Below are 111,932 nucleotides of genomic sequence, written 5' to 3' on the forward strand. Positions count from 1 at the left end.
AGTTTGCGGGCGGCGGTCAGGGTGTTGCGGGTGCCGGCTTTCAGCGTGGCGTTGTCGTGTTCGGCAATAACCAGAATGCTCATGTTCGTTCCCCTCAGATGACCTTGGCTTCGTTCTTCAGCTTGTCCACCAGCTGGGCGACGTCGGCGACGCGGATGCCGGCGCTGCGCTTGGGCGGTTCGCTGACGCTGCGGGTGGTCAGGCGCGGGGCGATGTCTGCGCCCAGGTCGGCGGCGGCCAGGGTGTCCAGGGGTTTTTTCTTGGCCTTCATGATGTTGGGCAGGGTGGCGTAGCGGGGTTCGTTCAGCCGCAGGTCGGTGCTGATCACCGCCGGCAGGGTGACGGCGAGGGTTTCCAGGCCGCCATCCACTTCCCGGGTGACGGTAGCTTTGCCGTCCGCCAGGACGACCTTGGAGGCGAAGGTGGCCTGGGGCCAGCCTTGCAGGGCGGCCAGCATCTGGCCGGTCTGGTTGGCATCATCGTCGATGGCTTGTTTGCCGCAGATCACCAGGCCGGGTTGTTCCTTGGCGGCGACGGCCTTGAGCAGCTTGGCCACGGCCAGGGGTTGCAGTTCCTCGGCGGTTTCCACCAGGATGGCCCGGTCGGCGCCCATGGCCATGGCGGCCCGCAGGATGTCCTGGGCGGCGGCCGTGCCGCAGGTCACCACCACCACTTCGCCAGCAGCCCCCGACTCCTTCAGGCGCACGGCTTCTTCCACGGCAATCTCGTCGAAGGGGTTCATCGACATCTTGACGTTGTCCAGATCCACCGCCGAATTGTCCGCCTTCACGCGGACCTTCACGTTGTAATCCACCACCCGCTTGATCGGGACCAGAATTTTTAGGGTCATGCTTTCTCTTTCCTTTGGACACCCATTCCGCCGGGGGAACGGGCAGGCAAAATTGTGGCGGACCTGACCGGTCCGCCACAAGCTTACGCGCGAATGATGCGGCTTATTTCAATTGCTGTTCAAGCTGGTGCAGCACTTGATAGCAGGGCAGGACGCTGGCCACGCTGGCGTTGGGCTCGCGGCCCTCGCGGATGGCGGCGACGAATTCCCGGTCCTGCAATTCGATGCCGTTCATGGACACATCCACCTGGGAAACGTCGATTTTTTCTTCCTTGCCGTTCACCAGATCGTCGTAGCGGGCGATGTAGGTGGCGGTGTCGCCGATGTAGCGGAAGAAGGTGCCCAGGGGGCCATCGTTGTTGAAGGACAGGGACAGAGTGCAGATGGCACCGTTGGCGGCCTGCAACTGGATGCTCATGTCCATGGCGATGCCCAGGCTCGGGTGGATCGGGCCCTGGATGGCATTGGCCTTCACGATGGGGCTGCCGCACTGGTAGGCGAACAGGTCCACCGTGTGGGCGGCGTGGTGCCAGAGCAGATGGTCGGTCCAGCTACGGGGCTGGCCCAGGGCGTTCATGTTGGTGCGGCGGAAGAAGTAGGTCTGCACGTCCATCTGCTGGATGTTGAACTCGCCGGCCTGGATCTTCTTGTGTACGTACTGGTGGCTGGGATTGAAGCGGCGGGTGTGGCCGCACATGGCAACGAGCCCGGTTTCCTTTTGCAGGCGCACCACTTCCTCGCCCTCCTTCAGCACGTCGCAGAGGGGAATTTCCACTTGTACGTGTTTGCCCGCCTTGAGGCAGGCGATGCTCTGCGCCGCGTGCATTTGGGTCGGTGTGCACAGGATGACGGCATCCACTTCGGGCAGGGCCAGGCTCTCTTCCAGTTCCGTGGCGACATGGCCGATGCCGTACTTGGCCGCCACTTCCTTGGTCTTCTCGAGGTCGCGGCTGATCAGGGACACCACTTCCACGCCGGGGATGTTCTTCAGCCCGTCCAGGTGCTTGATGCCGAAGGCACCGGCACCGGCCAAGGCGATCTTGACGGTTTTGCTCATTTACTTGTTCTCCAGAATCAGATGGCCCACGGCCGTATTGGATGCGGGCACATGGTAGAAGCGTTGCTTGACGATGGGCGCCGGGCCGCCAGCCACATCGCTCATGGCGCCACGGGCGATCAGCCACATCACCAGTTCGATGCCCTCGGAACCGGCTTCGCGCACATAGTCGATGTGCGGCATTTGCGCCAAACCGGCCGGATCGGCGATCAGGCGGTCAAGGAAGGCATTGTCCCACGGCTGATTGATGAGGCCGGCACGGGGCCCTTGCAATTGATGGCTCATGCCGCCGGTACCCCAGATCTGGACCTTGAGGTCGTCGTCGAAGGATTCCACCGCACGGCGGATGGCCTGGCCGATCTGGAAGCAGCGGCGGCCGGAGGGCACCGGGTACTGCACGACATTGACCGCGAAGGGAATGACCTTGCACGGCCAGGCATCGGGCTGGCCGAACATCAGGGATAGGGGGACGGTCAGGCCGTGGTCCACTTCCATCTTGTTCACCAGGGTCAGGTCGAAATCGTCCTGGATGACGGACTGCGCGATGTGGGCGGCAAGTTCCGGGTGCCCCTCCACCACCGGCACCGGACGCGGGCCCCAGCCCTCGTCGGCCGGGATGAAGCTGGCGCCGGTGCCAAGAGCGAAGGTCGGGATCAGGTCCAGGGAAAAGGCCGTGGCGTGGTCGTTATAGACCAGGAAAATCACGTCGGGCTTGTTTTCCTTGATCCATTGCTTGCCGAAATCGTAGCCGGCGAAGACCGGCTTCCAGTAATCCTCGCCGCTCTTGCCCAGGTCGAGGGCGGCGCCGATGGCCGGTACGTGGGAGGTGTAAACGGAGGCGGTGATGCGGGCCATTTATGCGCGTCCTTTCTGTCCGGCCGACCCTTGCGGCTGGTGTTGCGGTTGGGCATCGCCGTCCTCGCCGAGGTAGCGGTTCCCTTCCGGGGAACGGCCGCCGGCGATCATCATGTTGCGGTACTCCTCTTCGCTCATACCGGTCATCGAGCCGGCCATCTGTTGGAAGCTCTTGCCGTCGGTGGCACCGATCTTGGCCAGGAAATAAATGTTGCCGCCGGTCTGCATGCACCAGTTCAGATCGCGGGCCAGCACCGCCTGTTTCTGCTCCTCGGTCATCGGCCATTCATCGAGATAGGCCTGCTCGTCGGCCTTGAAACGGGCACGGTTCTCGGCCTTCATCAGGGACATGCAGAACTGGTTGAGCCAATAGCCCTTGCGCGATTGCTCGGCATCGAAAATGATCGTTCCGGGAACGTCCTTATAGGGTTTGTCGAGCGCCATGGCTCAGACCTCCTCCGGCCAGTAGAGCCGCATCGGATTGTCCACCAACAGCTTGCGCTGCAACTCGGCGGTGGGTGCGATGTGGGGAATGAAGTCCACCAGCAAGCCGTCATCGGGCATGTGGTCCTTCAGGTTGGGATGGGGCCAGTCCGTCCCCCACAACACGCGGTCGGGGAACGCTTCCACCACGCGCCGGGCGAAGGGAACCACGTCGACATAGGCGTTGCGCTCGCCGTCCAGGGCGCGGGGGCCCGTGACGGAGAGACGCTCGGGGCAACTGACCTTGCTCCAGACATTGGGGTTGTCGCGCATGAACTTGAGGAACAGGGAGAATTCAGGGCCGTCCACGGGCTTGCTGACGTCGGGCCGTCCCATGTGGTCCACCACCACCACGGTGGGCAGGGAGGTGAAAAAGTCCCACAACTCGGGCAGGTCCACCGCCTCGAAATAGATCACCACGTGCCAGCCCAGCTTGGCGATGCGGCCGGCGATTTCCATCAACTCGTCCCGGGGCGTGAAGTCCACCAGGCGCTTGACGAAATTGAAGCGCACGCCGCGCACGCCGGCGGCGTGCAACTGTAGCAGTTCCTCGTCGCTGATGCTGCGCTTCACCGTCGCCACGCCGCGCGCCTTGCCGCCGCTGTGCACCAGGGCGTCCACCATGGCCCGATTGTCGGCGCCATGGCAGGTGGCTTGGACCACGACGTTGCGGCTGAAGCCCAGGTGGTCGCGCAGGGCATATAGCTGCTGCTTGCTGGCGTCGCAGGGCGTGTATTTGCGCTCCGGGGCGTAGGGGAATTCGGCGCCGGGGCCAAATACGTGGCAATGGGCGTCCACCGCCCCGGGGGGGAGTTGAAACTGGGGTTTGGACGGGCCGGCGTACCAGTCGAGCCAACCGGGGGTCTTGGTGAATTGCATATCGCTCATCGGAGTATTTGCAAGGGCGCGCGGGGAGTGGAGGAGAATTCAGTCGATGTACTTGAGGCCGGCCTTGGCCAGGGGCTCGCGCAGGCTGTACATGTCGAGCCCGAGCTCGCCGGCGGCAAAACGCTCGCGCTTGGCGGTCTCGTTGTTCTCCCGGGCCTCGGCGGCATCGGCCACCTGCTGGGCGACGGCGGCCGGGACGACGACGACTCCGTCATCGTCGGCCACCACCACGTCGCCCGGATTGACCATGGCACCGGCACAGACGACCGGGATGTTCACCGAACCCAGGGTGGCGCGGGTGCAGCCCTTGGCATGGATGGCACGACTGAAGACGGGGAAGCCCATCGCGGTGAGATCCTTCACGTCGCGCACGCCGCCGTCGATGATCAGGCCCTTGGCGCCACGGGATTTGTAGGAAGTGGCGAGCAGGTCGCCGAAGAAGCCGTCGGTGCTGTCGGCGGTGCAGGCCGCCACGCACACATCGCCTGGCTGTAGCTGCTCGGCGGCGACGTGCAGCATCCAGTTGTCGCCGGGCTGGAGCAGCACGGTCACGGCCGTGCCACACAGGTGGGCGCCGGTATAGATCGGGCGGATGGTCGGTTTCATCAGGCCGACGCGCCCCATCGCCTCGTGGATGGTGGCCACGCCGAAGCGTCCAAGCTTGGCCACGGCTGCCGCATCGGCGCGGACGATGTTGCGTTTGACGATGCCGAGATTGTTCAGGCTCATGTCGGTTTCTCCTTATGCTTAACGGCCCCGGGCCTTCAGTGCGGTATCCAGCCGTGCGTAAACGCGGCGGGCATTGCCTTCGTAGATCATGTGGCGCTCCTCGGCGGTCAGGTTGGCCGCCTCGATGTAGCGCTTGGTGTCGTCGTAGTAATTGCCGGTCTGGGGATCGATGCCGCGCACGGCGCCGATCATCTCGGAGGCAAACAAGACGTTCTTGACCGGAATGACCTTGGTCAGCAGGTCGATGCCGGGCTGGTGATAGACGCAGGTGTCGAAGAAGATGTTGTTCAGCAGGTGCTCGTCGAGCAGGGGCTTCTTCAGCTCCTGGGCCAGGCCGCGATAACGGCCCCAGTGGTAGGGTGCCGCGCCGCCGCCGTGGGGAATGACGAACTTGAGGGAGGGGAAGTCCTTGAACAGGTCGCCCTGGATCAGTTGCATCACCGCCGTGGTGTCGGCGTTGATGTAGTGGGCGCCCGTGGTGTGGAAGCAGGCATTGCAGCTGGTGCTGACGTGGATCATCGCCGGGATGTCGTACTCCACCATTTTTTCGTAGATGGGATACCAGTGACGATCGGTCAGGGGCGGGCTGGTCCAGTGGCCACCGGAGGGATCAGGGTTCAGGTTGATGCCGACGAAGCCGTATTCCTTGACGCACTTTTCCAGCTCGGGAATGCAGGTCTTGGGATCCACCCCCGGCGACTGGGGCAACATGGCGGCGCCGATGAAATGGTCGGGGAACAACTGCGACACCCGGTAGCAAAGCTCGTTGCAAATGGCGGCCCAGGTGGACGAGGTATTGAAGTCGCCGATATGGTGGGCCATGAAGCTGGCACGGGGACTGAAAATGGTCAGGTCCGCGCCCCGTTCCTTCATCAGGCGCAACTGGTTGGCCTCGATGGTCTGGCGCAGATCGTCGTCGCTGAGAATCAGTTCAGCAACCTTGGGGGCCTGGCTCGGATCCTTGAGTCCGGCGATTTGCCGATTCCGCCAATCCTCAAGCGCCTTGGGGGCAGTGGTGTAGTGGCCGTGGATGTCGATGATCACGGATTTTCTCCTTTAATGTTTGGGTCAGCGGCCAAGGGCTTCTTGTAGAGCAACTTCGTGCTCCGCCGGCGTTTCGGGATGAGCCATTTGCTTGATGAGCAAGGCAAGGGCGGCCAGGGTGCCGGCAATGGACACCACGGCGAAGATGCCGCCGAAACTCAGTTGGCGGGCAGCCAGTTCCGCCACCAGGAAGGAACCGGCGATGCCGCCGAAGCGACCGATGCCCAGCATCCAGGAAACCCCCGTGGCACGACCCGCCGTCGGGTAGAAACCGGCGGCCAGGGCGCCCATGGAGGATTGCGCCGTGTTCATGAAGACACCGGCGGCGAAAACGATGGTCACCAGCAAGGCCACGTTGCCGGCGGTTTGGCCGATGGCGAAAATCGCAAAAGCCGTCAGGCCGAAGCAGGCCGCGACGACGCGGTTGGCGTTGAAGCGATCCATCAGCATGCCGCTGAAAATGGCGCCGACACCGCCCAGGGGGAAAAGAGCGGAAATCAGGGTGGCGTCCTTGGGATCGAGGCCGGCGTCCTTGAACAACACCGGCATCCAGTTGATCAGGGAGTAGAAAATCACCAGGCCCATGAAGTAGGCGATCCACAACATCAGGGTGCCGACCAGGTAGCCGCGCGACATGACCATGGACAGGCCCTTGCGGCCCACGTCGCCGGCGACCTTGTTCTCGTTCAGAACAAAGGCGCTGGCACCGGCGGCGGCGGCCGAGATTCGGGCCAGCACGGCGCGAATGCGCTCCACCGGATAGTGGTGGGCCACCATGTAGCGCACCGACTCCGGCAAGCGGGCCAGCAGCACGATCGTCAGCACCATGGGGGCAAGACCGCCCAGCAGCAGCACGCTACGCCAACCCCAGATGGGAATCATCCACGCCGCGAGGAAGCCGCCGAAGGCCGCACCGAGAGGAAAACCGCAGAACATGGCGTTGGTGATGATGGCACGGCGCGAAGTGGGTACGTACTCGCTCATCAGGGTCACCGCATTGGGCATCGCGGAACCCAGGCCGAGGCCGGTGACGAAACGCATGATGACAAGCCCCTGGAGGTCGCCGACGATGGCGGAGGCCAGGCAGCCGATGCCGAAGATCAGCACCGAGGCGGTGATGACCCGCTTGCGGCCGAAACGATCGGCCAAGGGGCCGGCCATCAGGCCGCCGGCGGCGAGGCCGAACAGGGCCGCGCTCAACACCGGCGCCAGGGCGGGTTTGGCAATGCCCCACTCCTTGAGGAGGGAAGGGGCGATATAGCCGATGGCCGCCGTGTCGAAACCGTCCAGCAGCATGATGAAAAAGCACAGGGCAAAGACCACCCACTGGAAGCCGGAGAAGGGATGCTCGTCGAGGAAGGCCTGTACATCGAGCGGCCGATTTGCTGTCATGAAACGTCCTTGCAGGTTATCAAGCGCCCACCCTCGGGCGAGGGTGGGACCGGGTTTTCGCTGGCAATGGGGGGATTACTCGCCAAAATCCAGGGGCAGTCCCACGTAGTTTTCGGCAATGGAACGGGCGCCGGCTTCGGAGTGGAACAGGTAGTCCAGTTCGGACTCCTGGAACTTGGCGGCGATGGGGCCATCCTCCGGGAAGCGGTGCATCAGGGTGGTGAACCACCAGGAGAAGCGCTCGGCTTTCCAGATTCTCCGCAGGCAACGGGCGGAGTAGTGGTCGATGCCGGCTTCGCTGCGTTCCTGATAGAACTCGATGATGGCGCTGGACAGATACTTGACGTCGGTGGCTGCCAGGTTGAGGCCCTTGGCGCCGGTGGGCGGCACGATATGGCCAGCGTCACCCGCCAGGAACAGACGACCGAAACGCAGGGGCTCGGTGACGAAGGAACGGAGCGGCGCGATGCTCTTTTCCAGGGACGGTCCGGTGACCAGCTTTTCCCGGCCCTCGTCGTCCAGGCGCAAGCGCAGCTCCTGCCAGAAGGCCTCGTCGGTCCATTCCTCAATGCGGTCGGTCAGGGGGACTTGCAGGTAATAACGGCTGCGGGTCTTGCTGCGCTGGGAACACAGGGCAAAACCCCGCGGGCTGTTCACATAGATCAATTCATCGGAGACGGGGGGCGTGTCCGACAGCAGGCCCAGCCAACCGAAGGGGTAGACCTTTTCGTACTCGCGGATGGCCGAGCGGGGCACGCTGGCCCGGCACACGCCGTGGAAGCCATCGCAACCGGCGATGAAGTCGCATTCCAGTTCATGGGATACCCCATCCTTGGAAAAGGTGACCCGAGGCTTGGTCGTGTCGAAGCCGTGGATGGCCACATCCTTGGCCTCGTACACGGTGGGTAGGTTCGCGCCGCTACGGGCTTCCATCAGGTCGCGGGTCAGTTCGGTCTGGCCATAGACCATGACGTTCTTGCCGCCGGTGAGCTTGTTCATGTCCACCCGATGGCGCTTGCCGGCACACAGCATTTCGAAGCCGCCGTGGATCAAGCCTTCCCGGTGCATGCGCTCGCCGACGCCGGCCTCGTCCATCAAGTCGATGCAGACCTGTTCGAGCACACCGGCACGGATCCGGCTCAACACGTAGTCACCGGTCTGGCGTTCGAGAACGACCGCGTCGATGCCGGCCTTGTGGAGCAATTGTCCCAACAGCAGGCCGGAAGGACCGGCGCCGATGATGGCGACTTGTGTTTTCTTGGGGATGGGGGTGTTCATATCGTGTGTCCTGTTGCTTTCATCAATTACCCGCACGCTCGGGCCAGGCGCTGGCGGGAACCATCACCTCACCGCGCATGATCAGCCGCGCCGTGCGCACCAGCCCGGCTTTCAGCACGTTCTGGGGATTGGCGGGATCCACCGCCAGTTCCACGCTGAATTCGCCGGTGGGGTGTTCAACGGAAATCCGCTTGTCCGTGCCCGCCGGCACGATGGCGATGCCCTCGGTCACCGAACCCGGCAGCACGCAGGCGGTACCCACCGTCACGGCCGCCAACACGCCGATGGCGTCATGGCAGACATGGGGAATGAAACTGCGGGTGCAGATGTTGCCGCCGTCCCGGGGCGGGGCGATCAGAGTCATCTTCGGGTAGTTCTTTTCGCTGACGTCGCCCAGGCCCATGACGTGACCACAGGCAATGCGCAAGCGCTCGATACGGGCCTTGAGCTCGACGTCGCCATTCAATTCGGCCACGGTTTCATAACCGCTGCGACCCACCGCCTCGGCGCGGAAAATGACCAGGGGCATCCCGTTATCGATGCAGGTGACGGCGACGCCATCGATAATGTCCTGGACGTTGCCCGTGGGCAGCAGGCCCGAGCAGACGGATCCGGCGGTATCGAGGAAGTTGATGGTGATGGGGGCCGAGGTGCCGGGAACGCCGTCGATATGGGCGTCGCCGCTGTAATTGACCCGGCCATTGGGGGTTTCCACGGTGATATCGGACTGCATGCCCGTGTTCAGCGTCAGCACCCGGACCGTGGTCCGCTCCCCGTCCGCCTGGATCATGCCGCTTTCGAGGGCGAAGGGCACCACGGCCGCCAACATGTTGCCGCAGTTGGGGGTGGTGTCCACCGTGTTCTTGTCCGGCTGGAGCTGGGCGAACAAGAAATCCAAGGCCACGCCGGGGCTGGTACTGGGCCGCACGATGCCGACCTTGCTGGTCAGCGGATGGGCCCCGCCCAAACCGTCGATCTGCCGGCGGTCCGGGGATCCCATGACGGCCAACAGAACTCTATCGCGGCTGGCGATGTCCATAGGCAGGTCGGACTCGCGGAAAAACGGTCCGCGAGAGGTGCCGCCGCGCATGAATAGGGTCGGGATAGCAATTTCCATGACCTGGATTCTGGCGGGGGTCTATTCCTGTCGTAAGCTATGCGCCATACTAGCTGATATAAAAAGTTGTTATAGGAATAGCATGGATTTAAAACAATTGGAGTATTTCGTCTGCGTGGTCGAGCAAAGAAGCTTCACCCGCGCCGCCATCGTGCTGGATATTGCCCAGCCCGCCCTGAGCCGGCAGGTGCGTCTACTGGAACTGGAGTTCGGCCAGAACCTGTTGCTGCGCAATGGCCGCGGCGTCACGGCCACCGATGCCGGCAACGTGTTGCTGGAGTACGGACGGGGCATCCTTCACCAGGTGGAGCGGCTACGGGAAGAAATGGGGCGCTCCCGCGGCGCGCTGATCGGCAGCGTGGCCCTGGGCCTTCCCCCCAGCCTGTTGCGGCTGCTGGCGGCGACCATCTTCCGCGAATTCAAGAACCGCATGCCGGCCGCGACCCTGGCCATCCGCGAGGGCCTCAGCACCTCCATGCAGGAATCGCTGATTTCCGGCCGCCTCGACATGGCCCTGGTCTATAACGCGACCCCGTCGCCGGACATCGACCTGGAACCCCTGATCGACGAAGAGTTGCTGCTGGTCTCCCCCAATCACGGCGCCTCCCACGCCGCGACCTTGCCGCAATCGATCAAGGTGACCGATCTGCCCGGCTTTCCCCTGATCATGCCGAGCCGTCCCAACGCCATCCGCATGCTGATCGAAGGCGAGTTGGCGGACAAGGGGCTGCGGCCGACCATCGCCTTCGAGGTGGACGGTGTCGGCGCCATTCTCGACCTGGTGGCCGAGGGATTCGGCCATGCCGTGTTGCCTCGGAGCGCGGTCGGCCACCTTGCCCAATCGCCGGATCTGACCCTGCGTTCCATGGACGCGAAGGGCCTGAGCACCAAGTTGTCCCTGGCCATCAATTCCCACCGCCAGGTCACCGCGACGCAACAGGCCCTTATCGAACTGGTGCGCAGCGTCGTGCGCGACCACCTGGCGCCGGAGGCCAAGACCGGGCTGGACAAGGGAACGCCCTAGCCCGGTCCTCCCAGTTGGCGTTGCTGGCGATACGCCGAGGGCCGCATCCCGGTGTGTTTCTTGAAGAAACGGCAAAAGTAGGCGGGATCGCGAAAACCTAGCTCATAGGCCAGCAAGGACACGGGGATATTGACGTACAGCAGGCGGCGCTTGGCTTCCAGCAACAGCCGCTCCTGGACCAGTTCGAAGGCGCTTTTGCCGCTGATGCTGCGGCAGAGACGGTTCAACTTGGTGGCGGTGACGATCAAGGCAGCGGCATAGCGGTCCACCGTCCACTGTTCGCTGAAGTGTTCTTCCAGCAGGCGTCGAAAGCGTTCAAACAGCTCGCTGTGCATCGGTGGCTCGCCCCCGTCCTGCTGTTGCCGCTCCAACAACAGCAGGACGGTCCTGACCAGCAACTCCAACATCTGCGTCCGCTTGGGCTGGGGCCAACTGAACTCCACGCTGATTTCCGCCATGATCCGCCCCAGCCGCTGGGCCGGGTCATGGGCCAAGGTCATCAACATGGGGCGGGAAAAGCACTGGGCAAACAATAGGGGTTCGGCAATGGTCAGCACATAGCCATGGGTCCCTGGCTGGAATTGGAACGCATGTACCGTCCCCGGCGGAATGACCACGACGCTGGCGTCGCCGATGGCGACGGATCGATCATCGATGGTCGCCTCGCCTCCACCCGACAGCAGACACAACACCTGGAACAGGGCGTGATGCACGTGGGTGTCGATCTCCCACTGATAGCGTTCGCTCCGGCTCCGGATGTCCTCGATGTGCACAAAGTCCAATTCCGACGCAGAACCGCCGGCGTGGTCACCGTAGAGGGCAAAGGAAGGAATGGACGTGTCTTGCACTGCCCGCATGGGAACCACCGAAGCAATTAGATGAGATGTCAAGAAAGTACAATTTTTTATCCGGATCGTCCATTCCTTGCCGGCACCGTGCCTCCTAATATCGCCATCAAGCCATGGCTCATGGCGAAGAACAATAGAGGAGACACCATGTTCAGTTTCGATCCCTACTCACCGGCGGTGGACGCCGATCCCTTCCCCTTCTACAAGGTCTTGCGCGACGATCATCCCTGCTTCTGGAGCAAGGAAGCCAATATGTGGGTGCTGTCCCGCTACGCGGACATCATGGCGGCCCTTGGCGATTGGCAGACCTATTCCTCCGCCCAAGGCAACCTGATGACCGAGCTGCCGAACCGGGCCGGCTCGACCCTGGGCACCACCGACCCCCCCCGCCATGACCGCCTGCGCGGGCTGGTGCAACACGCCTTTGCCCGCCGCAACCTGGAGGGCCTGGGCGATCCCATGCGCGAGATCGCCAAGACTGCGGTGGCGGAAATCGGCGACGTCAAGGAGTTCGACTTCATCGCCGACTTTTCCTCGAAGTTCGCCGTCCGCGTGTTGTTCGCCGCCCTGGGCCTGCCCATGGGCGATGAGCAGGTCGTCCGCGACAATGCGGTGCTGATGGTGCAGTCGGATCCAGTCACCCGGGCCAAGGCGCCGCAGCACATCGCCGCCTCCGATTGGATGCGCAGCTATGCCGCCAAGGTCATCGCCGAGCGCCGCGCCAACCCCAAGGATGACTTGATTTCCCACTTCAGCATGGCGGAAATCGACGGCGACCGGCTCACCGAAAACGAAGTCCTGCTGACCACCACCACCCTGATCATGGCCGGGATCGAATCCCTGGGCGGCTTCATGTCCATGTTCGCCTACAACCTGGCCACCCACCCCGAGGCGCAACAGCGCTGCGTGGCCAACCCCGCCCTGCTGGTCGATGCCATCGAGGAATCCCTGCGTTTCAACACCTCGGCCCAGCGCTTCCGGCGCTGCCTGACCCGGGATGTGGAAATGCACGGACAGGTGATGCGCCAGGGAGATTTCGTCTGCCTCGCCTACGGCGCCGGCAATCGGGACGAACGCCAGTTCCCCAATCCCGACGTGTACGATATCGACCGCAAACCCAGGGGCCACCTCGGTTTCGGCGGTGGTGTCCATGCCTGCCTGGGCTCGGTGATTGCGCGCATGGCAACCCGGATCGCCTTTGAGGAATTCCACAAGGCGGTGCCCGCCTATCGGCTGACCCAGGAGCAATTGCCGTGGATGCCGTCCTCCACTTTCCGTAGCCCCCTCACCCTGCTCATGACCCGCCCATAAGTCTGAGCCCACCACGGACCTTGCCTCAGTCAGTACCGGGGCAGGATCCGTGGCGATGATCGATCAGGGTCGGTGCAATGGGGCGGCCTCGCTACCGGATTCCGACAATTGTCCGCCCGCCTCCCACCGACAACTGCTGATAGCGCGGGAAATTAAACCAGCCGTTGCAGCGCCGTATCCACCTGCTGATGCAAATTGCCGCAATGCTCAAGCTGAATGCGGAACTGCTCGCTGGCCTTCTTCACCACCTCGGCGCGGGTTGCGGCACCCGCTTTCACTTCATTGATGGAGGAGGCGACCACCATGGTCGCGGCGATCACCTGGCTGATGCTTTCCAAGGACTGGGAAATTCCATCGGCAGCTTCGCTGGCCTTGCCGAACAAGGCTTTCGTAATGCCGGCAATCTGCTCCGACGAGGCGTTGGCCTGGTCCGACAGTTGCCGCACCTCGTCCGCCACCACGGCGAAACCCCGCCCCGCCTCCCCGGCCCGGGCAGCCTCGATCGCCGCATTGAGGGCCAGCAGATTGGTGCGTTTCGCCACATCCTGAATGCTGCCGACAATCAAACCGATCTGTCTGGCCTGCTCCGTCAACTCCTCGAAGACCCGCTTCATGTCCTGGCTTTGCCCGGACAGCAGTTGGGCGCCCCCCTCTGCTTCCTGGGTGGCAACCAGGGCATTGTCCACATGGGCACCGGAGCTGCGGGCAATCTCCCCCGCCTTGGCGGCATGGGCGATCCCGCCCTCGATGGCTTCCTTCAGCCTGGCCAATTCCTCGTTGAGTAGGCGGAACGTCGTCTCCTGTTCGCCGGCGCTCAGCCCGGCCATCGGCGCCTCCTGGGAGGCGGCCAGCTCTGCCTCGACCTTGGCCAGGGATTCCTCGATGGACCGCCGGCCCCGCCAGACTTCCAGGAAGAGATGCACGATGGGCCGCAGGGTGCCATCCGCCGGCAATGTCGATAACACTGCCTGCAACGCCTCCTGGTCGCCCCCATGGCAGGCAGCGATCAGCCGTTCCCGGCGGGCCGTGTCCAAACCAGCATTGCGTTGCCCCAGGCGGTAGCCTTTGGCCGCGCCGATCAGGCCCAGCAGGACCAGAGCCAGCAAGGGGATGGTTTGCCATGTGGCGGGGGCCAGCGCCGTGAGGGTTGCCGGTATGGCCAGCAACATGCCATAGACCGCCAGTGCGGCGGGAAAACTCAGGTTGCGCATATTTTTCTCCATGGGCCTTTGCCCGCGCTCATGCCCGATCCCACGGCGGTGCCGCCTTCGCCCGGATTAAGGCGAAGGCGGTGAACCATCCGTTGGGGTGGGCAAGGCGTCAGATCAACCAATTCTCTGGTTGTCACGATTCTCGTAGAGGGCGTCGATCAACTCGGCCCGCCGCGTCAGGACGGCCCGTTGGTTGATGGATCCCTTGTCGGTGATCTCGTGATGATCGATCGATGGCGCGTCTTCCAGCACCCGCATCCAGGCGATGCGGCTGGCGGAACCGCTGGCCTTCGCGTTGACCCGCGCCAGCAGTTGCGTGAACAAGTCTCGCACCGGCTGGCTGGAAAGCAGTTCGCCGGGGTTGATGTCCTCGCTGACGCCCGCCAGGCGGCAGCAGTGCTCCAGGCGCGGGAAGACCAGGGCGCCGATGTCGTCCCGGTTCATGCCGGTCAGCACCACGTCCATCACGTAGGGCGCGCCCTCGCTGATGATGCGGGCACGCAAGGGACCGACGCTGACGAAGGTGCCGGAACTCAGCTTGAAATCCTCGGCGATGCGGCCGTCGAACATCATGCCGATTTCGGGATGGTCCGGATCAGCGAAGCGGAGGGCGTCGCCGGTGCAGTAGTAGCCCTCCTGGTCGAACACTTCTTCCGTTTGCGCCGGTGACCGCCAATAGCCCGGCATGATGTGGGGTCCGCGGAACCGCGCTTCCAGCTTGCCGTCCACCGGCACCAGCTTGAGCTCGCAATCGGGCGTGGGCAGGCCCACATAGCCGGCACACATGAGGGGGCCGGTAGTGAAGGTGCAGGAAGGGGAAGCCTCGGTCATGCCCAGGCCGCTCATGACCCGGATGCGTTCGCCGCAATGCTTTTCGCTGATCTGTTCCAGCTTGTCCCACGCCGCCTGGGACAGGCCCGCGCCGGCGAAGAAGAAGAGATTGACCTTGGAGAAGAAGGTCTTGCGCAAGGCCGCATCCTGTTCCAACGCATCGGCCAGCAGCTCCCAGCCCTTGGGCACATTGAAATAGACGGTGGGGGATATCTCGTGCAGATTCCGCAGGGTTTCGCCGAAGCCTTGCGCCGTCGGCTTGCCGTCGTCGATGTAGAGCGAACCGCCGTTATAGAGGGCGATGCCGACGTTATGGCTGCCGCCGAAGGTATGGTTCCAGGGTAGCCAGTCCACCAGCACCGGCGGTTCCTCGCCGAAGCAGGGGAAGGTTTGCAGCAGCATCTGCTGATTGCTGCACAGCATGCGATGGGTCGTGGTCACCGCCTTGGGCATCTTGGTCGAGCCGGAGGTGAACAGGAACTTGGCGATGCTCTCCCCACTCAGCCCCGCATTGACATGGTCAACGTCGCGCGGGACCGTCTCCAACAGGGATGCGAAGGTAATGGAACCCCTGCCGGTCAGTTCGTTCTGGCTGATCACCACGTCGGCCTGCTCGGGCACCACGCTGATGATGGCGCGATCAAAGGCGCGGCCATCGCTGGCGAACACCATGCCCGGGGTCATCAGATCGACCACATGGGCGAGCTTGCCGTAGTCGCTGGAGATCAGCGAGTAGGCGGGGGAAATGGCGGCATAGGGAACGCCGGCGTAGAGCGCGCCCATGGCCATTTGCAGGTGTTCCAGGTCATTCCCCGACAGGATCAGCAGTGGCCGCTCGGCGGAAAGGTTGCGGTCCAGCAACGCCTGGCCGATGCAGCGGGCACGGCGCAGCATGTCGCCGTAGGAAATCCGGATCCACTCGCCGTCGGCGCCGCGTCGGGCCACCAGGGTTCGCTCCGGATGCTTTTCCGCACCCTCGATCAGCCGGTCGGTGATCCGCTCCGGATAGGGGCCCAGGGCCTCCGTCGAGCGCAAATGCCAGTTGCCCTCGGCATCCCGTCGGACGGTCACCGGAGCACCCCCTATGCTGACGGCCCGGTAGCCATCAAGCTTTTTTTGCAACATGGCGCTCCCCTCAGACGGGATAGTGACGGTGCGTCGTCTGGATGGTGATCCAGCGCAATTCCGTAAAGGCCTCGATGCCGGCCTTGCCGCCAAAGCGCCCGTAGCCGCTGGCCTTGACTCCGCCGAAGGGCATCTGCGCCTCGTCATGGACCGTGGACGAATTGATGTGGCAAATACCCGACTCGATCCGCTTGGCAATCGCCATGGCACGACCGATATCCCGGCTGAACACGGCCGAGGAAAGACCGTATTCGCTATCGTTGGCCAGGGCCACGGCCTCGTCGTCGCTGTCGAAGCGCAGGATGCCCACCACCGGACCGAAGGACTCTTCGGCGTAGAAGTTCATTTCCTTCGTCACGCCGTCCACGATGCTCGGTTGCACCACGACGCCATCGGCGCTGAAGTCACCCGTGGTCAGGGAAGCCCCCTTGGCGACCGCATCGGCCACCAGGCGTTGTACCTTTTGCGCGGACTGGGCGTCGATCATGGCCGCCAATGCCGCACCTTCCTCGCCGGGCTTGCCGGCACGCATGCTCTTGGCCTTGGCCGTCAGGCGGGAGACGAACTCGTCGGCCACCTTGCGGTGGACGATCAGCCGGTCGGTGGACATGCAGATCTGGCCCTGGTTGAAGAAAGCGCCGAAAGCGGCAGCCTGGACGGCCTCGTCCAGATCGGCATCCTCCAGGACCACCATGGGATTCTTGCCACCCAGTTCAAGCAGTGCCGGCTTCAGGTGCTTGGCCGCGTGTTGGGCGATGATGCGGCCAACATGGGTGGAGCCGGTGAAATTGACCCGCTTCACCGCCTTATGGGCGATCAGGCGCTCGACGATGGCAGGAGCATCTGCGGGGGCATTGCTCACCACGTTCACCACGCCCGGGGGGAAACCAGCTTCCTCGAATACCGTGCCGATCAGCCGATGAACGGCGGGTGTCGCTTCGGATGCCTTCAGGATGACTGTATTGCCGCAGGCCAAGGCGGTGGCAATGGCCCGGGTGCCGAGGATGACCGGTGCATTCCACGGGGCGATGCCGAGGATCACGCCGACCGGCTGACGGATGCCCATGGCCAGGTTGCCGGGCACGTCGGAAGGAATGACCTCGCCGCCGACCTGGGTGGTCAGGGCGGCCGCTTCACGCAGCATGTTGGCCGCCAGCATGGCGTTGAAACCGTACCAGATGGGTGCGCCGCCAGCTTCCGCCACGCCGCGGGCGATGAATTCCGGCGTCTTGGCGTCCATGATCTCGGCAGCCTTGAGCAACAGCTTGCGGCGCTCGCCGGGCAAAGTGGCCGACCAGGCCGGGAAGGCCGCTTGCGCGGCATCGGCGGCGCTGTCCGCGTCGGCGACAGTCGCCGCGGCAGCACGGCTGGCTACTGCGCCCGTTACCGGATTCAAACGATCAAACGTTGCATTGCCTGCCGCAGCCCGGCTGGCGCCTCCGATCAGAAGCTGGGTCTCAAACATGGTTTCCTCCTGTTGTTGGTGTTCGCGTTAACGCGAAGCGCACTTCGTTGCAGCGCTTTCTTTCTTATCCTTTGTACGGCCCCCTGATGCCCAGGGGGCCGCAGCGGATCAGACGTTGCGCTTGTAGGTTTGCAGGCCGGGCTTGATGGTCTTGTCGTCCAGGAATTGCTTCAAGCCTTGGGCGCGGCCCTTCTCCGGATCGCGGCCATTGGACTGGTCCACCTTGGCATACAGATAGTCCTCGTTCTGCTCCCAGGTCAATTCGCGGCAACGCTTGAAGCCGTGCTTGGCATAGCGCAGCACCGCGGGGTTCTTTTCCAGCAGCTTGAGGGCCAGGGCTTTCACCTCGTCCCGCAGCTGGGCACGGGGCACGCTCTTGTTGACCAAGCCCATTTCCTCGGCTTCCTTGCCGGTCCAGGTGTCGCCGGTCATGACGTAGTACAGGGCCTTGCGATGGCCCATGGTGTCGGCCACGGCCTTGCTCACCAGGTTGCCGGGAGGGATGCCCCAGTTGATTTCGGACAAGCCGAACACGGCCTCATCGGCGGCGATGGCCAGGTCGCAAGCCACCAGGGGCGAGAACGCACCACCGAAACACCAGCCATTGACCATGGCGATGGTGGCCTTGTTGTAGAAGCGCAGCAGCTTCCACTGCCATTGGGAACAATCGCGGCGCATGCGCTCCTGATAGACATCGGACTTGCCGTCCGTTTCGCGGAAGTATTCCTTCAGATCCATGCCGGCGGACCAGGACTCACCGGCGCCGGTCAACACCAGCACTTGCACGTCGTCATCCAGTTCGATCGTTTCCAGCACGTCGATCATTTCGCGATTGAGCGTCGGGCTCATGGCATTGCGCTTCTCGGGGCGATTCAGGGTCACCCAGGCGATACCTTCTTCGACATCGACCTTCACGGTCTTCCAGCGTCCTTCGTAATTTGTCATACTGACCTCCGTTATCAGGGTAATATCAGGTAACTTGATATTGAGCGAATTGTCTTTGATCGAGAACCGGAACGCAAGTACTCCATGAAAAAAAATTCTAGGACTAAAGAAATTAAAGGCGACGACTCAACTCGTCCGGCGGAAAAACCCCTGGGCATCGCCTATCTGATCGGCCGCCTCGACCATGCGCTCAAGCGTCAGTTGCGCGACGCCATCGCCCCGGTCGGCTTGACCGTCACCCAGTACACCGCCCTGTCCGCCCTGACCGGTCATAGCCAGCTCTCCAATGCCCAACTGGCGGAGCGTTCGCTGGTCTCGCCCCAGGCGGCCAACGAGATGGTGAAAATGATGGAGGAAAAGGGATGGATTGAGCGCCAGCCCGATCCGGCCCACGGCCGCATCATCCGCATTCATGTCACGGCCCTGGGCCATGAGTTGCTGGGTCGCTGCGACAATGCCGTCACCCAACTGGAGAGTCGGATGCTGGCTCCCCTGAGCGAAAAGGACCGAACAGCCTTGCGCGGTCAATTGCGCACCTTGCTCCATGCCTTGCATGTCACCTCCCTGGAAGCAAGCCAATACTGAGGGGCTGTATCGGTCATCAAAAAATGGTGGAGGAGTGATCGCTCCCCTCCACCAACACCGCTTTAGAACTTGTAGCGGATACCCACCATGGTGGCGTCCTGGCTGCCGCCGGCCGGAGGAGCCACGCCGGCACCCACGGATACCGCATAGCTGGCCTTGCTGCTGTTGCTGATGTGGCCCAGGCTCAAGTAGGTGGCAAAGGAAGGATCGAAGTTGTAGAAACCGCGAATCACGAACAGCTTCGCATTGCGATCCTGGTCCTTGTTGCGGATGGTGTGGTAGCCGCCGTCGATCGTGATGGCACTGGTCAGCTGGTAAGCCCCTTCAAGATAGTAAGCATCGGAACTGACGTCACTCCCTGTCGCATGGACTCGACGTCCCAAATAGCCGATACCAATCTTATGCCCTCCGTTGAACTTCAAATAGCCGTTGATAGCGGTGCGGGTATCTGTATCTGTTTGTCCGGAAAAATTAACAGGAGCAGCGCCATTAAAGAAAGAATATGTAGCTCCTGTACCGCCGTACTGACGGTCGATTGCCCATGCCACGCCGTATGAGGTATCGTCGTATTTGGCCATCGCTGAAAAGCCACGGCACTGGGACGTGCCGGCGATTTGTCCAGCACATGTGCCAGAAGCCGGTGCCCCACCAGCCTTGTCACGACCAGTCGAATAGAGACCGCCAAGAGATACCTTGCCAAACTTACCCATCCAGGCAACCGAGTTGTCAAAACGAGCGTTAGGAAGATAGGCGTCGAGGGAGCCAAGAGCGTAGATATTGGGGCCAAGCAAATCAGAATCACCCAAGCCATAGAGCAGCATGGAGTACTGTCGACCAGCAGTGAAAGTACCGTATTTAGTTTCTACGCCGGCAAATAACTGGCGACCAAACAAACGTCCTCCTTGTCCTAAGGTTCCATCGTTGAAATTGAACCCAGCTTCCATAGTGGCAATAGCCTTCAAATCGGGAGTAATCTCCTTGCTGGCGCGGACCCCGAGCCGGGATGCCACGCTACCCGTGATGCTGGGCATCCGAGTCAGCCCGCCCTGAGTGTTGTTAGTCGTATCCCTAATATTGCTAATGTGCTCGATACCACCGTCCAGCACGCCGTATATCGTCACGTTCGGACCGAAGGCGGACATCAGGCTCTTGGCCGAGGAAGAGGCCGGCGCAGCAGCAACGGCGGCCTCGGCTTTTTCTGCTTTCATCTGTACGGCCTGGACGGTTTCCTTTTGCGCTTTCTGATCTGCCAGGATGCGGGAGATCAGCGCCTTTTGCTCGGCAAGCTCGCGGCGCAGTGCTTCGATTTCCGTTTCGGCGGCAGCAGGCAATGCCGCTCCCGCCCCCAAGGTTGCTGCAATGGCACCCACCAGCAGGCGGGGCTTCAGGGCCTTCACTCCATGTCGCATTGGTATTCCTCCTAGATTTGTTATGTAACTGCGTCGCACTAACTTCCGCCGCCTTTCCCTGTCTCGCTGCTTCCTGGCCCCAGACCCATGGGGGCCGGAATCAGATTCGCGATTTCACGGAACAACAGACGAAATTCTTTGTTCACCTCGATGCCGCCCAGCGGGTCGCGATGGGTGCCGAAGCCGGCATCGATCTCCGCCCAGTCCTCCGGCAGGAGCACTTGCTGGGCGAGGGGTAGCAATTCGTTTTCCTCGCGCTCGATGTGGCGCCATTGGAATTCGGCGTAGGCCTTCACCGCGGCCGCGAATTGGGACAGGCCGGCGGCACCGGCATCCTGGTAGCGGTCGAGCTCGGACATCAGGTCGCTGGTGCGTTGGGGACACTGGCGGTGCTCCGCCTCGACGAATTCGAGCATCCGCGCTGCCTCGGCACTGCGGGCGCGCAAGTGGGGATGGAGGTAGCGATCCTCCTTGGGGTGGTGGATCGCGTCGGGATAGGCTTCCAGGTAATGCAGCATGGCCCGCAGCAGGTGGAAGTCCGGCGCCAGGCGGCCGGCTTCGACTTCCTGCACGAGGTACAACAGCCCCTGCAAGACGGCTGACAGGGACCGGTGTTCGTCCTTGATGATGTTGAGTGCCTTGGGCATGGTGTCCTCGTATCCTTCAGGCAATGGCGACCAGACGATCGAGGGTGTCGGCATCGTCGAGCAGGCTTTGGCTGTCCGATGCGTGGACGATCCGGCCACGGTCCAGCACCAGGGCGTCCCGGGTCAGGGAAAGCGCCAGGCGGGCATGCTGTTCGACGACAATCACCGCCATGCCGCTATCCTCGACGAGGTCGCGGATGTTGTTCATCAATTCCTGCACGATCACCGGCGCCAGGCCTTCCATCGGTTCGTCCAGCAGGAGCATGGCGGGATTGATCATCAGGGCGCGGGCAATCGCCAGCATCTGCTGCTCGCCACCGGAAAGCTGATTGCCCAGATTGCGGTGGCGTTCCCGCAAGCGGGGGAAAATCTCGTAGACCCGCTTGAGGTTCCAGTGACCAGGACGGGCAACGGCGGTCAGGTGCTCCTCCACCGTCAGGGAGGGGAACATGAAGCGTTCCTGGGGAACCCAACCCAGGCCCCGCTGGGCGCGCTGGTGGCTGCTGACGCGGGCGATGCTGGCGCCGCGCCAGCGGATGTCGCCGCGATGCAGCCGGGTGAAACCCATGATGGTCACCAGCAGGGTCGACTTGCCAACACCGTTGCGGCCCAGCAGTGCCAGGCTGCCGCCTTCCTGCATGCTGAAGCTGATGTCTTCCAACACCACCGACTCGTCGTAGCCGGCTGTCACGCCGTCGAATGCCAACAATTCAGCCATGGTGCTTGGCCTCCCCCAGGTACACTTCCTTGACGCGGGGATCGGCACTGATTTCTGCCGGTGTTCCTTCGGTCAGGACCTTGCCGCCAACCAATACGGTGATGCGTTCGGCGAAACGGAATACCAGTCCCATGTCGTGCTCGATGAAAATAATGGTGACGTCCCGCGGCAGGCGGTCGATGACGTCGAACAGCTCGCGGCTTTCGCCGGTCGGAATCCCCGCCGCCGGCTCGTCGAGCAGCAGCAGCTTGGGGCGTGTGGCCAGGGCCAGGGCGATTTCCACCAGCCGCTGACGGCCATAGGCCAGATGACGCGTCTCGCTGTGGGCGAACTCGGCAAGACCGAGGGTGGTCAGCAGCGCCATCGCTTCTTCCACTTCCTCGCGCCGACCGGCCACCGTGTTCCACCACTGGGTCGCCTTACCTTTGCGTTCGAGAATGGCCAGCACCACCGACTCGAGGACGGTGAGACCGGGGAATAAAGTATTGATCTGGAAAGTCCGGGTCATGCCGCGCTTGACCCGGGCGTATTGGGGCATGTCCGTCACATCCTCGTCATTGAGGAACACCCTGCCCTGGGTCGGGGCATACACCCCGGTCAGCAGGTTGATGAAGGTGGTCTTGCCGGCACCGTTGGGACCAATCAGGGCATGGCGGCTCCCCGCGGCAATGGAAAGACTGATGTCGGTGTTGGCGGCGAAGCCACCCCAGGATTTGGACAGGAGTTCCGTACGCAGGGCGTAAGTCATGACGCTCTCTTCTTCAATTTCTTCTTGATCTCTTCCAGGCCGCCTAGCACGCCGCCCCGGGCGAACATGACGATGACGATGAGCAGCAGGCCCAGCCAGAACTGCCAGTACACCGGGTTGAGGTCGGACAGATAGTTCTGCGCCAGGAGGAAGACGGCCGCGCCCACCAGGCCGCCGTACAACCGTCCGGCACCGCCCAGCACCAGGACGATCAGCAGCTCGGCAGAACGGTGGAAGCTGAGGCTGTCGAGACCGACGAACTGGGTGGTCTGGGCCAGCAAGGCGCCGGCGATGCCGGCGATGGCGGCGGCCAGGGTGAACACGGCGATCTGCCGCTTGTAGACGGCGGCGCCGATGGCCGGCATGCGCTTGGGACCGCTGTGCAGCGCCCGCAGACCGAGGCCGAAGGGTGAACTCACCAGGCGCCGCAGCACGACGAACACCAGGAGCAGCACGGCGTAGCTGTACCAGTAGCCGACATTGCCCATCAGGTCGAACTCGAATTGGCCGAGGACCATGTCCATGACCATGCCCGACAAGCCGTCCACCCCGCCGGTAATGGACGATGCCTTATTGGCCGCCTCGAACAGCATGAGGCCGATACCCATGGTCACCATCAACTGCGTCAGGTCGCGGCCGCGCACCACCAACAGGCTGCACAGAAAGCCGGCCACCGCTGCGACCAGGGCCGCCAGCAACAAACCGGACAAGGGCTCGCCCCAGCCGTGGCTGGCGAGCAGGCCGGCGGTGTAGGCGCCGAGGCCAAAGTAGGCGGCATGGCCGAGGGAAACGATCCCGGCGTAGCCGAGGATCAAATCCAGGGAGACGGCAAACAGGCCGATGATGAGGATCTGACTACCCAGCAGCAGTTGGTTGGGAAACAGGAAGTAGCACGCCACGGGGATCAGCCAGAAGCCGATCTCCAAGCCCGACCAGCGATCGCTGGGCAGGCGGCGTGCATGATCGATAGACGGAAAATTCATGCGTGCTTACCAAACAGGCCGGAAGGGAAGATCGACAGCAGCAGCACCATCAAGGCGAAGATGATGAAGGCGCCGACTTCGGGGAAGTAGTACTTGCCGGCCACATCGAAGATCCCGAGGATCAGGGCGGAGATCAGGGTGCCCTTGATGCTGCCGGCGCCCCCCACCGCGACCACCAGGAGGAAATAGACCATGTACTTGAGGGGGAAGCCCGGATCCAGGCCCAGTACATCCACGCCCAGGCCGCCGCCCAGGCCGGCAAGGCCGGACCCCAGGGCAAAGGTGAGCATGAAGACGCGATTGACGTTGATCCCCAAGCCGGCGGACGCCATCTGGTTGTCCACCGAGGCGCGGATCTGGGCGCCGAAGCGGGTACGGTCGAGCAGCATCACCAAGGCAACGGTGATCACCACCACCACGCCGATCAGGAACAGGCGATAAATCCCCAGGTCGATACCGAACAGGCTGGTCTGGCCTTGGAGGAACTCGGGCAACTGGACCGGTTGCTGGCCAGGGCCCCAAATGTAGGTGGCCACCGCCACCGCGACGAAGGTGAGACCGATCGAGAACAGCACCTGGTCAAGGGGAGATGCCTTGTACAGGCGCTGGTACAGCAAGCGCTCAAGCACCACCCCCATCAGCCCGGTGGCGACGAACGCCACGGGCAGGGTGTAGAGGAAAGGCATCCCCATCCGCATCATCAGGGTCACGCAGACGTATCCGCCAAAGGCGGCGAAGGCGCCATGGGCCAGATTGACGAAGTTCATCAAGCCCATGGTGACCGACAGACCGATACTGATGAGGAACAGCAAGCTGCCGTAGGCAACGCCATCGAACAGCACGCCGAGGAAATTACCGATCACGGCAGCACTCCGGCGATGGGTTCAAACTCGATGTTTTCCAATTTGCCGCCGTTCTTCTCGACGCGACGGATATAGACGGTCTGGGTCACGTCGCGGGTGGCGGGCACGATGGTGATCTTGCCGCGGGGGCTTTCGATTTGCAGGTTGGACATGATTTCCAGGGACTTGGTCCCGTCCACGTTGCCGCCCTGCTTCTTCACCGCCTCGAAGATTGCGGCGACGCTGTCGTAGGCAGCCACGGCCATGAAGGTCGGCTCCAGAGCGGGACCGTTCACGTCGGCGAAGGCCTTGATGAATTTCTTGTTTTCGGCGGAGTTGTGGCTCAGGGAATAGTGCAGGCTGCTGATCACGCCCTTGAGCTTGTCGCCCAGGGCCGTGAAGGCATGCTGATCGAGGCCGTCGCCCAGGCAGTAGAGCTTGATGCCAGCCTTGTCCAGTTCCCGCTCGAAGTAGGCCTTGAGCAACGCCACTTGTTCTTCGCCGGCCGGCACCCAGGTGAACACCGCGTCGGGCTTGGTGTCCTTGATGCGCTGGATGAAGGGGGCGAATTCCGGGTTCTTCAGGGGAACGCGGATGCTGTCCACCACCTGTCCGCCACCGGCGGTAAAGGCCGCCTTGAAGGAGTTCTCGGTATCGATGCCGGGACCGTAGTCGGGCACCAGGGTCACCATTTTCTTGATGCCGTTCTTGGCGGCCCATGTGCCCAGCGGCTTGGTGATCTGGGCAAAGGAATAACCCACGCGCACACCATAGGGGATCTTGTCGGTGAGGCCGGTGCCGGCGGAGTTGAGGATCAGCAGCGGCTTCTTGGCCGCGGTCGCCACGGCGCCCGCCGTCATGGTTTCCGGCGTAAAGCCACCCAGCACTAGGAAGTCCACCTGGTCGCGCACCACCAGTTCCTGGGCCAGGCGTTTGCCCAGTTCCGGCGCGGGGCCGGTGGTGTCACGGGTGATCAGCTCGATCTTCTTGCCGTCGATCGTGTCGCCGTATTGCTTGAGGTAGGCACGCATGCCCCCCTCGAACTGTTTGCCGTAGCTGGCGAAGGGGCCCGAGTAGGGGGCCAGCAAACCGATCTTGATGGTGTCGGCGGCCTGGGCCAGGGAACCCCCGGCCACGATGGCGGCGGCAACCAGGGCGTTACGCACTTTTCTCGAAATCAAACTCATCGCTATCTCCTCTTTTTTTGACGCACGCGACCCGCCTATGCCGTCGGCACGGGCTTATCGAAACCGGATGAAGTACTGGCTATGGCGCTGCGGAACCGGGATCAAACCCCCGGATCCTTGAATTGCTCTACCTTGTCGAACTCGACGTTGAACCACCCGCTCTTGAGCTTTTCCGTCTTGCGGAAGTAGACGTTCTGGATGATGTCGCGGGTGGCCGGATCGATGCTGACCGGACCCCGCGGGCTGACCCAGGACAGTCCCTTCATGGCCGCCAACAGCTTGTCGCCGTCGCTGTCGCCATTGGTCTTTTTGATGGCCTCGTAAATGACGTGCATGCCGTCGTAGCCGCCCACCGACATGAAGTTCGCCCGCATGCCGTCGGCGAGCTTGGCGATGCCCGCGACGTAGGCCTTGTTCTCCGGACTGTCGTGGGCCGCGGAATAGTGGTGGGAACTGATCACCCCGTCCGCCGCGGCACCAATGCTTTCCATATCCTTGTCGTCGAGCACGTCGCCGGTACAGATGAGGCGGATGCCGGCCTGGGCCAGGCCTCGCTCGGCGAACTGCTTCATGACGGCAGCACCGATACCGGAGGGAACGAACATGAACACCGCATCGGGCTTGGCGTCCTTGATACGCTGGAGGAAGGGGGCGAAGTCGGGGTTTTGCAGAGGCGTACGCAGGCTATCCACCACCTTGCCGCCGCCGGCGGTAAAGCGGCTGACGAACACCTTTTCCGCATCGATGCCCGGACCATAGTCGGTGACCAGGGTGATCACGTTGCGGATCTTCTGTTCCTTATGGGCCGCCGCCCAGTCCGCCAGGGGCGCCGTCACCTGGGGCAAGGTGAAGCCGGTGCGCACAATGTAGGGCGACTTGGTCGGGATGCTGGAGGTTGCGGCGGCCATCACCACCATGGGCACCTTGGCCTGGGTGGCAATGGGTGCCGCCGACAGAGCCAGGGGCGTCAGGCCGAAGCCGGCCAGCACCTGCACCTTGTCCTTGGCGATCAGCTCCTGGGCCAGGCGCTTGGTCACGTCGGGCTGGGTGCCGCCGTCGTCCTTGATGATGACCTCCACCTTGCGTCCGGCCACGGTCTCGCCGTGATTCTTCTGGTAGAGCCTGACCGCCGCCTCGATCTGCTTGCCGGTGGAGGCAAAGGGACCGCTCATGGGCACGATCAAGCCCACCTTCAGCGGCTCCGCCGCCACCCCCATGAGGGGCAGACAGGCCAGGGTCAGGGTTGATAATGCCGAACCCAGCAATTTCCTACGCGTCCAATTGCTCTTCATCGCTCCTCCTGCTGTTGGGGCTTTCGTGATGCAAGCCCTGACATTTTTCAATCGCGTCGTTGTTGTTCGTGTCGGCCTAACACTTTTGCAATATTCATAAGGCGCCGGCACATTGTCATTTCGGGCGATTCTATGTTTCGCTCCCGCAGGGGAGATAGCGACTATGCTGACTAACAGTTATAGAAATTCTTTATATCGGAACTCTATATATTCAAACTATATTTCACTCCTCCCTTTTGCTTTCACGACACCATGACTTACCAGGCACCCCATACCGACATCCGTTTCATCCTGAACGAGCTGGCCGGACTGGCCGAACTTGGCCAGCTTCCCGGCTGCGAAGACGCCACACCTGAACTTGCCGAGGCCATCATCGACGAGGCTGGCCGCTTCGCCAGCGAAGTACTGGCGCCTCTTAATAGTGTGGGTGACCGGGAAGGTTGCCGCCTGGAGGACGGCAAGGTCGTCACGCCGACCGGCTGGAAGGAGGCCTACGCGCAATTCAGGGATGCCGGCTGGGTCGGTCTCGCCCTGCCAACGGAATTCGGCGGCCAGGGCCTGCCGCGCACCATCGCCGCGCCGGTGGAGGAAATCTGGCATTCCGCCAACCTCGCCTTTTCCCTCCTGCCCGGCCTAGTCGCCGGGGAAACCGAGGCCCTGATCGCCGGCGGCGATTCCCGTTTGCAGGAATGCTATCTGCCCAAGCTGGTCAGCGGCGAGTGGGCCGGCACCATGAACCTGACGGAGCCCGGCGCCGGCTCCGACCTGGCCGCCTTGCGCACCCGCGCTGCGCCGCAACAGGATGGCAGCTACCGTCTTTTCGGCCAGAAGATTTTCATCACCTTCGGCGACCATGAGTTCACCGAGAACATCGTGCACCTGGTCCTGGCCCGCATCGACGGCGCGCCGGAGGGCAGCAAGGGCATCTCCCTGTTCCTCGTGCCCAAGTATCTGGTCAATGAGGACGGCAGCCTGGGCGCCCGCAACGACGTCCAGTGCATCGCCCTTGAACACAAGCTGGGGCTGCACGGTAGCCCTACCTGCACCATGGCCTTTGGCGACAATGGCGGTGCCGTGGGATATTTGGTCGGCCAGCCCCATCGCGGCCTGGAAAGCATGTTCATCATGATGAACGAAGCCCGCTTCGGCGTCGGCTTGCAGGGCATCGCCATGGCCGAACGGGCCTGGCAGCCCGCCCTGGCCTATGCCCGCGAGCGGGTCCAGGGCCGCGACGCCGACAGCGGCGAACCCCATGTGCCGATCATTCGCCACGCCGACGTCAAGCGCATGCTGCTGGCCATCCGGGCACGGATCTTCGCCAGCCGCGCCCTGGCCTACACGGCGGCCGGCTGGTTCGATCGGGCGCGCCACCATCCCGACGGCGACACCGCCGACCGCTGCCGACGCTATGTCGACCTGCTGATGCCCGTGGTCAAGGGCTGGTCGACGGAAATCGGACGGGAGGCCATCGATCTCGCCCTGCAAATCCACGGCGGCATGGGCTTCGTCGAAGAGACCGGCATCGCCCAGCATTTGCGTGACGCCCGGGTCATCACCATTTACGAAGGCACCACCGGCATCCAGGCCAACGACCTGGTCGGACGCAAGATCCTGCGGGAAAAGGGCGCCACCCTGCGTAGCCTGCTGACCGACATGGAAACCACCCAGGCCGCCCTGGCCGCCTCCGCCGCGTTCGGCGACCTGGCCGAGCAGTTCCGCAACGACATCGCCCACGTCGCTTCCGTTCTGGATTGGATACTGGCCAATGCCCCGGCCCGGAACAATGACATTTACGGCGCGGCGGTGCCCTTCCTGCATTTGCTGGGCACCGTCTGCGGTAGCTGGCAGTTGGCCCGCGCCGCCCTGGCCAGCGAGAACCTGCGCAGCGGCAATGCCTATGCGCCGGCTTATCTGGACGACGTGGCCCAGGTCGTGCGTTTCTGGTTTGCCCAGCAAGCCCCCCTGGCCGCCGCCTATGCCCGCATGGTCACGGACGGCGGTGGGGCGGTCAGCGCCTGGCAGGCCGCGTTGGATTAATAGGGCGTTGAAATGAAACGGGCCGGTGCTGTGCACTGGCCCGTTTCTTCATCTGCTCGTGGTCGCTGGCGGGAGGGTCCGCCAGGGTTGGCATCGTCAGATATCCAGCACCAGACAGGCCGATTTGGCCCGGGAACAGCAGGGAAGGAACTGGTCGTTGGCTTCCCGCTCCTCGTCGGTCAGGTATTGGTCGCGGTGTTCCACTTCGCCGGAAATCACCCGGGTCAGGCAGGTACCGCAGACGCCCTGGTCGCAGGCCATGGGAATCTGGATGCCGGCATCCAGCAGGGCCTTGAGCACGGTTTTGTCGGCGGGGACTTCCACTTCCTGTCCGCTGCTGGCGATCTTGACCGTGAACGCGGTGTCGCCGCTGGTATCGGCCGGCGCAGCGCCGAAGTATTCCCAATGCAGGTTGGCCTCGGGCCAGCCCTGACCCCGCGCAGTTTCCACCACGGCGTCGATGAACCGCTGTGGACCGCAGACATAGAGGTGGCGCCCCGCCTCGGGTTTGCCGATCACGGCGGCCAGATCCATGCGGCCGCCTTCCCGGCTGAAATAGAAATGCACCCGGTCGGCATAGGGACTCGATCCCAGGCGCTCGGCGAAGGCCAGCCGGTCCCGCGTCGCCACGGTGTAGTGCAGGTCGAACGTCCCGCCCTCGCGGTGCAATTGCTCGGCCATGGCGAGCAGGGGGGTAACGCCGATACCGCCGCCCAACAGCAACGAACTCTTCGCTCCCGGTTCCAGGGCAAAAAAACTGCGGGGCGGGCTGATGGTCAGTTCGTCCCCCGTTTTCAATTGCTCATGGACGGCGCGGGAACCGCCCCGGGATTCGGCTTCCTTGTAAACACCCAAAACGTAGCGATGACGCTCCGCCGGGTCGTTGCACAGGGAATAGGCCCGCACCAGGCCGCCGGGCAGATGCAGTTCGACGTGGGCGCCGGCGGTGAAATGGGGCAGATCCTCCCCTTTCACCGGGGCCAGTTCCAGGCGGCAGATGTCGGTGGCTTCGGGTTCCTTGGCGGCCACCCGGACGCGCAGCGTGCTCATGGTCGGTTCTTCCTCACGCTGCAGCGGCCATGCCGCTTTCCTGGGCGAGTCGGGCATCCAGGATGCGCCGCGCCTGGACACCACCGCCGTCGATGTTGAGCATGAGCAGCTTGCGCTCGGGCCAGGCCAGCAGGTTACGTTGCTGCTGTTCCAGCATCTCCTGGTCCTCGGCAAAAATCTTGCCCTGGCCTTCACGGATCCGCGCCGTGATTTCCTGGTCCTCGACGCGGAACTTGCGGGCCATGCCCCAGAAGTACCAGATCGAGGTTTCCGTTTCCGGCGTGATGAAGTCCACCACCCAGCTGCGCGCCTGGCAATCCTCCGGCGCGTCGTGCCCGCCCTTGCCGGCCAGCGCCACGCCCACGTCGATCATGATGTGGCTGGGCGGATTGAAGTGGCAAATCTGCCAACGATCCACCAACTGGTCGTCGGGCAGGCCCTTCAGACGCAGGTTGGCCTTCCAGAAGGGGGGCGCCTCGATACCGTTCATGAAGCGGCTGGTGGTGACGTGTTCGCCGTCCACCTTGGTCACGCAGGGGGTTTCGTCGATTTCCGGCTGTCCGATGCTGGTGGAATGGACATAGGTTTCGTGGGTCAGGTCCATCAGGTTGTCGATCATCAGGCGGTAGTCGCAGGCGATGTGGTACAGCCCGCCGCCGTAGGCGAATTCGGGATTGCCCTGCCATTCGAAGTGGGGGAGCTTGGCGACATCCGCCTTCTCGGCTTCGCCCGGCCAGACCCAGATGAAGCCATGGCGTTCGATCACGGGGTAATGGCGAATCGTGGGGAAACCGCGCACCCGTTGCCCGGGCATGGCGACGGTGTGGCCCTTACAGCCCATTTCCAGACCGTGGTAACCGCACACCAGGCGCCCATCGCGGACGAAGCCCAGGGACAGGGGCGCGCCCCGGTGGGGACAGAAGTCCTCCAGGGCGGCGATGGCGCCGTCCTCATCGCGGAAAAAAACCATTGCCTCGTTGCACACGCGCCGCCCCAGGGGCTTGTCCTTCACTTCTTCGGACGTGCAGGCGACATACCATTCGTTTTTTGGGAACATACTGATCTCCTCTCCATTGGATCCAAGCAATTGGATCCAATGCTAGCAATGGTTTAAACTTTAATCAAATATTTTTAAAGATAGGCTGCGACCCGCCGACATGACCCCAGACACCAGCAGCATCGTCGCCACCCTGCGCAAGCGCATTCTCGACGGCCAATACGCACCGGGCGAGCGCCTGGCCGAAATCCCCGTCGCCGAAGCCCTGGGCGTCTCTCGTACGCCGGTCCGCCTGGCTTTCCGCACCCTCGAGCAGGAGGGACTGCTACAGCGCATGGGCAAACGCGCCCTGACCGTCCGCGTCTTCTCGCCGGCGGACGTGCGCTGCGCCATCGAGGTCAGAGGGGTATTGGAGGGCTTGGCCTGCCGCCTGCTGGCGGAGGCTGGATTGGATCCAAATACCAGGGAAGTGCTACAGGATTGCCTGGCCGACGGCGAAGCCATCGTCAGCAAGAAACAGCTCAGCGACGAGGACATCGGGGCCTGGAGCGAGGTCAATGCCCGCTTCCACCAGACCATCGTCGCCGCGGAGGAACGCCGCATCATCGCCGACGCGATTGCACGCAACAATCACCTGCCCTTCGCCTCGGCGGATTCCATCATCATCGACCGCAGCGACCTGGGCAACGTCCTCCAGCGCCTGCGCATCGCCCAGCTGCATCACCGCCTGGTGTTCGAAGCCCTGGTGAATGGCGAAGGCACCCGCGTCGAAATGCTGATGCGGGAACACGCCCAGATCGGATTGCACTACGACGATCTGTTCAAGCCCCTGAAGAAAAAATAAGGCAACAATTTCGCCTCGCTTGGCATCAGTCAAACCAAGGCCGGGAAGAGGGGCTCTCGGCGGCCACGCCTTTCACCATAAGCCTTGCCACTCAAGCGGGCAAGGCCAACGCGTTGGACACCTCGATCAGATTCATGTCGGGATCACGGAAGTACAGGGAAAGTATCGGTCCCGTCGCTCCCGTTCGTTGTATCGGACCCTCAAGCACCGTCACGCCGCAAGCGGCCAGGTGACTCGCCACATCCGCAAGCGGTACCGAGGTCAGAAAGCACAAGTCGGCCGATCCGGGGGTTGGCTGCTGGGCCTTGGGCTCGAACTCCTTGCCCCGCTGGTGCAAGTTGATCTTTTGCTGGCCGAAGGACAGGGCCTTGCGCCCGGCACCGAAGGTAATGGCCTCCATGCCCAGTGTCGTCGAATAAAAAGCCACTGTCGCGTCCAGGTCTTGGACCGTTAGAACCAAGTGGTCCAGGCTGTCAATTTTCATATTTTTCCTTTGTCACCAGTTTCCCAACGAACACTCCATCACTCCTTCCCCGTCCTCTTGCGGCACGGGGATAAAGAGCACCTCACTTCTTGCCGATCTGCCACACCCCGGCCAGCACCAGGCCGGCGCCGATCAATTGCCAGACGGAGCCCGGCTCGTCGAGGATCCACCAGCCGAGGAAGATGGTCAGCAGTGGGCCGACGGTACCAATGACGGCGGCCTTGCCGGCGCCCATGCGGCGGATGGCGGCGGATTGCATCAACACCGGCAGCACCGTGGAAAAGATCGCCATGGCGAAGGCCCAGCCGTACACGGGCCCGGGCTGTTCGAGCAGGACGCCCATCGGTTCCGTCGCCGCGTAATGGACAAAGGTGGCGATGGAGGACACCAGCATCGCCCAGGCGGTGAAGCGGTTGGAGCCGAGCTTGCCGATCAGCGCGCCGCTACCCAATAAATAGGCGGCGAAACAAATGGCGGAGACAAACACGAAACCGCCGCCGATCCAGACCTGTTCCACGTCGCCGAAGGAGTGCACGTCGTGGGCGAAGGCCAGGCCGATGCCGCCGTAGGTCAGCGCCAGGGCCTTGAGCACCCGCCGCGACAAGGGCTGCTTGTGCAGCAGGGCAGCGGCCACCACGGTCAGGGTCGGATAGGTGAACAGGATCAGGCGTTCCAGGCCGGCGCTGATGTATTGCAGGCCGATGAAGTCGAAAATGCTGGCGCCGTAGTAGCCGGCCAGGCCGCAGCCGATGACGCCGAGCAGGGTGTAACGGTCCAGGCGCTGGCCTTCCGAGCGCAGCCCGACCCAAAGGAAAAACGGCGCGGCGAAGACCATGCGCAGGGCCAACAAGGTCACCGGGCTGACGCCGTAGGGAAAGGCCAGCTTGATGAAAATCGCCTTCATGCCGAAGCCCATGGCGGCCCCTACCGCCAGCAACAGGCTGGTGCTAGTATCTTTCGAAAATCGGAATAGATGACGAATGCGCTGCAAGGGACTCTCCTTCATGAGCGCATTAAACACTGCGTCGAACGCCAAGACCATCTCAAAAAGCCGAAAAATGATTTTCAGGAATCCGAAATCACATGCGCTATGACCTGGACGATCTGCGGCTCTTCGTCGCCGTGGCCGAGAGCGGCAGCCTGAGCCGGGGCGCGGCCCGGGTGCACCGCTCGCCGGGGGCCGCCAGCGCCCGTCTGTCGCAGCTGGAAGCCGAATTCGCCACGCCCCTGCTGCGCCGCCGCTCCAAGGGCATGGCCCTGACCTCCGCCGGCGAGGCGCTGCTGCGCCAGGCCCGCGCCCTACTCACCGGCGCCGAGGCCCTCAACGCGGAAATGGGCGCCTATGCCCAAGGCGTGCAGGGCGTGGTGCGCCTGCTGGCCAACACCAACGCCACCAACATCTTCCTGCCCCGCGACCTGGCCAGCTTCCTCGCCGCCCAGCCCCAGGCCAACGTGCTGCTAGAAGAACGGGCCAGTCCCGAGATCATGGCGGCGGTGGCTTCCGGCGAGGCCGACGTGGGCATCGTCGCCGGCATGGCGGAACACCCGGAACTACTGCGCCGGCCCTACCGGGAAGACCAGTTGGTGCTGGTGATGGCGGCGGACCACGCCCTGGCCAAGCGCAAAAGCATCGCCTTCGCCGACGCGGCTGACGAAGCCTTCGTCAGCCTCGACAGCGGCAGCGCGATCCACGGTTTTCTCCTGGCCCAGGCCCGGGCGGCGGGCCGCACCCTGCGCCTGCGCATCCAGGTGCGCAGCTTCGACGCGGTGTGCCGCATGGCGGCGGCGGGGGTAGGCGTCGGCCTGGTGCCGCGCTCGGCGGCGGAACAGGCGGCCCGCAGCTATGCCCTGGCCTGGCTGACCCTCAGCGACCCCTGGGCACCCCGGGCCATGGAGATCGTGGTGCGGCGGGAAACCCTGGACAACCGCTACGTGGCCGAACTGGTGGAACACCTGGCCGGTTCCGCCGGGCGGGGATGAGACGGAACGCCAGGGCGTGGGCGGCGGTTTGCGTCGGGCGGGTGGAACATCTCGCGCCAGCTCGGCGACTCCGCTCAGCGGATTGCCGTAACGAGGACAGCCGACGTCGCTGGATTCCCGCCTGCGCGGGAATGACGGGACTTGATGGGTCGTTTGCCCGGCGCCGCTAGCGACGCCGGCTGCCGCCGAGGATGGAGCCGAGCACGCCGCGAATGATCTCGCGGCCCAGTTGCGAGCCGATGGCCCGGGCCGCGCTCTTGGCCACGGTGGTCAGTACCGTGTCGCCGCGCCGGCCGCCGTTGTGGGCCGGACCGCCGAGGATGTCCCCCAGCACCTCGCCCAGGCCGCCCTGGCCGGCCCCGCTGGGGATCGGTGTGGACGAGGGCTTGGCCGTGGCTGGCGAAGCCGCCCGGACGGGAGCGCCGCGCAGTTTTTCGTAGGCCGACTCCCGGTCCACCGCCTGTTCGTAGTGGCCGTAGAGCAGCGATGCGCGAATCGACGCGGTGCGTTCGTCCTCGCTCAAGGGGCCGATGCGACCGGCGGGGGGCAGCACCCAAGCCCGCTCCACCGGTGTCGGCGCGCCCTTGTCGTCGAGGAAGGACACCAGGGCCTCGCCCACTTCCAGTTCGGTGATGGCGGCCTCGGTGTCGAGCCCGGCCTTGGGCCGCAGGGTCTGGGCGGCGGTCTTCACCGCCTTCTGGTCGCGCGGGGTGAAGGCCCGCAGGGCGTGCTGCACCCGATGGCCGAGCTGGCCGAGCACGCTGTCCGGCAGGTCGAGGGGATTCTGGCTGACGAAGTACACGCCCACGCCCTTGGAACGGACCAGGCGCACCACCTGCTCGATTTTTTCCAGCAATGCCGGTGGCGCCTCGTTGAACAGCAGGTGGGCTTCGTCGAAAAAGAACACCAGCTTGGGCTTGGGCAGGTCGCCGACCTCGGGCAGTTGCTCGAAGAGTTCCGCCAACAACCAGAGCAGGAAGGTGGAATACAGGCGCGGCGCGTTCATCAGCTTCTCGCCGGCGAGGATGTTCACCACGCCCTGGCCCGCCGTGGGGCCGGCCGCGTCGGTCTGCATCAGGTCGTTGATGTCCAGCATGGGCTCGCCGAAGAACTTGTCGCCGCCCTCCTGTTCCAGGGCCAGCAGGCCGCGCTGGATGGCGCCGATGCTGGCGGCGGAAACGTTGCCGTACTCGGTCTTGAATTCGGCGGCGTGGTCACCCACGTGCTGCACCATGGCGCGCAGGTCCTTGAGATCGAGCAGCAGCAGGCCCTGGTCGTCGGCGATCTTGAACACCAGTTGCAGCACGCCCTGCTGGGTGTCGTTGAGGCCCAGCAGACGCGCCAGCAGCAACGGCCCCATGTCCGACACGGTGGCGCGCAAGGGATGGCCGCGCTCGCCATAGATGTCCCAGAACACCGCCGGGCAGGCGGCCGGCTGCCAGTCGTCGATGCCGAGCCGGGCCAGGCGTGCGGCCAGCTTGTCCGAAGGCTTTCCCGGCGCCGCCAGTCCCGACAGGTCGCCCTTGACGTCGGCCAGGAACACCGGCACCCCGGCCCGGGAGAACTGCTCCGCCAGGCGTTGCAAGGTCACGGTCTTGCCGGTGCCGGTGGCGCCGGCGATGAGGCCGTGGCGGTTGGCCAGGGCCAGGGGCAGGGCCAGTTCGGCGGCGGCGTTCCGGGCGATGGGAAGGGCTGTGGTCATGGCGGGAAAAGGGGAAGTTGCGGGCCGTTGCGGGGCGGTTGGGAGCGGATGCGGGTGCTAAAATCCCGCGCCTCATTCTAGCAACGCACTCGCAAAGGAAGACTTATGGCCGGACATTCCAAATGGGCCAATATCCAGCACCGCAAGGGCCGTCAGGACGAAAAACGCGGCGCGGCCTTCTCCAAGCTGGCCAAGGAAATCACCGTGGCCGCCAAGATGGGCGGCGGCGATCCCGGCTTCAATCCCCGCCTGCGTCTGGCGGTGGACAAGGCCAAGGGCGTGAACATGCCCAAGGACAAGATCGAGAACGCCGTCAAAAAGGGCACCGGCGAGCTGGAAGGCGTCGAGTACGTGGAAATCCGCTACGAGGGCTACGGCATCGGCGGCTCCGCCGTGATGGTGGATTGCCTCACCGACAACAAGACCCGTACCGTGGCCGAAGTACGCCATGCCTTCAACAAGTATGGTGGCAACATGGGCACCGACGGCTGCGTGGCTTTCCAGTTCAAGCACTGCGGCCAGATGCTGTTCGCCCCCGGCACCGACGAGGGCAAGTTGATGGACGCCGCCATCGAGGCCGGTGCCGAGGATGTGATCACACATGATGACGGCTCCATCGAGGTCATCACCGGCCCGGCTGACTTGACCACTGTCAAGGATGCGCTGGAAAACGCCGGCCTAAAATCCGAAATCGCCGAAGTCACCCAGAAAGCCCTGAACGAGACCGTTCTGGCGGGCGAGGACGGCGTGAAGATGCAAAAGCTGCTGGATGTGCTGGAAAGCCTGGACGATGTCCAGGAGGTTTACACCTCGGCGGTGATCGAAGAATAGGGACGTCAGATAACGGCGCCGCGACCAGGGGATTCCGATCTCCCAGGTCACGTAAAACCGGCTGCGACCCAGCCGGTTTTTTTATGGCGCCACGCCGTGGCCGGCGATGTTTTCCTTGGTCCCACCCATCCGCCATGCCCGGGCTGATTGAGAACGGCTGTGCCGTTCAGCGATGTCCACCGCCGCGGGGAAACCGGCAGCGGCACTGGAAGGAGAAGCGCCATGGGACAAACCACCATCATGCAACGGCTGGCCGCGCTGGTCGCCGTCCCTCTGATCGCCCTGATCGTCGTTTCCGGCGCCCAGGCCTGGCAATCGTTCCAAACCGTGCGCGACGCCGGCCAGACCCAACGCCTGATGCACCTGGCGGTCAGCATCGGCAAGCTGATTCATGCCATGCAGATCGAACGGGGCGCCACCGCCGGCTTCATCCAATCCAAGGGACAGCGTTTCGCCGACATCCTGCCCGCCGCCCGGGCGCGGGCCAACGAGTCGCAACAAGCCTACAAGCGCGAACTGAACAACCTCGACCTGGATGCCCTGCCTGCACTCGGCAAGGCCATCGGCAGCGCCGATGGCGCCATGGCCAACCTGGATGCGGTGCGCCAGAAAGCGGACCAGTTCGCCGCCTCCGCCGCGGAAACTACGGCCTACTACACCGCCACCATCAGCCAGTTGAGCGAGGCCATCGGTGCCGGCGTCGCCTATAACAAGAACGCCGCCATCGCCCAGCAAGCCATCGCCTACATCAGCTTCATCCGCGCCAAGGAAAACGCCGGCCAGGAGCGTGCCCTGGGTACGGCGGTGTTCACCGCGAACCGGGTGGAGCCACCCCAATTGCGCGCCATCCTCGACCGCGTCAGCCGCCAGGATGCTCATTTCGCCGGCTTCAGCGCCGTGGCCGGCGCCGCAGAACAAGCTTCCCTGAAGGCCGCCCTGGAATCCGCCCCCGCCCGGGAAGTGCTGCGACTGCGCACCTTGTTGGTGGACAAGGCGACGGAAGGGGGGTTCGACGTGGACCCCACCTTCTGGTTCAAGTCCATCAGCGCCAAGATCGATGGCCTGCATGAAACGGAGAACCTGATCACCACCAACATCATCGCCGCCGCCAACACCCTCCACGACGACAGCCGATCCGCCCTGATCCTGTTCATCGTCCTCGACCTGATGGCCATCGCCCTCACCATCGCCTTCTCCCTCTGGGTAGCCCACAGCGTCAGCCGTCCATTGAAGGACGCGGTGGCCTTTGCCGAGAACGTCATCGCCCGCAACGACTTCACCGGCACCATGCCCGAGGCCGGTACGGTGGAAGTGGCCCGCACGGCCCAGGCCTTCAACCACTTGATCCACAAATTCCGCGACATCATCGCGGGCACCAAGCAGTCCAGTGCCCAGATCACCGCGGCAGCCACCGAGATGGCGGCATCCAGCGGCGAAGTCAGTCAAAGTTCCGTGGTCCAGGCCGAGGAAACCGCCTCGGTGGCCGCCGCGGTTGAACAGGCCTCCACCAGCGTCAGCGAAACCGCCGCCAGCGCCCAGAACGCCTCGTCCGTGGTGGCCCAGGCCCGGGAGGACAACGATCACGCCTTGCGGGTAATGCAGGAAACCATCGACCAGATGAACAGCATCGCCCGCATCATCGAGGCGTCCAGCCACAACGTGGAGCGGTTGGATGAAAGCTCCCAAAGGATCGGTGGCATCGTACAGGTGATCAAGGAAATCGCCGACCAGACCAATCTGCTCGCCCTCAACGCCGCCATCGAGGCGGCCCGGGCCGGGGAACAGGGTCGCGGTTTCGCCGTCGTCGCCGACGAGGTGCGCAAGCTGGCGGAGCGCACCACCCAGGCCACCAGCGAAATCGGCACCCTGATCGGCAGCATCCAGACCGGCATCGGCAACACGGTGGCCTCCATGGCCGAGGCCAATGCCCAGGCGGAGACCAATCTGGGCCTGGTGAGCCGCACCCAGGACGCCCTGCACAAGATCGACGAGGGTTCGCGCACCGTGGCCAGCAACGTGGAGACCATCACCTACGCCTTGAGCGAACAGGACACGGCGATCCGGCAAATCGCCCACAGCATCGAACAGATTGCCCGCATGACGGAAAACAACACGCGGGCCACCGAAGGCAACAACCGCATCGCCGGCGACCTGAACGAACTGTCCTCCCAACTGCGCGCCGCCGTTTCCCAATACACGGTCTAGCGCTGGCGGCCTTGCCCTTCCCAGCGGGCGAGACGTCCGTCGCTGCGCGGTTTTGCGTCAGGCCTCTTCCAGCACCCGGCCGATTTCCGCCAGTTCCTCGGTGATCTCGCCGGCGTCCTGCTTGTCCAGGGGCAGGTTGGTGAACAGGTCGATGCGGCGGTTGAGCAACAGGAAGGCCCGGGCGAAGGCCGCCCGCTGATCGCTCGCGTCACCCACCACCGCCACCGGATCCTCGATGCCCCAATGGGCCTTCAGCGGCGCACCGGGGAAGACCGGGCAGGACTCACCGGCCGCGCCGTCGCAGACGGTGATCACAATGTCCATGGCGGGGGCGCCGACGGCGGCGAATTCGTCCCAGGATTTGCTGCGCAGGGCGTCGGTCGGAAAACCTTTCTCCGCCAGCAGGGCCAGGGCGAGGGGATGCACCTTCCCCGCCGGCTGGCTACCGGCACTGAAGGCGCGGAAGCGGCCGCGCCCCAGACGGTTGAGCAGGGCCTCGGCCAGGATGCTGCGCGCCGAATTGCCGGTGCAAAGGAAAAGGACGTTGTAGCTGCGATCAGCCATGGTGGCCTCCCTGTAGGTGAATGTCCGGCCATCGGCCGCGCTGGGCCGCCCGGGCGCGGCGCAAGCTGCCTTGCCCGATCCCCATGCCGTCGACATCACCTTAGAAGGGGCGGATTGCAGAAAAATGACCGGACAGTGACCGAAGCAGGACGGGACGCTGCCGTAAAATTCCCTTTTTTCCTACCGAGCGCCAACCATGCCCGTCACCGTGCCCTGCCCGACCTGCGGCAAGACCGTCGAATGGCTGCCCAGCAACCGCTGGCGGCCCTTTTGCAGCGAGCGCTGCAAGAAGATCGACCTGGGCGCCTGGGCCAACGAGGAATACCGGGTGCCCGCCACGGAGGACACCGACCCAGACGATACGCCGGTCCAGGACTGAACGTCCCGCCCCCTAGGGCAACTCGTCAGCCTGGGTATCGCCGGCACGCCGGGGTTGCACCACCCCCAGCCGCGCCTTGAGGGATTGAGGCCGCTCCTGGAACATGGCGGCGTAATACACCGTGTTGCTCATGACCTTCTTCACGTAGTCGCGGGTTTCCGTGAAGGGAATGGTTTCGGCGTAGATGGCGCCCTCGATGGGTTTGTCCGCCCGCCACTTCTGCGCCCGGCCGGGACCGGCGTTGTAGGCGGCGCAGGCCAGCACCGGATGGTTGTCGAGGCTGCCGAGGATCATCTTCAAATAGTTGGTGCCCAGGGTGACGTTGGTCTCGGTGTCCATCATCCGCCCGGCGTGGTAGCCGGAGAGACCGATCTTCTTCGCCACCCAGTTGGCCGTGGCGGGCATCACCTGCATCAGGCCCTTGGCACCGACGCCGGACTTGGCACTCATGACGAAGCGGCTTTCCTGCCGGATCAGGCCGTAGATCCAGCCGCTATCGAGGGCCAGTTCCCGAGCCTTGGGGTCCACTGCCTCGCGGAAGGGGGCGGGGAAACGCAGGGCGTAGTCGTGCTGTTCCCGGGTACGGTCGGCGGCGCTGATGGAACGGTCGATCACATCGTTGCGCCGCGCCAGCTCGGCGGCGGCCAGTAGCTGCCGATCATCCATGCCGCGCAGGCTCCAGTTCCACTCCTTCACCCCCTCAGTGCGGACATCCAGGCGCAACAGGGCCAAGGCCCGGCGCAGGCCCGGGTTGGCGGCGGCAGCGGCCAGTTCGTCGCTGCTGGGAGGCGCCGCCCGGGGCGGGGCGGTGATGGCGCGGCCCAGTTCCTCGTCCGCCAGGTTGCCGTAAAAATTGGCCTGGCCGCCGATGCGGCGGTACAGGGCCAAGGCTTCATCGCGCCGCCCCTGGGCGGCCAGGGCGCGGCCCTGCCAGTAAATCCAGTCGGGTTGGGCGGCCAGGGCGGGCGGCATCTGTTCAATGGCGCGGCGCACCGCCGTCCAGTCCAGGGCACGCAGGGCGGCCCGGGCGCGCCAGGTCAGGACCTCGTCGCTGAGCTTGGCACCCTTGCTCAATTCGTACCAAGCCACCGCCTCGGGCATGTGCCGCTTGGCGGCCTGCCAGGCCACCTGGCCCCAGGCGTAGGCGCGCTCGCCATCAGTCAAGCGGCTTTCGAGACGGCGCAATTGCACGGCGGCTTCCGCCGGATCTTGCCGGGCCACCCGGGCGACGGCATAGACGGCCATCTCCCGGCCCAGACGCTGGCTGTCGAAGGAAGCGGGCAACAAGGCCAGGTAACGCATGGGCTTGTCGCCGATGCTGTTGAGGGTTTTGCCGTCGGGCATCTGATTGTTGGGCAGATAGCGCCCAGCCGCAGCGGCCTCCTTGGCGCGCCCGGCTTCCAGCAGGCGGTGAATGCGTTCCCAGACGTCGTCAGCGTTGAGTCGGCGCTCGCTGACCAGGGCGTCCGTCACCGGGTTGCAGGCCTCCGCCAGCTCGGTCCCCGCCAGCCAGGCGCTGCGGGCCTCGTCCAAGACCAGGGCATCGCCCTGGCCGTAGCGGTCTTGCCAGGCGTAACACTGGGTTTCCTGGTCGGGCTGGACCAAGCGCGGATATTCGCGGCGGAAGCTTTCCCACTGGCGCTTGCGGCCCAGCACCTTGAGCCATTCGCCACGCAGTTTTTCCGCCAGATAGCTGCCGTTGTAACGATCCAGGTAGCTGCGCAGGGCGCCTTCCATGCCGTCTTCTTCCAGGCGCATGCGCAGCAGGTAATACTCGGCCCAGGGTTCCAGTTCATGGCCGCGCAGGGCCTCCAGCCCCTTGGCGACACGGGGCGCATCGCCGACGCGGAAGGATTCCTTGAGCGCCAGGAAGGTGCTGTCGCCCTGATCGGCCCGGGCCAGCACCGCGCCGATCGCCAGAGACAACACGGGCAGCCATGCCAGGAAACGCTTCGTCGTATAGTTCGAGTTCATTTTTTCAATCTAACACAGCCCTCGTGACCCCCCTTCGCGAAAACCCCGGGCAAAGCCCATCTGTTCGGGCGGCCCTGCGCCGCGAGCGCCTGGCGGCGCGGGAAGCGCTGTCGGCGGAGGATCATCACCGTTGTTCGATCCTGATCGAAGCCGCTTTGTTCCAGTTTTTTTCCGCGCGGCCAGCGGCGGTTCTGGGATTTTGCTGGCCCATGCGCCAGGAATTCGACGCCCGCCCCTTGGCCGCCCGGCTCCACAGCCTGGGTTGGGATCTGGCCCTACCGGTGGTCGCCGCGCCGGATAGTCCGCTGGTTTTCCATCGCTGGGGGCCGGATGCGGCCATGGTGCCGGGGGCTTACGACATTCCCGTTCCGGCGGTCGCGGCGCCCCTCGTGCCCGACTATCTGCTGGTGCCCCTAGTGGCCTTCGATCGCCACGGCTACCGCCTGGGCTACGGTGGCGGTTATTTCGACCGCACCCTGGCCGCTCTGTCACCCGCCCCGGTCGCCCTGGGGGTGGGCTTCGAGCTGGCGCGGGTGGATTCCATTTACCCCGAAGCCCACGACCGGCCCCTCGACTACCTGGTCACCGAGGCCGGCCTGGCGCCACGGGAGCCCTGAAACCGATCAACGCCCGGGCATCGGCCAGCCGTCAGGTACCTTCCTCCCGCTTGAGGAAACCAAAACGCTGCAAGGTGCGCTGCCGGGCGGCAGCATGGTCCACCACCGGGGCCGGATAGTCGCGGCCGATCACCACGTCCAAACGCTGTTGCTCCGCTGCCGGCAGGGTCCACGGCGCATGTAGGTAACGGTCCGGCAGCGCCGCCAGTTCGGGCACGTAGCGGCGGATGAACTCGCCCTGGGGATCGAACTTTTCGGACTGGGTGACCGGATTGAAAATGCGGAACCAGGGTTGGGCGTCGCAGCCCGTTGAGGCCGCCCACTGCCAACCGCCGTTGTTGGCGGCCAGGTCGTAGTCCAGCAGATGGCGGGCGAAAAAGGCTTCGCCGGCGCGCCAGGAGATGCCCAGGTCCTTGGTCAGAAAAGAGGCGCTGACCATGCGCAGGCGGTTGTGCATGTAGCCGCTGGTCAGCAATTGGCGCTGGGCGGCATCCACCAGGGGATAGCCGGTCTGGCCGCTACACCAGGCCTGCCATAGGACTGGGTCGTCGTCCCAGACGACGGCCTCGGTCTCAGCCTTGAAACAATGGTCCACGACGCGGGGGTGGTGCCACAGGATGGCGTGGTAGAAGTCGCGCCAGATCAGTTCGGACAACCAGACGGCAGCGCCTTCGCTGCCCATGAGCTTGGCCCGTCCCCAGGCATAGGCCACCAACTGACGGATCGACAGGGTGCCGAAGCGCAGATGGACCGACAGGTAGGACGGCCCCTTGCGCGCCGGATAGTCGCGGCGCTGGCCGTAATCGTCGATGCGGGCAACGAAGTCCCGCCACAGCACCAGGGCGCCGTCGCTGCCGGGGGGCAGCTTGGGCGGCAATCCGCCCGCCTGGAAACCCAGTTGCGCCAGGCTGGGCAGGATTTCACCCTTGTGCCGCGCCAGATGGTCCCAATGCCTTTCCACGGGGAAGGGGGCCAGATGGCTGTCCTCCAGTTTTTTCAACCAGGCGTTCTTGTAGGGCGTGAACACCGAAAAGGGCTTGCCGCCCTGGGTCAAGACCTCATCCCGGTCGAAGATCACCTGGTCCTTGCACAGGACGAAGCCGCGTCCCTCGTCCATCAGACGCGACGCCACGGCGGCGTCCCGGTCCACGGCAAAAGGCTCGTAGTCTCGGTTGGCGAACACCGCCGCCACCCCTAACTGCGCCGCCAGGCGCGGGATTTCCTCCCGGGCCGAGCCATGGCGCACCAGCAGGCCGCCGCCCAACTCCCGCAGGCGACGATCCAACTGGGTCAGGCTGTGATGGATGAACTCGACCCGGCGATCCTGCACCACGCCCTGCGCCAGCAGCGGTGTGAGGATGTCGGTGTCGAACACGAAGACGCACCATACCCGCTGATGGTTTTGCAGGGCCTGGTACAGGGCGGCATGGTCGTGGAGCCGCAGGTCGCGGCGGAACCAGACGAGGGCATCGGTCATGACGCGATGATGCCACGTCACGCCGATGAGGCCAAAGTCGGCGCCAAAACAAAACGGGCACCCGAAGGTGCCCGTTTGTCCGATCGCCCTTGCGGGCGAAGCGAAAACTGCGGCTTACTGGTGGTAAGCGGACTCGCCGTGGGAGGTGATGTCCAGACCTTCCCGCTCTTCGTCCTCGGGGACGCGCAGGCCGATCACCAGATCCACCAGCTTGTAGGAGACGAAGGCCACCACGCCGGACCAGATCACGGTGGTGCCGACGGCAGTCAGCTGAATCACCACTTGGTCGGCGATGGAGTAGGCATCGGCAACCTTGTTGGCGACGTAGTCGTAGATGCCGGAGCCGCCCAGGTCGGGCGCAGCGAACACGCCGGTCAGGGTGGCGCCGAGGATGCCGCCCACGCCATGGACGCCGAACACGTCCAGGGAGTCGTCAGCGCCCAGCAGCTTCTTCAGACCATTGACGCCCCACAGGCAGACGATGCCAGCCAGCAGACCGATCACCAGGGCACCGACGATGCCGACGAAGCCGGCAGCGGGGGTGATGGCCACCAGGCCGGCAACAGCACCGGAAGCGGCACCCAGGCCGGAGGGCTTGCCCTTCAGCAGCCATTCGGCGATCAGCCAGGACATCGTGGCAGCGGCGGTGGCCAGCCAGGTGTTGGTGAAGGCCAGAGCAGCACTACCGTTGGCTTCCAGGGCGGAACCGGCGTTGAAGCCGAACCAGCCCACCCACAGCAGGGAGGCACCGACGATGGTCAGGGTCAGGGAGTGGGGAGCCATGGAATCCTTGCCGAAGCCCACGCGCTTGCCCACCAGGAAGGCACCGACCAGACCGGCCACGGCGGCGTTGATGTGCACCACGGTGCCACCAGCGAAGTCGAGCGCGCCCTTCTGGAACAGGAAGCCGGCCGTCGCGTTGGCGGCGTCAGCAGCCTCGGCGGTGGTGTAGACATCGGGACCCGCCCAGTACCAGACCATGTGCGCGATGGGCAGGTAGGAGAAGGTGAACCACAGCACGGAGAACAGCAGCACAGCGGAGAACTTGATGCGCTCGGCGAAGGAGCCGAGGATCAGGGCCACAGTGATTGCAGCGAAGGCACCCTGGAAGGGGATGTAGGCCAGTTCGGACACCACGACGCCCTTGCTGAAGGTGCCCGCGACGCTATCCGGCGTCACACCCTTGAGGAACAGTTTGTCGAGGCTGCCGAAGAAGGCGTTGCCCTCGGTGAAGGCCAGGGAATAGCCGTAAACACCCCACAGCACGCTGATCAGGGCGAACACGACGAATACCTGGAGCAGCACGGAGAGCATGTTCTTGCTGCGCACCAGGCCGCCGTAGAACAGGGCCAGGCCGGGGATGCTCATCATGATCACCAGGGCGGTACACACCAACAACCAGGTGTTGTCGCCCTTGTTGGGCACGGGAGCGGGAGCGGCTTCGGCGGGAGCAGCAGGGGCCGCAGCGGCAGCGGCGGCAGGAGCAGCGGCGGTGGCTGCGGGAGCAGCATCGGCGGGCTTGTCGTCAGCCCAGGCGACGCTGGTGAAGCCGACGGCCAAGGCCATCAGCACGGAGGCAATAATCTTTTTCATGAGTCGTTCCCTTTAGAGCGCTTCTTCGCCGGTTTCGCCGGTGCGGATGCGGATCACTTGCTCCACATCGAAGACAAAAATCTTGCCGTCGCCGATCTTGCCGGTGCTGGCGGACTTTTCGATGGCTTCGATGACCTGGTCGAGGATGTCGTCGCGGACGGCGGCTTCGACTTTGACCTTGGGCAGGAAGTCGACGACATATTCGGCGCCCCGGTACAGCTCGGTGTGACCCTTTTGCCGGCCGAACCCCTTGACCTCGGTGACGGTGATGCCCTGCACGCCAACGGCGGCCAGAGCCTCGCGCACCTCGTCAAGCTTGAACGGCTTGATGATGGCGGTTACCAGTTTCATGATTTATGTCCTTTGGGAGGGTTTATTGATTTTGCGGTGACAATCCCCACCGACGCCGATCTGGCCGCCGGTGGGAATGGCTGCGTCAAACGACGCGGTGATGCTTAGAAGGCCTTGGTGAAGGACAGAACCAGCTTGTCCTTGGCGACATCCTTGAAGCCGCTAGTGGGGATAGCATTTCTATCGCCATTACCATTGGTACCCCAGCAATAGGGGTTGGTACCAGTACCAGCAGAATTACAAGTACCGGAAACATCGGTAGCGGAGTAAGCCAGACCGACCACACCGAAGCCGACATCCTTGGTCACGCCCAGCTTCCAGTCGCTATAGGAAGCAGACTTAAGGGAAGCGGTCGTCACGGAGTTAGCAACCTTCTGGTGACCAACGTGACCAACCAGGGTCCAACCATCGCCCAAATCATAGTTGGCATTCAGTTCGAGGTAGTCGGAACCACGGGTGTCCTTGTCCAGACCAGTGCCGCCGTACCAGCCCACAAACTTGTCGGACATGGTGTAGGAATACTTGGCGGTCAACCACTTCCAAGTCACGGCAGCGTAGGCTTCTGTTGTCGTGGGGTTGCCCAGGCCGCCAGTGGTGGCCTTGCCATGGTTGGGATAGGTGTAGGCGATGGCGCCAACGTCGTAGCTCCAGTCGTCATTGATGGCAGCCTTGTAACCACCGTAGAAGTCCACTTCGGTGGAACCCTTGCCCAGGGCATCCTTCACCCAGGAAATGGTGGACGCCCAAGTGCCGATGTAGAAACCATTGGAAAAAGCGTAGTCGATACCGCCGGACACGGCAGCGTCGCCGTGGGTCTGGCTGATGCCACGGAACAGGTAGTCAGAAACCACGCCCACGTTGAAAGACAAGGGGGAAGCAGCTTCTTCGGCGACGGCGCTCAGAGCGGAAACGGACAGCAGCGCTGCTACGGAAGCGGAAAGGATGGTCTTTTTCATTGATTGCATCTCCTGAGATATAGAAAACAACGGCGTACTAGGTGCACGTACCGTGCCAGAATGGTAAAAACAATAGAAACAAGCGATTACAATTTCACATGGAATTAAAATGTGAAGCAGCGCACCATTAGCAACAATATTGTCAAAAACAATGCACCGATAGAGTGCGCACCCTACGAAGCCTGGCAGCAATTCCCTGCATGCTAGACTCAAAAATATGACATTTCCAGGATAAGACCATGAATGCAAGCAAGTTTCTTGATGAAGCCAGCGCCCGTTTGAACCAGGTGCTGTCCGCCAGCCCCGTGGCCGATGTGGAAAAAAACCTCAAGGCGGCCCTGGGGGGCTTGTTCGGTCGACTTGATCTGGTTACCCGGGAAGAATTCGACGTACAGCGGGAGGTCCTGGCCCGTACCCGGGAACAGTTGGCCAAACTGGAAGCCCGCGTCGCCGAACTGGAAAAACGCTGACTCCCGGCCACCCCGGCTAAGCCTTCACGTCGCGCTTTTCGCGCCATGTCCCTCGCCGTCCTGCGCAGCCGGGCCCTGACGGGCATGGACGCGCTGGAAGTGGCAGTCGAGGTCCATCTTGCCCCTGGCCTGCCCAGTTTTACCCTGGTCGGCTTGCCCGACGCCGAGGTGCGCGAGGCCCGGGACCGGGTCCGGGCCGCCATCCAGAACAGCCGGTTTGAGTTTCCCGCCCGGCGCATCACCGTCAATCTCGCCCCGGCGGAGTTGCCCAAGGGGGCCGGTCACTTCGACCTAGCCATCGCCCTGGGCATCCTGATCGCCTCCGGCCAAGTCGTTGCCGGCAAAATCGATGATTACGAATTCGCCGGGGAACTATCCCTGAGTGGGGAGTTGCGCGCCATTCGGGGCGCCCTGGCCATGGCCCTGGCCGCCCGGCAAACAGGGCGCAGCCTGATGCTGGCGGCCGACAGCGCCAGCGAGGCCGCCCTGGCCGAGGAAACCCCGATTTATCCGGCCCGCAGCCTGTTGGCGGCCTGCGCCCATCTGGCCGGCCAGGACGCCATCGCCCCGGCCACGGCTGCCGGTCCGACCAGCGCGCCCAGCTACCCTGACTTGGCCGAGGTGAAAGGCCAGGCCCAGGCCAAGCGGGCGCTGGAAGTCGCCGCGGCGGGCGGCCATTCCCTGCTCATGAGCGGCCCGCCGGGCACCGGAAAATCCATGCTGGCCAGCCGCTTCCCCGGCTTGCTACCGGCCATGGACCGGGACGAAGCCTTCGCCAGCGCCGCCGTACATTCCCTGGCCGGCCATTTCCGTCCCGAGCAATGGGGGCAGCGTCCTTTCCGGGCACCTCACCACTCGGCATCCGCCGCTGCCCTCGTGGGTGGCGGCAGCGTGCCCCGCCCCGGAGAAATTTCCCTGGCCCACGGCGGCGTGTTGTTTCTCGATGAACTTCCCGAATTCGACCGGCGGGTGCTGGAAGCCCTGCGCGAGCCCCTGGAAACCGGCACCATCTGTGTCTCCCGGGTGGCCCGGCGGGCCGACTTCCCTGCCCGCTTCCAATTGCTGGCGGCCATGAATCCCTGTCCCTGCGGTTATCTGGGCCATCCGAGCGGCAAGTGCCGCTGCACCCCGGACCAGGTGGCCCGCTATCGCGGCAAGCTTTCCGGTCCGCTGCTGGATCGAATCGACCTGATGGTGGACGTGCCCGCCGTGGCCGAGACCGAGTTGCGCCGTCCCGGGGATGGCGAACCCTCCGCCGCCGTGCGGGCACGGGTCAGCGCGGCGCGGGAACGGCAGTTGGCCCGCCAGCACTGTGCCAACGCCCAGCTATCGCCCGCCGCCATCGAACAACATTGCGTTCTGGATGAAAACGCCCAGACCTTGCTGGGCCAGGCCATGACGCGCCTACAGTTGTCCGCCCGGGCCTATCACCGCATCCTCAAGGTGGCACGCACCATTGCCGACCTGGCGGGACAGGACGTCCTCGCCGCCCCCCACGTGGCGGAAGCGATCCAATACCGACGCGGCCTCCATGAAAACTGAGAAAACCGCGTTGCACCCCGTCCTGCTGCCTTTCCTGCTCGCCGCCCTATCCGCCATCGGCCCCTTTTCGGTGGACAGCTATCTGCCCGCTTTCCCCGCCATCGCCGCCGATTTGGGCGCGACGCCGGTCCAGGTGCAGCAGACCATGAGCGCCTACCTGTTCACCTTTTGCGTCCTCATGCTCTGGCACGGCGCCATTTCCGACGCCCTGGGCCGACGCCGGGTGGTGCTGGCGGGTCTCGCGGTTTATGCCGCGGCTTCCCTGTTCTGCGTCTTCGCCCTGCGCATCGAAATGCTCTGGCTGGGTCGCGCCCTCCAGGGTCTGGCTGGCGGCGTCGGCGGCGTGGTCGGGCGGGCCATCATTCAGGACCGATTCAAGGGTGCCGCCGCCGTCAAGCAGATGGCCCTGGTCACCACCATCTTCGCCGCCGCCCCTGTCATCGCCCCCATTCTCGGCGGCTGGCTGCTGGCCTGGTTCGGCTGGCATGCCATCTTCGTGTTTCTCACCGCCTATACCCTGCTCTTGCTGCTGGCCTGCGCCCTCTGGTTGCCGGAAACCCTGCCACCGGCGCAGCGCCACAGCCTGCACCCCCTGGCCCTCTGGCGCGGCTATCGGGAAGTGCTGGGCACGCCGGCCTTCCTCAAACTGGGCCTGGCCACCGCCCTGTTCATGAGTGGCCAGATGATCTACGTCATGTCCTCGCCGGTGTTCATCATGGGGCACCTGAAACTGTCACCCCAATCCTTCGCCTGGCTGTTTGTCCCCGCCATCGCTGGCATGGTGGCGGGCAACGTCGTCGCCGGCCGACTCGCCGGTCGGCTGCCGGTACGGACCCTGGTCTGGCGCGGCATCGTCGTCATGCTCGGCGCATCAGTGTTCAATTTGGGCATCAATGCCTTCGGCCAACCGGGCTTGCCCTGGGTGGTATTGCCCGTGGCCCTTTATGCGAGCGGCTTGTTCATGGCCTTTGCCAGCCTGCAACTGATCGCCATGGACCTGTTCCCCACGCGCCGGGGCATGGCCGCCAGTTGTCAAAGCTTCCTGGTCACCCTCGGCATGGGCTTCACCGCCGGTGTCAGCGCGCCCCTGTTGTGGGACAGCACCTTCCACCTGGCCCTTGGCATGGCGCTCAATGCTCTGCTGGGCCTCACCCTCTTCGTTTGGGAAAGCCGGCGCGCCTAGAACAGGCTGTGCAGCATCTTGGCTGACAGCAGCAATAGCACCGCGGCGAAAATTCGCTTCAATACCGCCACCGGCAAGCGATGGGCCAAGCGCGCGCCAAAGGGCGCCGTGGTCACGCTGGCCGCCACCATCAGCGCCAGGGCGGGTAGATAGATGAAGCCCAGGCTGGCCGGCGGCAAATGGCCGATGCCGTAGCCGCTGACCAGATAACCCACGGTCCCGGCCAGGGCGATGGGCAGGCCGATGGCGGCCGAGGTGCCAATGGCGTGGTGCATGCGGACATTGCACCAGGTCATGAAAGGCACCGACAGGGAACCGCCACCAATGGCCACCAGGGCCGACACGCCACCGATGCCCGAACCCACAGCGAACATGCCGCCCGGACCAGGCAGTTCACGACTGGGTTTGGGCTTGGCATTGACGATCATCTGCACCGACACGTAGGCCATGAAGAGGACGAAGAAGATCGCCAGAAATTGGGTGGACACCAAGCCCACCACCTGGGCGCCGAGGAAGGTGCCCAAGGCAACCCCCGGGGTGATGGCCTTCACCACCGGCCACAGCACGGCGCCGTGCTGATGATGGGCGCGCAGACTGGAAATGGAGGTGAACACGATGGTGGCGAGGGAGGTCCCCAGGGCCATGTGCATGATGTGCTCGGCGGGAAACTGCTGGGCGGTGAACATCATCGCCAAGAGGGGAACGATGATGCCGCCGCCGCCGACCCCCATCAGCCCGGCGAAAAACCCGGACACGCCGCCCACGGCGACGTAGGCCAACCACCAGGCATTCACTTCAGCAACTGCCCGGTGATGAATTTCCACTCCGCCGGGTCCACCGGCGTGATGGACAGGCGGTTACCCTTTTGCAGGATGCGCATATTGGCCAGCTGGGGATGGGCGCGCAACTCGGCCAGGCCGATCAACCGGGTCTTTTGCGTGATGCGCACGTCCACATTCATCCAGCGCGGCGTCTCCGGTGTGGACTTGGGATCGTAATAGGGACTTGCCGGATCAAACTGGGTCCGGTCGGGATAGGCCTTGCACGCCACTTCCGCCAAGCCGGCGATGCCCGGCTCGGGACAGGAGGAATGGTAGAAGAACACCTTGTCCCCCACCGCCATCTGGTCGCGCATGAAATTGCGCGCCTGATAGTTGCGCACCCCCCACCAGTCCACGGTCTGATTGGGCATGGCCAGCACGTCGTCAATACCCACCACCGAGGGCTCGCTTTTCATCAACCAGTAACGCGTCATCACAACTCCCAATAAACGAAAAAGCGCCGAGGGCCTCGGCGCTTTTATCCTGCGGCAAGAAAAGCGAACCGCTTCTGGTCAGTCGCCCCCTCCCCTGAAAAGCCTGTCCTGAGCTGGTCGAAGGAGGATCGGGGGATGGGAAAGACTACCTGCGTCGCGGGGGAATCCAATAAAGCCGCTGGCCTTATTGGATTCCCCCGCCTGTGCCGCTAGGCCGCGATCCTGAACCTGGGTTCAGGGAGGCTGCGTTCCTGCCGCTTCAGGTTCGCCCGGCGAAGGGGCGATCACAACAGCGGCTTCTCGGGTCGGCAACCTTGTCGCGTAGACATTGGTTCAAGGAGCTTACAGCCTTGGCGTACACCGCAGGGGAAACCGGGGAAGCCGGCTGGGTCGCCGGGGTCAGAACAGGGCGTCCTGGGCCTTGTCCGTGAGCACCGCGTCCAGCTTGGCTTCGATGGCTTTGATTCTACGCCGGGGCACCTCTTCGTCAAGCCGAGGCAAGGGCGTTCCGCCTTGCGCGGACAACAATTCATGGGCCAGATTCAAAGCGACCATGACCGCCAACTTCTCACCGCTGCTGCGGGTCTTGTCCGCCACTTCCTCCATGCGGGCATCCAGCAGCTTTACGGCGGACTCCAGGGCCTCGCGTTCCTCGGGAGGACAGGAAACACGGTAGTCCTTGCCTTGAATGCGGATGTCGAGGGAATTTCCTGCCGCCATCATTCAGTCTCCGGGAGCTTGTCCATCAGTCCGGCCAGGCGTTCCCGGGCGGTCTCCATTTTGTCAGTCAGCGCCTGCTTTTCCGCCTCCAGGGCGGACACACGCCCGCGCAATTCCGCGTTCTGTGCCTGTAGGCGACCGCACAGGGTCAGCACCTGATCGACTTTTTGTTCCAGGGATTCAAGATCGGTATTCATGCCGAAAGTGTGTTGGAAATCCTCTGCGGGGTCAAGGAAGGGGTTTGCTACAATCCGCCCCCTGTTCGAGGTGCCCATGCCGATTGTCTTCGGCCTGGGTGAAACGGGAAGCAGGTGAAAGACCTGCGCTGCCCCCGCAACGGTAAGGAAGTGCGGAACCATCAAGACGCCACTGGGCACATGCCTGGGAAGGCGATGGTTCAAAACTTCCGAGCCCGGAGACCGGCCCCGGACATTCGTAGGAATCGCTGCGGGAGGGCAGTGGCCGGCGCATCCCGAATTGCTCCGTTACCCCTTCGTTAGCGACTCCCTGTCCAACCACCGGCAGCGGGGACGTCTGCCGGGAAAAGGAGCTTTCATGCGTTTATCCTGCAAAAGGTCCGTATTGACCACGGCCTTGCTTTCCACCTTCGCCCATCTTGCCCTAGCGGAAGACGTGCTACCCGACACCGTGGTCATCGCCACCCGAGTACCCACCCGGGCCAACGAACTACTGAGCGACGTTACCGTGGTCGGACGGGAGGACATCCAGCGAGCCGGCCACCAATCCCTGCCCGAATTGCTGTCCTCCTTGCCGGGGATCCAGTTCAGCCGCAATGGTGGCCCCGGAAGCAGCGGCAGCCTGTTCATCCGCGGCAGCAACAGCAGCCATGCCCTGGTATTGGTAGACGGCCAGCGGCTTTCTTCCGCAACTACAGGCACAACGGCGATCGAACACATCCCCGTGGAACAGATCGAGCGTATCGAAATCCTGCGCGGACCGGCGAGCAGTCTCTACGGCTCCGACGCCATCGGTGGCGTCATTCAAATCTACACCCGCGATCCCGCAGAAAAGCCCGCGCCTTCCGCTGCCCTCGGTTTCGGCCGCTATGGCACACGGACAGGTTCTCTCGGCTATGGCGGAAAAATCGATCAGACGCGCTTCAATCTCCTCGCCGGTTGGGAAACCGCCGATGGCTTCAGCGACATCCGGGCCGCCAAGGGGGGCATGTACGACATGTACAACGCCGACCGGGATGGCTACGCCAACCACAATGTCAGCGCCAGCCTCAGCCATCAGATCACCAGCACGACCGAGGTCGGTGCCAAGCTGCTGTCCGTTTCCGCAGACAAGCATTTCGATAGCGTGAGTTGCGACCCAACCGGTTTCACCTTGTGCACCCCCAATTTCGATAGCAAGCAACGCCAGGAACTCCAATCCTTTCAAGGCTACGTCAACCACCGGGTCAACAACCACTGGAAAACCTCCCTGCGCCTAGGTAGCAGCGCGGACAAGACCATCAACTGGCAATACGATCCCTCTGCCACCACGATCAGCCGCGCTTATTTCAATACGCAACAGGATCAGATGACCTGGCAGAACGACTTCTCCACCACCGTCGGTACCTTCATGGCAGCCATGGAATGGCGAAACACCCACGTTGCGTCCTCCCAAACCTTCGCCGCCAGTCATCAAAGCACCCGTTCTCTAGTAACGGGCTACCAAGGCCGCTACGGCGCTCATGCGGTCCAGTTCAGTCTGCGCAGTGACGATATCGACCGTATCGGCAATCACGGATCTGGTACAGCCGCCTACGGTTATCAACTCAACGATGCGTGGCTGATGCGTGCTTCCATCGGCACCGCTTTCCATGCGCCTACCTTCAACGACCTCTATTGGCCCCTGGACATGGTCAATTTCTTCCAGGGCAACCCTAATCTCAAACCAGAGCGATCACGCAACAAAGAGTTGGGGCTTGTCTATGAGCAAGGGACGACGACGGCTGCTGCCACCCTGTATCGAAACAATGTGACGAACCTGATCGACTTCCAGTCGTGCTCACCCTTCCCTTGTGTCAGTACCAATGCCAACTTGGGCAGCGCCACTTTAAAGGGTGCCAGTTTCCAATACGGGCAACGCTTGACATCCTGGCAATGGAAAACGGGTGTTGATTTCCTCAGTGCCAGGGACGACAGCACCGGTCGCACGTTGCAACGCCGTGCCGCCCGTTCGGCCAATCTTGACGTTCGTTATCTCGGCGACACCTACGACCTGGGCGCACAGATACAAGCTGTGGGTAACCGATTCATCAACAATGCCAACAGCCAGACCTTGGGCGGTTACGCCTTACTCAACCTAACGGCCAATTACCGCCTTGAACGTGACTGGACCTTGCAGGCCCGATTGGACAATGCACTAGATGCCCAGTATGTCGCCGTCCGCTCCAGCGCCAGTCCCTTCAACGACTACGGCGTCGCCGGTCGTTCCTTGTTCCTCGGCTTCCGCTACGTTCCCCATTGAGCCACTACTTGCCTACCGCCCCGTAGAAAATCGATCACCTTGCACCAAATGCCATGAAAAACCAACTCACCACCCTGCGCCCGCTCGCCCTTTCTCTGCTATTACCCTTCTCCATGCCCGGTTGGGCGGGCACCCTGAACGAAGTTGTCGTCACCGCCACCCGCCAGGCGGCCCGTGCCGATGAAGTGCTGTCGGACGTCACCGTCATCGACCGGCAGGTCGTCGAAATGGCGGGCGGAGACAGTGTCATCGACCTGCTCGCCCGTCAGCCCGGCATCCAGATGATGCAGAACGGGGGCATCGGCACCAGCGCCCAGCTCTTCGTCCGGGGTGCCCGTTCCGATCAGATCAAAATCCTGCTCGACGGCATGCCCATCAACTCCATCGATATTACCGGCTCCCCCCTGCGCTACCTGCCCCTGGCGGACGTGGAAAGAATCGAAATTCTGCGCGGCCCAGCCAGCGCCCTGTACGGTGCGGACGCCATTGGCGGTGTGATTCAGATCATCACCCGCCGGGCCCAAGCCGGTCTGGGTGGCGATGCCTATCTGGGCGCGGGTAGCAACGGCACCCTCAAGCGCAGCCTGGGCATCCATGGCGGCGACGAACGCTGGCGTTTCTCCCTATCGGGTAACGACTTCCGTACCGACGGCATCTCCGCCCTGCGCAACGGCCCCAAACTGGATGCGGACAAGGACCCCTTCCGTCAGATGGGTTTCCACGGCAATCTGGTGTTCACTCCGACCCAGGGCCACGAGCTCAGTGCCCAGTGGATGGCCAACCACGGTCAGGTATTTTCCGACAGCGCCATCGGCAGCGGCAGCTTCAACGCCCGGAACGACTTCAGCAATGAAGTCTGGAACATTGCCAGCAAGAATGTCCTATCCGACCGCTGGACCAGTACCCTGCGCTACGGCCAGAGCCTGGACAACCAGACCAGCATCAGCACGGCAACCAGCATCAGCACCATCCAGACCTTGGACACCCAAGTCTCCTGGCAGAACGATGTGAAACTAGGTCTGGGTTCCGGTTTGTTTTTGCTCGAACGCCAAGACCGTCATGTGGGGCCGGAAGTCCGATTTACCGGCAACAAGGTAGACAGCCACAACGACGCCGTCGTGCTCGGCTGGAACGCCAGCCTGGGCGACCACCGTTGGCAATGGGCCAGCCGCCGCGACGATCACAGTGTCTTTGGTGCCCACAACACCTGGTCCGGCAGTTACGGTTATCAACTAGCGTCAACCTGGCGCATCAACGGCAATCTGGGCACGTCGTTCAAGGCACCAACTCCCTATCAGCTTTACGCAACGACCAGCGTGGTGCCGCAGTTAACCGCGAATCCCAATTTGCAGCCCGAAGAAGGACGCAACCGGGAGTTGTCCCTGGTCTGGGATAACGGGGTCCAAAATGTTTCCGTTCTTTGGTACCGCAACGACATCACCAATCTGATCGAATACCACTACCTTTCGGCCAGCACGGTGCAGTACCAAAACATCAGCAAAGCCAAGCTTGAAGGCTGGACCTTGGCCTGGAACGGCAAGGTGGAAGAATGGCGCCTCGGCGCATCCCTTGATCTGTTGGATGCCAAGGATGAAACAACACATAAAATGCTGGAGCGCCGCGCCAAGGAAAAATTGAATTTCAATGCCAGCCGTCGTTGGGCAGGATGGGACTTGGGGGGCGAAATGGTGATGGTTGGCCGCCGATACTCACCCTCCTCGGAAACATTTACCACTCCCGGCAATAGCGAAGCCTATCCCATGGGCGCTTATTCTTTGCTTAACCTTACTGCCAAGACCGATCTCTCCCGCAACATGGCTTTGGAAATTCGCCTCGACAACATTGGTGACAAGCGTTACACCACAGCGCTCACGTCCAATGGAAAGTTTGAGTACAACGCTCCCGGCATGACCTGGTTCGTCGGCCTGCGCTACAAAATGTAATCGTCTCGACCCATGCCCACCCGCCGCCGCGCCGCCCTTGTCCTGCTGATCCTGGCCTTCCTGGCCGGGGTCAGCTTTGCCGTGTCCCTGGCGGCGGGCAGCATTCCGGTTTCCTTTGCCGACCTGGGCGGCGCCCTGCTCGGCGGCACGGACAACCTGGCAACGGAAATCGTCCGGGGACTGCGCCTGCCCCGGGCCATCGGTGCCTTCGCCTGTGGCGGCCTGCTGGCCTTGGCCGGCGCCCTGATGCAGGTGCTGCTGCGCAATCCCCTGGCCGACCCCTATGTGCTGGGCATCTCCGGCGGTGCCGCGGTGGGCGCCCTGTCCGCCATGCTGGCCGGACTGGCCCTGGCCTTCATCAACCTGTTCGCCTTCGGCGGCGCCTTCGCCGCCATGGTGCTGGTGTTTGGCCTGGCCCACGGCGACAGTTCGTGGACCCGTTCCCGACTGCTGCTCACTGGCGTCATCGTTGCCGCCGGTTGTGGTGCCGTGGTCGCCCTGATTCTTTCCATCGCGCCGGAAGCCAAGCTGCGGGGCATGTTGTTCTGGCTCATGGGCGACGCCGGCCACGTCGCCAATCCCTGGCCCGCCCTGGTGCTGCTGGTCGTCGGCGTCGCCGCCTCTCTCCCCTTCGCCCGGGAACTCAACCTGCTCACCCGGGGCGACGTTCTGGCCCAGTCTCTCGGTGTTTCCGTACAGCGCATCAAGCGCATCGTCTACGCCCTCGCCTCCCTGTTCACCGCCGTGGCCGTCACCACCGCCGGCTCCATCGGTTTCATCGGCCTCGTCGTGCCCCATTTGATGCGCATGGCCATCGGCAACGACCAGCGTCTGCTGCTGCCCGCCTCGGCCCTGGCCGGGGGCAGCCTGCTTCTATTGGCCGACACCCTGGCCCGCACCATCGTCGCCCCGCAACAACTGCCGGTGGGTGTGCTCACCGCCCTGCTCGGCGTCCCCGTGTTTCTCTTCCTGCTCGGCCGCCAGCCGGGGAGCCGCTCATGAACGCCATGCTGACCAGCACCGATCTCCGCGTCGGCATCGGCGGCCACCTCGTGTGCACCGCGCTCAACTGGCAGGTGAATGCGGGGCAGCATTGGGCCATTCTCGGTCGCAACGGCGCCGGCAAGTCCACCCTGCTGCACACCCTGGCCGGCCTACGTCACGCCGACGACGGCATCGTGCGCATCGAAGGCCGGGGCCTGGTCGACACGCCGCCCCGCGACTTGGCCAAGCTGCGCGGCATCCTGCCCCAACGGCAACTCGACCCCTTCGCTTCCACCGTGTTGGAAACCGTGCTGGTGGGCCGCCATCCCCACCTGGGACGCTGGGATTGGGAAACAACGGAAGACCGCCGCATCGCCCTGGCCGCCCTGGAACAGGTGGGGCTGAAGGACTTCGCCCAGCGCGACGTGCTCACCCTCTCCGGCGGCGAACGGCAACGGCTGGCCATCGCCCAACTGCTCGCCCAACAACCACCGCTGATGCTGTTGGACGAACCCCTCACCCACCTGGATCTCAACCACCAGGTCGCGGTCATGGACCTGATGCAACAACAGGCCAAGGCCGGTGCGGCAGTAGTGTCGGTGCTGCACGATCCCGGCTTCGCCGCCCGCTATTGCGACCAGGCCCTGCTCTTGTTCGGCGACGGGCTCTGGTTGGCCGGGGCGACCGCCGAAGTGCTCACCGCCCTCAACCTGTCCTGCCTTTACGGACACACCCTCCACGAACTTACCGACGCCGGCGGTCAACGATGGTTCGTCCCCGCCTGACATGACCGACGCTAGCCCTAACCACGATACCGACCGCGACAGCCGCCACAAAGCCCGCATGGAGCGCAAGAAATCCGTGGTAGACGAAAAGATTGCCGCCGCCCAGCAGGAACGCGGCGTGCTGCTGGTGAACACCGGCAACGGCAAGGGCAAGTCCTCCGCCGCCTTTGGCGTGGTGGCCCGGGCCCTGGGCCACGGCCAGCAGGTAGCGGTGATCCAGTTCGTCAAAAGCCGCACCGACACCGGCGAAGAAGCCCTGCTGTCGAAACAGCCCGGGGTGCGCTGGCATGTCATGGGCGAAGGTTTCACCTGGGAATCCCAGGACCGCCACCGCGATACCGTGGCCGCCCGAGCCGCCTGGGACCTGGCCCTCAAATACCTGCAAGACCCCGCCATCGGCCTGCTGGTGCTGGATGAAATGACCTACGCCTTCAAGTACGGCTGGCTCGATCTCGACGAAGTCGTCGCCGCCCTCAAGGCCCGCAGTCCCATGCAGCACGTCATCGTCACCGGCCGCGCCGCGCCCCCGGCCCTGATCGACGCCGCCGACACGGTGAGCGAAATCAACGTGATCAAACACGCTTTCCAGGCGGGCGTCAAAGCCATGCCGGGACTGGATTTCTGACGTGAATCTGCGTCAGGGCTGGCGCAGCCTGCATACTGCTGCGCTGCTTGCCATGGCGATAGCCGTGTCCACGGCCCAGGCCGCCACCCTGTTTGGTGTCGTTACCGACCGGGCCGCCCCGGCAGCGGTAGATGCCGCCCGGCGCTATCTGGCCCAACACCCCGCCGACCGCATCCTGCTACGCACCCCGGCCCAAATCGTGGCCGCTTCCGACAAGCAATTGCAGCAGTGGCTGGGTGCCGACGCTGTACTCGTCGTCTCGGTCTTCGGCGATCCGGCGCGCCGCCTGGGGGAAGCCCTGACCCGCAGCAAAACCCCGCGCCTGCTGGCCATGAATGGCGAAGCCCGCCTCACCGCCCAGAGTCGGGACAAGGACGGTGACCTGTCCCGCTTTCCCGCCGACATCATCCGCGAACTGGCGGCGGAAGCGCCGGCAGAAAGCGCCCTGCAAGCCGCTGCCGCCAAGCCGGTAGCCAGCCGCTGGCTCGCTGCCCGTCGCACCTGGCAGGCCGGTGGCGGCGACAACATCGCCCAGCTCTACGATCACCTGCTCCACGGCAGCGTCCTGCCAGCCCCACAAGCGGAACCCAGCCTGCGTCTGCGGGTAGGTGACACCGAGCGCCTTGATGCCACCGCCTGGAACAGCCGCCTGCTGCCTGCCGGACCTGCCCTGGTGGTGCTGGATTTATCCAACATCGAGTCGGGCACCGCTGCCGCCCTTTGCGCCGAATCCCGCCGCCAGAATCTCCCCTGCGCCGAAGTGCTGACCCGCTGGGGCGGTGCATCCCGGGAAGCCATTGAGCGCATGAAGGAACTCATCACCCCCGCCACCCCTAGTGCCTTGGTGGTGGTGCAGGACTTCGTCGTTGGTGCCGCCGAAAACCGCGAAGCCGTCACCGAAGCCCTCAAGCAGCTCAACGTGCCGGTGCTGAAAGCCATCCGCCTCACCGACCGCACGGCGGCCCAGTGGCGACTCTCCCCCGAAGGCCTGCCGGTGGACTCGGTGCAGTACCGGGTGGCGCTGCCAGAGCTGCAGGGCATCGGCCAGCCCATCGTGGTCAGCGCCGTGGGCCGTACCGTGGCGGACAAACTCACCGGCATCGACATCCGCCAGACCGAGCCCATCGCCGTCGAAGTGCAGCGACTGGTGAGCCGCGCCAAGCGCTGGCAGCAACTGGGCGCCAAGCGCAACCAGGACAAGCACATCGCCATCGTCTATTACAACCACCCGCCGGGGCGACAGAACATCGGCGCCGACAACCTGGACGTGCCCGCCTCCCTGTTCCACATCCTCACCCGGCTCAAGGCCGAGGGCTACGACACCGGTACCCTGCCCGCCTCGCCGGAAGCTCTGCTGGACCAGATCATGGCCCGAGGGGTGAACCTGCCGGAAGACCAGGAAGCCCTGCGTCATCTGGCGCAAGAAGTGAACGGCGTGCCGGAGAAGGAATACGCCCGCTGGTTCGCCACCCTCTCGCCCCGGGTGCGCGGCGAAATGGTGGAAGGCCCCTTGGGCCGACTTCATGCCGAAGTGCTGGAAGCCGAGCAAGCCGGGGAAAGACGCCTGGGCCGCAAGCGGGTGGAAGTCATCATGAAGGAACTCCACCACTTGGCAGAAGGGGCGGATCATCCCAAACGGCAGGAGGCCATTGCCGGGCTGCGCAAGCTGGAGGCGGGTTATCTGGCTTGCCTCTCCGACCAAAATCCTCCCTCCGTTCGTCCTGAGCGTCGGGGGCAAAGCCCCCAAAGTCGAAGGACGAGTGCACGTACCGACTCCGATCAACAATCCTTCGACTCTGCGCCTACGGCGCGACGCTCAGGACGAACGGTAGGGAATTGTTCCAACTTGCTCCCCCTGAAAAACCGCATCGCCGCCTACGGCATCGAAGGCTTGCGGGGCTGGGGGCCGACGCCGGGCAAGGTGATGGTCTCCGGCGAACGCCTGCTGGTGCCGGGCCTCACCTTCGGCAAGGTCTTTGTCGGTGCCCAGCCGCCGCGGGGTTGGGAAGTGGATGAAGAACTGCTCCACGCCAATACCAGCGTGCCGCCGCCCCATCAGTTCCTCGCCTTCTACCACTGGCTACGGGACGACTTCCGCGCCGATGCGGTGGTGCATCTGGGCCGTCATTCCACCTACGAATTCCTCCCCGGCAAGGCCGTGGGCCTCACCGCCGACGACTATCCCAGCCTGATCGCCGCCGACATCCCCGGCGTCTATCCCTACATTGTGGATGGCGTGGGCGAGGGCATCCAGGCCAAGCGCCGAGGCCTTGCCGTGATGGTGGACCACCTGACCCCGCCCCTAGCCGCCACGCCCCTCTACGACCAGTTGCTGGAGCTACGCCAAGTAGTGGAAAGCTACGAGTCCTCCAACAGCGAAAGCCTCAAGGCCAACGCCGCCAAGATCATGCGGGAGAAGGTGATCGCCCTCAACCTCAAGGCGGAACTGGAAGCCTCCATGGCCGACGTGCTGGAAGTGCGCGGCATCGGCTTTGAAGACGCCGACGACGACCTACTGGCCCACGAAGTCGGCCACTACCTGACCAAGTTGCAGGAAAAGTTCATGCCCCACGGCCTGCACATTTTCGGCAAGGACTGGACCGAGGAGTCCCTGCGCCTGATGGCGGACTCCATGGCCCAAGTGATGGGCAATCAGGATGCCGTCATCAACCAGAAACTCAAGGATTCCCCCCGTCTGGAAATGGCCGGGCTGCTGGCCGGATTGAACGGCCAGTTCGTGCCGCCGGGCAAAGGCAACGACCCCCTGCGATCCCCCGACGCTCTGCCCACCGGGCGCAACTTCCACGCGGTGGATGGCGACATTCTGCCGACGCGGCTGGGTTTCAAGCTGGGGACTGATCTGGCGCAAAAGGCAACAGCACGGGACAGAAACCCATCGGGCGTAGCGAACATGAATAGTCGCCTCCCCCGCCCGGCGGGGGAGGACGGGAGGGGGTGCTCCTCTGGTCAAGGTGACTGCAACGCTTCCCCCGGAAGCGATGCAGTCATCCTTTGGGCATCGGACGCCGTGCGGGACGAAGGCGCCATGGTGGCCTTCTGCCTCTCCCTGCTGGGGGCCGAACCCGTATGGAACGCCCGGGGCATCGTCACCGATGTGAAGCTGGTGGCGGACGCCCCTCACCGGGATGTGATCGTCACCACCTCCGGCCTGTTCCGCGACCTTTACCCCAATCTGCTGAACCAGATCGACCGGGCCGGACGGCTGGCCCTGGCGGCGTCTGCCAATGCCCTGGTGCAGCAACACCCCGAACTCAAAGCCGCCCTGGAAACCGCCCTCGCCCCCATTGCCACCGTTGCCTGGGGCAGCCTTCCCGCCGCCAACAACGCATTGGCCCGGGCCTGGCTGCATCGCTACCAGCAACTGCGGGAACAGGGCCACGACGACCTGGACGCCGGTCGTGCTGCGGCCATGCGCATCTTCGGTGATCCGCCCGGCTCCTACAGCGCTGGGGTGAACCGACTGGCAGAACGTTCCGGTGCCTGGAAGGAGCGGGGCGAGCTGGGCAAGGTGTACCTCAACCGCATGGGCCACGCCTACGGCCTGGACGCCACGGGCGAAGCCGCCCACGCCGCCTTTGAGAGCGCCCTGAAGGGGGTGGCCCGCAGCTACCATGGCCGCGCCAGCAACCTCTACGGCCTGATGGACAACAACGACGCCTTCGATTACCTGGGCGGCCTTTCCCTCGGCGTAGAAGCCCTGACCGGCCACCGCCCCGAGGGCCTGATCCTGCAACACGCCGACCCGGCCCACCCGGCGGTAGAGCCCCTGGCCACAGCCCTCATGAGCGAACTGCGGGGCCGCTACCTCAACCCGGAATGGCTCAAGCCCCTGATGCAGCACGGCTACGCCGGAGCCCGCACCATGGGCCAGGAATTCCTCGAAAACCTCTGGGGCTGGCAAGTAACGCGGCCCGATCTGGTACAGCAATGGGCTTGGGACGAGGTGAAGAGCACCTATTTCGATGACAAGCAGAAGCTGGGCTTGCCCCAGTTTCTCGCCCAGGGCCACAACGCCCACGTCAAAGCCCAAATGCTGGCCATCTTCATGGTGGCGGCGGAGAAGGGTTTCTGGAAAGCCGACGACGCCACCGTGAAAAAACTGGGCAGCGAATTGGCCCAACTGGTGGCCAAAAACGGCCTGCCCGGCAGCGGCCACACTGCCCCTAACCATCCCATGTGGCAATGGCTGTCCGCCAAGCTGGATGCCGCCGATGCCCAGGCGCTGGGCGTGGTGTTGGCGAAAGCACGGGGGGAGAACGTGATGGCCTATGTGCCGGCTATGCCCACGGGGCGGACTGCTACGAAGGGCGCGGTTGCCACGCCAGCTGCGACAGCAGAGGTTACGGCTGAGGCTGTCGAAGCAGCGCCGGTACGGTATTACGAGCTGCATGAGGCGGCGAAGGATGAAGCGCCTGCGGTGCCGGTGGGTTTGTTGCTGGTGGCTGGTGTGGGGCTATTTGGCTTGGGGTTCTTGCGGGGGCTTAAATGAATTTGGTTTTGGTTCCTCCGCTCGGGCTTTGCCGGGTCGCGCCCCGACTGGCGCCCTACTTTCTTGCTGTGCGGCAAGAAAGTAGGCAAAGAATCGCACCCTGCTGCCCCGGCCCTGCGGGCTTCCCTCCCTCCGGCGGTTTCACCGGGCTGGCCGCTAAACTCGCCTACGGCTCGAACAACGCGGCCAGAATTCCCCGGGGAAACCACCTCCGCTCGGCGGGGCAGAAGGGGTTTGACTTTCTCCGTGGCAAGCGAACGGCGCATCCACGAAGCTCCCGAATCCCCTCTGTCGAGCCGGTGATGCAACGCGGGAAATGGGGCTTTCCGGGCTTGCTGTCCGAGCCGCAGGCGAGTTTGCAAGACCGGCCATTTCACGCTTTGCAGCGCCGGGTAGCCCGCAGGGCCGAGACGGCGGGGAACGTTTCTTTGCCTACTTTCTTGTCGTTTGACACGAAAGTAGGGCGCCAGCCGGGGCGCGACCCGGCAAAGCCTCCACGAAGCCCATAGCAACACCCCAAGACAAGCCTCACAACGAAGCCCGACAACACCCCACAGAACCCATAGGCCCCCACCATGACCCATTTTGCCTGGCTCCACGACGCCATCACCTGGCTCCTCACCCCCGCCCTCGCCGCGCTCCTCTTCGGCTGCGCCGTCGCCGCCGTTGAATCCGGTATCGCCCTGGGCGAACGGCTCTCCGGCCTCAAAAAACTCAAGGCTTGCGGCGACGTGGCCAAGGTGCAGCGCATTGCCCGCCGCCGCCTGGAACGCAGCGACCTGCTCTCCCGCATTCCCCCCATGCTGGGCCTGATGGCCACCATCATCCCCCTCGGCCCAGGGCTCGCCGCCCTCGGTCAAGGCAATCCAGCCCAGCTGGCCTCCGCCGTCACCGTGGCTTTTGACGCCACCGTGCTGGGGCTGGTAGCGGGTATCGCCGGGCTGGTGATCGGCAAGCTGCGCCGCCGCTGGTACGAAGAATTGCTGGAGGCCATGGAATGAGCTCGGACGCCATCGACCACCTGAACCCGCCGCGCAAGAAGCTCAAGCTTTATTCCAAGCTGGACGCCGCTTTCGACGATCAGGACGAAGATCCCCGCGCCAGTCTGGTGAATCTGGTGGACGTCATGCTGGTGTTCGCCTGCGGTCTGCTGGCGGCCCTGGCCGCAGGCAGTCAGGCCCAGTTGAAAGCGCCCCAGACGGTAGAAAAAGGCCAGGAGATCGAACGCCCCGCCAGCGGCCAGCAACAGAGTGGCGCCGGTTACGACCGCGTGGGCGAAGTGTTCCGCGACCCCAAGACCGGTAAGCTGGTGCTGATTGAACCTGACAGCAAAGCCGGTGCACAATCCGCCGCCCCCGCTACCGCAAAGCAACCATGACCGCCACGTCCCTCGCCTGCCCCGCCCTGCTGATTGCCGCCCCCGCATCCGGCCAGGGCAAGACCACGGTGGTGGCAGCCCTGGCCCGGCTGCATACGCGCCTGGGGCGCAAGGTGCTGGTGTTCAAGTGCGGACCGGATTTTCTCGATCCGCAAATCCACCAAGTGGCCAGCGGCGCTCCCTGCGAGAACATCGACTTCCGCATGTGCGGCGAAGAAGACGCCCGCTGGCGACTGGCCCGGGCCGCGAAAGAGGCGGACCTGATTTTGGTGGAAGGGGTCATGGGCATCCACGATGGCGAACCCTCCGCCGCCCAGCTGGCACGGCACCTGGGCCTGCCTGTGCTGCTGGTGCTAGACGCAGCGGCCATGGCCGGTAGCTTCGGCGCGGTGGCTTGGGGTTTGAAACATTACAAAGAAGGCGCCCCCATCAGCGCTGTGCTGGCCAATCGGGTGGGGAGCGAATACCACGGCCAACTGTGCCGCGAGACCTTGCCCGACGACATCGCCTGGTACGGCGCCCTGCCCCGGGATGCCAGCGGCGAACTACCCGAGCGCCACCTTGGCCTGCTGCCCGCCGCCGAGATTGCAGGGCTTTCCGCCAGCCTGGACCGCATGGCTGATGCCCTGGCCGCCACACCTGCCGCCGAACTGCCCCCGGCAGTGAACTTTGCCGACGCCGACGCCCCGCCCTTACCGCCCCTGCTGGCGGGCCGCAACATTGCCGTGGCGCGGGATGCCGCCTTCTGCTTTGCCTACCCGGCCAATCTGGAATGCCTCACACAACTGGGCGCCACCCTGACCTACTTCTCGCCCCTGGCAGATCAAGCCCTCCCCACCTGCGATGCCGTCTGGTTGCCCGGCGGCTACCCGGAACTCCACGGCCCCGCCCTGGCCGCCAACCACGCCATGGCCACTGCCCTCAAAGCCCATGTAGCAGCGGGCAAGCCCCTCTTGGCCGAGTGCGGCGGCATGATGGCCTGCTTTGAGCAACTCACCACGGTGGATGGACAAAGCCACGCCACCTTCGGCCTGCTACCGGGCAACAGCACTATGCAAAGCCGCCTCGCCGGGTTGGGCATGGTGGCGGTGGAACTGCCCGAAGGCGCCATGCAGGGCCATACCTTCCACTACTCCACCAGCAGCAGCACAGCCCCCGTCATTGCCACCGCCATCAAAGCCAAGGGCAAGGGCGGCGAAGCGGTGTACCGCCAGCAGCGGCTCACCGCCAGCTATATGCACTTCTACTTTCCTTCCAATCCGCAAGCCACTGCGAGGTTGTTCCTATGAGCCATCGCTACGCCGACGACGCCCTGGCCGGGGTCTATGCCGCCATTCATCAACGCCGCGACATCCGCGAATTCTCCGGCGGCCCCCTGCCCGAGGGGCTGCTGGACCGGCTCTATCAGGCAGCCCACGCCGCGCCCTCAGTGGGCTATATGCAGCCCTGGCGCCTACTCCACATCACCGACCTGGCCATCAAAGCGGGCATGGTGGAGATCGTCGAGACCGAACGGCAAGCCACCGCTGCGGTGCTGCCCAGCCGTACGGCGGAATTCCTCAAGCTCAAGGTCGAGGGCCTGCGCTCCTGTAGCGAGATTGTTGTCGTGGCCCTAATGGACGGCTGCGAAAAACACATCTTCGGCAAACGCACCCTGCCGGAAATGGCCCTAGCATCTGCCGCCTGTGCCATCCAGAACATGTGGCTGGCGGCGAGAGCCGAAGGCATCGGCCTGGGCTGGGTGTCCTTCTTCGCGCCCGATGATCTGGCCCGGCTGCTGAAGATGCCAGAAGGCGCCAAGCCCATTGCCATTCTCTGCATCGGCCCGGTGGACGAGTTCCCCGAGCAACCCCTGCTGGAAACTCTTGGCTGGGGTAGCCGCCTCAAGCAGGAGGATTTCGTCTTCGAAAATACGTGGCCGGAGCATGCCCAACCGACACCAACGGCCTATTGATCTGACCGAATGATTCAAACCTTGTCGCCCCTGGTCCCGGCGACAAGGCGCTGTACCCAGACCGAAACGCAACAGGTGTCCGCTTGTTCGCAAGCGGATGAAACGGGAAGCAGGTGAGAAGCCTGCGCTGCCCCCGCAACGGTAAGGAAGTGCGGAACCATCAAGACGCCACTGGGCACATGCCTGGGAAGGCGATGGTTCAAAACTTCCGAGCCCGGAGACCGGCCTGTTGTCCAACGCCTTTGCCGCAGGAACAAAGGTATTAACGACGGATGCACTGCGGGGTGCGAAATCGGGGGACGGTACAAGCACGGCCCTCCGATTTCATCCGGTGCTCCATGGTGGAGTTTTTATGCTTCGTAAAACACCCGGGCGCACGTGCGCCCATCATTCCCGGCCGGGCCGTATTGCTTTGCTCTCCCTGCTGAGCCTGCCCCTGCTAGCCAAGGCCGCCGGGATTCCCACTTTGCAGGAAATCACCGTCACAGCCTCGGGACAGGACATGGTCGGTCTCGCCGACTCGGCCACGGAAGGCACGGTCACCGCCAAGCAACTGGCAAACCGGCCCTTGCTGCGACCTGCGGAGGTGATGGAGTCGGTGCCCGGTCTGACCGTGACCCAGCACTCCGGCGACGGCAAGGCCAATCAATATTTTCTACGCGGATTCAATCTCGATCACGGCAGCGACTTCGCCACCTCGGTGATGGGGATGCCGGTGAACATGGTCAGCCACGCCCACGGCCAGGGCTATATGGACCTCAACTTTCTGATTCCCGAACTGGTGGGCAGCCTTCGTTATCGGAAGAGCGTCTATGCGGTGGATGATGGCGACTTCAGCTCCACCGGTTCCGCCCGCATCGACTATCAACGCAGTCTCGCCGCCCCCTTTGCCGATGTTTCGGTGGGGCAACATCAGTACCGGCGGGCCCTGGTTGCCGGCAGCCGAGAACATAACGGCCTGCAATGGCTGGGAGCGGCCGAACTGGCGGGCAACAACGGTCCCTGGGATCAGCCGGAAAACCTGCACAAGGCCAACGGCGTCCTGCGCCTTTCTTCCGGCACCGCCAGCAACGGTTTCTCCCTCGCCGCGATGGCCTACCACTCCACTTGGGTTGCCAGCGAGCACGTGCCGGAGCGGGCCATTCTCTCGGGCGAGATCGGTCGTTACGGTACGCTGGTGGCCAACGATGGCGGCATCACCCATCGCAACAGCCTCTCGGCGGAATGGGCCAGCACTGGCGACACATCGGCCTGGCGCGGCAATCTCTGGCTGGTCGACTACGGCCTCAATCTGTTCAGCAGTGCTTCCGGCTACATCAGTGGCGCCCAGGGCGACCAACACGAGCAGGCCGACCAGCGCACGATACTGGGCGGGCAACTGGAAGGCCGCTTTTTCTTCGGCCCCGACTTGCGCGACACCGAGCTGGCGCTGGGCAGCCAGTTACGCCACGACAATATCGGCACCCTGGGTCTCTACAACACGGTGGATCGAGGCAGAACCACCACGGTGCGGGAAGACCGGGTACGGCAAACCGCCACGACTTTTTACAGCGAAGCCAAGACCCAGTGGCAACCCTGGCTACGCAGCAGTGTCGGTCTGCGTTATGACCGTATCGATGCCGAAGTCACCGCCACCGGCGGCACTTTCAACATGAGCAATGGTGGCAATGCCTCGGCCAGCCAAACCAGCCCCAAGCTCGGCTTGGTGATCGGCCCCTTTGCCCATACCGAGCTCTATGCCAATTGGGGCCGCGGCTTCCATAGCAACGACGCCCGCGGCGCCACCAGCCGGGTCGATCCTGCCACCGGCAACAGCATTGCGTTGGTCCCCTTGATCGTTAAATCCACGGGTAGTGAACTCGGCCTTCGTACCACGCCCCTGCCCGGTTGGCACAGCAGCCTGTCCCTATGGCAAATGGACCTGGCCTCGGAACTGGTCTTCATTGGCGATGCAGGCATCACCGAACCCCGTGGCAGTTCCCGCCGTCATGGCCTGGAATGGGCCAATTATCTGAGCCCGCGCGAGGGATTGGTGATTGATGCGGACCTAGCCATCTCCCAGGCCCGTTTCAATGCCCCGATCAATGGCGGCAACCACGTGCCCAACGCGATTCCCCTGGCCGCCTCCCTCGCCGCCAGTTGGGATCGTTGGGGAGAACAGGGACGCTGGTCCGGCGGTATTCGTCTGCGCTACATCGGTGCCTATGATCTGGAAGAAACCGGAACACAAAAATCCACCGCCTTCTGGCTCACCAATCTCAAACTGGGCTACCGCCTTGATCCGCAGATGAGGCTGTCCCTCGACATCCTCAACCTGTTCGATCGCAAGGCCAACGATATCGAGTACTGGGGTGGCTCCTGTACCCGGCTGGAAGGCGGCGGCTGCAATGGCGGCAACGGCATCGACGGTCGCCTGATTCATCCGTTGGAGCCACGCACCCTGCGCCTGGGTTTGCGCGTTACCTTCTGATAAAGATTTTTTGATTTGACGTAAGACACAGCAGGTGCCTCCTCTTCTTGCCAAAGAAAGGAGGTGAAACGGGAAGCAGGTGAGAAGCCTGCGCTGCCCCCGCAACGGTAAGGAAGTGCGGAACCATCAAGACGCCACTGGGCACATGCCTGGGAAGGCGATGGTTCAAAACTTCCGAGCCCGGAGACCGGCCTGCTGCCTGGAGCCCTCTTGCTGAGGGCGTGTTCAACTTAACCGTCTGCGGGGTGCGGATGGCGATGGTGCAAGCCCGACGGCTCCGGCCGACGGACGTTTCCCTGTCGCCGATCCATCAGGCGGTCAACACGGAAACCACCATGCCTTTTCAATTACTCGACTCACGGCCAGCGACCACCACCCAGCCCGACCCCCTTCACCTGCACTTGCGGCAACTGACGGAAGCGGACCGCGCCGCGGCCGCTCGCCATCTCCACAGCCTGGATCGCGATGACCGCTATGACCGCTTCGGCAGCGCCCTCAACGACGCCGGCATCCGCCGCTATGTGGATTCCATGGATTTCGTCCGTCATGGCCTGTTCGGCGTACTCCACCGCCCGCCCGGTAGCGACCCCCTTCTGGCCGGACTCCTTCACCTGGTGCCCTGGGCGCAGCGGGCGGAACTGGGGGCCAGCGTGTTGCCGCCCTATCGCGGCCAAGGCCTGGCGAGCGCCCTGTTTGCCGCCGCCCTCAGCCATGGCCGGACCCTCGGCATCCGCGAAGTGGTCTGCGTATCCGGCCATCCGGCCGTACCGCGCATCTGCCGCCGCATCGAATGCCCGATGACCCCTTGGCCCAACAGCGGTTGGTTGCTGTTGCCCTAGGAGGTAAGGAACTTCGTCGTCAGTGAGGACGGGGGGCCGATGCGGGTTCCGCCGTTTCCGGAAAGTGTTCCATCTGGGCCTCATGCCAATCCTCCAGCACCTTGAGGCAAGTGGCGCGGATTTCCGCAGGCAGGGTGGGCAGCTCGGTCATCTGGTGCAACTGGCGGATCACGTTGCGCATCCGCCCACGGCAGACGCCGACGGTGGCGGCCCGGGACAACAGGTAGATGGTGCGGGCGATCTGCTGATCTGGCGAGGGTGTATCCATGGTCGCATCCTTTATGGGCAAGGCGGGTCAATCCCGTTACACGGGCAGGCCGAGATCCGGGGCGATCTGGCGTAGCCAGACGTCGAGCCGGCCTTCGGTCAGCTCGGCCTGGTTGTCCTGGTCGAGCACCAGGCCGACGAACTTGCCGTCCACCACAGCCTCGGAATGTTTGAAGGCGTAACCGTCGACAGGCCAGGAGCCCACCACCCGAGCACCCCGATCGATCACGAAGTCGTGCAACTCGCCCAAGGCGTTGACGAACTCGTTGGCGTAGGACTTCTGGTCGCCCAGGCCGAACAGGGCCACGGTCTTCCCGCCCAGGTCCAGATCGGCCAATCGCTCCAGGGCTTCTTCCCAGCTCTCTTCTTCGCAATCCGCCGACTGGCCGGGCAACTGGCCATCGCCCAGGGTCGGCGTGCCGAGGATCAGACAATCGTAGGCGGCGACATCCTCCGCCGAAACCCGGTTGATGTTCACCGGCGTCGCCATCACCTCGTCGCCGAAACGTTTTTGAATTGCCTTGGCGACCTTGCGGGTGCTGCCGCTGCTGGTGCCGAAGAAAATGCCGATCCTTGCCATGGTGCTTTCCTTTCAATGTGGATTAACAGTCGATGTATTTCACGTATCCGGTGCGCCTAATCCTTGCCTTCCGGCACATAGACGATGGAGCCGTCCTTCATGCGATAGGCCGTACCGGCCTTGTCGCCCTCGCCCTGGCCGATGTTGCCGCTGGCCTTGTAGTGCTCGATCTTCTCGCCCTTCTTCACCACCATTTCCATGGAAGGCTTGCCCGGATCAGTGATGACGGTGACGTCCTGTTTGGAGAAAGGATTGAGCAACGGGTTTTGCGCCACGGTGATGAGCAGGGCGGCGATGATGACGAGGAAGATGTCGATCAGGTTCACCACCGAAAGGATCGGGTCCTCACTCTCCGGTTCGTGCAACAGCTTGAGCTTGCCGCGACTCACGTCGGACTCCGGCGGTTCTCGATTTCCAGGATTTCCTCCGCCAGCCAGCGGCGGCGCACGTTCACCACCCAGTAGGTGATGCTGGCGGCGATCAGGGCCAGGATCACGGCGGAGAAGGCCACGGTAAGGTTTTCCGATACCGAGGCCAGATTGCCATCGGACAGGGACTTGAGGGCTGGCCCCATGGGGATCATCGTGGCCACCAGTCCCATCATCGGCGTCACTCGGCTGGCGATGCGGGGCGCCTCAAGGAAGCGATGGGCCAGCAAATCCAGGTCGTCGCCGTCCAGATGGGGATTGCCGGCGTAGGCCTGGACGAGGGGCCTGGCGCCGCCGCGACGGCGGCGCCAGGCGTCGAAGGCGAAAGCGCCCAGCACCCAGAAGGCGTAAAGAAACAGGACGACGATCAGCACCAGCACCGGCAGCAGAAATAATTGCGAGAGCCCGTACATGGACTGCTCCAGCAGACGAGACATCATGGCGAAACTCCGAATTCAGATGCGGGTGGCGTAAAACTCGACCACCCGTTGCAGGTCGAGGGGGAAGGGCGCGGAATCCCGGTCCGGCAGATGGGCCAGAGTGGCAAGGCTAGTCGTCTCGTCGTAGGCGATCCACTCGGCGCGAATCAAAGCTGGGTCCGCCAGGCTTGCCTTGACCAGATCGTGCTTGCGCCCCTTCTCGTTGGGACCGAAGCGGTCGCCCACATTGACCCGCACCGAGGGAATGTTCACCCGCCGCCCATTCAATTGGATGTGGCCGTGGCGTACCAGTTGGCGCGCGGCCGGGATCGTGGGCGCGAAGCCGGCGCGAAACACTAGGTTGTCCAGGCGACGCTCCAGCAACTCCACCAATTTGTCACCCGTGGCACCCCGGTCCTTGCGGGCCTGGAGCACCAGGCGCCGCAACTGGGTTTCATTGAGACCGTAGTTGAACCGCAGTTTCTGTTTTTCGATCAACTGTTGACCGAACTCGGACTTGCGCCCGGCCACCTTGTGGGCGCCGTGCTGGCCAGGGGGATTGGGCCGGTTGGCGACCGCCTTGCGGGTCAGGCCGGGCAATTCGGTACCTAAAGCGCGCAGCACCTTGAGGCGGGGACCGGTATAACGGGACATACAACTTCCTTTCTTTCAAGACAGGTGAAATTTCCGGGGAAGGGACTCCCCTTGCGGCAATGGGGTGCTTATGTGTCGGTTGAGGATCTCCCCTCTGCGACGGGCTTCAACCTCCGGGTCAGCCACCCGGCGAACAGAACGATGAACACCCCCATCGCGCCGACGATGCCGAGGGAAGGATTGCCGAGGAAAATGCCGAACAACAGACAAAGGGCGAACAGCACCCCATGAACCCACACGGAGACCAGGTCCAGGAGGAAGGACAACAACGCCATCGTTTTTTTCATCGCCCCTCCTTGCTACCGGCGACAGTGCCGCCCAGCACCTTGGCGCAGGGATCGGCACGAGCGGTCGCTGCCGTGAACCAGACCAAGTCGTAGGTGGCGCCGTCATAATCCTGGGGCTTGTCGCGCCCCTCGACGACCTCCAGGTACGCGATGGCCAGGGCATCGTCGCCGTTCCGCAGATAGCGCGGCACGGCGCGATCACGTCGCACATGCCCGGCACCGGCGATGAGTACCGCGCCATCGCCCGGCGCCGCTTCGAGACTGGCGGCCATGTGTGCATCCCGCGCCCGCTGAGCGGTCACCAGCCCCGCCAACATCGGCGGCGGCGGTCGCTGGCCGCAGTGGCCTTTGACAATGTCCTGTTCCAACGCCGTCAATACAGGGGCGGGGAAATCCGGCAACGACGGCTGCACCTCTCCCATGACGATGCCCTTCGCCGTGGCCCTGGACAAATTGGCGGCTCGCAGGGACCAACCCCGTTCTGCCGCGAAGGCAATCAAGTCCCGGTAGAAGGGCCAACGCCAGCCCTTACGGTTCAACTGGCCGGCATCGGCCAACACTTCGGCATCACGACTGCCATTTTGCTGGGCAGCGGACAAGGCGGCCTGGTGCTCGCCGTCAAACTGCTCCAGTGCCAAGGCAGGATGGCGGCTGTGCTGGGCCAGCGCCGCCAGCGCCTCTCCTTGCAGGCGATGGTGTACGGTGCTGTCGTGGGACTCGCCCAGCAGTACATAGCGGCTCGACGCGGCCCGGTCGTAGGCGACCTCGGGCGTGATGAATACCTGGTTGCGGACGTCCCAGATCCGCCCCTCGAGGGGATGGCCCCAGGCCAGCAGCGGCAAGAAGAACAACAGCCATGCCTTGCTCATGATCGCCCCCAATCCATGGCAATGTTTTTTCGCCGTCGCCAGCCGCCGCCGAGAAAAGCCAGCAGCAGCAATGCGAGCAAGCCGTACTGGGCCAGGTCGGTCGGGGACATCTCGGCGGGCGAAACCTTCTCCAGGCGCAGGCCCTGAATGGGCGGCGGAACCTCCGTCGTTGGCGCCGCGGCTTCGGCGTTCGCCTGGGACGCGGGCTTTGCCCCGGCCTCAGCCGCCACCGGGGCGGCTAGGCCGTAACCGACGTACTGGGCAAAGCGGGTATTGTCGCTTTTCACGTCGAAACGCTTGGCCAGGTCCCGATAGCGTTGCTTGAGTTCATCGAGGGTCGCCGCATCGGTCTGCCAGTAGCCCTGGCGGGCGGCCTCCAGCATGCGCTCCATGACCTGGGCCAGGGCGTGGGGATTTTCCCGCTCGAACCATTGCTTCAAACCCAGCTTGTGTTTGTCGCGCACATAGACGTCCACCAGTTCCTGCCATTGGTCGTCGCGCACGATCTCCCGCGCGACGGCGGTCCAGCCCCAGAAATTGTTGGTGGCGTCGAGCACTTCCAGGGTGCCCGAATAACCCTCGGCCATCAGGCCTTTGATGTAGCCAGGATGGAACTGGCGGGTGGCCATTTCCTTGGCGAGGAATTGGGCGGCACCTTCCACCCGGCCAGAACCATTGCCGCGCAGGTTGGAAATGTAGAGTTCCGGCGCCTTGCCATCCAGGTGGCGCACCGCCAGGGAAATGCCGCCCAGGTACTGGAAGGGATCGTCGGTGGTGAGCATGCCGTAGAGATTGGAGGTGCGCGACAGCACTGCGCCCTCCGTGCCCCTCAGTTGCTCGGCGTAGAGATTGACGCCCGGCAAGGTCTTGCCCCATTCCTTCTCGTCCGGCCCCACAGCGTACTGCATCTTCGCCAGGTACAACTCCGCCAGTTTGCGATCCCCTTCCTGCTTGCCTTGCCAGGTATCGGTGGCCAGGGTGGCATCGTCGAGACCGGTCCCGTAGCTACCTTCGCCGGCGGTGAAGATTCGTGTCTGACCGGCGCGTCTGGCCACGTCGGCCGCCACGCCCCGTTGCTCCAGACGCCGGGCAATGGCCTTGGCATTGGCGGCCACCGGGTTGTCGGCCTCGTCGGCTTCCGCTGCCAATTTGGCCGCCGCTGCCAGCCACTTCATCACGTTGGGAAAGTGATCGCGATACAGGCCGGTGGCGGACAGCACCACGTCCACCCGGGGTCGCCCCAATTGCGTCCGGGGCACCAGCTTGACGCCGGTAACCTGGCCGCCGGTACTCCACTGGGGCTCGACCCCCAGGGCCCAGAAGGCCTGGGCTTCCAGCAGACCCATGTGACGCATGGTTTCCACCGACCACAGGGCGAAGGTGAGTTTTTTCGGCGTCCGGCCGGTTTGCCGACGATGGGCGGCCAGGAGATTTTCCAGAGCCTCCTTGCCGGCAGCCCAGGCCTGGGGCGTGGGCACGCGGGAAGGATCGAAGCCGTAGAGATTTCTACCGGTGGGATAGGCGTCGGGATTCTTGATCGGATCGCCGCCGTAGGCCGTGGCGAGATGCCGCCCCGCCAGCACGGCCAGCAGACCGGCCTGCTCTTCCATTGCCCCCAGGTTGCGATACCAGCGCCTTGCCTGGTCGATGCCCTGGCGCAAGGTTTCGGGCAAGCCAGCGCTGGAATCGTCGGCGACAACATAGCGGCGCAGGAAACGATAGGGCTCGGTCTCCGCCATTTTTTCGTAGTCGCCCACCAGGGTTTCGTCCACATCCTCAGCCTTGATGCCGGCATGGGCGGCCACCCCTTCCCAGAAGGGCTTGCCCAGCATCATCAGCACCGTGCCCAAGCGGTACTGCTCCTTCGGCGCCCGGCCGAAGGTGTGCAAGCCCAGGGGCTGGGCGGTCTGGGACAGTTCGTGCAGATGGGTGTGCAGCTCGTCGATGAAGACGGGAAACTCGCGCCGCAGCCGTTCCGGGTTCCAACCCATATCCTTGTCGAGGTGTTTTTTCTCCACCCCGGCAACCAAGTCGGCCTTGAGCTTTTCCTTCACCGCGCCTTCGTCCTGAGCCAGCCAGGCGTGGAGCAGATCGTGCAGTTGGGTCAGCGCCTCATGCAAGCCCGCCGGCACGAAGGGCGGGGTTTGGTGGCTGATGGTGACGGCGCGACCGCGACGCTTGGCCTGGATCGCCTCGCCCACGTCGTCCACGATGTAAGGGTAAGCCACGGGCACGTCCCCCACCGCCAACATGGGATAGTCATAGATCGAGAGGCCCCGTTCCTTGCCCGGCAGCCATTCCTGGTTGCCATGGGTGCCATAGTGGATGAAGGCATCTGCACCGAAGCCGGAAGTCGTCGCCCCCTGCTGGCGCTGCCGGGCCCAGAGATAGGCAGCGAGGTAAAAGTGGGATGGGCCGGCCTTCATTGAGTGATAAATGGCCTTTTCCTTCTCCTCCCACTTTTCGCCCCGGGGCGGCTGGCTGAAAAGCGCCACCTTGCCCAGCTTGAGGCGCGGAATCACAAAGTAGTCGCGGCCATGGCGGTGTATCGCCATGGCGGATTTTTCCGGTTCACCCCAGCGTTCCAGCATTTCCTTTTGCAGCGGTATCGGCAAGGTAGCGAACCAGGCTCGGTAGTCGGCCATGGGAAACAGTTCCGCCAAGTCGTCCCGCAGCAATCCCTCGACCTCGCCGTCCCGATAGTAGGGTGCCAGCAAGCGTTGCAGCAGATTGGTCAGCTCCCGCTCGCCAGGCACGGAGGTATCGTAGCCTTCGGCCTTGAGGGCGGCCAGGGTGCCCATCAGGCTGGCCGGCAAATTGAGGAAGGAGGCGGTGAGGTTCTTCTCTCCGGGCGGATAGTTCCAATAGACGATGGCGAGTTTCTTGTCCCGGTTGGGCAACCGTTGCAGCCGGCTCAGGTAGATGGCCTTGTTCACCACAGCGGCGGCCTGGGGCACGATGGGCACGATTTGCTCGTCGCCCTTGCGCACAGCAGCGGCGATCTGGATGTCGGTTACGCCGGCGTACTCGGCCTGCGCCAGATAGAAGGGAACGTCCAACAGATTGATCCCGGCGGGATCGGCGGCCCATTCTGCGGCATCGCCGCGCCGATAGGGAATGGCCTGGATCACCGGCAGGCCGAGGCCGTCGTAGATTTTGCGCCGTCCTTCGGCGTCGAGCATGATCTGAGTGTTGATGACCACGTCGGCGACGGGCTTACCCCTGATCGTCAGCAGGGGCGTGATCGTGTCGTCCCCGCTCAAGGTGCTGTAAAAGGGCATGGGCACCGCTCCGGCGGCTTCGATGCGGGCGATCAGGTCGTCGATGAAAGCGGTCTGCTCGGTGGAAATGTATTGCTGCAACAAGGCGATGGCGATGACGGGGGGACGACGCTCTCCGTCCGCGTTCTTCCAGCGCAGGTAAGCGGCTGGTTCGGCGAACACCAACCCCGGTGCCTTAGGGTGATAGAGGCCGGCCTTGGGAAAGACGATGGGCGCGTCGATCCCGCCGAAGGAACGACCCTGTAGCTGGGCTGCCGTCGTGCGGAAGAACCCTTCGTAATTGCGCCGACCGCCGTTGGCGTAGTAACTCACCAAGCGCTTGGCCGTGGCGTCGGGTAGCCCCTGCCAAGAAGGGTTTCCCTCCCAGGCCCAGAGCAAGGGCCCCTTGAACCCGGACAGGGCCTTGTTCAATTTCCCCTGCACATAGTCCTGCTGATAGCTGTCGATCACCACCAGGTCGTGGCCGCGCAACAGGCTGGCATCCACATCCGCCGGCAGCTTGTCTACATAACGCGATTCGACGGAATACCCCAAGGGTCGGGCGATTTCCGTCAACAGGCGAAACTTCCCCGCCGACACGTTGTTGGTGGCGAGGAAGAGAATGGAAGCGGCCTGGGCCGGAACGACCCAGGCGGCCACAGCCAGAAGAATCCAGCGGAATAGTCGAGGCATGTCAGAAATCAACCTGGAGCCCCAGGGACAGGTTGCGTCCCGGTTGGGTGTAGAAGGCCATGCCCGGTGTAGTTGCGGCGAGACTGCCAAAGCGCACATCGCTCCAAAGAATGTATTCCCGGTCGAACACGTTGTTGAGGGCGGCGGTCACCTTGATGTCCTTGGACAATTTCCACCAGCCCGACAAGTCGAGTACACCGTAACCACCAGTGGGGTAGAGGCTGCCGTCGATGCGATCCTTTTCCTTGGCCGCCGCGGCACGTAGGCGCGCTTCACCGCCATGGCTGTTCTTTAACCAATTCAAGGCCAGGGAAAGACGCTCGGGGTCCACCGTGTTGAGAGCTTTGCCGGTCTGCTCGTTGTCGCCCCGAGTGAAGGCGTAGGCGCCGTTCAGGCTGTAGCCGTCGCCGAAATCCCAGCTTCCCCGCGCTTCCCAACCCAGGATATGAACCCGGGCCAAATTGACGCTCTGATAGGTGCTCGTCACCCCCGAGGCGCAACTGGGATCACTGGGACATGTCAGCGCCTTGTTTTCGATGAAGTTCTTGTAGCGGTTGTCGTAGCGGGAGAAGGACAATTGCAGCGGCCCTTGCTTCCAGCGGGCGCCGCCCTCTATGCTTGTGCTGGTCTCGGGTTTCAGGTTGGCATTGGGAATGGAGGCATACATGGTGCCATTCTGAAAGTAGCCGTTGACCTCCTCGTAGTTGGGCGCACGGAAACCCTCCACGTACTGACCATAAATTCCGAAGGCCGGTGCCACCTGCCACAGGCCAGCGAGCTTGGGCGAAACCCGCGAGTTCGTCATGTCGACAGCGGGCTTGACCGTCTGGCTGTCAAAGATCGCATCGGATTTGTGTTTCAGTTCCACCCGGTCATAACGCAGTCCAGGTGTCAGCGTGAACCGCTCCTGGTCGAAGGTGATGTTGTCCTGGAAAAACACACCGAGGGTATCCGTATGGCCTGGGGCGAAACCACGACTCGGATAAGTGGTTCCCGCCAGGGTCTTCAGGATCGTCGTCGTGCCGGTAGCGATGTTGGTCTGGGCGATGGTGTAGTCCCGGTAGTCGTTCACCTCGGTCCGATTCCAATCGGTCCCCGCCACCAACAAATGGTTAACGCTACCCAGATCCAGTGACTTATCCAGTTGCAGGTTAAAACCCGTACGATCCTGTTCCATCTGGAAGATTTGCCTCATGGCGCAGTTGTAGCCTGAGCCGCTGCTGGTGGAGCAGGCACTGCTGGTATTGGCTCGCAGGGAATCGGACTTGGTCTTGGTTTCCGCGTCCTGGCGGAAGACCTGTGCCTTGAGCCGATCCAACCAGGCATTGCCCGGCTTCCACTCATAGTCGATACCGTAGCGGGTGCGGGTTGCTTCGTCATCCCCCTCCATCCAGGTCATTTTGGGCAGGGAGGTAATGAGTCTATTTACCTCGGTGTTCGTCTTGTTTTCCCGGTAGTCCACAACGAAAGCAAGGCGATGACCCGGAGCCGGCGACAGCACAAGCTTGGCCAATGCTGCCTCGGATTGTCGGTCCTGGGGATTCGGCTCGGTTCTGGCCGTGGAAGTACCGCCTACGGTCCCTTTATTTTTCAGTTCCTTGCCGTCGGTACGATTGACCATCAAGAGAAACTTGAGCCCGTCGTTACCCATGGCGGCCGAAAATGTATTGCTGAAACTGCTGTCGGCACTATGGACGGAGCCCTTATATTGGAATGCCCTCGTCTTGCCGCCGACAAGGAAATCCTCGGGGTCCTTGGTGACGTAGGACACTACGCCCCCCAAGGCATCGGAGCCGTAAAGACTGGACGCGGTACCGCGCAGCACCTCGACCCGTTTGAGAAAATCGAAGTGGGGGCCGCCAGCATCCGACACCGTGATGTTGGACGGCCCGCCGCCGCCGTAATAATCCGGCAGGCGTACGCCGTCTACCAGATTGACAACACGATTGCCCTCCAGGCCACGGATGTTCACCGATGCCGAACCGAAGCGGTTCGGATTGCGGGCCACCGCCAGGTCCGGCTCGTTGGCGAACAAATCGGTTTCATCGAGTGGCATGCGCTGGTCGATCTCCGCCGCGGTCACCGTGGTCACCGTGGCGGAGATCGTGTCCACGTCCTGCTCGATGCGCGTGGCGGAGACGGATACCTTTGGCAGCGTGGTATCCGCTGTGTCGCCGGCCTCCGCGCCATGGCCATGGTGCGGGAAAGCGAAAAGTATCGCCAGGCTCAGTTTTGCCGTGATGAAGTGACGAGGAAGAACACCGCGTACGCGGCGTGTTGAAACATGCATATCGGACTCCTGTCGGAAGCGGTCGTTGCTTGCTGCCTGACGGGAATTGCCCGATGGGTGGCTGGCTGAAAATGAAATAGAACAAGTGACTCAGTGAAACGTAATGGTTGCCACATTCGGTGTGGTGAATGCCAACCCCGATGCGCTCAAGGGCATACCTCCCTGCCAATCCGCGACGATTCGGGAGGCAGCTTCCAATAGCGACGCATCCAACTGCTGGTGCTCCAATAGTCTGTGCAAGTGGGCCAGCATGGCGCCGATCTTGGCTTCGCTCACCCCCTGCCGTGCAATGGCGGAGAGCAGATGCAGGGTGGCGGTGAGGTGTAGTTCAGGGCGTAACTTGGGAATGTCAATGGGATCGGTTTTCATGGGTGGATGCTCGGGATCACAGGGTCAGAAGGAAGGCCAGCAAGGCGTCCAGTTCTTCCCGATTCAGGGCCAGGGGCTTGAGCAGGGAGGACTTGACGGGAAAGAGCGGGTTGGCGGCCTGGGCGGCGTCGTTCGGTACCTGGCTGGGCATACCCGCGTTGTACATATTGAGAATGCCCGCCAGTTGAGGGAACAAGCCGTTGTGCATCCACGGCCCTGTTGAGCCAACACCCCGCAATCCGGGCGTCTTAAAACGGCCAACGTCCTCCTTGCGGCCGGTCACTTCGTAACGGCCGAAGTCCTCGTACTTGCGACCGAAATAGGTCAGGCCCAGATTGTGGAATCCGTCGTCGGTCATGCGCGAACCGTAGTGGCAATTAAGGCAGCGTGCCTTGGTCCGGAACAGATGAAGCCCGAGCGTCTCGTCCTCACTAAGGGCAGCCCGCTCTCCCGCCAGGAAACGATCAAAGCGGGTAAACGGCGACCGTAATGTGCGTTCATAGTCGGCCAAGGCGCGGGATATCCGGTCCAGGCTGATCGGCCCTGGGCCGAACGCCAAGGCGAAATCCCGTCGGTACTCGGCGATTCCGGCTAATTTCGCCGCCAATTTTTCCAGGGACATTGCCATTTCCACCGGGTTGGCGATCGGCCCGAGGGCCTGGGTCTCCAGGCTATCGGCTCGTCCGTCCCAGAACAACGCCCGTGCGCCGTGAAGATTCCACAATCCGGGTACATTACGACTCCCCTTGGCCTCGTCGTGACCCACGGCGACCGCCTGACCGTTGGTGTAGCCCTTGTCCACCTGGTGACAACTGGCGCAGGCGATAGTGTTGGAGCGGGATAGCCGTGGATCGTTGAACAACCGGGAGCCGAGGGCGACCCGCTGCTTCGAAAGGCTGGGGCCGGTGGGCAGGGACGACAGTTCGCGCCATGCAATGCCGTTGTCCACGGCCGGGCGCGGCCATTGCCTGCTGGGTGCGGCGTAAAGCGCCACCACGCAAGACTTGTCCCAACCGGTCTCGCGTAGGCAGGTGGCATCGGCCCATGCCGATGGTGCGTCAACCAGCCATGTGATCAGGATCGCACCGGCCAGGACAGCGTAGCGATGTGCCTTCTTCAAAACCTGTACCCCAGTTCAAGCCAGAATTGACGGCCCTTTTCATAGGTGAGGTAGGTGCCGGAGTCCTCAATGGCGTTGGTCCGGTTGAGGACGTTCTCGATGGACAGGGTGACGTTGGCTTCCTGGCCGGGGACTGTGGGCAGTGCCCAGTTGAAACGCATGTCCCAGGTGATGGCGGAACCGAAGCGCCCTTTCTCGTAGTTGGAAATGGCGCTGCCGTTGTACATCACCGTGCCCTTGGCGATCATCTTCTCGTAACCGGCCCGAAAGCGGAACAGGTTGCCCACGTTTAGCCGGGCCGAGGGAATGTAGGTGTTGAGCAGCAAACGAGCAGAATAGGGACGGTTGTAGTTGTCGGCGGGCCGGTCAATCCACTTGATCAACTTGCCGTCCCACATCACTTGTTGCTCCAGATCGCCGCCGCTGATGCTGATGGTGTCCGCATAGTTGGCGTGGGAGGTGCGGGTCTGGGTGCGGTCGATTGCCGCCAGCACGCTGGTGCTGGTGCCGAAAGCCTGGAGGGGAGACAGGGTTTCCGCCGTTAGGGTAAAGGTGTCGTTGTCCGACTTACCGATGTTGTCCCACCAGTAGTTGCCGACGGAACGCAGGGTTAGCACCACCTCGTCACGGGACTTGCGCTGGACGCTTTTCGCCCCCCAGAGGAAGCCGGCCCACTTCTGGCGAAAGGCGAAAATGGTTTCATCCTCGTAGGGAATGGATAGCTCTCCCAGATGGTACATATTGGCTGTGGTGGCGGATACCGGCGTTCCCCACAACACAGCAGAGGAGGCGCGTGCTTGGCTGGTGGTCTGCAACGTCAACCGCTCGCGGTAGGTGTAGTACTGCATGAAATTCCGTCCGGCATAGCGGTTGAAACCCGCTTCCAACTGGGTCTTGTCGTTACCGAAGACGTCCCAGAAGAAGGCGCTACGCGCCGAGACGCTGGGCTTGGGCGCCAATTCACTGCGATCGAAGCGCAAACCCAGGCGACTCTTGAGCGGTCCGTAGACGAATTCGTCCTGGAGAAATATGCCCTGGCTCTTGTCCTGCACCGTGAACTTGCCGGCGTAGTAGACCATGCGGTTCTTCAAATACTGGCCGGTGGCGCTGTTCCAAGTGGTCGCCAGGGAACAATACTCGGTATCCACGCCGCCGCTTGCCAACGTGCAACTCGTAGTGTTGGTGGACACGGAGTACAACTCGTACTGCGTCTTGCGTTCGTAGAAGGAAGACTTCTTTTCCAATTCCATCCCGGCTTGGAAGCGATGGCTGCCGCCCAGCAGGGAAACGGCGTCCCAGTCTGCCTTGAGTGTGTAGTTGAGGGTTTCCTGCTGCTGGTTCACGTCGCCGTAGCCCCCTTCGCTGCTGTTCCAAGTGGTGCCACTGGACTGGTAGCCCCAGTTTTTGTCGGCGGCGGAATATCGCCAGGTCTTAAGCACGTTGGCGTCGGCATCGCGTGAGCTGTTCATGGTGCTCCAGTTCAAGCGACTGCTAATCGTCACGCCTTCCCGGCGGTTTTTCAGACCGGCATTGACCGCCTTTCCACCGGTCTTCAACTCAAAAAAACTGTTGCGCGTGTTCTTGATGAAGTGCTTTTCCTCCCCGGGAGAATCTTGGTAGGAAAGGTCCGCTTCCAGCGTGGCGTCGGGAGACCAGAATCCACGGACAAAGGCATTGTCGAGCAGCCGCTTTTCCGTCTTGGTATTGGCATCGCTGTCGCTGATATTGCCGCTGGCATAGGCCCGCAGGGGTATCTCTGAAGTACGCCGGACAAAGCTGGCGATCAGACCCAGCTCATCGCTGGGTTTTCCTTCCAGTGCGGCGCGGTAGGTCCACTTCTCAAATTTCTTTTGCCTATCCTGGTCGGTTGACTGATCATAGGCTAGGCGTTCGTCTGGCGCGATCTTGTATTCCATCCAATCTGAGCGGGTCGTCTCCACCGAAACCCGTCCGCCGAATTTTCTCGTTGGCGCGCAGGTGTCAGCGCTGACCACGCCGCCATTGAAATGGCCGAATTCGGCACCGATGTTTGAGTCCCGTACTGTCACCTTGCACACCAGACTGGTATCCACGGCGAATCCTTGGCTAGCGGATATCGGGTCAGTGATGCTATTAGGATTGTTGCCGGCAGGATTGATGTCATTGTTGATGCTCATCCCGTCGATCTGGTACAGATTTTCGTAGTACTTGGCACCGTTGATGCTGATGTCGGCCGGGGCGATTTCCCCTTGCTGGCCTGTGTGCAATTGGCCGTTGCCATACTGCACATTGGGGTTAATCTTCAGCAGGCTGGTGATATCCCCGTTACCGCCGGTCATCGCTTCGATGGTGGCGCGGTCAATCACCTGCGTCCCGGACGAGTCTGCTTTATCCACTACCTTAACCTCATGCAATTGGGTTTCTTCGGCAACGGCGACAACCTGTTGCCACAGAACTGCGCTCATCGCGCCGAACATGACCTTGCGCGCCCTCATTGCCCGGGGAACGACCGCCCCGATTCGACCCCGTTCGACGCAGGGGATTACCACCTTGAACATCACGACTCCGTTGGATTTGGCAGACAATCATGGTTTGCTGCCTTCCGGGAGTAATGCCGGTGGGTGGCTGACCTTCTTTGCTTATGGTTAGTCAGTAGGTCTCGTCGACCCCTTCTTGCTCGGCGCTGAATTTGACCAGCGCCGCCGCGAAGCTGGACACGCCCGCGCCCTTGAACAACAGGCAGGGCTTGCCCAGGCGCTTGCACTGGTTCTTGATCCGGTAGTAGGCCGGATGGGAAACACAATCGGTGGGACAGATCACCGCGTCGGCACCGCTGATCATGTCCGGCAGGCGGGACAGGGATTCCTCCATGCCGCCGTCGTGGTGGATCAGCTTGATGCCCAGGCGCTGGGCCAGCCGGCGATAGTGGATGACCAGTTGCGAGCGGCCGCCCACGCACAGCACCCGCCGACCGCGCAGGTTCTCGGCTTCGGGACATTGGCCGCAGTCACTGTCGCAATCGGCGCCGTCGTCCCGCATCAGCAACGCTTCCAAGGCCTCCCTTTCCGCCGCCAGGGCAAGGTTTTCCGCCTCGGTGCGCGCCAGTTGTTCGCGCAGGGTCCGCAGTTGCTCCTCTTGCTGACGGGCCTTGTCGCCCAGGGCGATCAAGTGCTCGTTGGCGGCGCTGAGTTGCATCAGCTTGCGCCCCATGTCCACCATGACGCTGCCGTTTTCATATTGGGCCAGGCGCGCTTCCAGTGCCGCGATGGCCTGGTCGCGACCCGATGCATGGGCCGATGTCTCCTCCGCCAGCCGCAGTCTTTCCTGCCACTGGAGTTCCCGTCGCGCCTGTTCCTGCCGCAACTGCTCCAGATGCTTTTTATGCTCGGCCAGTTCCTTGGCCAGGGTTTCCATGCGCCGCACGTCGGCGGTCTGTCCCGCACCCACCTGATGGGACAGCATGTGGATGTCGCCGTAGGCCATGTCGCGGGTGTCCTGGCTGCTGGCTGGATGAGTCACCACCGCCCACAGAGCGCCGGCCACGTCGCCCTTGGCCAGATAATGGCGCCATTGGGTGGCCACCTCGCGGTCGCTGCGCAGCTTATCGAACTCGCGCACCACCACTTGGTAGCGACGATCCAGGTATTTTTGCAGGGCCTCGGCAAATGCGTTCCGTTCCCGGGAACGATTCACCGCTTCCACATGGAGGGAGAACTCGTTTTCCCGACCAGACATGAAGCGATGCTTCTTGCCCATCGCTTCCAGTTCGTCCATGGGCAGGCAGGTGCCCACCACCGGACAATGCAACTTGTCCTCCAGCTGCCAAAGCTTGCGTCGACCGCGCGGGGCTGCGGCTGTGGGCGGCGTTGCATCGGCGCTTTTCCAGGCATCCGCCAACGCGCCCGGCATGGGGGCGAACATGGGCAACGGCGCTGCCTGGTCCAGGACTTCCCGCTCCTGGGCCACGGCGAAAAGCTGGCTGATCTTGCGCCCCAGGGCGGGACTGGTTTTCTTCTCCACGATGGCTCCTCAATGGGCGTGGGATACCGGCCGATGCTGGCCGGAAAGGGCACTGCTGCGCTGCTGTTGGGCCTGGTCGTCCTCGATCTGGGCCAGCAACTGGGCGGCCACGTCCCGCATCAGCGGCTCGGTGTCGGGATGACCTTGCACGTAGCGCAGTTGATGGGTGACGATGGCCCGCTGGCGTGGACAGGCCGGCACCACCGGCAGGCTGCCCAGGGACCAGAGCAGGGAAGCCAATACTGATTGCAGGCTGGGACCGCGGCTGTAGGTTTCCATGGTGACCTCCTACAACGGCAGCGCCAGGCTGGCGTTCACATCCACGAACCACCAGGCCATCGCGGTGAATAAGACGAGGACGATGAACATGCGCAGGGGGGCAAAACCGATGTCGGGCTCGCCGTTGCGCCGTTTGGCGCGCTTGCGGGCGGCGACCTTGCCAGGCGCCAAGGGGATGGTTGCCATCGCTGACCTTTCTTGAAAAAGAAAGCGCTGACTGGCTACGCCACCGAGGCGGTTTGCTGGCTTGCGCGGAACGGGGCTCGGCCCCGCATACCTAGAGAGATGAGGCAGCCCCATGCCATAGGGCTACCTGAGAATTATTCTCAACTAGAAAACCAAGGAAGTCAACGGCCTGACGAAAATCAGGCGGCCCAGGCGTCGAACAGGCGGGTCAGTTGGGGCAGCCCCCGCCGCAGGGCCGAGGGGCCCGGAGCGAGGATGTCGGCGGATTTGATCTCATGGACGTGGCCTGTCGCCACGGCAGGAATGGCCACCCAGCCGGGGCGGGTGGCCAGTTGCTCGGGGCGGAATTTCTTGCCGCACCAAGAGCCGATGATGATGTCCGGCTGACGACGCGGCACTTCGTCCGCATCGGCGATGATGCGCTCCTTGGCGCTGAAGCGGCGCCCCAGTTCGGCGAAGACGTCCTCGCCGCCGGCGATGCCGATCAACTCGGACACCCAGCCGATGCCGGAGATCAGGGGCTCGTTCCATTCCTCGAAGTACACCCGGGGTCGGGCACGGCGGCAATCCGCGGCTTGGCGTGCCGTGGCCAGGGCGGCCTCGAGTTCCGCCACCAGGGCCAAAGCCTGGTCTTCCGCGCCCACCAGACGGCCCACAGTTTCCACCATGGCGAGGATGTCCTCCACGCCGCGCTGGTTGAAGTGGTGCACCGGGATGCCGGCCTTCACCAGGTCGCGGCCGAGGTCGGCCTGGAGGTTGGAAAAGGCCAGCACCAGGTCGGGCTCGACGGCGAGAATCTTTTCCTGGTTGCCGCTGGAAAAACCATAGACCTTGGGTTTTTCCTTGCGGGCCTGGGGCGGGTAGACGGTAAAGCCCGAGATGCCGACGATGCGGTCCTGCTGGCCGAGGGCGTAGAGCACTTCCACCGTTTCGGTGGACAGGCAGGCGATGCGTTGGGGCAGACGGGCCAAGGCGCTTGCGACGCTACTTGCGCTTGGCCCGGGCCGCTTCCAGATGGCCGCAGAGCTTCTCGGCACCATCGAGGATGCGCGGCGTATGACGCTGGATCAGTTCCGGCTGGACGAAGTAGAGGTTGTCCTGCTTGACCGCCGTCATGCTGCCCCAGCGGCGCCAGTCGTCCAACCACTCGGGGCGGGACTCGCCCATGCCGCTGGCGACGATGACTTCGGGATTGGCGGCAATGACGCCTTCCACCGTGACCGTGGGCGCCAGGGTCGGCAGGTTGGCAAATACGTTACGGCCGCCACACAGGCGCAGGGCATCGCTGATGATCTGCTTGCCGTTCACCGTCATCAGGGGCTGCTTCCAGATCTGGTAGAAGACGCTGATTTCGGGCCGCTGGCTGTAGCGGGTGGCCAGGCCGTTGTAGCGATTGCGGAAACGGCTGGCCTCGGCACTGGCCACGGCCTCGGTGCCGGCCAGCTTGCCGTAGCGTTCCAGGTCCTTGGCGATGTCCTCGATGCGGTTGGGCTGGGTCACGTACACCTTGAGCCCGAGGCCTTTCAGCTTGGCCACGTTGGCGGCGGCATTGCCGCTTTCCCAGGCAATCACCAGGTCGGGCTTGAGGGCGGCGATGGCTTCCAGATCCAGACGGGAATAACCGCCGACGCGGGGAATCTTCTTCGCCGCTTCGGGGTAGTCGCTGTACTCCACGGCACCGACGATGCGGTCGCCGGCACCGGCAGCGAACAGGGTTTCCGTCACGTGGGGCGCCAGGCTGATGATGCGCTTGGCCGGCGCGGGCAGGCGCAGCACGGCGCCGGTATCGTCGGTCACCTGCACCTCGGCGCGGGCAAGCACCGCCCCCAGCATAAGGGCGGTCAAGAGCAGGCGCTTCATGGCAACAGCACCGTGCCGCCGGTGGTGCGACGACCGGCCAGGTCCTGCTGGGCCCGGGGCGCGTCCTTGAGGGGATAGGTCTGGCCGACCTCGATCTTCACCTGCCCGCTTTCGATCATCGCGAACAGTTCCGCCGCCATGGGCAACAACAGTTCCCGCTTGCGGGTATAGGTGGCCAGGCTGGGCCGGGTGAGAAAGAGCGAACCGCGCTTGGTCAGTTCCAGGGGGCTGATGGCTGGCACGGGGCCGGAGGCGTTGCCGTAGCTGACCATCATGCCCAGGGGCCGCAGGCAATCGAGGGATTCAAAGAAAGTGTCCTTGCCGATGGCGTCGTACACCACGGCGACACCTTCGCCGCCGGTCAACGCCTTCACCTTTTGCGCCAAGGCGCCGGCTTCCTTGAGTTCGTCCAGCACCAGCACCTCGTCGCAGCCATGGCTGCGGGCCAGGGCGGCCTTGGCGGCGCTGCCCACGGTGCCGATCACCCGGGCGCCCAGGGCCTTGGCCCACTGGCTGGCGATCAGGCCGACGCCACCGGCGGCGGCATGGATCAGCACGGGGTCGCCGGCTTGGACCTTGTAGGTTTGGCGCAGCAGGTACTGCACGGTAAGCCCCCGCAACAACATGGAGGCGGCGACCTGACAGGACAGGAAATCGGGCAACTTGACCAGCAGGGCCGCAGACAGATTGCGGGCCTCGGCGTAGGCACCAAGGGGACCGCTGGCGTAGGCCACCCGGTCGCCGATGGCCACTTCGGTGACGCCCGCGCCGACGGCGGTGACAACCCCTGCCCCCTCCTGGCCGAGCCCCGAGGGCAGGGTCGTGGGGTAAAGACCGCTACGGGCGTAGATGTCGGTGAAGTTGAGGCCGACGGCCTCCTGCTTCAGGGTGACTTCGCCGGGTCCCGGTGGCGGCAGGTCCACCGACTCCCATTGGAGCACCTCGGGACCGCCGGTTTGGTAGAACCGATAGACACCGACCATGGATTACTTGGCCTTGCCTTGATGATGGTTGGCATCCACCACCGCCAGGGCGGTCATGTTGATCAGGCGACGCACCGAGGCGGTCGGGGTCAGGATGTGCACCGGCTTGGCCGCCCCGAGCAGGATGGGGCCGACGGTGATGCCGCCGGAAGCCACGGTCTTGAGCAAGTTGAAAGCGATGTTGGCAGCGTCCAGATTGGGCATGATCAGCAGATTGGCGGAACCCTTGAGCACGGAATCCGGGAACAGGCGCCGCCGGGTTTCTTCGTCCAGGGCGGCGTCGGCGTGCATTTCCCCGTCCACTTCGAGGGTGGGATTCTTTTCGGCGATCAGCTCCCGGGTGCGGCTCATCTTCTGGGCCGAGCAGGATGCATTGCTGCCGAAATTGGAATGGGAGAGCAGGGCCACCTTGGGGGTCAGGCCGAAACGGCGCACTTCCTCGGCAGCCATCAGGGTGATCTCGGCCAGCAGCTCGGCGCTGGGGTCTTCGTTCACATAGGTGTCGCAAACGAACAGGGTGTGGCTGGGCAGCATTAGCAGGTTCATGGCGGCCATGCAGTGGGCGCCCTCTTCCATGCCGATCACGTCAGCCACGTGCTTGAGGTGCATGTTGTGGCGGCCCACGGTGCCGCACAGCACGGCGTCCACGTCGCCCCGGCGCAGCAGCATGGTGCCGATCAGGGTGGGGTCGGAACGGATCAGTTGCTTGGCCAGGTCCTGGGTCACGCCACGGCGGCCCATAATCTTGTGGTACTCGCCCCAAAGTTCCTTGTAGCGACTGTCGGAGGTGGGATTGACCACCTCGAAGTCCTCGCCGGGCTTGATCTTCAGACCCGCCCGTTCCAGGCGCATGGCGATGACCTCGGGCCGGCCCACCACCACGGGCTTGGCCAGACCTTCCTCGACCACCGTCTGCACGGCGCGCAGCACCCGTTCGTCCTCGCCCTCGCAATAGATCACCTTGCGCGGCGCCTTCTTGGCGGCGGTGAACACCGGCTTCATGATGAAGCCGGAGTGGTAGACGAAGCTGTTGAGCTGGTCGCGGTAGGCCGCCATGTCGGCGATGGGCCGCGTCGCCACGCCGGAATCCATGGCTGCCTGGGCCACGGCGGGGGCGATCTTGACGATCAGGCGCGGGTCGAAGGGCTTGGGAATCAGGTATTCGGGGCCGAAGGCGATGTTCTCCTCGCCGTAGGCGGCGGCCACCACGTCGGAGCTTTCAGCCTGGGCCAGCTCGGCGATGGCCTTGACGGCGGCCAGCTTCATTTCCTCGGTGATGGTGGTGGCACCGGCATCCAGGGCGCCACGGAAAATGAAGGGGAAGCAGAGAACGTTGTTCACCTGGTTGGGGTAGTCGGAACGACCGGTGGCCATGATGGCGTCGTCGCGCACGGCCTTCACTTCCTCGGGCTGGATTTCCGGCGTGGGATTGGCCAGGGCCATGATCAGGGGACGCGCGGCCATCTTGGCCACCATCTCCTTCTTCAACACGCCGCCGGCGGAAAGACCGAGGAACACGTCGGCGCCTTCGATCACCTCGCCCAGGGTGCGCATGTCGGTCTTCTTGACGTAGCGTGCCTTGAGGTCGTCCATCAGCTTGGTGCGGCCTTCGTAGACCAGGCCTTCGATGTCGGTGACCCAGATGTTCTCCACCTTCACGCCCAGCATCACCAGCAGGTCGAGACAGGCCAGGGCGGCCGCGCCGGCGCCAGAGGTGACCAGCTTCACTTCCTCCACTTTCTTGCCCAGCACCTTGAGGCCATTGAGAACGGCGGCGCCCACCACGATGGCGGTACCGTGCTGGTCGTCGTGGAAAACGGGAATCTTCATCCGTTCCCGCAGCTTCTTTTCAATGTAGAAGCACTCGGGGGCCTTGATGTCTTCCAGATTGATGCCGCCGAAAGTGGGCTCCATGGCGGCGATGATGTCGATCAGCTTGTCGGGGTCCGGTTCCTGGAGTTCGATGTCGAACACGTCGATGCCGGAGAACTTCTTGAACAGCACGCCCTTGCCTTCCATCACCGGCTTGGCGGCGAGGGGGCCGATGTTGCCCAGGCCCAGCACGGCGGTACCGTTGGTCACCACGCCCACCAGGTTGGCGCGGGCGGTGTAGCGGCTGGCGTTGGCCGGGTTGTCGACGATCTCGTTACAGGCGGCGGCAACGCCGGGAGAGTAGGCCAGGGACAGGTCGCGTTGGTTGGTCAGGCCCTTGGTGGGCACCACGGCGATTTTGCCGGGGGTGGGGAATTCGTGATACTGGAGCGCGGCTTCGCGCAGGTCTTTGGCTTTTTGGTCCATGGTTCCTTGCTCTGTCGTTTTGTCTGGCTGATGCTTCCCGCCCACGCAGGCTCCGGACGGGCTCCTCGGAGCGTTGGATCATACTCTCCGGCGCTTACGGCGATATTGCGGATTACCGCGACGGGCCCCAGGCCAGCCAAGTCTTATAGAAGACTAAAGATATTGCGCCGCTGTTTCCTTTTGTCCACTTATCGTCATCGACAATGCCGGCGAACGGCTATGGCAGAATCCGGGCTCCCGTTCCAATATTCCACCCACATCAGCAAAAGGCGGTTTGGCCATGAAGCGTGTCGTGTTCAATCAGAAGGGCGGCGTCGGCAAGAGCACCATCACCTGCAACCTGGCAGCCATCAGCGCCGCCAACGGGGCCAAGACCCTGGTGGTGGACCTGGACCCCCAGGCCAATTCCACCCGCTACCTGCTCGGCGACGGCGCCGACGGCCTGGAGCACACCGCGACGGGCTTTTTCGACCAGATGCTCAATTTCAAGTTGCAGCCCCTGGCTACCGAAGCCTTCATCGCCGCCACGCCCTTCGCCAACCTGTCCATCCTGCCCGCCGACGGCGCCCTGGAGGAATTGCAGGCCAAACTCGAATCCCGCTACAAGATCTACAAGCTGAAGGAAGCTCTTGAGGCCCTGGACTTCGACGAAATCTGGATCGACACGCCGCCGGCCCTGCACTTTTACACCCGCTCGGCCCTGATCGCCGCCGACCGCTGCCTGATCCCCTTCGATTGCGACGAGTTCGCCCGCCGCGCCCTGTACACCCTGCTCGACAACGTGGCGGAAATCCGCGCCGACCACAACGATGCCCTGCAAGTGGAGGGGATCGTGGTGAACCAGTTCCAACCCCGGGCCAGCCTGCCCCAGCAGGTGGTGGCCGAGTTGCGCGCGGAGGGGCTGCCGGTGCTCGACACCCATCTGTCCGCCTCGGTCAAGATCAAGGAATCCCACCAGCAGGCCAAGCCCATGATCCACTTGGACAAGAGCCACAAGCTGAGCCAGGAATTCGCCGCCCTGCACGCGGAACTCCAATCCGACCGCGCCGGCCGCTAGCCGGTTCGCCATGTTCGACCTGCACCGCCGCCTGTTCCGCCGCCTGCTGGCGGCCTGGCTGGGGGTGTCCCTGCTGCTGAGCGGCGGTGCCCTGGTCTACGACTTGGTCAGCATCGACGCCGAAATCCAGCGCCAGGCCGGCAGCCGGCTCGACGAATTCACCCTGGCCGACCTGGCCGCCCAGCCCAGGCTGGAAAGCCGCGCCCTCGACTACGCGCGCCGCCACTACATCCACGTGGAACTGTTCGACCCCGCGGGCAAGCGCCTGGACAGCGCCACCAATCCGGGCCACGAGGCGCTGGAGCAGGCCCTGGCCCCACGTCGCCAGCGCTTCCCCCTGGTGGACGCCCTGCACTACGAAAAGATCGTCCTCGGCAATGTCAGCGTGGTCCATGTCCAGGGACCGGTGCGGGATAGCGACGGCCGACTGGCGGGTTACGTGGACGGCAGTTTCTTCGTGGATCCGGCGGCCGTCGCCCAATTGCGCCGGGAAGCCGTGGCCGCCCTCGTGGTCGCCCTGATCGCGGTGCTGGTCACCACCTTGGCGGTCTATCCCCTGCTGCTCGCTCTCAACCGCGACGTCCAGCGCCAGGCGCGGGACCTGCTGCGGGGCAACGTGGAACTGATGGACGTCATGGGCCGCGCCGTGGCCCGGCGCGACACCGACACCAACGAGCACAACTACCGGGTCACCCTCTACGCCGCCGACCTGGGGGAGGCGAGCGGCTTGGTGGATGGCGCCATGCGCGACCTGATCGCCGGCGCCTTCCTCCACGACGTGGGCAAGATCGGCATCCCCGACGCCATCCTGCTCAAGGCCGGCCCCCTGAGCGCGGAGGAACAGGCGACGATGCGCACCCACGTCTCCCAGGGCGAGGCCATTCTGCAAGGTTCCCGCTGGCTGAGCCGGGCCATCGACGTGGTGCGCTACCACCACGAGAAGTACGACGGCAGCGGCTACCTGCGCGGCCTCAAGGGCGAGGCCATCCCGCTGGCGGCGCGCATTTTCGCCATTGCCGACGTGTTCGACGCCCTCGCTTCGCGCCGCCCCTACAAGGACGCCCAGCCCCTGGACACCGTGCTGGCGCAGTTGGCGGAACAATCCGGCTGGCACTTCGACCCGGACCTGCTGGCCCGTTTCCTGGCGCGGATTCCGGCCCAACACGCCATCGTGGCCGCGGCGACCCAGGACGAACTGGAACAGCTCATGTGGCGCAAGGTGGAGCAGTACTTCGTCGCCCTACCGCGCCGGGGACGCTGGCGGGCGGCGCTGCGGCGGCGGCTTAGCCGGCCTTGAGCCGGGCCAGCAGCTTGGCCACCGCCTGGCCCCGATGGGAACGGGCGTTCTTTTCCTCGTGGCTCAACTCCGCCGCCGACTGGTTCAGCCCCGGCACGCCGAACAGGGGGTCGTAGCCGAAGCCCTGGGCGCCGCGGGGAGCGTCGAGGATTTCGCCGTGCCACTCGCCTTCGCAGATGATGGGCTGGGGATCGTCGGCATGGCGCACCAGCACCAGCACACAAGTGAAGTGGGCGCGGCGGTCGACGACGCCGGCCAGGTCGGCCAGCAGTTTCTCGTTGTTGCGGGCATCGGACTTGGGTTCACCGGCATAACGCGCCGAGCGCACCCCCGGCGCCCCACCCAGCACCTCCACGCACAGGCCGGAATCGTCGGCCAGGGCCGGCAGACCCGTGGCCCGGGAACAATGGCGGGCCTTGGCCAGGGCGTTCTCGACGAAGGTGACGTGGGGCTCTTCGGCCTCGCTGACGTTGAAGGCGGACTGGGGCAGCACCTCGATCCCCAGGGGCGCCAGCAACTGGGCGAACTCCTTGAGCTTGCCGGCGTTGTTGGAGGCGAGAACGATCTTGTCCATAGTCATTTCCAAAGCTCAATCCCCATGGGAAGGGCTAAATAAATTGAAGCGAAGCGAACCATGCCGTCGCCCCTTCCCCGGGAAGGGGATGGAGGATGGCCGTTGTTATTGGGCAAGCGCAGCGCGCTGGGCGGCGATGATTTCGCCAATGCCCTGTTCGGCCAGCGCCAGCAGCGTGTCCAACTCGGCACGGGTGAAGGGGGTGCCCTCGGCGGTGCCCTGCACTTCCACCATGCCCCCGCTGCCAGTCATCACCACGTTCATGTCGGTGTCGCAGGCGGAGTCCTCGGGGTAGTCCAGGTCCAGCACCGGCACGCCATCCACGATGCCGACGGAGACGGCGGCGACGAAATCCTTGAGGGGGCTGGCGGTCAGCTTGCCGTCCGCCAACAGCTTGCCGATGGCGTCGTGCAGGGCCACCAGGGCGCCGGTGATGCTGGCGCAACGGGTGCCGCCGTCGGCCTGGAGCACGTCGCAGTCGAGGACGATCTGGCGCTCGCCCAGGGCGGCCAGATCCACCACGGCGCGCAGACTGCGGCCAATCAAGCGCTGGATTTCCTGGGTGCGGCCGGACTGCTTGCCCTTGGCGGCTTCCCGGTCGCTGCGGGTGTGGGTTGAGCGGGGCAGCATGCCGTATTCGGCGGTGACCCAGCCTTGGCCCTTGCCCTTGAGGAAGCCCGGCACCTTTTCCTCCACGCTGGCGGTGCACAGCACCTTGGTGTTGCCGAAGGCCACCAGCACGCTGCCTTCGGCGTGACAGGTGTATTGGCGGGTGATGGTGAGGGGGCGCAGTTGCGCCGGGGCGCGGCCGCTGGGACGGGTCATGGTGTTTCCTTCCGAAGGATGTTCAGTTTTGCGAGGGGCGAATGATGCCGGGAATTTCGCTCTCTGCCCATGCGGGATTTGCCTCGTGGCTTTTCGGCGCCAGGGGCGGACGGATTTTCCGCCCGTCCCAGCGCAGCACGATCAGACTCAGGTTGTCGGCACGGGGACCGGCCCGCCGCTCGGCGTCGTCCATCAGGCTGGGCACGCCTTGTTCGGGCGCCGTCGTGCCCAGATGGCGCACCAGGGCGCCGTCCCCGGCGGGGTCCCAGACGCCGTCGCTACACAGGGCGAGGACATCGCCGGGGCGCAGCGGAATGGCGGCGGAGAGGGCCACCTGGGGCGGCACCGCGCCACCGAGGCAGTTGTAAACCCGGTGCCGGTCCGGGTGCTGGCGGGCGGCGGCGGCGTCGATCAGGCCCTTGTCCAACAACTGCTGGACCCGGGTGTGGTCCCGGCTGCGGTGCAGGATGCGGCCCTCCCGCAGCAGGTAGAGGCGGGCATCGCCGGCATGGCCCCAGTGCGCCACCCCGTCCAGAACGAGGCAGGCGACGCAGGTGGTGCGCGGAACTTCGCCCAGGCCGCGCAAGCCCGCGACCCGCAGAATGGCGCCGTGGGCGCCGTTGAAGCATTGCTCCAGGAAATCCCTGGGCTGGGCCAGGGCCGACGATGGGCGGTGCTCGAAGGCGTCCACCATGTGGTCCACCGCCACCTGGGCCGCCACCTCGCCATGGGCGTGGCCGCCCATGCCATCCGCCACCACCAGGAACTGGGCGTCGTCGCGGACGCGGAAGGCCAGCCGGTCCTGGTTGACGGCGCGGCGGCCGATGCGGCTGTCGCCATGGACCCGGTAGCTCATTTGCCCGCCCCCCGTAGCCAAAGCCGCAGGCGTCCCACCAGGCCAGGCGGGGACGGGTCGCGATCCTCGCTGGCCAGGAGTTTTTGCAGGGCATGGGCGCTTTGGGGCCGCTGTAGGGGATCGAGGCCTAGGCACTGATCCACGCTGTGCAGCAACTGGTAGGAATAGCGCCCGGCGAATTGCTTCACCGCCGGCACCAGGAGGTCCTTGTGCAGGCGCTCCTGGGCCGACAGCGGCGGCCGGCCGCCGAGGCAGGCATAGAGGCTGGCGCCGATGCCGTAAATGTCCGTCCAGGGACCCAGGCGTTCCTGCTGGCCTTCGCCCTTGTCGTACTGTTCCGGCGCCGCATAGCCGGGGGTGTGCATGGTGCGCAGCTGGGGGGCGTCATGGCCGATCACCTGGCGCGCCGCGCCGAAGTCCAGCAGCAGCGGACTGCCGTCGTGCTGGCGCAGGTAGATGTTGGCCGGCTTGATGTCCAGGTGCAGCAACTGGCTGCTGTGCACCGCCCGCAGCCCATTGAGGATGCGGCCGAACAGGGTGCGGATGAAGTCCTCCTCCAGGGTGCCGGGGTGGCGCTGGATGTGGGTTTGCAGGGTGCGGCCTTCCTCGTAGCGCAGCACCAGGTAGGCGGTGCCGTGGGCGCGGAAGAAGTTGAGCACCCGCACCACGTTGGGATGGTCGAGCTTGGTGAGGTTGCGCCCTTCCTCGAAAAAACAATTGAGGCCGTGGTTGAACACGGCCCGGTGGCGCGGGCTGACCACCGGCTCGGGGCTTTCCCCGGCGCGCAGGGCAAGGGCGTTGGGCAGGTATTCCTTGATCACCACCGGTTCGCCGAACACGTCCTCCGCCAGATAGACGATGGAAAACCCGCCCAGGGACAGCTGGCCGGTGATCCGGTAGTGCTTGAGCCAGAAGCCGGCGGGCAGGGGTTGGTTGGCCTGGGCGGGGGACATGGTCGGGACGGGATAGAATCCGCCTCATTCTGCGTGGCCCGCCTGGCACTGTAAAGCCGGCTGGGACACGCTGACCGCGAACTTTCCGACCGGAAACACGACCACCATGATCCTCAGCATGACCGGCTATGCGGCAGGCAGCCGCGACCTGGGCTTTGCCTCCCTCAATCTCGAACTCAAGAGCGTCAACTCCCGCTATCTGGACCTGGGTTTCCGCATCAGTGAAGACCTGCGCTTCCTGGAAATGCCCCTGCGCGAGCAGATTGCCGCCAAGGTGCAGCGAGGCAAACTGGAAGTGCGCGGCGGCCTCCAGGCCAAGGCCGCCCTGGGCCAGGCCGGCGGCCGGGAACTGATGCCCAACCAGGCCATGGTGGAGCAACTGGCGCGCATGGAAGCTGCCGTGCTGTCCACCCTCCACGGCGCCAAGCCCCTGTCCGTGGCCGATGTGCTGCGCTGGCCCGGCGTATTGGCCGACGAGGGCATGGACACCGACAAGCTGCAAACGGAAGCCCTGTCCCTGCTGCAACAGCTGCTGGAGGAATTCATCGCCACCCGCGCCCGGGAAGGGGAAAAGCTGGCGGCGGTGCTGCTGGACCGTTCCGCCCGCATGCGCGAGCAGGTGGCCAAGGTCAAACCCCTGCTACCCGTGGCCCTGACCGACTACCAGGAACGGCTGGCGACCAAGCTGCGGGAGGCCGTGGCCAACCTGGACGAGGACCGCATCCGCCAGGAACTGGGGGTGTTCGCCGCCAAGATCGACGTGGAAGAGGAACTGGCCCGCCTGGTGACCCACCTGGACGAGGTGGAACGGGTGCTGAAAAAGGGCGGCGCCGTCGGCAAGCGCCTCGACTTCCTGATGCAGGAACTCAACCGGGAGGCCAACACCCTCGCCTCCAAGTCCGTCTCCGCCGACGTCACCGCCATCGCCCTGGAACTCAAGCTGTTGATCGAGCAAATGCGCGAGCAAGTGCAGAACCTGGAATGACCCCATGACCGACACGCCCACTACCGCCGTCGCCGGCTCCCTGTTCATCGTCGCCGCGCCCTCCGGGGCCGGCAAGACCACCCTGGTGCGCCTGCTGCTGGAGCGGGACCCCCAGGTGATGCTGTCCGTTTCCTACACCACCCGCCCGCCCCGGCCGGGGGAGCAGAACGGGCGCGAATACCATTTCGTGGACATCCAGACCTTCCTCGCCATGCGGGAACGGGGGGAGTTCCTGGAATGGGCCGAGGTACACGGCAACTTCTACGCGACCTCCAAGGTCTGGCTCCAGGCGCAGATGGCGGCGGGGCGGGACGTGCTACTGGAAATCGACTGGCAGGGCGCCCAGCAGGTGCGCCGGATTTTCCCCGAGGCGGTGGGCATCTTCATCCTGCCGCCCTCGGTGGCGGAACTGGAACGGCGCCTGCGCGGCCGCGGCTCCGACAGCGAAGAGGTGATCCAGCGCCGGGTGGCCGGCGCCCTGGGCGAGATGCGCCATGTGGGGGAATTCTCCTTTGTTATAATCAACGACGATTTGCCGCGGGCCCTCGACGACCTGTCGGCCGCGGTGCGGGCCTCCCGGCTGCGCTTCGAACCCCAGCGGGGACATCGTCCCGACGTCTTCCGCTTCCTCGATTCCCATTGATTGCAAAGGATTCCATCATGGCCCGCGTGACCGCCGACGATTGCCTCAAGTACATCTCCAACCGCTTCCAACTGACCCTGGCCGCCGCCACCCGCGCCCGCCAGATCGCCACCGGCAGCACGCCCCTGGTGGAAGCCGGGCGCGACAAACCCACCGTGATCGCCCTGCGGGAAATGGCCGCCGGCAAGGTGGGCGTCGAAATCCTGACCCGCAGCCAGTCCTGATCCTCTTCGTTTGATTCGGATGGACGGCTGCCATGGCCACGGTGCTCCCGTCCTCCATCGCCACCGCTTCCAAAAAGCCCTTTTCCGGCCGCGAACTGGCGCCCGCCCGGGATGCCAGTGCTGAGCTAGCGGCACTCAACAGCCAACTCGCCGCCTACCTCCCCGCCGAGGACATCGCCAAGGTCAGCGCCGCCTACCAGTTCGGCGAGGCTGCCCACAAAGGCCAGTACCGCATCAGCGGCGAGCCCTACATCTCCCATCCGCTGGCGGTCGCCGGCAACCTGGCCCTCTGGCACCTGGACGCCCAGGCCATCATCGCCGCCCTGCTGCACGACGTGATGGAAGACACCGCCATCACCAAGGAGGAGATCGCCGAGCGCTTCGGCAAGACCGCCGCCGAACTGGTGGATGGCGTCTCCAAGCTGGACCGCCTGGAGAACCAGACCTACGAGCAGGCCCAGGCCGAGAACTACCGCAAGATGCTGCTGGCCATGGCCCGGGACGTGCGGGTCATCCTGATCAAGCTGGCGGACCGGCTGCACAACATGCGCACCCTGGATGTGATCCGGCCCGACAAGCAGCGCCGCATCGCCCGGGAAACCCTGGAAATCTACGCCCCCATCGCCAATCGCCTGGGCCTCAATAACCTCTACCGGGAATTGCAGGAGCTGTCCTTCCGCTACCTGCATCCGGTGCGCTACCGGGTGCTGGAAAAGGCGGTGCAGCGGGCCCGGGGCAACCGCCGCGAAGTGGTGGGCAAGATCCTCGACGCCCTGAAAAAGGCCCTGCCCGAAGCGGGCATCGAGGCCGAGATCAGCGGTCGGGAAAAGCACCTCTACGGCATTTACCGCAAGATGCAGGACAAGCACCTGACCTTTTCCCAGGTGCTGGACATCTACGGCTTCCGCATCATCGTCAAGGACATCCCCACCTGCTACCTGACCCTGGGCGCCCTGCACGGGCTGTTCAAGCCGGTGCCGGGCAAGTTCAAGGACTACATCGCCATCCCCAAGGCCAACGGCTACCAATCCCTGCACACCACGGTGATCGGTCCCTATGGCACGCCGGTGGAAATGCAGGTGCGCACCCGGGACATGAACCACGTCGCCGAGACCGGCGTCGCCTCCCACTGGCTGTACAAGGACGAGGACGCCCTGTCCGAGTTGCAGAAGCGCACCCACAAGTGGCTGCAATCCCTGCTGGAATTGCAGTCCGCCTCCGGTGATTCGGCGGAGTTCCTCGAACACGTCAAGGTGGACCTGCTCACCAGCGAGGTCTACGTATTCACCCCCAAGGGCAAGATCATCAGCCTGCCCCGGGGCGCCACGGCGGTGGACTTCGCCTACGCCATCCACACCGACGTGGGCAACCGCTGCGTGGCCTGTCGCATCAATCTGGAACTGATGCCCCTGCGCACCGAGTTGCGCAACGGCGACCGGGTGGAGATCGTCACCGCGCCCCAGGCCAGCCCCAACCCGGCCTGGCTCAGCTATGTCCGCAGCAGCCGGGCCCGCTCCAAGATCCGCCATTTCCTCAAGACCCAGCAACAGGAGCAGGCTGGCGCCCTGGGCGAGCGGCTGCTGGCCCGGGCCCTGACCGAAGTGGGCTCCAACCTGGTGGCGGTGGGCGCCGCCGCCTGGGACAAGCTGCTGAAGGAAACCGGCCTCAAGTCCAAGACCGACATCCTGGCCGACGTGGGCCTGGGCAAGCGCCTGCCCGCCGTGATCGCCCGCGCCCTGGTGGAGCGGGCGCAAACGCCGGACGCGGAACAGCCGGCCAAGCCCCAGGGGCCGATCCTGATCCGGGGCACCGAAGGCGTCGCGGTGCAGCTGTCCAGTTGCTGCCGCCCCATCCCCGGCGATCCCATCATCGGCCTGATCCGCAAGGGGCGCGGCCTGGTGATCCATACCCACGACTGTCCCGCCATCGCCCGCCTGCGCCACAGCGACAAGCTGGAATGGGTGGACGTGGAATGGGAACCCCAGATCGAGCGCCTGTTCCAGGTCGGCATACGCGTCCTGGTGCGCAACCAGCGCGGCGTGCTGGCCAAGCTGGCCCTGGCGATTTCCGACAGCCAGTCCAATATTCTCGACGTGCGGGTGGACGAAGACCGGGGCAGTACCTCCCTGGTGTTCTTCACCCTGGAAGTGAACAACCGGGCCCACCTGGCCCGCATCCTGCGGTCCCTGCGCAACATCCCCGAAGTGCAGCGCCTGGTCCGCCTCAAAGAATCGATCACCCATCCCTAACGACCCGGAGGAGCAAGACCATGGCCCTGTACGAATCCGACCACACCAAATTCATCCGCGAATGGCTCAAGGCCCATCCCGAGGAATTGCAGGAACAAAAGGATGGCCGCGCCCTGTGGTGGGACAAGCCCAGCCAGGACCAGGAGGAAATGAAGCGCCGCACCGAGGCCAAGGTCCCCACCAAGGCCTACTACTACGACGCCAACTGAGCGCCGCCCCGAACCACCACGCCCCGGGTCGCGATGATCCGGGGCGTTTTCGTCCACGCCGCCGACCATGACCAGCTACGACTTCGACCTCGCCCTGGCCCGCCACACCATGTGGCTGTCCCGCCTCAAGCTCTTCACCCTGGGCGTGGGGGAGCGGGATTTGACGCCAGAAAAAGCGGGGGACAGCGGCGCCTGCGAACTGGGCACCTGGCTGCGGGGCGAGGGTGCCCACTACCGCGACCTGCCTGGATTCGATGCCCTGGTGGAAGCCCACGACCGCTTCCACGACCTCGCAGCCGAAGTGGTGCGCCTCCACCGCCTGGGGGATGAAACCGAGGTTCGCATGCTGGTGGAGGAAGTACTGCCGCCCGCCTCGGAAGACGTGGCCCTGGCCCTGCGCAAGCTGCGCAACCTGCACCTCTGATCCGCCGCGGACCAAGGCTGCGGCCTGGAGCAGGCCGGCCTAGCCCCGGGGATGGTGTTCCTGATGCAGCCGCTTGAGCCGTTCCCGCGCCACGTGGGTGTACACCTGGGTGGTGGAAATATCGGCGTGGCCCAACAGCAATTGCACCACCCGCAGGTCGGCGCCATGGTTGAGCAGATGGGTGGCGAAGGCGTGACGCAGCACATGGGGTGAAATGCGATCGCGGGGAATGCCGGCCAGCACCGCGTACTTCTTGATCAGCACCCAGGCCATCTGCCGGGTCATGGCACCGCTGCCGCCGGCGTTCTTCTTCTGGCGGCCGGTGACGAACACCTCGTCGCAAGTCCTGCCCTTGAGCAAGGCCGGGCGGCCTTCCTGCAAATAGCGTTGCAGCCATTCCACCGCCACCTCGCCCAGGGGCACCAATCGCTCCTTGCTGCCCTTGCCGACGGTGCGCAACACGCCGGCCCGCAAGTCCATCTCGAACAGGCGCACCGCCACCAGTTCGGACACCCGCAAGCCGGTGGCATAGAGCAGTTCGATCATGGTCCGGTCGCGCAGGCCGAGGGGGGTGTCTACATCCGGCGCGGCGATCAAGGCCTCCACCTGGGCTTCCGACAGGGTCTTGGGAAAACGGCTGGCCGGGGCCGGCGGCAGGATGTTGAGCAAGGGATCGGAGGCGACCCGGTTCTCGTCCAGCAACCAACCGTAGAAGCGGCGCAGGGCCGAGAGCAAACGGCGCTGGCTGGTGGGCTTGGGCGGCGTCGGCTGGCGATGGAGGTGGGCCAGGTAGCCGTTGATTTCCGCCTCCCCCACCGTCGTCAGGGGCGTGCCCTCGAGCCAGGCGGCGAACAGGGCCAGGTCGCTGCGATAACTGGCCAGGGTGTTCTTCGCCAGACCGTCCCGCAGCCAGATGGCGTCGATGAATTCATCCAGCAGATCGGCGTTGGCGGACAGCATGGACCGATTCAGACCGCACCCTCATGGGCCAGCAGCCAACGCTTCACCCCCAACAAAAAACCGCCCCGCTCCCGGGCGAAGCCGCCGAGGCCGTCGTTGAAGCCCTTGTCCGCCGCCACCACGCGGTGGCAGGGCACCACCACCGGATAGGGATTGGCGCCGCAGGCGCCGCCCACGGCCCGGGGCGCGGAGCCGATGGCCTTGGCGATGTCGCCGTAGGTCAACACGCGGCCACAGGGAATGGCGGCGATCTGGCGCCAGACCTGACGGCGGAAGTGGGTGCCGGCCGGGGCCAGGGGCAGGGTGAAGTCGTGGGCCGGGTTCTTCAACCAGGCCCGCAACTGGCGTACCGCCTCCTTGGCCAGGTGCGTGGCCGGCGCCAACTCGGCACGGGGCTCGAGGAATTCGATGCCGGTGATTTCGTCGTCGTTGCAACGGACGCCCAGGCAGAAGCCGGGCGCCGCAACGACGGCTTGCCAGGTCGGTTCGGTCGGATGCTGGTTCACGCTTCGCCTCCTTGCAGATGTTTGCCCGCCTCCCGCCGCGACAGGGGCGACAGCACCGCGCCATTGTGCGCGAGAAAATCCGCCACCGCCGTCGGCGCGTGGCGGGCGTAGTCCCGCAGAGCCCAGCCGATGGCCTTGCGGATGAAGAACTCCTTGTCGCCGGCCTGTTGCAGGCAATAGCGGAACAGGCGCTTCGGGTCCGTCGCCTCGCCCCAACCCAATTGGTGCAGCAGGGCGATACGGCGCAACCAGAAATCCTCGTGGACGATCAGCTCGTCCATACGATGAACAAGGGCGGGGGTTTGCTGCACCAGTTTGCCCACGGTCTTCACCAGGCTGTCCACCGTGTCCCACCAGGACTTGCGCTGGGCCATCGCCAGCAGGGGCTCCAGGGCCTCGACGGACAGGGTCTTGGCTTTCATGGCCAGAAGGTCGCAAGCCACGTACTGGTATTCCCGCTCGCGGCGATGCCAGAGGATGTCCGCCGCCGCCAGAGCATCGCCTTCGTAGGCCCGCAGCAAGGCGTGCACGGCCTTGCGCCGTTGCGGCGTCTGGATGCCGAGAAAGGGGAAGTGATCCTGCATGTAGGCCGCCATGGCAACGGCCCGTTCCGGGTCAGCCAGGGGCAGCAGGGCGTCGTTGACGCCCTGCGCCAGGGCCGCCGGTTTTTTCATCGTCTCAGGAACGGACTTCGCCGTCCCCCAGCACCACCCACTTCATGCTGGTGAGGCCTTCCAGGCCGACGGGACCACGGGCGTGGAACTTGTCGGTGGAAATACCGATCTCCGCCCCCAGGCCGTATTCGAAACCGTCGGCAAAACGGGTGGAGGCGTTGATCATCACCGAGGCCGAATCCACCTCCCGCAGGAAACGCATGGCGTTGGGGTGGTTGGTGGTGAGAATGGCGTCGGTGTGGTGGGAGCCGTATTTGTTGATGTGGGCGATGGCCTCGTCCAGATCCTTCACCACCTTGACGCTGATGATGGGGGCGAGGAATTCGGTGTACCAATCCTCTTCCGTGGCGTCCACCAGCTTGGCGCCGGACACCTGGGAAAGGATGGCCTTGGCCGCGCCGTCGCAACGCATTTCCACGCCCTTGGCGGCGAAGATGGCGCCGATCTTGGGCAGGAAGGCCGGCGCGGAAGCAGCGTGCACCAGCAGCGACTCGGTGGCATTGCAGGGGCTGTACTTCTGGGTCTTGGCGTTGTCCGTCACCACCAGGGCCTTGTCGATGTCCACCTCGGCGTCCACATAGGTGTGGCAGTTGCCGTCCAGGTGCTTGATCACCGGCACCTTGGCCTCGGCGCTGATGCGCTCGATCAGGCCCTTGCCGCCGCGGGGGATGATCACATCCACATATTCGGGCATGGCAATCAGGCGACCCACGGCAGCCCGGTCGGTGGTTTCCACCAACTGCACCGCGCTGGCGGGCAAGCCGGCCTCGGTCAGGGCCTGCTGCACCAGCTGCCACAAGGCTACGTTGGAGTGAATGGCCTCGGAGCCGCCGCGCAAAATACAGGCGTTGCCGCTCTTGATAGCCAGGGAAGCCGCTTCGATGGTGACGTTGGGCCGGCTCTCGTAGATCATGCCGAACACGCCCAGGGGCACCCGCATCTGGCCCACGCTGATGCCCGTGGGGCGACGCTTGACGCCGGTGATCTCGCCAATGGGATCAGGCATGGCGGCCAGTTGTTCGCAACCTTCGGCCACGGTGGCCAGCACCTTGGGCGTCAGCCGCAGGCGGTCCACCATGGGCGCGGCCAGACCGGCGTTCTCGGCGGCGGCGATGTCCTTGGCGTTGTCCGCCTGCAAGGCTTCTGTCTGTTCCCGCAGCAGACGAGCCAGCACCAGCAGGGTCTGGTTCTTGGCGCGCGTCCCCGCCTTGGCCATCTCGGTGGCCGCGGCACGGGCCTGCTGGCCCAGGGTGTTCATGTATTCGGTAACGTCCATAGCAGTCACTTTAAATTTATCGCTTCACGATCCAATCAGTCGCCCTCTCCCGGGAGAGGGATGGGGAGAGGGGGTAAGGTTGAGTGTTTTTGCAGTTATCGTTGCGCCAAGCGCAACGACAATTGCAGAAACTCATCCCACACGTCGCCCTGCACCAGACCCTTGATCATGCGGTCAATTCGCGCCGCATGCAACAGGGCGTTGCGTGCGGCGCTGGCGCTGACGCGTTGGGCGGCGGCCCGTAGGGGATTTTGGCGGGGGCCGAATATTTTGGCTTCCTTCATGGCCATGTCCACCGGCAGGCCCCGCTCCATGGCGGCCCGGATCTGGGCCAGGGCGCGGATCTCCGAAGTCATGGCCCAGAGCAGCAGGGGTGTGGCGGTGTCCTCGGCGCGCAGGCCGTCCAACAGGCGGCCGCAACGTCCGGCATCGCCCGCCAGCAGGGCAGCTTTGAGCTTGTCCACGTCGAAGCGAGCCACGTCCAGCACGGCTTCCTCGATCTGCTCCAGGCTCAAGGCCCCTTCGGCATAGAGCAGGCCCAGCTTCTGGATTTCCTGGTGGGCCGCCAACAGGTTGCCCTCCACGTGGGCAGCGATGAATTCGAGCCCGGCCCGGTCGGCGCTTTGACGTTGGCGGGCAAGGCGACCGGCGATCCAGTCCGGCAGCTGGGGCAGGGCCGGGGCGTTGCACTCCAGCACCACGCCGGTGTCCAGCAGCCGGGTGAACCAGGTCGCCTTTTTGGCCTGCCAATCGAGCAGGGGCAGAGTGATCAGGGTGGTCAGGCCGGGCCCGCCGTTGACGCTCAGGTCGCAGAGCTTTTGCAGGGCTTCACCGCCGTCGCGCCCGGGCTTGCCGTTGGGGATGCGCAGGTCCACCAGCTTGCTGCCGCCAAAGAGGGACATATTGCCCGCCGCCAGAAACAGGTCGTCCCAGCGGAAACCCTGGCCGGCCACCAGCACCTCCCGTTCCTCGAAGCCCTGCTTGCGTGCGGCCAGGCGGATGGCATCGGCGGCCTCGATGGTCAACAGGGGCTCGTCCCCATGGACCACGTAGAGGGCGGCCAGGGGTTTTTCCAGATGGGCGGCGAGCTGTTCGGCGCGGAGCTGCACGGCTCAGGGCTGGTCCGGGTCGATGGGCTTGGTCTTGGCGACAGACAGCCGGCGCAGGACCTGTTGCACCAGGTCGTTCTGGATGTCGCGCCAGAGCAGGGCCTCTTCCGCTTCCTTGGACAGCACCAGGTCGTCGGTGTAGTTGATGTCCCGCTTCAACTCGATCTTGGCGGGCACCATCAGGTCGCGGCCTTCCCGGTCGTGGACGCGGAAATTGAAATTGCGCTTCAACTGGTATTCCCGCACCCGGCCCGAGGCGTTGAGGGACAGGATCACTTTCTGTTGTTGGTCGAAAGTCACCGTCAGGATGGCCTCGGCCTCGTCGCGGTCCGCCACCACCTGGGTCTTGCTCGAGGCCTGGATGCTGCGGGCCAGTTGCACCCGCATGTCGGCGTAGTCGGGCAGGGCGATGTAGAGGGTGGAGAAAGGCAGGTCCTGGCTGTTACGCAGGTGGAAACCGCAGGCGCCGAGGACCAGGGTCAGGCCCAGCAACAGCAGGGAAGTCAGTTTGCTCATGGACGGACGGCCTTTTTCGGAGTGGCGGTTTTGGCGGCGGATTTGCCCGATGACGGACGCTTGCCCGCCACCTTACCCGAAGGCGGGGATTTTTTCGTGCCCTTGGCGGCAGACTTGCGACTGCCCTTGCTGCTCTTGGCGTATTTGGCCGACTTCCCGGACTTGGCCGCCTTGGCGCCCTTCAAATCCTTTTTCGCCAGGGAGCCGGGCTCGAAATCCAGGGCGATGGTGGTCTCGGCGGGGGAGCACCGTTCCAGCTGCTTGCCGCTGCACCGGTCGCCGACCAGATGACAGACCACGGCGTTGTCCGTACCGTTGAGCTGGGGGCTTTCCTGGGCCTGGCCGTTCCGGGCATAAAGGTCCGATACCTGGCGGTTGAGCACCTTGCCCCGGGCCAGATCGAAGGTAATACAACCCAGTTGCTGCTTGCCCTGGTTCTGGGTGCGGCCCACGTAGGCCATGCGCTTGCCCACCACCACCGGCGCTGACAACTCGGGATGGAAAGCCGGCAGGATGATCTGCTTTTCCTCGCCGCTGGCCTTGTTCAGCAGGCGCCAGCCGGGGCCTTCCCCGGGCAGCAGCACCTGCTGGTCGTCGAGGCGGATTTCGGCCGCCGGCGCAGCAGCGTCCTCGGCCAGGGCCGGCAGGGCGCACGCCAGGGCAATCAGGAAGGTCAGGCGCCGCATCAGACGACGATGTTGACCAGACGACCGGGCACCACCACCACCTTCTTCGGTGCCTTGCCTTCCATGAACTTGATGGCCATTTCATCCGCCAGGGCGGTGGCTTCGATGGCGTCCTTGGCGGCATCGGCGGCCACCTTGATACTGCCCCGCAGCTTGCCGTTCACCTGCAACATGAGTTCCACGGTGTCCTGCTTGAGGGCGGCTTCCAGGGGCTCGGGCCAGGGGGCGCTGAGGATGTCTTCACCGTAGCCCAGTTCTTTCCACAGGGCGTGGCCGATGTGGGGAGCGATGGGGGAAAGGACGCGCAGCAGGATGGAGAAGCCTTCCTGGGCCACGGCCAGCCAACCGTCAGCGGCGTCCTTTTGCACCTTTTCCAGGGCGTTGAGCATCTTCATGCAGGCGGAGGCCACGGTGTTGAACTGCTGCTTGGAAAGATCGTAGCTGGCTTGCTTGAGGGTGAGATGGATTTCCCGACGGGCGCTGGCAAGGTCTTCCGACAGATTGTCGGGCACCGCCACGACGGCCTGACCGGCCAGGGCGTGACCGAACGCCCAAACCCGCTTGAGGAAGCGGTGGGCCCCTTCCACGCCGGAGTCGGCCCATTCCAGGGTCTGCTCGGGGGGCGCGGCGAACATCATGAAGAAGCGGGCGGTGTCGGCACCGTATTGCTCGATCAGGGCCTGGGGGTCCACGCCGTTGTTCTTGGACTTGGACATGGTGGTCAGCTCATGCTCCAGCACGGTGCCGTCCTTCTTCAGGGTGGCGCCGGTGATGAGGCCCTTGGCGTCCCGCTGCACGTCCAGTTCGCTTTCCCAGTAGTAGTTCTTGCCGCCGCCTTCGGGCTTGTGGAAGAAGGCGTTGTTCAGCACCATGCCCTGGGTGAGCAGATGGGCGAAGGGTTCGCGGTAATTCACCAGCCCCAGATCGCCCATGACCTTGGTCCAGAAGCGGGAGTAGAGCAGGTGCAGGATGGCGTGTTCGATGCCGCCGATGTACTGGTCCACCGTCATCCAGTAGTTGGTTTCGTCGTCCACCATGGCGTCCGCGCCGAACTTGCTGGCGTAGCGGGCGTAGTACCAGGAGGAATCGACGAAGGTATCCATGGTGTCGGTTTCCCGCTTCGCAGGCTTGCCGCACTTGGGGCAGCTGCAAGCGAGGAAGTCTTCCCGCTTGTGCAGGGGATTACCGGAACCATCGGGTACGCAGTCTTCGGGCAACACCACGGGCAACTGGTCGTCGGGCACGGGCACCGGGCCGCAATCGTCACAGAGGATGATGGGGATCGGGCAGCCCCAGTAACGCTGACGGGAAACGCCCCAGTCGCGCAGACGCCATTGCACCTTCTTCTCGCCCACGCCCTTGGCGGCGAGGTCGGCGGCGACGGCATCCACAGCGGCCTCATAGGCGAGGCCGTCGTACTTGCCGGAGTTCACGCAGACGCCGTCTTTACTGCCAAACCATTCTTCCCACTTGTCAGTGCTGAACGCCTTGTCGCCATTGGCAATGACTTGCTTGATCTCGATGCCGTACTTCTGGGCAAAACCAAAATCCCGCTCGTCGTGGGCGGGTACACCCATCACGGCGCCGTCGCCGTAGCTCATCAGCACGTAGTTGCCGACCCAGACTTCCACCTGTTCGCCGGTGAGCGGATGGGTGACGAACAAGCCCGTGGGCAGGCCTTCCTTTTCCATGGTGGCCATGTCGGCCTCCATGACGGAGCCGTGCTTGCACTTCTCGATGAAGGCAGCCAAGGCGGGGTTGTCCTTGGCGGCGTGGAGGGCCAGGGGATGCTCGGCGGCCACGGCGCAGAAGGTCACGCCCATGATGGTGTCGGCCCGGGTGGTGAACACCCAGAGTTGGCCGTCGTTGATCAGCTTGCCGTCGTCGCCGGTGATGTCGTGACTGAAGGCAAAGCGCACGCCGGTGCTCTTGCCGATCCAGTTGGCCTGCATCAGCTTGACCCGCTCGGGCCAGCCTTCCAGGGTGTCCAGATCCTTCAGCAGTTCGTCGGCGTAGTCGGTGATCTTCAGGTAGTAGCCGGGGATTTCGCGCTTTTCCACCACGGCTCCGGTGCGCCAGCCCTTGCCATCGATGACCTGTTCGTTGGCCAGCACGGTCTGATCCACCGGGTCCCAGTTCACCACCTGGGTCTTGCGTTCGGCGATGCCTTTTTCCAGCATGCGCAGGAACAACCACTGGTTCCACTTGTAGTACTCGGGCCGGCAGGTGGCCAGTTCACGGCTCCAGTCGATGGCAAAGCCCAGGGACTTGAGTTGCCCCTTCATGTATTCGATGTTGTCGTAGGTCCACTTGGCGGGGGGCACCTGGTTCTTGATGGCGGCGTTTTCGGCGGGCAGGCCGAAGGCGTCCCAGCCCATGGGCTGGAGCACGTTGTAACCCTTCATCTTGTGGAAGCGGGACAGCACGTCGCCAATGGTGTAGTTGCGCACGTGGCCCATGTGCAGCTTGCCGGAGGGGTAGGGGAACATGGACAGGCAGTAGTACTTGGGCTTGCTCTTGTCGATGTTGGCCTTGAAAGCTTGGCGGCTCTCCCAGTAGTCCTGGGCGGCTTTTTCGATCTCCGACGGGGTGTATTTTTCCTGCATTTTCCGGGGCTGCTTGCGCGATTCGAGTAAAGGCCGGATTATACCCGCCGCCTCTTACACCCTCTTTTGTCGTCCCCTTTTCCTGGCCGCTGCCGCTAGACTGTCTCCCCCCGCGCCAACGTCCCGACCCAAGGTTCCGTCATGAAACTCCGCGCCGCCGCCTGCCTCTTCCTGCTCCTTCTGTCCGAAGCCGTTGTGGCCGCCGCCCCCGCCCGGGTCGAGGCGGTTCAGGCGCCGGCCTGGCGCTTGCGCGGCGAGGTCAGCGAGCCCCTGGCACCGGGCATGGAATTACTCCACGGCGACCAGGTAGCCACCGGCAGCGGCGCCCGGGCCGAACTCAAGTTGGCGGAAGGCAGCACAGTCAAGCTGGGGGAAGGCGCCAGGATGGCCGTGTACTCCCGTAGTCTCAAGCCTAGCCGCGCCTTCCGCGGCGCCCTCGACGTGCTTCAGGGCGCGTTCCGCTTCACCACCGCCCAGGCGGCCAAAATCAAGAAACGGGAGCTGACCATCCGCGCCGGCACCGCCACCGTCGGCATCCGCGGCACCGACCTGTGGGGCAAGCCCAGCCGGGAACACGACCTGATCATGCTGATCGAGGGCCGCATCGAAGTGCAGCCCGCCGGCGAGGAAGACGCCGTGGTGCTCGACGATCCCCTCAGCGTATTGCTGACCTTCCGTGGCGGCGAGCCGCCCACCCTGACCCACGCCACGGCGGACGAACTGGCGGCCCGGGCGGCGGAAACCGACTTGGTCGGCGGACAGGGCAGCCAACGGGCCCAAGGACGTTTCCATCTGCGCCTGGGCCCCGTCCTGGACGACGAAGCCTCGGCCCTGGCGCTCTACGACCGGGCCCGGACCGCCGGTTACCCGGTACGGTTGCGGCCGCTGGTGACGCGGGGCCAGAAAAACTGGCGCTACGAGGTACTGCTCAAGGGATTTTCCAGCCTGAAGGAAGCGGAACTGGCCGCCGGGCCGGTGGGTACGGCCCTGGGACTGGATGCCACGGCCACCCGCTGAGGGCGCCGGGAAGAGGCGGGCTGACGCGCCGCCTCAGCAGGAATAAATCTTGGCCTTGCCGCTCAAGGTGCGCCAGGTGCGGGTGGCGATGGTGCCGCCAGCCTCCAACCAATCAAGTTGCAGGGACCAGCAATGGCGCTGAAAACGCGCCCAGGTGCGGGTCGGCGACAACTCGTTGAGACGGTCGGACTCGGCTTGCAGCAGCGCCCGCAGCCGTTCCATGGCCACGCGGGAGAATTCCGGGGAATCGCTGTTGCCGCACTCACGGGCAGCCTGGGCGGACGCTTCCAGCCACAAAGACTTGGCCTTCAGCTCAGGCACGCCGGCTTGACGCGCCAGCCAGGGCAGTTGCAAGGGTAGGTGATCGCTGTTCATATCGTGCTCTCTTTCTCTCGGGTACATGCGAAATATAGCTTTAGTAGTATGCCTTGTCAATATCTTTTGCATCGCACAAAACGGATTGTAGTTTTTTAACCATTGATAGGAAAAGACTTTTGTGTGACCCTCGTCACGTTTTGCGGCATAGCAACAACTATGTCTTATACATGACCCCGCCCTCTCTATAATTCCGCCCCATGTCTGATCTTCTCTCCGGCCTCAATCCCGAACAGCTGGCCGCCGTCACCCTGCCGCCCCAGCACGGCCTGATCCTGGCCGGCGCTGGGTCGGGCAAAACCCGGGTGCTAACCACCCGCATCGCCTGGCTGCTGTCCACCCGGCAGGTGACGCCCCAGGGCATCCTGGCGGTCACCTTCACCAATAAAGCCGCCAAGGAAATGCTGACCCGGCTCACCTCCATGCTGCCCATCAACACCCGGGGCATGTGGATCGGCACCTTCCACGGCCTGTGCAATCGCCTGCTGCGGGCCCACTACAAGGAAGCCGGGCTGCCACAACTGTTCCAGATCCTCGACACCGCCGACCAGCAGGCCGCCATCAAGCGCCTGCTCAAGGCCTTGAACGTAGACGACGAGAAGTTCCCGCCCCGGGATTTGCAGTACTTCATCAACGCCCAGAAGGAACAGGGCCTGCGCCCCGCCGCCGTGGAAGCCTGGGACGACTGGAGCCGTCGCCGGGTGGAGCTGTACGCCGCCTATGAGGCCCAGTGCCAGAAGGAAGGGGTGGTGGATTTCGCCGAACTGCTGCTGCGCAGCTACGAGCTGCTGGAACGCAACGAACCCCTGCGCCGCCACTACCAGGAGCGGTTCAAGCACATCCTCGTTGATGAATTTCAGGATACGAACGTCCTGCAATACCGCTGGCTCAAGCTGCTGGCCGGCGAGAGCGCCTGTTTGTTCTGCGTCGGCGACGACGACCAAAGTATTTACGCCTTCCGTGGCGCCGAAGTGGGCAATATGCGCGACTTCGAGCGGGAATACCGGGTGCAGAACGTGATCCGCCTGG

At 64.1% G+C, this 111,932-nt stretch carries 105 protein-coding genes, 1 other RNA gene and 3 riboswitches (1 of these 109 running past the window's edge); of the genes, 35 read left to right on the forward strand and 71 right to left on the reverse strand.

The window, feature by feature from the left end; all coding sequences use genetic code 11:
- Positions 1-94 precede the first annotated feature (94 nt).
- The 10 genes from ACYQ2U_RS05000 to ACYQ2U_RS05045 all read right to left on the reverse strand — a co-directional run bounded on the left by ACYQ2U_RS05000 (position 95) and on the right by ACYQ2U_RS05045 (position 9,693).
- Positions 95-850, reverse strand: coding sequence for an electron transfer flavoprotein subunit beta/FixA family protein (locus tag ACYQ2U_RS05000; protein ID WP_459949249.1), 756 nt, complete (start codon positions 848-850; stop codon positions 95-97).
- A gap of 103 nt (positions 851-953) precedes the next feature.
- Entirely contained in the window at positions 954-1,907 is a 954-nt protein-coding gene (locus ACYQ2U_RS05005) for a Gfo/Idh/MocA family oxidoreductase (protein WP_459949250.1), read from the reverse strand.
- The gene (locus ACYQ2U_RS05010; protein ID WP_459949251.1) at positions 1,908-2,762 is read right to left on the reverse strand and encodes a class III extradiol dioxygenase subunit beta; all 855 of its coding nucleotides are present in this window, start codon (positions 2,760-2,762) and stop codon (positions 1,908-1,910) included.
- Positions 2,763-3,206, reverse strand: coding sequence for a protocatechuate 4,5-dioxygenase subunit alpha (ligA, locus tag ACYQ2U_RS05015; RefSeq protein WP_459949252.1), 444 nt, complete (start codon positions 3,204-3,206; stop codon positions 2,763-2,765). It lies immediately after the preceding gene.
- Positions 3,207-3,209: 3 nt separating this feature from the next.
- Positions 3,210-4,133 carry an amidohydrolase family protein gene (locus tag ACYQ2U_RS05020; protein WP_459949253.1) on the reverse strand — a complete coding sequence of 308 codons (924 nt, stop codon included), beginning with the start codon at positions 4,131-4,133 and terminating at the stop codon, positions 3,210-3,212.
- 39 nt (positions 4,134-4,172) lie between these two features.
- On the reverse strand, positions 4,173-4,862 hold the full coding sequence (ligK, locus tag ACYQ2U_RS05025) for a 4-carboxy-4-hydroxy-2-oxoadipate aldolase/oxaloacetate decarboxylase (RefSeq protein WP_459949254.1): 690 nt from the start codon (positions 4,860-4,862) through the stop codon (positions 4,173-4,175).
- Positions 4,863-4,880: 18 nt separating this feature from the next.
- Entirely contained in the window at positions 4,881-5,906 is a 1,026-nt protein-coding gene (locus ACYQ2U_RS05030) for an amidohydrolase family protein (protein ID WP_459949255.1), read from the reverse strand.
- A 24-nt stretch (positions 5,907-5,930) separates the two neighbouring features.
- Positions 5,931-7,298: an MFS transporter gene (locus ACYQ2U_RS05035; RefSeq protein ID WP_459949256.1), complete on the reverse strand. Its 1,368-nt coding sequence runs from the start codon at positions 7,296-7,298 to the stop codon at positions 5,931-5,933.
- Between the two features lie 75 nt (positions 7,299-7,373).
- A complete protein-coding gene (gene pobA, locus ACYQ2U_RS05040; protein WP_459949257.1) occupies positions 7,374-8,576 on the reverse strand; it encodes a 4-hydroxybenzoate 3-monooxygenase in 1,203 nt (400 codons plus the stop codon).
- Between the two features lie 22 nt (positions 8,577-8,598).
- Complete coding sequence (locus ACYQ2U_RS05045) at positions 8,599-9,693, reverse strand: 4-oxalomesaconate tautomerase (RefSeq protein WP_459949258.1); 1,095 nt, start codon at positions 9,691-9,693, stop codon at positions 8,599-8,601.
- An 82-nt stretch (positions 9,694-9,775) separates the two neighbouring features.
- Between ACYQ2U_RS05045 and ACYQ2U_RS05050 the strand changes: the two genes are divergently transcribed.
- Positions 9,776-10,717: a LysR family transcriptional regulator gene (locus ACYQ2U_RS05050; protein WP_459949259.1), complete on the forward strand. Its 942-nt coding sequence runs from the start codon at positions 9,776-9,778 to the stop codon at positions 10,715-10,717.
- On the opposite strand, the gene ACYQ2U_RS05055 is transcribed toward ACYQ2U_RS05050, so the two are convergent.
- Positions 10,714-11,574 (reverse strand): helix-turn-helix domain-containing protein, encoded by an 861-nt coding sequence (locus ACYQ2U_RS05055; RefSeq protein WP_459949260.1) that lies wholly within the window; start codon positions 11,572-11,574, stop codon positions 10,714-10,716. The genes ACYQ2U_RS05050 and ACYQ2U_RS05055 overlap by 4 nt on opposite strands.
- A 138-nt stretch (positions 11,575-11,712) precedes the next feature.
- On the opposite strand from ACYQ2U_RS05055, the gene ACYQ2U_RS05060 reads away from it, so the two are divergent.
- On the forward strand, positions 11,713-12,876 hold the full coding sequence (locus tag ACYQ2U_RS05060; RefSeq protein WP_459949261.1) for a cytochrome P450: 1,164 nt from the start codon (positions 11,713-11,715) through the stop codon (positions 12,874-12,876).
- 152 nt (positions 12,877-13,028) lie between these two features.
- Here ACYQ2U_RS05060 and ACYQ2U_RS05065 read toward each other — a convergent pair whose 3' ends face one another.
- The 4 genes from ACYQ2U_RS05065 to ACYQ2U_RS05080 all read right to left on the reverse strand — a co-directional run bounded on the left by ACYQ2U_RS05065 (position 13,029) and on the right by ACYQ2U_RS05080 (position 18,453).
- On the reverse strand, positions 13,029-14,099 hold the full coding sequence (locus ACYQ2U_RS05065; RefSeq protein WP_459949262.1) for a methyl-accepting chemotaxis protein: 1,071 nt from the start codon (positions 14,097-14,099) through the stop codon (positions 13,029-13,031).
- Positions 14,100-14,201: 102 nt separating this feature from the next.
- Positions 14,202-16,043: a feruloyl-CoA synthase gene (locus ACYQ2U_RS05070; protein ID WP_459949263.1), complete on the reverse strand. Its 1,842-nt coding sequence runs from the start codon at positions 16,041-16,043 to the stop codon at positions 14,202-14,204.
- 10 nt (positions 16,044-16,053) lie between these two features.
- Positions 16,054-17,508: an aldehyde dehydrogenase gene (locus tag ACYQ2U_RS05075; RefSeq protein WP_459949264.1), complete on the reverse strand. Its 1,455-nt coding sequence runs from the start codon at positions 17,506-17,508 to the stop codon at positions 16,054-16,056.
- A gap of 108 nt (positions 17,509-17,616) precedes the next feature.
- Positions 17,617-18,453 carry a p-hydroxycinnamoyl CoA hydratase/lyase gene (locus ACYQ2U_RS05080; protein WP_459949265.1) on the reverse strand — a complete coding sequence of 279 codons (837 nt, stop codon included), beginning with the start codon at positions 18,451-18,453 and terminating at the stop codon, positions 17,617-17,619.
- Positions 18,454-18,537: 84 nt separating this feature from the next.
- On the opposite strand from ACYQ2U_RS05080, the gene ACYQ2U_RS05085 reads away from it, so the two are divergent.
- Positions 18,538-19,038, forward strand: a complete 501-nt coding sequence (locus ACYQ2U_RS05085) for a MarR family winged helix-turn-helix transcriptional regulator (protein WP_459949266.1) — start codon at positions 18,538-18,540, stop codon at positions 19,036-19,038.
- Between the two features lie 62 nt (positions 19,039-19,100).
- Here the strand turns inward: ACYQ2U_RS05085 and ACYQ2U_RS05090 are convergent, their stop codons facing one another.
- From ACYQ2U_RS05090 to ACYQ2U_RS05125, 8 genes are all read right to left on the reverse strand, one after another.
- Positions 19,101-20,435 (reverse strand): porin, encoded by a 1,335-nt coding sequence (locus tag ACYQ2U_RS05090; protein WP_459949267.1) that lies wholly within the window; start codon positions 20,433-20,435, stop codon positions 19,101-19,103.
- A 50-nt stretch (positions 20,436-20,485) separates the two neighbouring features.
- Positions 20,486-21,094: a hemerythrin domain-containing protein gene (locus ACYQ2U_RS05095; RefSeq protein ID WP_459949268.1), complete on the reverse strand. Its 609-nt coding sequence runs from the start codon at positions 21,092-21,094 to the stop codon at positions 20,486-20,488.
- Between the two features lie 16 nt (positions 21,095-21,110).
- Positions 21,111-21,812 (reverse strand): ABC transporter ATP-binding protein, encoded by a 702-nt coding sequence (locus ACYQ2U_RS05100; protein ID WP_459949269.1) that lies wholly within the window; start codon positions 21,810-21,812, stop codon positions 21,111-21,113.
- Positions 21,805-22,560: an ABC transporter ATP-binding protein gene (locus ACYQ2U_RS05105; protein WP_459949270.1), complete on the reverse strand. Its 756-nt coding sequence runs from the start codon at positions 22,558-22,560 to the stop codon at positions 21,805-21,807. The genes ACYQ2U_RS05100 and ACYQ2U_RS05105 overlap by 8 nt, the downstream gene beginning before the upstream one ends.
- Entirely contained in the window at positions 22,557-23,543 is a 987-nt protein-coding gene (locus ACYQ2U_RS05110) for a branched-chain amino acid ABC transporter permease (RefSeq protein WP_459949271.1), read from the reverse strand. The genes ACYQ2U_RS05105 and ACYQ2U_RS05110 overlap by 4 nt, the downstream gene beginning before the upstream one ends.
- Complete coding sequence (locus ACYQ2U_RS05115) at positions 23,540-24,406, reverse strand: branched-chain amino acid ABC transporter permease (RefSeq protein ID WP_459949272.1); 867 nt, start codon at positions 24,404-24,406, stop codon at positions 23,540-23,542. The genes ACYQ2U_RS05110 and ACYQ2U_RS05115 overlap by 4 nt, the downstream gene beginning before the upstream one ends.
- Positions 24,403-25,572 carry an ABC transporter substrate-binding protein gene (locus ACYQ2U_RS05120; protein WP_459949273.1) on the reverse strand — a complete coding sequence of 390 codons (1,170 nt, stop codon included), beginning with the start codon at positions 25,570-25,572 and terminating at the stop codon, positions 24,403-24,405. The genes ACYQ2U_RS05115 and ACYQ2U_RS05120 overlap by 4 nt, the downstream gene beginning before the upstream one ends.
- 101 nt (positions 25,573-25,673) lie before the next feature.
- Positions 25,674-26,864, reverse strand: coding sequence for an ABC transporter substrate-binding protein (locus ACYQ2U_RS05125; protein ID WP_459949274.1), 1,191 nt, complete (start codon positions 26,862-26,864; stop codon positions 25,674-25,676).
- A gap of 252 nt (positions 26,865-27,116) precedes the next feature.
- Between ACYQ2U_RS05125 and ACYQ2U_RS05130 the strand changes: the two genes are divergently transcribed.
- Positions 27,117-28,901, forward strand: a complete 1,785-nt coding sequence (locus ACYQ2U_RS05130; protein ID WP_459949275.1) for an acyl-CoA dehydrogenase — start codon at positions 27,117-27,119, stop codon at positions 28,899-28,901.
- A gap of 96 nt (positions 28,902-28,997) precedes the next feature.
- Here the strand turns inward: ACYQ2U_RS05130 and ACYQ2U_RS05135 are convergent, their stop codons facing one another.
- Complete coding sequence (locus ACYQ2U_RS05135) at positions 28,998-29,951, reverse strand: PDR/VanB family oxidoreductase (protein WP_459949276.1); 954 nt, start codon at positions 29,949-29,951, stop codon at positions 28,998-29,000.
- Positions 29,952-29,964: 13 nt separating this feature from the next.
- On the reverse strand, positions 29,965-31,008 hold the full coding sequence (locus ACYQ2U_RS05140) for a Rieske 2Fe-2S domain-containing protein (protein ID WP_459949277.1): 1,044 nt from the start codon (positions 31,006-31,008) through the stop codon (positions 29,965-29,967).
- Between the two features lie 100 nt (positions 31,009-31,108).
- On the opposite strand from ACYQ2U_RS05140, the gene ACYQ2U_RS05145 reads away from it, so the two are divergent.
- Positions 31,109-31,792: a GntR family transcriptional regulator gene (locus ACYQ2U_RS05145; protein ID WP_459949278.1), complete on the forward strand. Its 684-nt coding sequence runs from the start codon at positions 31,109-31,111 to the stop codon at positions 31,790-31,792.
- Positions 31,793-31,883: 91 nt separating this feature from the next.
- On the opposite strand, the gene ACYQ2U_RS05150 is transcribed toward ACYQ2U_RS05145, so the two are convergent.
- Together ACYQ2U_RS05150 and ACYQ2U_RS05155 are read right to left on the reverse strand one after the other, a co-directional pair.
- The gene (locus ACYQ2U_RS05150) at positions 31,884-32,276 is read right to left on the reverse strand and encodes a VOC family protein (protein WP_459949279.1); all 393 of its coding nucleotides are present in this window, start codon (positions 32,274-32,276) and stop codon (positions 31,884-31,886) included.
- 82 nt (positions 32,277-32,358) lie between these two features.
- The gene (locus ACYQ2U_RS05155) at positions 32,359-33,267 is read right to left on the reverse strand and encodes a DMT family transporter (protein ID WP_459949280.1); all 909 of its coding nucleotides are present in this window, start codon (positions 33,265-33,267) and stop codon (positions 32,359-32,361) included.
- Positions 33,268-33,359: 92 nt separating this feature from the next.
- Between ACYQ2U_RS05155 and ACYQ2U_RS05160 the strand changes: the two genes are divergently transcribed.
- Positions 33,360-34,256, forward strand: a complete 897-nt coding sequence (locus ACYQ2U_RS05160; protein ID WP_459949281.1) for a LysR family transcriptional regulator — start codon at positions 33,360-33,362, stop codon at positions 34,254-34,256.
- Between the two features lie 166 nt (positions 34,257-34,422).
- On the opposite strand, the gene ACYQ2U_RS05165 is transcribed toward ACYQ2U_RS05160, so the two are convergent.
- Complete coding sequence (locus ACYQ2U_RS05165; protein ID WP_459949282.1) at positions 34,423-35,958, reverse strand: helicase HerA-like domain-containing protein; 1,536 nt, start codon at positions 35,956-35,958, stop codon at positions 34,423-34,425.
- Between the two features lie 105 nt (positions 35,959-36,063).
- Here ACYQ2U_RS05165 and ACYQ2U_RS05170 point away from each other — a divergent pair, with 105 nt between their 5' ends.
- Complete coding sequence (locus ACYQ2U_RS05170; protein ID WP_459949283.1) at positions 36,064-36,789, forward strand: YebC/PmpR family DNA-binding transcriptional regulator; 726 nt, start codon at positions 36,064-36,066, stop codon at positions 36,787-36,789.
- 222 nt (positions 36,790-37,011) lie between these two features.
- The gene (locus ACYQ2U_RS05175; protein WP_459949284.1) at positions 37,012-38,994 is read left to right on the forward strand and encodes a methyl-accepting chemotaxis protein; all 1,983 of its coding nucleotides are present in this window, start codon (positions 37,012-37,014) and stop codon (positions 38,992-38,994) included.
- 57 nt (positions 38,995-39,051) lie between these two features.
- Here ACYQ2U_RS05175 and ACYQ2U_RS05180 read toward each other — a convergent pair whose 3' ends face one another.
- Positions 39,052-39,558, reverse strand: coding sequence for an arsenate reductase ArsC (locus tag ACYQ2U_RS05180; protein ID WP_459949285.1), 507 nt, complete (start codon positions 39,556-39,558; stop codon positions 39,052-39,054).
- 196 nt (positions 39,559-39,754) lie between these two features.
- Here ACYQ2U_RS05180 and yacG point away from each other — a divergent pair, with 196 nt between their 5' ends.
- On the forward strand, positions 39,755-39,937 hold the full coding sequence (gene yacG / locus ACYQ2U_RS05185) for a DNA gyrase inhibitor YacG (RefSeq protein ID WP_459949286.1): 183 nt from the start codon (positions 39,755-39,757) through the stop codon (positions 39,935-39,937).
- A gap of 12 nt (positions 39,938-39,949) precedes the next feature.
- Here the strand turns inward: yacG and ACYQ2U_RS05190 are convergent, their stop codons facing one another.
- On the reverse strand, positions 39,950-41,911 hold the full coding sequence (locus ACYQ2U_RS05190; protein WP_459949287.1) for a lytic transglycosylase domain-containing protein: 1,962 nt from the start codon (positions 41,909-41,911) through the stop codon (positions 39,950-39,952).
- A gap of 23 nt (positions 41,912-41,934) precedes the next feature.
- On the opposite strand from ACYQ2U_RS05190, the gene ACYQ2U_RS05195 reads away from it, so the two are divergent.
- Positions 41,935-42,528 carry a 5-formyltetrahydrofolate cyclo-ligase gene (locus tag ACYQ2U_RS05195; protein ID WP_459949288.1) on the forward strand — a complete coding sequence of 198 codons (594 nt, stop codon included), beginning with the start codon at positions 41,935-41,937 and terminating at the stop codon, positions 42,526-42,528.
- A gap of 31 nt (positions 42,529-42,559) precedes the next feature.
- Here the strand turns inward: ACYQ2U_RS05195 and ACYQ2U_RS05200 are convergent, their stop codons facing one another.
- The 4 genes from ACYQ2U_RS05200 to ACYQ2U_RS05215 all read right to left on the reverse strand — a co-directional run bounded on the left by ACYQ2U_RS05200 (position 42,560) and on the right by ACYQ2U_RS05215 (position 46,905).
- Positions 42,560-44,005: a cryptochrome/photolyase family protein gene (locus ACYQ2U_RS05200; protein ID WP_459949289.1), complete on the reverse strand. Its 1,446-nt coding sequence runs from the start codon at positions 44,003-44,005 to the stop codon at positions 42,560-42,562.
- Positions 44,006-44,119: 114 nt separating this feature from the next.
- Entirely contained in the window at positions 44,120-45,598 is a 1,479-nt protein-coding gene (gene amt, locus ACYQ2U_RS05205) for an ammonium transporter (protein ID WP_459949290.1), read from the reverse strand.
- 12 nt (positions 45,599-45,610) lie between these two features.
- Positions 45,611-45,949 carry a P-II family nitrogen regulator gene (gene glnK, locus ACYQ2U_RS05210; RefSeq protein WP_459949291.1) on the reverse strand — a complete coding sequence of 113 codons (339 nt, stop codon included), beginning with the start codon at positions 45,947-45,949 and terminating at the stop codon, positions 45,611-45,613.
- 104 nt (positions 45,950-46,053) lie between these two features.
- Complete coding sequence (locus ACYQ2U_RS05215) at positions 46,054-46,905, reverse strand: TorF family putative porin (RefSeq protein ID WP_459949292.1); 852 nt, start codon at positions 46,903-46,905, stop codon at positions 46,054-46,056.
- Between the two features lie 239 nt (positions 46,906-47,144).
- Here ACYQ2U_RS05215 and ACYQ2U_RS05220 point away from each other — a divergent pair, with 239 nt between their 5' ends.
- From ACYQ2U_RS05220 to ACYQ2U_RS05230, 3 genes are read left to right on the forward strand one after another with little or no spacing between them, the layout of a single operon-like run.
- The gene (locus ACYQ2U_RS05220; protein WP_459949293.1) at positions 47,145-47,375 is read left to right on the forward strand and encodes an accessory factor UbiK family protein; all 231 of its coding nucleotides are present in this window, start codon (positions 47,145-47,147) and stop codon (positions 47,373-47,375) included.
- Positions 47,376-47,420: 45 nt separating this feature from the next.
- Positions 47,421-48,917 carry a YifB family Mg chelatase-like AAA ATPase gene (locus ACYQ2U_RS05225; protein WP_459949294.1) on the forward strand — a complete coding sequence of 499 codons (1,497 nt, stop codon included), beginning with the start codon at positions 47,421-47,423 and terminating at the stop codon, positions 48,915-48,917.
- Positions 48,907-50,100 (forward strand): multidrug effflux MFS transporter, encoded by a 1,194-nt coding sequence (locus ACYQ2U_RS05230; RefSeq protein ID WP_459949295.1) that lies wholly within the window; start codon positions 48,907-48,909, stop codon positions 50,098-50,100. The genes ACYQ2U_RS05225 and ACYQ2U_RS05230 overlap by 11 nt, the downstream gene beginning before the upstream one ends.
- Here the strand turns inward: ACYQ2U_RS05230 and ACYQ2U_RS05235 are convergent.
- The 5 genes from ACYQ2U_RS05235 to zapB form a co-directional block, all read right to left on the reverse strand.
- The gene (locus ACYQ2U_RS05235) at positions 50,097-50,924 is read right to left on the reverse strand and encodes a sulfite exporter TauE/SafE family protein (RefSeq protein ID WP_459949296.1); all 828 of its coding nucleotides are present in this window, start codon (positions 50,922-50,924) and stop codon (positions 50,097-50,099) included. The genes ACYQ2U_RS05230 and ACYQ2U_RS05235 overlap by 4 nt on opposite strands.
- Positions 50,891-51,355 carry an EVE domain-containing protein gene (locus ACYQ2U_RS05240; RefSeq protein WP_459949297.1) on the reverse strand — a complete coding sequence of 155 codons (465 nt, stop codon included), beginning with the start codon at positions 51,353-51,355 and terminating at the stop codon, positions 50,891-50,893. Before ACYQ2U_RS05240 ends, ACYQ2U_RS05235 begins: the two co-directional genes overlap by 34 nt.
- 190 nt (positions 51,356-51,545) lie before the next feature.
- A non-coding RNA gene (ssrS, locus tag ACYQ2U_RS05245) (6S RNA) lies at positions 51,546-51,727 on the reverse strand.
- Positions 51,728-51,754: 27 nt separating this feature from the next.
- The gene (locus tag ACYQ2U_RS05250) at positions 51,755-52,078 is read right to left on the reverse strand and encodes a cell division protein ZapA (RefSeq protein ID WP_459949298.1); all 324 of its coding nucleotides are present in this window, start codon (positions 52,076-52,078) and stop codon (positions 51,755-51,757) included.
- Positions 52,075-52,272, reverse strand: a complete 198-nt coding sequence (gene zapB, locus ACYQ2U_RS05255; protein ID WP_459949299.1) for a cell division protein ZapB — start codon at positions 52,270-52,272, stop codon at positions 52,075-52,077. The genes ACYQ2U_RS05250 and zapB overlap by 4 nt, the downstream gene beginning before the upstream one ends.
- 51 nt (positions 52,273-52,323) lie before the next feature.
- A riboswitch (cobalamin riboswitch) is annotated at positions 52,324-52,517 on the forward strand.
- A gap of 113 nt (positions 52,518-52,630) precedes the next feature.
- On the opposite strand from zapB, the gene ACYQ2U_RS05260 reads away from it, so the two are divergent.
- The 12 genes from ACYQ2U_RS05260 to ACYQ2U_RS05315 all read left to right on the forward strand — a co-directional run bounded on the left by ACYQ2U_RS05260 (position 52,631) and on the right by ACYQ2U_RS05315 (position 70,041).
- Positions 52,631-54,553: a TonB-dependent receptor domain-containing protein gene (locus tag ACYQ2U_RS05260; RefSeq protein WP_459949300.1), complete on the forward strand. Its 1,923-nt coding sequence runs from the start codon at positions 52,631-52,633 to the stop codon at positions 54,551-54,553.
- Positions 54,554-54,606: 53 nt separating this feature from the next.
- Entirely contained in the window at positions 54,607-56,496 is a 1,890-nt protein-coding gene (locus ACYQ2U_RS05265; RefSeq protein WP_459949301.1) for a TonB-dependent receptor domain-containing protein, read from the forward strand.
- A 12-nt stretch (positions 56,497-56,508) separates the two neighbouring features.
- Entirely contained in the window at positions 56,509-57,498 is a 990-nt protein-coding gene (locus ACYQ2U_RS05270; RefSeq protein WP_459949302.1) for a FecCD family ABC transporter permease, read from the forward strand.
- Entirely contained in the window at positions 57,495-58,265 is a 771-nt protein-coding gene (locus ACYQ2U_RS05275) for an ABC transporter ATP-binding protein (RefSeq protein ID WP_459949303.1), read from the forward strand. The genes ACYQ2U_RS05270 and ACYQ2U_RS05275 overlap by 4 nt, the downstream gene beginning before the upstream one ends.
- A gap of 1 nt (position 58,266) precedes the next feature.
- Complete coding sequence (gene cobO, locus ACYQ2U_RS05280; protein ID WP_459949304.1) at positions 58,267-58,890, forward strand: cob(I)yrinic acid a,c-diamide adenosyltransferase; 624 nt, start codon at positions 58,267-58,269, stop codon at positions 58,888-58,890.
- Position 58,891: 1 nt separating this feature from the next.
- Positions 58,892-63,400 carry a cobaltochelatase subunit CobN gene (locus ACYQ2U_RS05285; protein ID WP_459949305.1) on the forward strand — a complete coding sequence of 1,503 codons (4,509 nt, stop codon included), beginning with the start codon at positions 58,892-58,894 and terminating at the stop codon, positions 63,398-63,400.
- 575 nt (positions 63,401-63,975) lie between these two features.
- A complete protein-coding gene (locus tag ACYQ2U_RS05290; protein ID WP_459949306.1) occupies positions 63,976-64,401 on the forward strand; it encodes a MotA/TolQ/ExbB proton channel family protein in 426 nt (141 codons plus the stop codon).
- A complete protein-coding gene (locus ACYQ2U_RS05295) occupies positions 64,398-64,778 on the forward strand; it encodes a hypothetical protein (protein WP_459949307.1) in 381 nt (126 codons plus the stop codon). The genes ACYQ2U_RS05290 and ACYQ2U_RS05295 overlap by 4 nt, the downstream gene beginning before the upstream one ends.
- Positions 64,775-66,067 (forward strand): cobyrinate a,c-diamide synthase, encoded by a 1,293-nt coding sequence (locus ACYQ2U_RS05300; RefSeq protein ID WP_459949308.1) that lies wholly within the window; start codon positions 64,775-64,777, stop codon positions 66,065-66,067. Before ACYQ2U_RS05295 ends, ACYQ2U_RS05300 begins: the two co-directional genes overlap by 4 nt.
- Positions 66,064-66,732, forward strand: a complete 669-nt coding sequence (gene bluB, locus ACYQ2U_RS05305) for a 5,6-dimethylbenzimidazole synthase (RefSeq protein WP_459949309.1) — start codon at positions 66,064-66,066, stop codon at positions 66,730-66,732. Before ACYQ2U_RS05300 ends, bluB begins: the two co-directional genes overlap by 4 nt.
- A gap of 56 nt (positions 66,733-66,788) precedes the next feature.
- Positions 66,789-66,976: riboswitch (cobalamin riboswitch) on the forward strand.
- Positions 66,977-67,084: 108 nt separating this feature from the next.
- The gene (locus tag ACYQ2U_RS05310) at positions 67,085-69,202 is read left to right on the forward strand and encodes a TonB-dependent receptor (RefSeq protein ID WP_459949310.1); all 2,118 of its coding nucleotides are present in this window, start codon (positions 67,085-67,087) and stop codon (positions 69,200-69,202) included.
- 15 nt (positions 69,203-69,217) lie between these two features.
- Positions 69,218-69,412, forward strand: a riboswitch (cobalamin riboswitch).
- A gap of 125 nt (positions 69,413-69,537) precedes the next feature.
- Positions 69,538-70,041, forward strand: a complete 504-nt coding sequence (locus ACYQ2U_RS05315; RefSeq protein ID WP_459949311.1) for a GNAT family N-acetyltransferase — start codon at positions 69,538-69,540, stop codon at positions 70,039-70,041.
- Between the two features lie 19 nt (positions 70,042-70,060).
- Here ACYQ2U_RS05315 and ACYQ2U_RS05320 read toward each other — a convergent pair whose 3' ends face one another.
- The 19 genes from ACYQ2U_RS05320 to ACYQ2U_RS05410 all read right to left on the reverse strand — a co-directional run bounded on the left by ACYQ2U_RS05320 (position 70,061) and on the right by ACYQ2U_RS05410 (position 90,882).
- Positions 70,061-70,309 carry a hypothetical protein gene (locus ACYQ2U_RS05320; protein WP_459949312.1) on the reverse strand — a complete coding sequence of 83 codons (249 nt, stop codon included), beginning with the start codon at positions 70,307-70,309 and terminating at the stop codon, positions 70,061-70,063.
- 36 nt (positions 70,310-70,345) lie between these two features.
- On the reverse strand, positions 70,346-70,888 hold the full coding sequence (locus tag ACYQ2U_RS05325) for a flavodoxin (RefSeq protein WP_459949313.1): 543 nt from the start codon (positions 70,886-70,888) through the stop codon (positions 70,346-70,348).
- Positions 70,889-70,944: 56 nt separating this feature from the next.
- Entirely contained in the window at positions 70,945-71,277 is a 333-nt protein-coding gene (locus ACYQ2U_RS05330; protein ID WP_459949314.1) for a DUF2149 domain-containing protein, read from the reverse strand.
- Positions 71,274-71,756: a MotA/TolQ/ExbB proton channel family protein gene (locus ACYQ2U_RS05335; RefSeq protein ID WP_459949315.1), complete on the reverse strand. Its 483-nt coding sequence runs from the start codon at positions 71,754-71,756 to the stop codon at positions 71,274-71,276. The genes ACYQ2U_RS05330 and ACYQ2U_RS05335 overlap by 4 nt, the downstream gene beginning before the upstream one ends.
- A 15-nt stretch (positions 71,757-71,771) precedes the next feature.
- Complete coding sequence (gene rpsD / locus ACYQ2U_RS05340) at positions 71,772-72,389, reverse strand: 30S ribosomal protein S4 (RefSeq protein ID WP_459949316.1); 618 nt, start codon at positions 72,387-72,389, stop codon at positions 71,772-71,774.
- A 68-nt stretch (positions 72,390-72,457) separates the two neighbouring features.
- Positions 72,458-72,676, reverse strand: coding sequence for a hypothetical protein (locus ACYQ2U_RS05345; protein WP_459949317.1), 219 nt, complete (start codon positions 72,674-72,676; stop codon positions 72,458-72,460).
- The gene (locus ACYQ2U_RS05350; protein WP_459949318.1) at positions 72,673-73,545 is read right to left on the reverse strand and encodes a ChaN family lipoprotein; all 873 of its coding nucleotides are present in this window, start codon (positions 73,543-73,545) and stop codon (positions 72,673-72,675) included. The genes ACYQ2U_RS05345 and ACYQ2U_RS05350 overlap by 4 nt, the downstream gene beginning before the upstream one ends.
- Positions 73,542-77,498, reverse strand: a complete 3,957-nt coding sequence (cobN, locus tag ACYQ2U_RS05355; RefSeq protein ID WP_459949319.1) for a cobaltochelatase subunit CobN — start codon at positions 77,496-77,498, stop codon at positions 73,542-73,544. The genes ACYQ2U_RS05350 and cobN overlap by 4 nt, the downstream gene beginning before the upstream one ends.
- Position 77,499: 1 nt before the next feature.
- A complete protein-coding gene (locus tag ACYQ2U_RS05360) occupies positions 77,500-79,788 on the reverse strand; it encodes a TonB-dependent hemoglobin/transferrin/lactoferrin family receptor (protein WP_459949320.1) in 2,289 nt (762 codons plus the stop codon).
- A gap of 90 nt (positions 79,789-79,878) precedes the next feature.
- Positions 79,879-80,157: a hypothetical protein gene (locus ACYQ2U_RS05365; RefSeq protein ID WP_459949321.1), complete on the reverse strand. Its 279-nt coding sequence runs from the start codon at positions 80,155-80,157 to the stop codon at positions 79,879-79,881.
- A 16-nt stretch (positions 80,158-80,173) separates the two neighbouring features.
- A complete protein-coding gene (locus ACYQ2U_RS05370) occupies positions 80,174-81,277 on the reverse strand; it encodes a cytochrome-c peroxidase (RefSeq protein ID WP_459949322.1) in 1,104 nt (367 codons plus the stop codon).
- On the reverse strand, positions 81,274-83,721 hold the full coding sequence (locus tag ACYQ2U_RS05375) for a TonB-dependent receptor (RefSeq protein ID WP_459949323.1): 2,448 nt from the start codon (positions 83,719-83,721) through the stop codon (positions 81,274-81,276). The genes ACYQ2U_RS05370 and ACYQ2U_RS05375 overlap by 4 nt, the downstream gene beginning before the upstream one ends.
- Before the next feature lie 184 nt (positions 83,722-83,905).
- A complete protein-coding gene (locus tag ACYQ2U_RS05380) occupies positions 83,906-85,276 on the reverse strand; it encodes a DUF2325 domain-containing protein (protein WP_459949324.1) in 1,371 nt (456 codons plus the stop codon).
- Between the two features lie 9 nt (positions 85,277-85,285).
- Positions 85,286-85,555, reverse strand: coding sequence for a hypothetical protein (locus ACYQ2U_RS05385; RefSeq protein ID WP_459949325.1), 270 nt, complete (start codon positions 85,553-85,555; stop codon positions 85,286-85,288).
- A gap of 9 nt (positions 85,556-85,564) precedes the next feature.
- Complete coding sequence (locus ACYQ2U_RS05390; protein ID WP_459949326.1) at positions 85,565-85,741, reverse strand: hypothetical protein; 177 nt, start codon at positions 85,739-85,741, stop codon at positions 85,565-85,567.
- A 179-nt stretch (positions 85,742-85,920) separates the two neighbouring features.
- Positions 85,921-86,712, reverse strand: coding sequence for a cobalamin-binding protein (locus ACYQ2U_RS05395; RefSeq protein ID WP_459949327.1), 792 nt, complete (start codon positions 86,710-86,712; stop codon positions 85,921-85,923).
- A gap of 13 nt (positions 86,713-86,725) precedes the next feature.
- Positions 86,726-87,601 carry a cobalamin-binding protein gene (locus tag ACYQ2U_RS05400; RefSeq protein ID WP_459949328.1) on the reverse strand — a complete coding sequence of 292 codons (876 nt, stop codon included), beginning with the start codon at positions 87,599-87,601 and terminating at the stop codon, positions 86,726-86,728.
- Positions 87,598-88,584: a quinone oxidoreductase family protein gene (locus ACYQ2U_RS05405; RefSeq protein ID WP_459949329.1), complete on the reverse strand. Its 987-nt coding sequence runs from the start codon at positions 88,582-88,584 to the stop codon at positions 87,598-87,600. The genes ACYQ2U_RS05400 and ACYQ2U_RS05405 overlap by 4 nt, the downstream gene beginning before the upstream one ends.
- Positions 88,585-88,587: 3 nt before the next feature.
- A complete protein-coding gene (locus ACYQ2U_RS05410; RefSeq protein WP_459949330.1) occupies positions 88,588-90,882 on the reverse strand; it encodes an NADP-dependent malic enzyme in 2,295 nt (764 codons plus the stop codon).
- A 280-nt stretch (positions 90,883-91,162) separates the two neighbouring features.
- On the opposite strand from ACYQ2U_RS05410, the gene ACYQ2U_RS05415 reads away from it, so the two are divergent.
- Positions 91,163-91,939: a ParA family protein gene (locus ACYQ2U_RS05415; RefSeq protein WP_459949331.1), complete on the forward strand. Its 777-nt coding sequence runs from the start codon at positions 91,163-91,165 to the stop codon at positions 91,937-91,939.
- A 10-nt stretch (positions 91,940-91,949) separates the two neighbouring features.
- Positions 91,950-93,236, forward strand: coding sequence for an HD domain-containing phosphohydrolase (locus ACYQ2U_RS05420; protein ID WP_459949332.1), 1,287 nt, complete (start codon positions 91,950-91,952; stop codon positions 93,234-93,236).
- Here ACYQ2U_RS05420 and rdgB read toward each other — a convergent pair.
- From rdgB to ACYQ2U_RS05440, 4 genes are all read right to left on the reverse strand, one after another.
- Positions 93,223-93,816 carry an RdgB/HAM1 family non-canonical purine NTP pyrophosphatase gene (rdgB, locus tag ACYQ2U_RS05425; protein ID WP_459949333.1) on the reverse strand — a complete coding sequence of 198 codons (594 nt, stop codon included), beginning with the start codon at positions 93,814-93,816 and terminating at the stop codon, positions 93,223-93,225. The genes ACYQ2U_RS05420 and rdgB overlap by 14 nt on opposite strands.
- A gap of 99 nt (positions 93,817-93,915) precedes the next feature.
- The gene (gene rph / locus ACYQ2U_RS05430; RefSeq protein WP_459949334.1) at positions 93,916-94,635 is read right to left on the reverse strand and encodes a ribonuclease PH; all 720 of its coding nucleotides are present in this window, start codon (positions 94,633-94,635) and stop codon (positions 93,916-93,918) included.
- A gap of 22 nt (positions 94,636-94,657) precedes the next feature.
- The gene (locus ACYQ2U_RS05435; protein ID WP_459949335.1) at positions 94,658-95,491 is read right to left on the reverse strand and encodes a PP2C family protein-serine/threonine phosphatase; all 834 of its coding nucleotides are present in this window, start codon (positions 95,489-95,491) and stop codon (positions 94,658-94,660) included.
- Positions 95,488-96,444 (reverse strand): serine/threonine protein kinase, encoded by a 957-nt coding sequence (locus ACYQ2U_RS05440; protein ID WP_459949336.1) that lies wholly within the window; start codon positions 96,442-96,444, stop codon positions 95,488-95,490. Before ACYQ2U_RS05440 ends, ACYQ2U_RS05435 begins: the two co-directional genes overlap by 4 nt.
- 106 nt (positions 96,445-96,550) lie before the next feature.
- On the opposite strand from ACYQ2U_RS05440, the gene ACYQ2U_RS05445 reads away from it, so the two are divergent.
- From ACYQ2U_RS05445 to ACYQ2U_RS05470, 6 genes are all read left to right on the forward strand, one after another.
- Positions 96,551-97,429 carry a YicC/YloC family endoribonuclease gene (locus ACYQ2U_RS05445; RefSeq protein ID WP_459949337.1) on the forward strand — a complete coding sequence of 293 codons (879 nt, stop codon included), beginning with the start codon at positions 96,551-96,553 and terminating at the stop codon, positions 97,427-97,429.
- A gap of 4 nt (positions 97,430-97,433) precedes the next feature.
- Positions 97,434-98,072 (forward strand): guanylate kinase, encoded by a 639-nt coding sequence (gene gmk, locus ACYQ2U_RS05450; RefSeq protein WP_459949338.1) that lies wholly within the window; start codon positions 97,434-97,436, stop codon positions 98,070-98,072.
- A 17-nt stretch (positions 98,073-98,089) separates the two neighbouring features.
- Positions 98,090-98,296, forward strand: coding sequence for a DNA-directed RNA polymerase subunit omega (gene rpoZ / locus ACYQ2U_RS05455; RefSeq protein WP_459949339.1), 207 nt, complete (start codon positions 98,090-98,092; stop codon positions 98,294-98,296).
- 32 nt (positions 98,297-98,328) lie between these two features.
- Positions 98,329-100,545: a RelA/SpoT family protein gene (locus ACYQ2U_RS05460; protein ID WP_459949340.1), complete on the forward strand. Its 2,217-nt coding sequence runs from the start codon at positions 98,329-98,331 to the stop codon at positions 100,543-100,545.
- 20 nt (positions 100,546-100,565) lie between these two features.
- Entirely contained in the window at positions 100,566-100,754 is a 189-nt protein-coding gene (locus tag ACYQ2U_RS05465; RefSeq protein ID WP_459949341.1) for a DUF3460 family protein, read from the forward strand.
- 67 nt (positions 100,755-100,821) lie between these two features.
- Positions 100,822-101,178: a CZB domain-containing protein gene (locus tag ACYQ2U_RS05470; RefSeq protein ID WP_459949342.1), complete on the forward strand. Its 357-nt coding sequence runs from the start codon at positions 100,822-100,824 to the stop codon at positions 101,176-101,178.
- 39 nt (positions 101,179-101,217) lie between these two features.
- Here ACYQ2U_RS05470 and xerD read toward each other — a convergent pair whose 3' ends face one another.
- From xerD to leuS, 8 genes are all read right to left on the reverse strand, one after another.
- Positions 101,218-102,138, reverse strand: a complete 921-nt coding sequence (gene xerD, locus ACYQ2U_RS05475; protein ID WP_459949343.1) for a site-specific tyrosine recombinase XerD — start codon at positions 102,136-102,138, stop codon at positions 101,218-101,220.
- Between the two features lie 8 nt (positions 102,139-102,146).
- Complete coding sequence (locus ACYQ2U_RS05480; RefSeq protein WP_459949344.1) at positions 102,147-102,644, reverse strand: methylated-DNA--[protein]-cysteine S-methyltransferase; 498 nt, start codon at positions 102,642-102,644, stop codon at positions 102,147-102,149.
- Positions 102,641-103,318, reverse strand: coding sequence for a DNA alkylation repair protein (locus ACYQ2U_RS05485; protein ID WP_459949345.1), 678 nt, complete (start codon positions 103,316-103,318; stop codon positions 102,641-102,643). The genes ACYQ2U_RS05480 and ACYQ2U_RS05485 overlap by 4 nt, the downstream gene beginning before the upstream one ends.
- Before the next feature lie 4 nt (positions 103,319-103,322).
- Positions 103,323-104,594 (reverse strand): glutamate-5-semialdehyde dehydrogenase, encoded by a 1,272-nt coding sequence (locus tag ACYQ2U_RS05490; protein WP_459949346.1) that lies wholly within the window; start codon positions 104,592-104,594, stop codon positions 103,323-103,325.
- A 95-nt stretch (positions 104,595-104,689) separates the two neighbouring features.
- The gene (gene holA, locus ACYQ2U_RS05495; RefSeq protein WP_459949347.1) at positions 104,690-105,703 is read right to left on the reverse strand and encodes a DNA polymerase III subunit delta; all 1,014 of its coding nucleotides are present in this window, start codon (positions 105,701-105,703) and stop codon (positions 104,690-104,692) included.
- 3 nt (positions 105,704-105,706) lie between these two features.
- A complete protein-coding gene (locus ACYQ2U_RS05500; RefSeq protein ID WP_459949348.1) occupies positions 105,707-106,219 on the reverse strand; it encodes an LPS-assembly lipoprotein LptE in 513 nt (170 codons plus the stop codon).
- Positions 106,216-106,905: a hypothetical protein gene (locus tag ACYQ2U_RS05505; RefSeq protein ID WP_459949349.1), complete on the reverse strand. Its 690-nt coding sequence runs from the start codon at positions 106,903-106,905 to the stop codon at positions 106,216-106,218. The genes ACYQ2U_RS05500 and ACYQ2U_RS05505 overlap by 4 nt, the downstream gene beginning before the upstream one ends.
- Positions 106,905-109,511, reverse strand: coding sequence for a leucine--tRNA ligase (gene leuS / locus ACYQ2U_RS05510; RefSeq protein ID WP_459949350.1), 2,607 nt, complete (start codon positions 109,509-109,511; stop codon positions 106,905-106,907). Before leuS ends, ACYQ2U_RS05505 begins: the two co-directional genes overlap by 1 nt.
- Positions 109,512-109,652: 141 nt before the next feature.
- Between leuS and ACYQ2U_RS05515 the strand changes: the two genes are divergently transcribed.
- Complete coding sequence (locus ACYQ2U_RS05515) at positions 109,653-110,528, forward strand: FecR domain-containing protein (RefSeq protein WP_459949351.1); 876 nt, start codon at positions 109,653-109,655, stop codon at positions 110,526-110,528.
- A 33-nt stretch (positions 110,529-110,561) separates the two neighbouring features.
- Here the strand turns inward: ACYQ2U_RS05515 and ACYQ2U_RS05520 are convergent, their stop codons facing one another.
- Complete coding sequence (locus tag ACYQ2U_RS05520) at positions 110,562-110,903, reverse strand: hypothetical protein (protein ID WP_459949352.1); 342 nt, start codon at positions 110,901-110,903, stop codon at positions 110,562-110,564.
- A gap of 200 nt (positions 110,904-111,103) precedes the next feature.
- On the opposite strand from ACYQ2U_RS05520, the gene ACYQ2U_RS05525 reads away from it, so the two are divergent.
- Positions 111,104-111,932, forward strand: the beginning of a protein-coding gene (locus ACYQ2U_RS05525) for a UvrD-helicase domain-containing protein (RefSeq protein ID WP_459949353.1). It continues 1,373 nt past the right edge of the window; 829 of the gene's 2,202 nt are visible here — the first part of the coding sequence; the start codon lies at positions 111,104-111,106; its stop codon lies beyond the right edge, outside the window.

This window comes from Denitratisoma sp. agr-D3 (assembly GCF_054658675.1).

What these genes read in the sequence shown, in the direction of transcription:
- rdgB (WP_459949333.1), bottom strand. Translation starts at nt 93,816, where the DNA reads ATGACTATGGACAAGATCGTTCTCGCCTCCAACAACGCCGGCAAGCTC.
- ACYQ2U_RS05460 (WP_459949340.1), top strand. Translation starts at nt 98,329, where the DNA reads ATGGCCACGGTGCTCCCGTCCTCCATCGCCACCGCTTCCAAAAAGCCC.
- ACYQ2U_RS05500 (WP_459949348.1), bottom strand. Translation starts at nt 106,219, where the DNA reads ATGAGCAAACTGACTTCCCTGCTGTTGCTGGGCCTGACCCTGGTCCTC.
- cobO (WP_459949304.1), top strand. Translation starts at nt 58,267, where the DNA reads ATGACCGACGCTAGCCCTAACCACGATACCGACCGCGACAGCCGCCAC.
- rph (WP_459949334.1), bottom strand. Translation starts at nt 94,635, where the DNA reads ATGACCCGTCCCAGCGGCCGCGCCCCGGCGCAACTGCGCCCCCTCACC.
- ACYQ2U_RS05470 (WP_459949342.1), top strand. Translation starts at nt 100,822, where the DNA reads ATGACCAGCTACGACTTCGACCTCGCCCTGGCCCGCCACACCATGTGG.
- ACYQ2U_RS05065 (WP_459949262.1), bottom strand. Translation starts at nt 14,099, where the DNA reads ATGGAGAAAAATATGCGCAACCTGAGTTTTCCCGCCGCACTGGCGGTC.
- ACYQ2U_RS05515 (WP_459949351.1), top strand. Translation starts at nt 109,653, where the DNA reads ATGAAACTCCGCGCCGCCGCCTGCCTCTTCCTGCTCCTTCTGTCCGAA.
- ACYQ2U_RS05045 (WP_459949258.1), bottom strand. Translation starts at nt 9,693, where the DNA reads ATGGAAATTGCTATCCCGACCCTATTCATGCGCGGCGGCACCTCTCGC.
- ACYQ2U_RS05100 (WP_459949269.1), bottom strand. Translation starts at nt 21,812, where the DNA reads ATGGCTGAATTGTTGGCATTCGACGGCGTGACAGCCGGCTACGACGAG.
- ACYQ2U_RS05200 (WP_459949289.1), bottom strand. Translation starts at nt 44,005, where the DNA reads ATGACCGATGCCCTCGTCTGGTTCCGCCGCGACCTGCGGCTCCACGAC.
- zapB (WP_459949299.1), bottom strand. Translation starts at nt 52,272, where the DNA reads ATGAATACCGATCTTGAATCCCTGGAACAAAAAGTCGATCAGGTGCTG.
- ACYQ2U_RS05300 (WP_459949308.1), top strand. Translation starts at nt 64,775, where the DNA reads ATGACCGCCACGTCCCTCGCCTGCCCCGCCCTGCTGATTGCCGCCCCC.
- ACYQ2U_RS05420 (WP_459949332.1), top strand. Translation starts at nt 91,950, where the DNA reads ATGTTCGACCTGCACCGCCGCCTGTTCCGCCGCCTGCTGGCGGCCTGG.
- ACYQ2U_RS05400 (WP_459949328.1), bottom strand. Translation starts at nt 87,601, where the DNA reads ATGAAGCGCCTGCTCTTGACCGCCCTTATGCTGGGGGCGGTGCTTGCC.
- rpoZ (WP_459949339.1), top strand. Translation starts at nt 98,090, where the DNA reads ATGGCCCGCGTGACCGCCGACGATTGCCTCAAGTACATCTCCAACCGC.
- ACYQ2U_RS05055 (WP_459949260.1), bottom strand. Translation starts at nt 11,574, where the DNA reads ATGCGGGCAGTGCAAGACACGTCCATTCCTTCCTTTGCCCTCTACGGT.
- ACYQ2U_RS05310 (WP_459949310.1), top strand. Translation starts at nt 67,085, where the DNA reads ATGCTTCGTAAAACACCCGGGCGCACGTGCGCCCATCATTCCCGGCCG.
- ACYQ2U_RS05010 (WP_459949251.1), bottom strand. Translation starts at nt 2,762, where the DNA reads ATGGCCCGCATCACCGCCTCCGTTTACACCTCCCACGTACCGGCCATC.
- ACYQ2U_RS05175 (WP_459949284.1), top strand. Translation starts at nt 37,012, where the DNA reads ATGGGACAAACCACCATCATGCAACGGCTGGCCGCGCTGGTCGCCGTC.
- ACYQ2U_RS05360 (WP_459949320.1), bottom strand. Translation starts at nt 79,788, where the DNA reads ATGCATGTTTCAACACGCCGCGTACGCGGTGTTCTTCCTCGTCACTTC.
- ACYQ2U_RS05230 (WP_459949295.1), top strand. Translation starts at nt 48,907, where the DNA reads ATGAAAACTGAGAAAACCGCGTTGCACCCCGTCCTGCTGCCTTTCCTG.
- ACYQ2U_RS05505 (WP_459949349.1), bottom strand. Translation starts at nt 106,905, where the DNA reads ATGCGGCGCCTGACCTTCCTGATTGCCCTGGCGTGCGCCCTGCCGGCC.
- ACYQ2U_RS05180 (WP_459949285.1), bottom strand. Translation starts at nt 39,558, where the DNA reads ATGGCTGATCGCAGCTACAACGTCCTTTTCCTTTGCACCGGCAATTCG.
- ACYQ2U_RS05440 (WP_459949336.1), bottom strand. Translation starts at nt 96,444, where the DNA reads ATGTCCCCCGCCCAGGCCAACCAACCCCTGCCCGCCGGCTTCTGGCTC.
- ACYQ2U_RS05240 (WP_459949297.1), bottom strand. Translation starts at nt 51,355, where the DNA reads ATGACGCGTTACTGGTTGATGAAAAGCGAGCCCTCGGTGGTGGGTATT.
- ligA (WP_459949252.1), bottom strand. Translation starts at nt 3,206, where the DNA reads ATGGCGCTCGACAAACCCTATAAGGACGTTCCCGGAACGATCATTTTC.
- ACYQ2U_RS05225 (WP_459949294.1), top strand. Translation starts at nt 47,421, where the DNA reads ATGTCCCTCGCCGTCCTGCGCAGCCGGGCCCTGACGGGCATGGACGCG.
- ACYQ2U_RS05435 (WP_459949335.1), bottom strand. Translation starts at nt 95,491, where the DNA reads ATGAGCTACCGGGTCCATGGCGACAGCCGCATCGGCCGCCGCGCCGTC.
- ACYQ2U_RS05070 (WP_459949263.1), bottom strand. Translation starts at nt 16,043, where the DNA reads ATGTTGCAAAAAAAGCTTGATGGCTACCGGGCCGTCAGCATAGGGGGT.
- ACYQ2U_RS05020 (WP_459949253.1), bottom strand. Translation starts at nt 4,133, where the DNA reads ATGAGCGATATGCAATTCACCAAGACCCCCGGTTGGCTCGACTGGTAC.
- ACYQ2U_RS05095 (WP_459949268.1), bottom strand. Translation starts at nt 21,094, where the DNA reads ATGCCCAAGGCACTCAACATCATCAAGGACGAACACCGGTCCCTGTCA.
- ACYQ2U_RS05150 (WP_459949279.1), bottom strand. Translation starts at nt 32,276, where the DNA reads ATGAAAATTGACAGCCTGGACCACTTGGTTCTAACGGTCCAAGACCTG.
- ACYQ2U_RS05385 (WP_459949325.1), bottom strand. Translation starts at nt 85,555, where the DNA reads ATGGAAACCTACAGCCGCGGTCCCAGCCTGCAATCAGTATTGGCTTCC.
- ACYQ2U_RS05110 (WP_459949271.1), bottom strand. Translation starts at nt 23,543, where the DNA reads ATGAATTTTCCGTCTATCGATCATGCACGCCGCCTGCCCAGCGATCGC.
- bluB (WP_459949309.1), top strand. Translation starts at nt 66,064, where the DNA reads ATGAGCCATCGCTACGCCGACGACGCCCTGGCCGGGGTCTATGCCGCC.
- ACYQ2U_RS05190 (WP_459949287.1), bottom strand. Translation starts at nt 41,911, where the DNA reads ATGAACTCGAACTATACGACGAAGCGTTTCCTGGCATGGCTGCCCGTG.
- ACYQ2U_RS05145 (WP_459949278.1), top strand. Translation starts at nt 31,109, where the DNA reads ATGACCCCAGACACCAGCAGCATCGTCGCCACCCTGCGCAAGCGCATT.
- ACYQ2U_RS05315 (WP_459949311.1), top strand. Translation starts at nt 69,538, where the DNA reads ATGCCTTTTCAATTACTCGACTCACGGCCAGCGACCACCACCCAGCCC.
- ACYQ2U_RS05140 (WP_459949277.1), bottom strand. Translation starts at nt 31,008, where the DNA reads ATGTTCCCAAAAAACGAATGGTATGTCGCCTGCACGTCCGAAGAAGTG.
- ACYQ2U_RS05165 (WP_459949282.1), bottom strand. Translation starts at nt 35,958, where the DNA reads ATGACCACAGCCCTTCCCATCGCCCGGAACGCCGCCGCCGAACTGGCC.
- ACYQ2U_RS05410 (WP_459949330.1), bottom strand. Translation starts at nt 90,882, where the DNA reads ATGGACCAAAAAGCCAAAGACCTGCGCGAAGCCGCGCTCCAGTATCAC.
- ACYQ2U_RS05120 (WP_459949273.1), bottom strand. Translation starts at nt 25,572, where the DNA reads ATGAGTTTGATTTCGAGAAAAGTGCGTAACGCCCTGGTTGCCGCCGCC.
- ACYQ2U_RS05270 (WP_459949302.1), top strand. Translation starts at nt 56,509, where the DNA reads ATGCCCACCCGCCGCCGCGCCGCCCTTGTCCTGCTGATCCTGGCCTTC.
- ACYQ2U_RS05390 (WP_459949326.1), bottom strand. Translation starts at nt 85,741, where the DNA reads ATGGCAACCATCCCCTTGGCGCCTGGCAAGGTCGCCGCCCGCAAGCGC.
- ACYQ2U_RS05135 (WP_459949276.1), bottom strand. Translation starts at nt 29,951, where the DNA reads ATGAGCACGCTGCGCGTCCGGGTGGCCGCCAAGGAACCCGAAGCCACC.
- ACYQ2U_RS05485 (WP_459949345.1), bottom strand. Translation starts at nt 103,318, where the DNA reads ATGAAAAAACCGGCGGCCCTGGCGCAGGGCGTCAACGACGCCCTGCTG.
- cobN (WP_459949319.1), bottom strand. Translation starts at nt 77,498, where the DNA reads ATGCCTCGACTATTCCGCTGGATTCTTCTGGCTGTGGCCGCCTGGGTC.
- ACYQ2U_RS05465 (WP_459949341.1), top strand. Translation starts at nt 100,566, where the DNA reads ATGGCCCTGTACGAATCCGACCACACCAAATTCATCCGCGAATGGCTC.
- ACYQ2U_RS05350 (WP_459949318.1), bottom strand. Translation starts at nt 73,545, where the DNA reads ATGAGCAAGGCATGGCTGTTGTTCTTCTTGCCGCTGCTGGCCTGGGGC.
- ACYQ2U_RS05415 (WP_459949331.1), top strand. Translation starts at nt 91,163, where the DNA reads ATGAAGCGTGTCGTGTTCAATCAGAAGGGCGGCGTCGGCAAGAGCACC.
- xerD (WP_459949343.1), bottom strand. Translation starts at nt 102,138, where the DNA reads ATGCTGTCCGCCAACGCCGATCTGCTGGATGAATTCATCGACGCCATC.
- gmk (WP_459949338.1), top strand. Translation starts at nt 97,434, where the DNA reads ATGACCGACACGCCCACTACCGCCGTCGCCGGCTCCCTGTTCATCGTC.
- ACYQ2U_RS05265 (WP_459949301.1), top strand. Translation starts at nt 54,607, where the DNA reads ATGAAAAACCAACTCACCACCCTGCGCCCGCTCGCCCTTTCTCTGCTA.
- ACYQ2U_RS05290 (WP_459949306.1), top strand. Translation starts at nt 63,976, where the DNA reads ATGACCCATTTTGCCTGGCTCCACGACGCCATCACCTGGCTCCTCACC.
- yacG (WP_459949286.1), top strand. Translation starts at nt 39,755, where the DNA reads ATGCCCGTCACCGTGCCCTGCCCGACCTGCGGCAAGACCGTCGAATGG.
- ACYQ2U_RS05085 (WP_459949266.1), top strand. Translation starts at nt 18,538, where the DNA reads ATGAAAAAAAATTCTAGGACTAAAGAAATTAAAGGCGACGACTCAACT.
- ACYQ2U_RS05005 (WP_459949250.1), bottom strand. Translation starts at nt 1,907, where the DNA reads ATGAGCAAAACCGTCAAGATCGCCTTGGCCGGTGCCGGTGCCTTCGGC.
- ACYQ2U_RS05160 (WP_459949281.1), top strand. Translation starts at nt 33,360, where the DNA reads ATGCGCTATGACCTGGACGATCTGCGGCTCTTCGTCGCCGTGGCCGAG.
- ACYQ2U_RS05250 (WP_459949298.1), bottom strand. Translation starts at nt 52,078, where the DNA reads ATGATGGCGGCAGGAAATTCCCTCGACATCCGCATTCAAGGCAAGGAC.
- ACYQ2U_RS05520 (WP_459949352.1), bottom strand. Translation starts at nt 110,903, where the DNA reads ATGAACAGCGATCACCTACCCTTGCAACTGCCCTGGCTGGCGCGTCAA.
- ACYQ2U_RS05000 (WP_459949249.1), bottom strand. Translation starts at nt 850, where the DNA reads ATGACCCTAAAAATTCTGGTCCCGATCAAGCGGGTGGTGGATTACAAC.
- ACYQ2U_RS05220 (WP_459949293.1), top strand. Translation starts at nt 47,145, where the DNA reads ATGAATGCAAGCAAGTTTCTTGATGAAGCCAGCGCCCGTTTGAACCAG.
- ACYQ2U_RS05275 (WP_459949303.1), top strand. Translation starts at nt 57,495, where the DNA reads ATGAACGCCATGCTGACCAGCACCGATCTCCGCGTCGGCATCGGCGGC.
- ACYQ2U_RS05445 (WP_459949337.1), top strand. Translation starts at nt 96,551, where the DNA reads ATGATCCTCAGCATGACCGGCTATGCGGCAGGCAGCCGCGACCTGGGC.
- ACYQ2U_RS05490 (WP_459949346.1), bottom strand. Translation starts at nt 104,594, where the DNA reads ATGGACGTTACCGAATACATGAACACCCTGGGCCAGCAGGCCCGTGCC.
- ACYQ2U_RS05170 (WP_459949283.1), top strand. Translation starts at nt 36,064, where the DNA reads ATGGCCGGACATTCCAAATGGGCCAATATCCAGCACCGCAAGGGCCGT.
- leuS (WP_459949350.1), bottom strand. Translation starts at nt 109,511, where the DNA reads ATGCAGGAAAAATACACCCCGTCGGAGATCGAAAAAGCCGCCCAGGAC.
- ACYQ2U_RS05365 (WP_459949321.1), bottom strand. Translation starts at nt 80,157, where the DNA reads ATGAAAACCGATCCCATTGACATTCCCAAGTTACGCCCTGAACTACAC.
- ACYQ2U_RS05050 (WP_459949259.1), top strand. Translation starts at nt 9,776, where the DNA reads ATGGATTTAAAACAATTGGAGTATTTCGTCTGCGTGGTCGAGCAAAGA.
- ACYQ2U_RS05325 (WP_459949313.1), bottom strand. Translation starts at nt 70,888, where the DNA reads ATGGCAAGGATCGGCATTTTCTTCGGCACCAGCAGCGGCAGCACCCGC.
- ACYQ2U_RS05035 (WP_459949256.1), bottom strand. Translation starts at nt 7,298, where the DNA reads ATGACAGCAAATCGGCCGCTCGATGTACAGGCCTTCCTCGACGAGCAT.
- ACYQ2U_RS05260 (WP_459949300.1), top strand. Translation starts at nt 52,631, where the DNA reads ATGCGTTTATCCTGCAAAAGGTCCGTATTGACCACGGCCTTGCTTTCC.
- rpsD (WP_459949316.1), bottom strand. Translation starts at nt 72,389, where the DNA reads ATGTCCCGTTATACCGGTCCCCGCCTCAAGGTGCTGCGCGCTTTAGGT.
- ACYQ2U_RS05335 (WP_459949315.1), bottom strand. Translation starts at nt 71,756, where the DNA reads ATGATGTCTCGTCTGCTGGAGCAGTCCATGTACGGGCTCTCGCAATTA.
- ACYQ2U_RS05405 (WP_459949329.1), bottom strand. Translation starts at nt 88,584, where the DNA reads ATGGTCGGTGTCTATCGGTTCTACCAAACCGGCGGTCCCGAGGTGCTC.
- ACYQ2U_RS05320 (WP_459949312.1), bottom strand. Translation starts at nt 70,309, where the DNA reads ATGGATACACCCTCGCCAGATCAGCAGATCGCCCGCACCATCTACCTG.
- amt (WP_459949290.1), bottom strand. Translation starts at nt 45,598, where the DNA reads ATGAAAAAGATTATTGCCTCCGTGCTGATGGCCTTGGCCGTCGGCTTC.
- ACYQ2U_RS05075 (WP_459949264.1), bottom strand. Translation starts at nt 17,508, where the DNA reads ATGTTTGAGACCCAGCTTCTGATCGGAGGCGCCAGCCGGGCTGCGGCA.
- ACYQ2U_RS05295 (WP_459949307.1), top strand. Translation starts at nt 64,398, where the DNA reads ATGAGCTCGGACGCCATCGACCACCTGAACCCGCCGCGCAAGAAGCTC.
- ACYQ2U_RS05060 (WP_459949261.1), top strand. Translation starts at nt 11,713, where the DNA reads ATGTTCAGTTTCGATCCCTACTCACCGGCGGTGGACGCCGATCCCTTC.
- pobA (WP_459949257.1), bottom strand. Translation starts at nt 8,576, where the DNA reads ATGAACACCCCCATCCCCAAGAAAACACAAGTCGCCATCATCGGCGCC.
- ACYQ2U_RS05215 (WP_459949292.1), bottom strand. Translation starts at nt 46,905, where the DNA reads ATGAAAAAGACCATCCTTTCCGCTTCCGTAGCAGCGCTGCTGTCCGTT.
- glnK (WP_459949291.1), bottom strand. Translation starts at nt 45,949, where the DNA reads ATGAAACTGGTAACCGCCATCATCAAGCCGTTCAAGCTTGACGAGGTG.
- ACYQ2U_RS05375 (WP_459949323.1), bottom strand. Translation starts at nt 83,721, where the DNA reads ATGAGCGCAGTTCTGTGGCAACAGGTTGTCGCCGTTGCCGAAGAAACC.
- ACYQ2U_RS05105 (WP_459949270.1), bottom strand. Translation starts at nt 22,560, where the DNA reads ATGACTTACGCCCTGCGTACGGAACTCCTGTCCAAATCCTGGGGTGGC.
- ACYQ2U_RS05130 (WP_459949275.1), top strand. Translation starts at nt 27,117, where the DNA reads ATGACTTACCAGGCACCCCATACCGACATCCGTTTCATCCTGAACGAG.
- ACYQ2U_RS05125 (WP_459949274.1), bottom strand. Translation starts at nt 26,864, where the DNA reads ATGAAGAGCAATTGGACGCGTAGGAAATTGCTGGGTTCGGCATTATCA.
- ligK (WP_459949254.1), bottom strand. Translation starts at nt 4,862, where the DNA reads ATGAGCCTGAACAATCTCGGCATCGTCAAACGCAACATCGTCCGCGCC.
- ACYQ2U_RS05345 (WP_459949317.1), bottom strand. Translation starts at nt 72,676, where the DNA reads ATGAAAAAAACGATGGCGTTGTTGTCCTTCCTCCTGGACCTGGTCTCC.
- ACYQ2U_RS05080 (WP_459949265.1), bottom strand. Translation starts at nt 18,453, where the DNA reads ATGACAAATTACGAAGGACGCTGGAAGACCGTGAAGGTCGATGTCGAA.